Origin of the sequence: Erwinia sp. INIA01 (assembly GCF_025947915.1) — a bacterium.
GTDB classification, from domain to species: Bacteria; Pseudomonadota; Gammaproteobacteria; order Enterobacterales; family Enterobacteriaceae; genus Erwinia; species Erwinia coffeiphila.
Map to the genome: position 1 here is coordinate 1 of NZ_JAPDNC010000011.1, position 115,343 is coordinate 115,343.

104 protein-coding genes, 2 tRNA genes and 1 pseudogene are annotated in these 115,343 nt (G+C 54.0%); 56 read left to right on the top strand and 51 right to left on the bottom strand.

All coding sequences use genetic code 11. The features are described from left to right. Positions 1–123: 123 nt before the first annotated feature. From OMR58_RS18760 to OMR58_RS18770, 3 genes are all read right to left on the bottom strand, one after another. Positions 124–1,356: an MFS transporter gene (locus OMR58_RS18760; RefSeq protein ID WP_200559662.1), complete on the bottom strand. Its 1,233-nt coding sequence runs from the start codon at positions 1,354–1,356 to the stop codon at positions 124–126. A 107-nt stretch (positions 1,357–1,463) separates the two neighbouring features. Continuing rightward, positions 1,464–2,906 (bottom strand): pyruvate kinase, encoded by a 1,443-nt coding sequence (gene pyk, locus OMR58_RS18765; protein WP_200544012.1) that lies wholly within the window; start codon positions 2,904–2,906, stop codon positions 1,464–1,466. A gap of 121 nt (positions 2,907–3,027) precedes the next feature. After that, complete coding sequence (locus OMR58_RS18770) at positions 3,028–3,894, bottom strand: MurR/RpiR family transcriptional regulator (RefSeq protein ID WP_105594253.1); 867 nt, start codon at positions 3,892–3,894, stop codon at positions 3,028–3,030. Positions 3,895–4,281: 387 nt separating this feature from the next. Between OMR58_RS18770 and zwf the strand changes: the two genes are divergently transcribed. Further along, positions 4,282–5,757 carry a glucose-6-phosphate dehydrogenase gene (gene zwf / locus OMR58_RS18775; protein ID WP_105594252.1) on the top strand — a complete coding sequence of 492 codons (1,476 nt, stop codon included), beginning with the start codon at positions 4,282–4,284 and terminating at the stop codon, positions 5,755–5,757. A gap of 245 nt (positions 5,758–6,002) precedes the next feature. Next, positions 6,003–6,641: a bifunctional 4-hydroxy-2-oxoglutarate aldolase/2-dehydro-3-deoxy-phosphogluconate aldolase gene (locus tag OMR58_RS18780; protein WP_264546672.1), complete on the top strand. Its 639-nt coding sequence runs from the start codon at positions 6,003–6,005 to the stop codon at positions 6,639–6,641. Positions 6,642–7,886: 1,245 nt separating this feature from the next. Here OMR58_RS18780 and purT read toward each other — a convergent pair. Further along, positions 7,887–9,065 carry a formate-dependent phosphoribosylglycinamide formyltransferase gene (purT, locus tag OMR58_RS18785; RefSeq protein WP_264546673.1) on the bottom strand — a complete coding sequence of 393 codons (1,179 nt, stop codon included), beginning with the start codon at positions 9,063–9,065 and terminating at the stop codon, positions 7,887–7,889. A gap of 138 nt (positions 9,066–9,203) precedes the next feature. On the opposite strand from purT, the gene OMR58_RS18790 reads away from it, so the two are divergent. Both OMR58_RS18790 and OMR58_RS18795 read left to right on the top strand, forming a co-directional pair. Continuing rightward, positions 9,204–9,500, top strand: coding sequence for a YebG family protein (locus tag OMR58_RS18790; RefSeq protein WP_264546674.1), 297 nt, complete (start codon positions 9,204–9,206; stop codon positions 9,498–9,500). Between the two features lie 118 nt (positions 9,501–9,618). Further along, on the top strand, positions 9,619–11,682 hold the full coding sequence (locus OMR58_RS18795) for a S9 family peptidase (protein ID WP_264546675.1): 2,064 nt from the start codon (positions 9,619–9,621) through the stop codon (positions 11,680–11,682). Here OMR58_RS18795 and exoX read toward each other — a convergent pair. The 3 genes from exoX to OMR58_RS18810 all read right to left on the bottom strand — a co-directional run bounded on the left by exoX (position 11,679) and on the right by OMR58_RS18810 (position 13,425). Next, entirely contained in the window at positions 11,679–12,344 is a 666-nt protein-coding gene (exoX, locus tag OMR58_RS18800; protein ID WP_264546676.1) for an exodeoxyribonuclease X, read from the bottom strand. The two genes, OMR58_RS18795 and exoX, sit on opposite strands and share 4 nt — an antisense overlap. 12 nt (positions 12,345–12,356) lie before the next feature. Next, the gene (locus OMR58_RS18805; RefSeq protein WP_264546677.1) at positions 12,357–13,115 is read right to left on the bottom strand and encodes a carbon-nitrogen hydrolase family protein; all 759 of its coding nucleotides are present in this window, start codon (positions 13,113–13,115) and stop codon (positions 12,357–12,359) included. 79 nt (positions 13,116–13,194) lie between these two features. Further along, positions 13,195–13,425 (bottom strand): DNA polymerase III subunit theta, encoded by a 231-nt coding sequence (locus OMR58_RS18810; protein WP_105594244.1) that lies wholly within the window; start codon positions 13,423–13,425, stop codon positions 13,195–13,197. Between the two features lie 189 nt (positions 13,426–13,614). Between OMR58_RS18810 and copD the strand changes: the two genes are divergently transcribed. Beyond that, on the top strand, positions 13,615–14,493 hold the full coding sequence (copD, locus tag OMR58_RS18815; protein WP_264546678.1) for a copper homeostasis membrane protein CopD: 879 nt from the start codon (positions 13,615–13,617) through the stop codon (positions 14,491–14,493). 55 nt (positions 14,494–14,548) lie between these two features. After that, entirely contained in the window at positions 14,549–14,884 is a 336-nt protein-coding gene (locus OMR58_RS18820) for a YebY family protein (RefSeq protein WP_264546679.1), read from the top strand. Between the two features lie 341 nt (positions 14,885–15,225). Here OMR58_RS18820 and OMR58_RS18825 read toward each other — a convergent pair whose 3' ends face one another. Beyond that, positions 15,226–16,368 carry a flavin monoamine oxidase family protein gene (locus OMR58_RS18825; RefSeq protein WP_264546680.1) on the bottom strand — a complete coding sequence of 381 codons (1,143 nt, stop codon included), beginning with the start codon at positions 16,366–16,368 and terminating at the stop codon, positions 15,226–15,228. A 185-nt stretch (positions 16,369–16,553) separates the two neighbouring features. Further along, positions 16,554–17,501, bottom strand: a complete 948-nt coding sequence (locus OMR58_RS18830) for a LysR substrate-binding domain-containing protein (RefSeq protein WP_264546741.1) — start codon at positions 17,499–17,501, stop codon at positions 16,554–16,556. Between the two features lie 176 nt (positions 17,502–17,677). Between OMR58_RS18830 and OMR58_RS18835 the strand changes: the two genes are divergently transcribed. The 3 genes from OMR58_RS18835 (at position 17,678) to OMR58_RS18845 (ending at position 20,847) form a co-directional block, all read left to right on the top strand. Next, positions 17,678–18,454 carry an SDR family NAD(P)-dependent oxidoreductase gene (locus OMR58_RS18835; protein ID WP_264546681.1) on the top strand — a complete coding sequence of 259 codons (777 nt, stop codon included), beginning with the start codon at positions 17,678–17,680 and terminating at the stop codon, positions 18,452–18,454. 154 nt (positions 18,455–18,608) lie between these two features. Then, on the top strand, positions 18,609–19,652 hold the full coding sequence (locus OMR58_RS18840; protein ID WP_264546682.1) for a zinc-binding dehydrogenase: 1,044 nt from the start codon (positions 18,609–18,611) through the stop codon (positions 19,650–19,652). After that, positions 19,642–20,847, top strand: a complete 1,206-nt coding sequence (locus OMR58_RS18845; protein ID WP_264546683.1) for an MFS transporter — start codon at positions 19,642–19,644, stop codon at positions 20,845–20,847. Before OMR58_RS18840 ends, OMR58_RS18845 begins: the two co-directional genes overlap by 11 nt. 324 nt (positions 20,848–21,171) lie before the next feature. Here the strand turns inward: OMR58_RS18845 and OMR58_RS18850 are convergent, their stop codons facing one another. Then, complete coding sequence (locus tag OMR58_RS18850) at positions 21,172–22,008, bottom strand: hypothetical protein (RefSeq protein ID WP_264546684.1); 837 nt, start codon at positions 22,006–22,008, stop codon at positions 21,172–21,174. 505 nt (positions 22,009–22,513) lie between these two features. Here OMR58_RS18850 and OMR58_RS18855 point away from each other — a divergent pair. Continuing rightward, positions 22,514–22,897 carry a bleomycin resistance protein gene (locus OMR58_RS18855; protein WP_264546685.1) on the top strand — a complete coding sequence of 128 codons (384 nt, stop codon included), beginning with the start codon at positions 22,514–22,516 and terminating at the stop codon, positions 22,895–22,897. 39 nt (positions 22,898–22,936) lie between these two features. Here OMR58_RS18855 and OMR58_RS18860 read toward each other — a convergent pair whose 3' ends face one another. Together OMR58_RS18860 and OMR58_RS18865 are read right to left on the bottom strand one after the other, a co-directional pair. Further along, complete coding sequence (locus tag OMR58_RS18860) at positions 22,937–24,052, bottom strand: AI-2E family transporter (RefSeq protein ID WP_105594172.1); 1,116 nt, start codon at positions 24,050–24,052, stop codon at positions 22,937–22,939. 99 nt (positions 24,053–24,151) lie between these two features. Next, positions 24,152–24,946 carry a fused MFS/spermidine synthase gene (locus tag OMR58_RS18865; RefSeq protein ID WP_264546686.1) on the bottom strand — a complete coding sequence of 265 codons (795 nt, stop codon included), beginning with the start codon at positions 24,944–24,946 and terminating at the stop codon, positions 24,152–24,154. A gap of 237 nt (positions 24,947–25,183) precedes the next feature. Between OMR58_RS18865 and OMR58_RS18870 the strand changes: the two genes are divergently transcribed. Beyond that, positions 25,184–25,477 (top strand): hypothetical protein, encoded by a 294-nt coding sequence (locus tag OMR58_RS18870; protein WP_105594170.1) that lies wholly within the window; start codon positions 25,184–25,186, stop codon positions 25,475–25,477. A gap of 246 nt (positions 25,478–25,723) precedes the next feature. Here the strand turns inward: OMR58_RS18870 and rsmF are convergent, their stop codons facing one another. The 3 genes from rsmF to yebS form a co-directional block, all read right to left on the bottom strand. Then, positions 25,724–27,160 (bottom strand): 16S rRNA (cytosine(1407)-C(5))-methyltransferase RsmF, encoded by a 1,437-nt coding sequence (rsmF, locus tag OMR58_RS18875; RefSeq protein WP_200559647.1) that lies wholly within the window; start codon positions 27,158–27,160, stop codon positions 25,724–25,726. A 117-nt stretch (positions 27,161–27,277) separates the two neighbouring features. Next, positions 27,278–29,911, bottom strand: a complete 2,634-nt coding sequence (locus OMR58_RS18880; RefSeq protein WP_264546687.1) for a PqiB family protein — start codon at positions 29,909–29,911, stop codon at positions 27,278–27,280. Continuing rightward, positions 29,880–31,124 (bottom strand): membrane integrity lipid transport subunit YebS, encoded by a 1,245-nt coding sequence (yebS, locus tag OMR58_RS18885; protein ID WP_105594167.1) that lies wholly within the window; start codon positions 31,122–31,124, stop codon positions 29,880–29,882. The genes OMR58_RS18880 and yebS overlap by 32 nt, the downstream gene beginning before the upstream one ends. Positions 31,125–31,333: 209 nt before the next feature. On the opposite strand from yebS, the gene OMR58_RS18890 reads away from it, so the two are divergent. From OMR58_RS18890 to htpX, 4 genes are all read left to right on the top strand, one after another. Beyond that, complete coding sequence (locus OMR58_RS18890; RefSeq protein ID WP_105594166.1) at positions 31,334–31,834, top strand: GAF domain-containing protein; 501 nt, start codon at positions 31,334–31,336, stop codon at positions 31,832–31,834. A gap of 96 nt (positions 31,835–31,930) precedes the next feature. Beyond that, positions 31,931–32,635, top strand: a complete 705-nt coding sequence (gene proQ / locus OMR58_RS18895; protein ID WP_105594165.1) for an RNA chaperone ProQ — start codon at positions 31,931–31,933, stop codon at positions 32,633–32,635. A 19-nt stretch (positions 32,636–32,654) separates the two neighbouring features. After that, positions 32,655–34,700 (top strand): carboxy terminal-processing peptidase, encoded by a 2,046-nt coding sequence (prc, locus tag OMR58_RS18900; RefSeq protein ID WP_264546688.1) that lies wholly within the window; start codon positions 32,655–32,657, stop codon positions 34,698–34,700. Positions 34,701–34,913: 213 nt separating this feature from the next. Beyond that, on the top strand, positions 34,914–35,795 hold the full coding sequence (gene htpX / locus OMR58_RS18905) for a protease HtpX (protein ID WP_105594163.1): 882 nt from the start codon (positions 34,914–34,916) through the stop codon (positions 35,793–35,795). A 190-nt stretch (positions 35,796–35,985) separates the two neighbouring features. Here the strand turns inward: htpX and OMR58_RS18910 are convergent, their stop codons facing one another. After that, entirely contained in the window at positions 35,986–37,365 is a 1,380-nt protein-coding gene (locus OMR58_RS18910; protein WP_264546689.1) for an MFS transporter, read from the bottom strand. Positions 37,366–37,553: 188 nt separating this feature from the next. Between OMR58_RS18910 and kdgR the strand changes: the two genes are divergently transcribed. Next, complete coding sequence (gene kdgR, locus OMR58_RS18915) at positions 37,554–38,345, top strand: DNA-binding transcriptional regulator KdgR (protein ID WP_105594161.1); 792 nt, start codon at positions 37,554–37,556, stop codon at positions 38,343–38,345. A 49-nt stretch (positions 38,346–38,394) separates the two neighbouring features. Here kdgR and OMR58_RS18920 read toward each other — a convergent pair whose 3' ends face one another. Beyond that, on the bottom strand, positions 38,395–38,631 hold the full coding sequence (locus OMR58_RS18920; RefSeq protein WP_200543887.1) for a YobH family protein: 237 nt from the start codon (positions 38,629–38,631) through the stop codon (positions 38,395–38,397). A 238-nt stretch (positions 38,632–38,869) separates the two neighbouring features. Here OMR58_RS18920 and OMR58_RS18925 point away from each other — a divergent pair, with 238 nt between their 5' ends. From OMR58_RS18925 to rlmA, 5 genes and pseudogenes are all read left to right on the top strand, one after another. Continuing rightward, positions 38,870–39,145: a YebO family protein gene (locus OMR58_RS18925; protein WP_264546690.1), complete on the top strand. Its 276-nt coding sequence runs from the start codon at positions 38,870–38,872 to the stop codon at positions 39,143–39,145. 24 nt (positions 39,146–39,169) lie between these two features. Next, on the top strand, positions 39,170–40,174 hold the full coding sequence (locus OMR58_RS18930; protein ID WP_264546691.1) for an MBL fold metallo-hydrolase: 1,005 nt from the start codon (positions 39,170–39,172) through the stop codon (positions 40,172–40,174). Positions 40,175–40,692: 518 nt separating this feature from the next. Next, positions 40,693–40,862, top strand: a pseudogene (locus OMR58_RS18935) (DUF2627 domain-containing protein). Continuing rightward, positions 40,849–41,058 carry a transcription antiterminator/RNA stability regulator CspE gene (gene cspE, locus OMR58_RS18940; protein ID WP_001062678.1) on the top strand — a complete coding sequence of 70 codons (210 nt, stop codon included), beginning with the start codon at positions 40,849–40,851 and terminating at the stop codon, positions 41,056–41,058. Before OMR58_RS18935 ends, cspE begins: the two are co-directional and overlap by 14 nt. A 167-nt stretch (positions 41,059–41,225) precedes the next feature. Next, positions 41,226–42,080 carry a 23S rRNA (guanine(745)-N(1))-methyltransferase gene (rlmA, locus tag OMR58_RS18945; protein ID WP_105594158.1) on the top strand — a complete coding sequence of 285 codons (855 nt, stop codon included), beginning with the start codon at positions 41,226–41,228 and terminating at the stop codon, positions 42,078–42,080. On the opposite strand, the gene OMR58_RS18950 is transcribed toward rlmA, so the two are convergent. The 4 genes from OMR58_RS18950 to manX all read right to left on the bottom strand — a co-directional run bounded on the left by OMR58_RS18950 (position 42,061) and on the right by manX (position 45,260). After that, positions 42,061–42,519, bottom strand: coding sequence for a DUF986 family protein (locus OMR58_RS18950; protein WP_105594157.1), 459 nt, complete (start codon positions 42,517–42,519; stop codon positions 42,061–42,063). The two genes, rlmA and OMR58_RS18950, sit on opposite strands and share 20 nt — an antisense overlap. Positions 42,520–42,585: 66 nt before the next feature. After that, entirely contained in the window at positions 42,586–43,428 is an 843-nt protein-coding gene (locus OMR58_RS18955; RefSeq protein ID WP_105594156.1) for a PTS mannose transporter subunit IID, read from the bottom strand. Between the two features lie 15 nt (positions 43,429–43,443). Beyond that, entirely contained in the window at positions 43,444–44,244 is an 801-nt protein-coding gene (locus OMR58_RS18960) for a PTS mannose/fructose/sorbose transporter subunit IIC (protein WP_205064376.1), read from the bottom strand. Between the two features lie 56 nt (positions 44,245–44,300). Next, on the bottom strand, positions 44,301–45,260 hold the full coding sequence (gene manX / locus OMR58_RS18965) for a PTS mannose transporter subunit IIAB (protein WP_264546692.1): 960 nt from the start codon (positions 45,258–45,260) through the stop codon (positions 44,301–44,303). Between the two features lie 570 nt (positions 45,261–45,830). Between manX and OMR58_RS18970 the strand changes: the two genes are divergently transcribed. After that, the gene (locus OMR58_RS18970; RefSeq protein WP_264546693.1) at positions 45,831–47,396 is read left to right on the top strand and encodes a TerC family protein; all 1,566 of its coding nucleotides are present in this window, start codon (positions 45,831–45,833) and stop codon (positions 47,394–47,396) included. A 31-nt stretch (positions 47,397–47,427) separates the two neighbouring features. On the opposite strand, the gene OMR58_RS18975 is transcribed toward OMR58_RS18970, so the two are convergent. From OMR58_RS18975 to pabB, 4 genes are all read right to left on the bottom strand, one after another. Further along, positions 47,428–48,990: an EAL domain-containing protein gene (locus OMR58_RS18975; RefSeq protein WP_200559635.1), complete on the bottom strand. Its 1,563-nt coding sequence runs from the start codon at positions 48,988–48,990 to the stop codon at positions 47,428–47,430. Positions 48,991–49,302: 312 nt separating this feature from the next. Then, the gene (sdaA, locus tag OMR58_RS18980) at positions 49,303–50,667 is read right to left on the bottom strand and encodes an L-serine ammonia-lyase (protein WP_200543871.1); all 1,365 of its coding nucleotides are present in this window, start codon (positions 50,665–50,667) and stop codon (positions 49,303–49,305) included. A 170-nt stretch (positions 50,668–50,837) separates the two neighbouring features. Then, positions 50,838–51,425 carry a CoA pyrophosphatase gene (locus OMR58_RS18985; protein WP_264546694.1) on the bottom strand — a complete coding sequence of 196 codons (588 nt, stop codon included), beginning with the start codon at positions 51,423–51,425 and terminating at the stop codon, positions 50,838–50,840. Next, entirely contained in the window at positions 51,412–52,782 is a 1,371-nt protein-coding gene (pabB, locus tag OMR58_RS18990; RefSeq protein ID WP_264546695.1) for an aminodeoxychorismate synthase component 1, read from the bottom strand. The genes OMR58_RS18985 and pabB overlap by 14 nt, the downstream gene beginning before the upstream one ends. Positions 52,783–52,898: 116 nt before the next feature. Here pabB and OMR58_RS18995 point away from each other — a divergent pair, with 116 nt between their 5' ends. Beyond that, positions 52,899–53,135 (top strand): YoaH family protein, encoded by a 237-nt coding sequence (locus OMR58_RS18995; protein ID WP_105594148.1) that lies wholly within the window; start codon positions 52,899–52,901, stop codon positions 53,133–53,135. Between the two features lie 35 nt (positions 53,136–53,170). Here the strand turns inward: OMR58_RS18995 and OMR58_RS19000 are convergent, their stop codons facing one another. Next, the gene (locus OMR58_RS19000; protein ID WP_105594147.1) at positions 53,171–53,515 is read right to left on the bottom strand and encodes a RidA family protein; all 345 of its coding nucleotides are present in this window, start codon (positions 53,513–53,515) and stop codon (positions 53,171–53,173) included. Between the two features lie 172 nt (positions 53,516–53,687). Between OMR58_RS19000 and OMR58_RS19005 the strand changes: the two genes are divergently transcribed. From OMR58_RS19005 to rnd, 5 genes are all read left to right on the top strand, one after another. Continuing rightward, positions 53,688–55,586: an ATP-dependent DNA helicase gene (locus tag OMR58_RS19005; protein WP_264546696.1), complete on the top strand. Its 1,899-nt coding sequence runs from the start codon at positions 53,688–53,690 to the stop codon at positions 55,584–55,586. Positions 55,587–55,655: 69 nt separating this feature from the next. Further along, positions 55,656–56,357: a tRNA (adenosine(37)-N6)-threonylcarbamoyltransferase complex dimerization subunit type 1 TsaB gene (gene tsaB / locus OMR58_RS19010; RefSeq protein ID WP_264546697.1), complete on the top strand. Its 702-nt coding sequence runs from the start codon at positions 55,656–55,658 to the stop codon at positions 56,355–56,357. Between the two features lie 57 nt (positions 56,358–56,414). Continuing rightward, complete coding sequence (locus OMR58_RS19015; RefSeq protein ID WP_105594141.1) at positions 56,415–57,011, top strand: Slp family lipoprotein; 597 nt, start codon at positions 56,415–56,417, stop codon at positions 57,009–57,011. Between the two features lie 216 nt (positions 57,012–57,227). Beyond that, complete coding sequence (gene fadD / locus OMR58_RS19020; RefSeq protein ID WP_264546742.1) at positions 57,228–58,916, top strand: long-chain-fatty-acid--CoA ligase FadD; 1,689 nt, start codon at positions 57,228–57,230, stop codon at positions 58,914–58,916. A gap of 170 nt (positions 58,917–59,086) precedes the next feature. Further along, a complete protein-coding gene (gene rnd, locus OMR58_RS19025) occupies positions 59,087–60,196 on the top strand; it encodes a ribonuclease D (protein WP_264546698.1) in 1,110 nt (369 codons plus the stop codon). Positions 60,197–60,251: 55 nt separating this feature from the next. On the opposite strand, the gene minE is transcribed toward rnd, so the two are convergent. From minE to minC, 3 genes are read right to left on the bottom strand one after another with little or no spacing between them, the layout of a single operon-like run. Further along, entirely contained in the window at positions 60,252–60,521 is a 270-nt protein-coding gene (gene minE, locus OMR58_RS19030) for a cell division topological specificity factor MinE (RefSeq protein WP_105595263.1), read from the bottom strand. Between the two features lie 3 nt (positions 60,522–60,524). Then, positions 60,525–61,337, bottom strand: a complete 813-nt coding sequence (gene minD, locus OMR58_RS19035) for a septum site-determining protein MinD (RefSeq protein WP_105595262.1) — start codon at positions 61,335–61,337, stop codon at positions 60,525–60,527. Between the two features lie 41 nt (positions 61,338–61,378). Further along, entirely contained in the window at positions 61,379–62,098 is a 720-nt protein-coding gene (minC, locus tag OMR58_RS19040; RefSeq protein ID WP_200559631.1) for a septum site-determining protein MinC, read from the bottom strand. A 157-nt stretch (positions 62,099–62,255) separates the two neighbouring features. Here minC and OMR58_RS19045 point away from each other — a divergent pair, with 157 nt between their 5' ends. From OMR58_RS19045 to OMR58_RS19060, 4 genes are all read left to right on the top strand, one after another. Further along, complete coding sequence (locus tag OMR58_RS19045; protein WP_200559630.1) at positions 62,256–62,531, top strand: YcgL domain-containing protein; 276 nt, start codon at positions 62,256–62,258, stop codon at positions 62,529–62,531. Between the two features lie 83 nt (positions 62,532–62,614). After that, a complete protein-coding gene (locus tag OMR58_RS19050; RefSeq protein WP_200559629.1) occupies positions 62,615–63,652 on the top strand; it encodes a lytic murein transglycosylase in 1,038 nt (345 codons plus the stop codon). A gap of 57 nt (positions 63,653–63,709) precedes the next feature. After that, on the top strand, positions 63,710–64,369 hold the full coding sequence (locus OMR58_RS19055) for a fumarylacetoacetate hydrolase family protein (protein WP_200559628.1): 660 nt from the start codon (positions 63,710–63,712) through the stop codon (positions 64,367–64,369). A gap of 63 nt (positions 64,370–64,432) precedes the next feature. Beyond that, entirely contained in the window at positions 64,433–64,882 is a 450-nt protein-coding gene (locus OMR58_RS19060) for a YcgN family cysteine cluster protein (protein WP_105595257.1), read from the top strand. Between the two features lie 55 nt (positions 64,883–64,937). Here the strand turns inward: OMR58_RS19060 and dsbB are convergent, their stop codons facing one another. Further along, positions 64,938–65,468 (bottom strand): disulfide bond formation protein DsbB, encoded by a 531-nt coding sequence (gene dsbB / locus OMR58_RS19065; protein WP_105595256.1) that lies wholly within the window; start codon positions 65,466–65,468, stop codon positions 64,938–64,940. Positions 65,469–65,780: 312 nt separating this feature from the next. Here dsbB and fadR point away from each other — a divergent pair, with 312 nt between their 5' ends. Next, positions 65,781–66,500 carry a fatty acid metabolism transcriptional regulator FadR gene (gene fadR / locus OMR58_RS19070; protein WP_105595266.1) on the top strand — a complete coding sequence of 240 codons (720 nt, stop codon included), beginning with the start codon at positions 65,781–65,783 and terminating at the stop codon, positions 66,498–66,500. A gap of 83 nt (positions 66,501–66,583) precedes the next feature. Here fadR and OMR58_RS19075 read toward each other — a convergent pair whose 3' ends face one another. Continuing rightward, positions 66,584–68,122, bottom strand: a complete 1,539-nt coding sequence (locus OMR58_RS19075) for a SpoVR family protein (RefSeq protein WP_105595255.1) — start codon at positions 68,120–68,122, stop codon at positions 66,584–66,586. A gap of 524 nt (positions 68,123–68,646) precedes the next feature. Here OMR58_RS19075 and OMR58_RS19080 point away from each other — a divergent pair. Next, positions 68,647–69,948: a D-amino acid dehydrogenase gene (locus OMR58_RS19080; protein WP_200559627.1), complete on the top strand. Its 1,302-nt coding sequence runs from the start codon at positions 68,647–68,649 to the stop codon at positions 69,946–69,948. A gap of 30 nt (positions 69,949–69,978) precedes the next feature. Then, positions 69,979–71,049, top strand: coding sequence for a catabolic alanine racemase DadX (gene dadX, locus OMR58_RS19085; RefSeq protein WP_200543841.1), 1,071 nt, complete (start codon positions 69,979–69,981; stop codon positions 71,047–71,049). A 10-nt stretch (positions 71,050–71,059) separates the two neighbouring features. Here the strand turns inward: dadX and OMR58_RS19090 are convergent, their stop codons facing one another. The 4 genes from OMR58_RS19090 to yeaG form a co-directional block, all read right to left on the bottom strand. After that, entirely contained in the window at positions 71,060–72,250 is a 1,191-nt protein-coding gene (locus OMR58_RS19090) for a multidrug effflux MFS transporter (protein WP_200559626.1), read from the bottom strand. Positions 72,251–72,360: 110 nt separating this feature from the next. Further along, the gene (locus tag OMR58_RS19095) at positions 72,361–74,088 is read right to left on the bottom strand and encodes a potassium/proton antiporter (protein WP_105595251.1); all 1,728 of its coding nucleotides are present in this window, start codon (positions 74,086–74,088) and stop codon (positions 72,361–72,363) included. A 252-nt stretch (positions 74,089–74,340) separates the two neighbouring features. After that, complete coding sequence (locus OMR58_RS19100) at positions 74,341–75,621, bottom strand: YeaH/YhbH family protein (RefSeq protein ID WP_105595250.1); 1,281 nt, start codon at positions 75,619–75,621, stop codon at positions 74,341–74,343. Positions 75,622–75,749: 128 nt separating this feature from the next. Beyond that, the gene (gene yeaG / locus OMR58_RS19105; protein ID WP_105595249.1) at positions 75,750–77,684 is read right to left on the bottom strand and encodes a protein kinase YeaG; all 1,935 of its coding nucleotides are present in this window, start codon (positions 77,682–77,684) and stop codon (positions 75,750–75,752) included. Positions 77,685–78,117: 433 nt separating this feature from the next. On the opposite strand from yeaG, the gene OMR58_RS19110 reads away from it, so the two are divergent. Next, a complete protein-coding gene (locus tag OMR58_RS19110) occupies positions 78,118–78,867 on the top strand; it encodes a MipA/OmpV family protein (RefSeq protein ID WP_105595248.1) in 750 nt (249 codons plus the stop codon). A gap of 81 nt (positions 78,868–78,948) precedes the next feature. Beyond that, positions 78,949–79,800: an aldo/keto reductase gene (locus OMR58_RS19115; protein WP_264546699.1), complete on the top strand. Its 852-nt coding sequence runs from the start codon at positions 78,949–78,951 to the stop codon at positions 79,798–79,800. 72 nt (positions 79,801–79,872) lie between these two features. On the opposite strand, the gene OMR58_RS19120 is transcribed toward OMR58_RS19115, so the two are convergent. Both OMR58_RS19120 and gapA read right to left on the bottom strand, forming a co-directional pair. Next, entirely contained in the window at positions 79,873–80,745 is an 873-nt protein-coding gene (locus OMR58_RS19120) for a D-hexose-6-phosphate mutarotase (protein ID WP_264546700.1), read from the bottom strand. Between the two features lie 80 nt (positions 80,746–80,825). Continuing rightward, positions 80,826–81,821: a glyceraldehyde-3-phosphate dehydrogenase gene (gene gapA / locus OMR58_RS19125; protein WP_172606669.1), complete on the bottom strand. Its 996-nt coding sequence runs from the start codon at positions 81,819–81,821 to the stop codon at positions 80,826–80,828. Positions 81,822–82,162: 341 nt separating this feature from the next. On the opposite strand from gapA, the gene msrB reads away from it, so the two are divergent. After that, on the top strand, positions 82,163–82,573 hold the full coding sequence (gene msrB, locus OMR58_RS19130; RefSeq protein ID WP_200543827.1) for a peptide-methionine (R)-S-oxide reductase MsrB: 411 nt from the start codon (positions 82,163–82,165) through the stop codon (positions 82,571–82,573). A 10-nt stretch (positions 82,574–82,583) separates the two neighbouring features. Next, positions 82,584–82,862 (top strand): YeaC family protein, encoded by a 279-nt coding sequence (locus tag OMR58_RS19135; protein WP_123329494.1) that lies wholly within the window; start codon positions 82,584–82,586, stop codon positions 82,860–82,862. Between the two features lie 73 nt (positions 82,863–82,935). Here the strand turns inward: OMR58_RS19135 and pncA are convergent, their stop codons facing one another. The 3 genes from pncA to sppA form a co-directional block, all read right to left on the bottom strand. Continuing rightward, positions 82,936–83,550, bottom strand: a complete 615-nt coding sequence (gene pncA / locus OMR58_RS19140; protein ID WP_200559621.1) for a bifunctional nicotinamidase/pyrazinamidase — start codon at positions 83,548–83,550, stop codon at positions 82,936–82,938. Between the two features lie 14 nt (positions 83,551–83,564). Next, on the bottom strand, positions 83,565–84,578 hold the full coding sequence (gene ansA, locus OMR58_RS19145; RefSeq protein ID WP_200559620.1) for an asparaginase: 1,014 nt from the start codon (positions 84,576–84,578) through the stop codon (positions 83,565–83,567). A 90-nt stretch (positions 84,579–84,668) separates the two neighbouring features. Then, positions 84,669–86,531 (bottom strand): signal peptide peptidase SppA, encoded by a 1,863-nt coding sequence (sppA, locus tag OMR58_RS19150; protein ID WP_200559619.1) that lies wholly within the window; start codon positions 86,529–86,531, stop codon positions 84,669–84,671. Positions 86,532–86,722: 191 nt separating this feature from the next. On the opposite strand from sppA, the gene OMR58_RS19155 reads away from it, so the two are divergent. The 3 genes from OMR58_RS19155 to OMR58_RS19165 all read left to right on the top strand — a co-directional run bounded on the left by OMR58_RS19155 (position 86,723) and on the right by OMR58_RS19165 (position 90,454). Then, complete coding sequence (locus tag OMR58_RS19155) at positions 86,723–87,274, top strand: NAD(P)H nitroreductase (protein WP_200559618.1); 552 nt, start codon at positions 86,723–86,725, stop codon at positions 87,272–87,274. 153 nt (positions 87,275–87,427) lie between these two features. After that, a complete protein-coding gene (gene selD / locus OMR58_RS19160; protein WP_264546701.1) occupies positions 87,428–88,474 on the top strand; it encodes a selenide, water dikinase SelD in 1,047 nt (348 codons plus the stop codon). Positions 88,475–88,492: 18 nt separating this feature from the next. Then, the gene (locus tag OMR58_RS19165; RefSeq protein WP_264546702.1) at positions 88,493–90,454 is read left to right on the top strand and encodes a DNA topoisomerase III; all 1,962 of its coding nucleotides are present in this window, start codon (positions 88,493–88,495) and stop codon (positions 90,452–90,454) included. A gap of 74 nt (positions 90,455–90,528) precedes the next feature. Here OMR58_RS19165 and OMR58_RS19170 read toward each other — a convergent pair whose 3' ends face one another. From OMR58_RS19170 to OMR58_RS19195, 6 genes are all read right to left on the bottom strand, one after another. Further along, a complete protein-coding gene (locus OMR58_RS19170; protein WP_200559616.1) occupies positions 90,529–90,924 on the bottom strand; it encodes a pyrimidine (deoxy)nucleoside triphosphate diphosphatase in 396 nt (131 codons plus the stop codon). Next, positions 90,924–91,730 carry an exodeoxyribonuclease III gene (gene xthA / locus OMR58_RS19175; protein WP_200559615.1) on the bottom strand — a complete coding sequence of 269 codons (807 nt, stop codon included), beginning with the start codon at positions 91,728–91,730 and terminating at the stop codon, positions 90,924–90,926. Before xthA ends, OMR58_RS19170 begins: the two co-directional genes overlap by 1 nt. A gap of 163 nt (positions 91,731–91,893) precedes the next feature. Then, positions 91,894–91,978: transfer RNA gene (locus tag OMR58_RS19180), tRNA-Tyr, on the bottom strand. A gap of 117 nt (positions 91,979–92,095) precedes the next feature. After that, positions 92,096–92,180 (bottom strand) — tRNA-Tyr (locus OMR58_RS19185). Positions 92,181–92,324: 144 nt separating this feature from the next. After that, complete coding sequence (purU, locus tag OMR58_RS19190) at positions 92,325–93,173, bottom strand: formyltetrahydrofolate deformylase (protein ID WP_105595234.1); 849 nt, start codon at positions 93,171–93,173, stop codon at positions 92,325–92,327. 39 nt (positions 93,174–93,212) lie between these two features. Further along, positions 93,213–93,674, bottom strand: a complete 462-nt coding sequence (locus tag OMR58_RS19195) for a YchJ family protein (RefSeq protein ID WP_200559614.1) — start codon at positions 93,672–93,674, stop codon at positions 93,213–93,215. Between the two features lie 174 nt (positions 93,675–93,848). Here OMR58_RS19195 and rssA point away from each other — a divergent pair, with 174 nt between their 5' ends. The 5 genes from rssA to OMR58_RS19220 all read left to right on the top strand — a co-directional run bounded on the left by rssA (position 93,849) and on the right by OMR58_RS19220 (position 99,352). Continuing rightward, positions 93,849–94,754, top strand: coding sequence for a patatin-like phospholipase RssA (gene rssA, locus OMR58_RS19200; protein ID WP_105595232.1), 906 nt, complete (start codon positions 93,849–93,851; stop codon positions 94,752–94,754). Positions 94,755–94,849: 95 nt separating this feature from the next. Beyond that, entirely contained in the window at positions 94,850–95,863 is a 1,014-nt protein-coding gene (rssB, locus tag OMR58_RS19205) for a two-component system response regulator RssB (protein WP_105595231.1), read from the top strand. A gap of 193 nt (positions 95,864–96,056) precedes the next feature. After that, complete coding sequence (gene galU / locus OMR58_RS19210; protein WP_105595230.1) at positions 96,057–96,965, top strand: UTP--glucose-1-phosphate uridylyltransferase GalU; 909 nt, start codon at positions 96,057–96,059, stop codon at positions 96,963–96,965. Positions 96,966–96,989: 24 nt separating this feature from the next. Then, complete coding sequence (locus OMR58_RS19215; RefSeq protein ID WP_264546703.1) at positions 96,990–98,330, top strand: UDP-glucose dehydrogenase family protein; 1,341 nt, start codon at positions 96,990–96,992, stop codon at positions 98,328–98,330. A 14-nt stretch (positions 98,331–98,344) separates the two neighbouring features. Then, a complete protein-coding gene (locus OMR58_RS19220; RefSeq protein ID WP_200559613.1) occupies positions 98,345–99,352 on the top strand; it encodes an NAD-dependent epimerase in 1,008 nt (335 codons plus the stop codon). 116 nt (positions 99,353–99,468) lie between these two features. On the opposite strand, the gene hns is transcribed toward OMR58_RS19220, so the two are convergent. Continuing rightward, complete coding sequence (gene hns / locus OMR58_RS19225; RefSeq protein WP_105595227.1) at positions 99,469–99,876, bottom strand: histone-like nucleoid-structuring protein H-NS; 408 nt, start codon at positions 99,874–99,876, stop codon at positions 99,469–99,471. Positions 99,877–100,174: 298 nt separating this feature from the next. Between hns and OMR58_RS19230 the strand changes: the two genes are divergently transcribed. After that, on the top strand, positions 100,175–100,798 hold the full coding sequence (locus OMR58_RS19230) for a thymidine kinase (protein WP_200559612.1): 624 nt from the start codon (positions 100,175–100,177) through the stop codon (positions 100,796–100,798). Positions 100,799–100,956: 158 nt separating this feature from the next. Here the strand turns inward: OMR58_RS19230 and adhE are convergent, their stop codons facing one another. Beyond that, on the bottom strand, positions 100,957–103,635 hold the full coding sequence (adhE, locus tag OMR58_RS19235) for a bifunctional acetaldehyde-CoA/alcohol dehydrogenase (protein ID WP_264546704.1): 2,679 nt from the start codon (positions 103,633–103,635) through the stop codon (positions 100,957–100,959). Positions 103,636–104,108: 473 nt separating this feature from the next. Between adhE and OMR58_RS19240 the strand changes: the two genes are divergently transcribed. From OMR58_RS19240 to OMR58_RS19270, 7 genes are all read left to right on the top strand, one after another. Further along, positions 104,109–104,756 carry a YchE family NAAT transporter gene (locus tag OMR58_RS19240; protein ID WP_105595224.1) on the top strand — a complete coding sequence of 216 codons (648 nt, stop codon included), beginning with the start codon at positions 104,109–104,111 and terminating at the stop codon, positions 104,754–104,756. An 828-nt stretch (positions 104,757–105,584) separates the two neighbouring features. After that, on the top strand, positions 105,585–107,225 hold the full coding sequence (oppA, locus tag OMR58_RS19245; RefSeq protein ID WP_264546705.1) for an oligopeptide ABC transporter substrate-binding protein OppA: 1,641 nt from the start codon (positions 105,585–105,587) through the stop codon (positions 107,223–107,225). Between the two features lie 85 nt (positions 107,226–107,310). Continuing rightward, positions 107,311–108,231 carry an oligopeptide ABC transporter permease OppB gene (oppB, locus tag OMR58_RS19250; protein ID WP_105595222.1) on the top strand — a complete coding sequence of 307 codons (921 nt, stop codon included), beginning with the start codon at positions 107,311–107,313 and terminating at the stop codon, positions 108,229–108,231. Between the two features lie 13 nt (positions 108,232–108,244). Then, positions 108,245–109,153 (top strand): oligopeptide ABC transporter permease OppC, encoded by a 909-nt coding sequence (gene oppC / locus OMR58_RS19255; protein ID WP_105595221.1) that lies wholly within the window; start codon positions 108,245–108,247, stop codon positions 109,151–109,153. Between the two features lie 10 nt (positions 109,154–109,163). Then, positions 109,164–110,180 (top strand): ABC transporter ATP-binding protein, encoded by a 1,017-nt coding sequence (locus OMR58_RS19260; protein WP_264546706.1) that lies wholly within the window; start codon positions 109,164–109,166, stop codon positions 110,178–110,180. Further along, positions 110,177–111,178, top strand: coding sequence for a murein tripeptide/oligopeptide ABC transporter ATP binding protein OppF (oppF, locus tag OMR58_RS19265; RefSeq protein WP_205064411.1), 1,002 nt, complete (start codon positions 110,177–110,179; stop codon positions 111,176–111,178). Before OMR58_RS19260 ends, oppF begins: the two co-directional genes overlap by 4 nt. Positions 111,179–111,314: 136 nt before the next feature. After that, a complete protein-coding gene (locus tag OMR58_RS19270; protein WP_264546707.1) occupies positions 111,315–112,175 on the top strand; it encodes an ion transporter in 861 nt (286 codons plus the stop codon). A gap of 19 nt (positions 112,176–112,194) precedes the next feature. Here the strand turns inward: OMR58_RS19270 and OMR58_RS19275 are convergent, their stop codons facing one another. Both OMR58_RS19275 and cls read right to left on the bottom strand, forming a co-directional pair. Next, complete coding sequence (locus OMR58_RS19275) at positions 112,195–112,518, bottom strand: HI1450 family dsDNA-mimic protein (RefSeq protein ID WP_105595217.1); 324 nt, start codon at positions 112,516–112,518, stop codon at positions 112,195–112,197. Between the two features lie 51 nt (positions 112,519–112,569). Next, positions 112,570–114,030, bottom strand: a complete 1,461-nt coding sequence (gene cls, locus OMR58_RS19280) for a cardiolipin synthase (RefSeq protein ID WP_105595216.1) — start codon at positions 114,028–114,030, stop codon at positions 112,570–112,572. A gap of 184 nt (positions 114,031–114,214) precedes the next feature. On the opposite strand from cls, the gene OMR58_RS19285 reads away from it, so the two are divergent. Continuing rightward, positions 114,215–114,388: a YciY family protein gene (locus OMR58_RS19285; RefSeq protein ID WP_146114199.1), complete on the top strand. Its 174-nt coding sequence runs from the start codon at positions 114,215–114,217 to the stop codon at positions 114,386–114,388. 191 nt (positions 114,389–114,579) lie between these two features. On the opposite strand, the gene dsbG is transcribed toward OMR58_RS19285, so the two are convergent. Continuing rightward, on the bottom strand, positions 114,580–115,338 hold the full coding sequence (dsbG, locus tag OMR58_RS19290) for a thiol:disulfide interchange protein DsbG (protein WP_105595215.1): 759 nt from the start codon (positions 115,336–115,338) through the stop codon (positions 114,580–114,582). Positions 115,339–115,343 lie beyond the last annotated feature (5 nt).

Sequence of the window (115,343 nt, forward strand, 5' to 3'; positions counted from 1 at the left end):
TGAAATACAAAACGCCCGATGAGGTTCATCGGGCGTTTTACAGGCAGAACGTTGTCAACCTAAATCAGGACTAGTCAGCCAGCCCGCAGGCTTTAAGCGGCGGGCTGCACTAAAGGTGGTGAATCAGTGCGCGATCAACGTGGAGCGGCGCTGCCACTCGCGCAGGAAGGCGCGCACCAGCAGGAACCAGATAACGCCACAGGCCAGATTCACCAGGCTGAACGCCCGCGACCCGTCGCTGAAGTAGGCAAATTTCGCCAGCTCAATGCCCAGCGCGAACACCAGAATGCTGACCATGCCGAGCATCGCCGCCACGCTGCCTTTACCTGACTCGTTGGAGAACAGCGTCAGTCGGTATAAACCGGCATTAACCAGCCCGGTGCCGAATCCATAAATACTTAAACCGGCGGTCAGCCACAGATAACTGTGGTTATCGATCAGCGTGGCAATGGTGGAAATCGCTAACCCCAGCAGAATAGGCCAGGCACCCAGCCGCAGCGGCTTATCGATCGGCAGGCGTGATGCCAGCTTGCCCAGCGTCAGGTTGCCGATAATCATCGCTATAAATACCGGCAGCTGTAGCAGCGCGTAATCCATCCGCGTCAGCCCCTCGTCGTGGATCAGGATAACCGGCGACAGCGCCACCCAGGCCAGGCAGGGAATAGTGACCAGGCCGATAGCCAGTGAACCGCTCATCACCTGGCGGTCTTTCACCAGTACCGCATAGCCCTTCGCCAGCGATGGCAGCGACAGTGACATCTGCGGGTTGCCGGAGGTTTCCGGCATCGTCAGCCATAATCCTACCAAAGCGAGTGCCGTCAGCGCGCCAAACAGCCAGAACATGGTGCGCCAGTCGCTGAATTCAAGAAATGCCGCCCCTGCCAGCGGACCAGCCAGCGGAGCCAGCAGGGCAACGTTGGCCATCAGCGCCATCATTTTAACGCTCAGCGCTTCATCGAAGGCTTCCTGGATGGCTGCATAGCCTACGGCGCCGATGAAGCACAGGCTGGTGCCCTGCAGGAATCGCAGTAGCACAAACTGCTCGATGCTCTGCACCCAGTGCGTGGCCATACAGGTCAGCATAAAGAACGCTACGCCGCCGAGGATCACCGGACGGCGGCCAAATTTATCCGACAGCGGACCAAGCAGCCACTGCAGCATAATGCCGCCAATAAGATAGGCGGTTAACGACGCGGAGACCCATTCCGGACCGACGCCAAATTCTTCGGTGACCAGCAGCATACCCGGCTGGATCATGTCATGAGCGATATAGGTGGCGAATTCAAACAGCACCAGCGACAGAGGAAAAATCAAGTACCGCGGGGTCAGACTCGACAGAGGCGTAAATGACGCCATGCTGGCTCCTTCCAGTAAGTTGAAAATGCGAAAACCGCCTGAGCGGTTTGCGAATAAAAAAGGGCCAGTTGCCTGGCCCATTACATTCATCAATAGCGAGCGGGGAATTACTCTACGCGCAGCACGCGGCTGGTGTTGGTGGTGCCGGTGGTGCTCATCACGTCGCCCTGGGTAACGATAACCAGGTCGCCGGACACCAGGAAACCTTTCTCGCGCAGCAGGTTGATTGCGTCGTGCGCTGCCGCCACGCCGTCGTTGTGGCTGTCGAAGAACACCGGGGTCACGCCGCGATACAGAGCGGTCAGATTCAGGGTACTTTCGTGGCGAGACATGGCGAAGATTGGCAGACCTGAAGTAATGCGTGAGGTCATCAGCGCGGTACGGCCGGACTCGGTCATGGTAATAATCGCCGTAACGCCCTGCAGGTGGTTAGCGGCGTACATCGCGGACATGGCGATCGCTTCTTCGATGTTATCGAACTGCACGTCAAGACGGTGCTTGGAAACGTTGATGCTTGGCACTTTCTCTGCGCCCAGGCACACTTTCGCCATCGCCGTTACCGTTTCAGCCGGGTACTGGCCCGCAGCGGTTTCGGCTGACAGCATCACAGCATCGGTGCCGTCGAGCACGGCGTTAGCCACGTCCATGACCTCTGCACGGGTCGGCATTGGGTTGGTGATCATCGATTCCATCATCTGGGTGGCGGTGATCACGGAACGGTTCAGCTGGCGAGCGCGGCTGATCAGCGCTTTCTGAATACCGACCAGCTCCGGATCGCCAATCTCAACGCCCAGATCGCCCCTTGCCACCATCACGACGTCGGAAGCGAGGATGATGTCATCCATGGCTTCCTGAGTTGCAACGGCTTCAGCACGCTCAACTTTAGAGACGATTTTCGCCTCACAGCCTGCTTCGCGCGCCAGGCGACGAGCGTAGTTCAGGTCTTCGCCACAGCGAGGGAAGGAAACGGCCAGGTAATCCACGCGGATCTGTGCCGCTGTCAGGATGTCGGCTTTGTCTTTTTCGGTCAGCGCTTCGGCTGACAGACCGCCGCCCAGCTTGTTAATGCCTTTATTGTTGGAAAGCGGGCCACCGACGGTCACCTCGGTGAAGACTTTCATTCCCTGAACTTCCAGCACTTTCAGCTGTACGCGGCCGTCGTCCAGCAGCAGGATATCGCCAGGTACCACGTCAGCAGGCAGGCCTTTGTAATCGATGCCGACTTTTTCTTTATCGCCTTCACCTTTACCCAGGCTGGCATCCAGCAGGAAGCGCTCACCGATATTCAGGAAGACTTTGCCTTCTTTAAACGTAGATACGCGGATTTTTGGTCCCTGCAGGTCACCCAGGATGGCAACGTGACGGCCCAGTTTAGCGGCAATAGCGCGAACGCTGTCTGCGCGTTTCTGGTGATCTTCCGCTGTGCCATGTGAGAAGTTCAGACGAACGACATTGGCACCTGCTGCGATGATCTTTTCAAGGTTATTATCGCGATCCGTGGCAGGCCCCAGTGTGGTTACAATCTTGGTTCTTCTGAGACGTCTTGACATGTATAACTCCGTTGACTTTTAGTGTGGTGTTGCAAGTGCAAGCACTACCAGGTTTTATCTCTGGGTATATGATAAGGAACGGATAATCCCGAACCTTCATCGTCGTTACTAAGTAAAACTGCTAATGACTGATGTTAACCTGGCCTTCCTTTTCCAGACGCGACTCTTTCAGTGCATCCTTAACCCGCTTCAGATTATCGCGAAACTTCGCGCCGCGCCGCAGGGTAAAACCGGTGGCCAGCACATCGATCAGCGTCAGCTGCGCGAGGCGAGAAACCATCGGCATATAAATATCGGTGTCTTCCGGTACATCAAGGGTCAGCGCCAGCGTTGCTTCACGCGCCAGCGGGGAGTCTGGCGAGGTAATCGCCACGACCGTAGCATCATTTTCCCGCGCCAGCCTCGCCAGCTCAACCATTGATTTTGTGCGCCCGGTATGGGAGATCAGTACCATCACATCTCCCTCGTTGCTGTTCATACAGCTCATGCGCTGCATCACAATATCATCGGAATAGATCACTGGCACATTGAAGCGAAAAAATTTATTCATTGCGTCATGCGCCACGGCTGCCGAGGCACCCAAACCAAAAAAGGCGATTTTCTTTGACTGGGTCAGCAGATCGACGGCACGATTGACGGCGCTGGTATCCAGGCTCTGTTTTACCCGATCCAGCCCGGCCATCGCCGACTCGAAAATTTTACCGGAATAGGACTCTACGCTATCTTCCTGTTCGACATTGCGGCTGACATACGGCGTACCGTTGGCCAGACTTTGCGCCAGCTGCAGCTTAAAGTCCGGGAAGCCTTTGGTATTCAGTCGATGACAGAAGCGATTTACGGTAGGTTCGCTAACACCTGCTGCTTTTGCCAGCAGTGCAATACTGGAATGCATCGCGGTAGTCGGGGAATCAAGGATAACGACGGCAACTTTGCGCTCGGATTTGCTTAAATTTTCCAGGCAGGATTGAATTTTTTCCAGCATATTCATAGGACTAACCACTCATACATTCTGACGATTTCAATCAAAGGAGAAATCGATGTCATTTTGTAGAGAATATACAATGCGCTACGGCAGAGACGGCAGTAGCATGATGAGAAAACTTTACATTTTTTACCATAGTTTGAGCTGTGTCAGGTTTTCAGATTGGTAATAACAACATCAGAACTGATGGTTTATTACGCAAAGCTTAGACGCAGATCGACCGTTTTTGCCAGTTATTTAACCATCGAATTGAATACATTGTGCCAGAGTTACCTCACCTGGTTTACGCGGGCCGGGCAAACGAAGTACAGTGTGTTGAAATAAAATTACAATAAGATCTGTCCAACTACGGAACCTACATGGACAGTCTAATCCTGCAACGAGGAGAATGAAATGGCGGTTACACAAACAGCCCAGGCATGCGATCTGGTGATTTTCGGCGCCAAAGGCGACCTGGCGCGCCGGAAACTGTTGCCCTCTCTGTACCAGTTAGAAAAAGCGGGCCAGATCCATGAAGAATCACGCATCATCGGCGTAGGCCGTGCGGAATGGGACAAAGCTGCCTATACCAAAGTGGTGCGTGAAGCGCTGGAAACCTTCATGAAGGAAAAAATTGACGAAGCGCTGTGGGATAAACTCAGTAGCCGACTTGATTTCTGCAACCTGGATGTTAATGACAGCAGCCATTTCCCGCGGCTGGGCAAAATGCTTGACCAGAAAAAACGCGTGACCATCAACTACTTCGCTATGCCGCCAAGCACCTTCGGTGCAATCTGTCAGGGCCTGGGCCAGGCGAAACTTAACGCCAAGCCTGCTCGCGTGGTCATGGAAAAACCGTTGGGTACCTCGCTGGTGACCTCTCAGGAGATCAACGACCAGGTTGGCGAATATTTCGAAGAAAGCCAGGTCTTCCGCATCGACCACTATCTGGGTAAAGAAACGGTTCTGAACCTGCTGGCTCTGCGTTTCGCCAACTCCCTGTTTGCTTCCAACTGGGATAACCGCACCATCGACAGCGTGCAGATCACCGTGTCGGAAGAAGTGGGTATCGAAGGCCGTTGGGGCTACTTCGATAAAGCAGGCCAGATGCGCGATATGATCCAGAACCACCTGCTGCAGGTTCTGACCATGATCGCCATGTCACCGCCTGCCGATCTGTCCGCTGACCGTATCCGCGATGAGAAAGTGAAAGTTCTGCGCTCCCTGCGCCGCATCGATCAGACTAACGTGCGTGAGAAGACCGTGCGTGGTCAGTACACTGCCGGTTTCGTACAGGGCAAAAAAGTGCCTGGCTACCTGGAAGAAGAGGGCGCGAACAAGCAGAGCAGCACTGAAACCTTCGTTTCAATCCGTGTGGATATTGACGACTGGCGTTGGGCCGGCGTTCCGTTCTACTTGCGTACCGGTAAGCGTCTGCCGACCAAGTGCTCCGAAGTAGTGGTGTACTTCAAAAACCCTGCGCTGAATCTGTTTAAAGATACCTGGCCAGAACTGCCGCAGAACAAACTGACTATTCGCCTGCAGCCGGATGAGGGTGTGGAAATCGAGATCCTGAACAAAGTTCCGGGCCTGGATCATAAGCACAATCTGCAAACTACCCAGTTGGACCTGAGCTTCTCTGAAACCTTTAACCAGTCGCATCTGGCGGATGCCTATGAGCGCCTGCTGTTAGAAACCATGCGCGGTATTCAGGCGCTGTTTGTGCGCCGTGATGAAGTGGAAGAGGCCTGGAAGTGGGTTGACTCCATCATGGATGCCTGGGCTGCGGATAAAGACGCACCTAAGCCGTATCAGGCGGGGACATGGGGACCGGTTGCTTCCGTGGCGATGATCACGCGCGATGGCCGTTCCTGGAATGAAATCGAGTAAGATTTTCTGACGTCATCTCGCAGATAAGCGGCCTTCACTGAAAAGTGTGGGCCGTTTTTTTTGCCTGATATTTTGAAAATTACACAATATTAAAAATATTTTTGAACCTGTGTTTCAAAAACAGCGGAGAGCGATAGACGATACTCCCGCACTGTTGTAAGGTAAGTCACCGTTTCGGAACCACCGCATAATATTTGCCTGCTATCTCAAACAGGGAAAGCATGCCAGACAGGAGAATGTTGTTAATGAGTAACTGGAAAACAAGCGCAGAACAGATCCTGACCACCGGCCCGGTTGTCCCGGTGATTGTCGTTAACAAACTCGAACATGCGGTGCCGATGGCTAAAGCGCTGGTTGCCGGCGGTGTGCGCGTGCTGGAAGTGACCCTGCGTACCCCGTGTGCACTTGATGCGCTGAAAGCGATGGTGAGAGAAGTTCCGGAAGCTATTGTGGGTGCCGGTACGGTGCTCAACGCCCAGCAGCTGAAAGAAGTCACCGATGCCGGTGCGCAGTTTGTTATCAGCCCGGGGCTGACCGAGCCGCTGTTGCGTGCCGCTGTCGACGGCCCGGTGCCGTTGATTCCTGGCATCAGCACCGTTTCTGAACTGATGACCGGTCTGGATTACGGCCTGCGCGAGTTTAAGTTCTTCCCGGCCGAAGCTAACGGCGGTGTGAAAGCGCTACAGGCAATTGGTGGACCGTTTCCGCAGGTGAGTTTCTGCCCGACCGGGGGGATTTCTCCGGCGAACTACCGTGACTATCTGGCGCTGAAAAGCGTGCTGTGCATTGGCGGTTCATGGCTGGTCCCTGCCGATGCTCTGGAAGCGGGTGATTACGATCGTATTACTCGTCTGGCGCAGGAAGCGGTGGCTGGCGCGCGCTAATGCGTGACGGTTAGTGGCGGTAAGCAAATTGTTTATCTGACCACGATTTAAGAATTTAAGGCCGCTGTCTCTTTGGGATGGCGGTTTTTCTATGGGCTGCCAAAATGTTATTTGGCTGTGGCTGTGGCTGTGGCTGTGGCTGTGGCATTGGAGTTCGGGGCGCATCCTCTGCACAAGTCGGGCGTCCTCGCGTCACGCTGTGCGTGATGCCTTCGGCTCCGGCAGCGTGACTTTCGGGCCGGTCTGGAGCGGGCGTCCTGCCCGCGCCAGCCCTGACGCTAACGTCCTGTTAGCGTCCCCGGTCCCGCTGTCTTCGTCTCAGCGCTGTGGATTGCCCGGTTTGCGCAGAGGATGCGTCCCTTCTTACAAAGTGCTTGCGGTTAGCTTCAATATAATTAAGTGCTTAGCTGGCTGATTGAGTCAGGTTAAACCAGGTCTTCTTGGGGGAATATTAAAGTCCTATTGTTGGCTATAACGCTGTGGCTGTAGCCGCGGCATTGGAGTTCGGGGCGCATCCTCTGCGCAAGTCGGGCGTCCTCGCGTCATGCTGTGCGTGATGCCTTCGGCTCCGGCAGCGTGACTTTCGGGCCGGTATGGAGCGGGCGTCCTGCCCGCGCCAGCCCTGACGCTAACGTCCTGTTAGCGTCCCCGGTCCCGCTGTCTTCACCTCAGCGCTGTGGATTGTCCGGTTTGTGCAGAGGATGCCCCCTTCTTACATAGAGCTTGCGATCTGCTTCAGGTTATCAATTGTTGAGCCAACGGAACCAGATAGATTGCTAGCGGATGCAGATTCAAGCTTTCGAAGGGCAGACATCGAATGATTTATAAGCAACAGGGAGAGTTGGTAAGAGAGCACTAAGAAGCTTTACAGCCATAACGGGGTTCAGTCTCAGAAGATTAAGATATAGGTATTTGTTTTCTCATCCAGAAGTCACCAGATCTAAAAGCGGGCTGGTGGTTCCCCCGAACGGGCAATCCGCAGCGCAGAACGTAGAGAGGAAGCCAGGATTCGGTCGCATGGACGCGACCGAAAAGCACAGCCGGGCAGGACGCCCGTCTGTGCTGGTCCGAGAGGCTGAGGAACGAAGTGATGGCACCACGCAAAGCGTGGCGCGAGGACCCGCCCGAGCGGGGGAACCACCAGCCAGAGCGAGCACCGTTGTTCCAGACAATACAAGCCGCCAGAGCGGGGGACTATCAGCCAGCGTTAACACCACTGTCCCATCCAACGCAAGTAACGTTGAATTACCCGCTGACCTTGACGCTCGCCGCCGCTGCAACCGCACGCTGTACCGCGTCATCAATATCCGTACCGGTCGCCAGTGCTACACCCAGGCGGCGCTGACCGCGAATCTCCGGCTTACCGAACAGACGAACCTGCAAACCGGCACCTACAGCAGCCTGCAAATTGCCAAACTGAACGTTATCACTATCCAGCTGTGGCAGAATAACGGCAGAGGCCGACGGACCATACTGACGAATACCCCCAACCGGCAGGCCGAGGAACGCGCGAACGTGCAGGGCAAACTCGGAAACGTCCTGAGAAATCAGCGTCACCATCCCGGTATCGTGCGGGCGGGGGGAAACCTCGCTGAACACCACTTCATCGCCGCAAACAAACAGCTCAACGCCAAACAGGCCGCGCCCGCCGAGGGCTTCAACCACTTTGCGGGCGATGTCCTGCGCGCGCTGTAGAGCCAAATCGCTCATCTGCTGCGGCTGCCAGGACTCACGGTAATCGCCATCTTCCTGACGGTGACCGATTGGAGCACAGAAATGAACGCCGTCAACGGCGCTGATGGTCAGCAGCGTAATTTCAAAATCGAATTTCACCACGCCTTCAACAATCACACGGCCCGCACCGGCGCGGCCACCCTGCTGGGCATATTCCCAGGCTGCTTCCAGCTGCGAAGCTTCGCGGATAAAGCTCTGGCCTTTGCCGGAGGAACTCATTACCGGCTTAACGATGCACGGGAAGCCAATTTCATCGGCGGCGGCAAAGAAGGCTTCGCGGCTGTCGGCGAAGCGGTAGGTGGAGGTCGGTAACGACAACTCTTCGGCGGCGAGGAGACGAATGCCTTCGCGGTTCATGGTCAGCTTTGCCGCACGCGCGGTGGGGACAACGTGCTGGCCCTGTTTTTCCAGTTCAACCAGCATGTCGGTGGCGATGGCTTCGATTTCCGGCACGACGAAGTCCGGTTTTTCCTGGGCGATCAGGGCAGCCAGCGCGGCACCGTCCAGCATATTGATCACATGGCTGCGGTGGGCAACGTGCATGGCAGGGGCATCGGCGTAGCGGTCAACGGCGATCACTTCCACGCCAAGACGCTGGCATTCCAGCGCCACTTCCTTACCCAGTTCACCTGATCCTAACAGCATTACGCGAGTCGCCTGTGGGCGCAGCGCGGTTCCAAGAGTCGTCATAATCTCTACCTGATTGAATGGAAAAAACGCGCGCAGTATAAACGAAAACGTTTGCGTATTCATCCTGAACGCTAAACTTGAGTCAAATCCGCTTCAGTGATAGGCTGTATATAAACACAGTATAGCGAGAAGAAAATTATGGCTGTTGAAATTCAATACGTAGTCGTCAGAAAAGGTGAGGAAAAGATGACGTTTGCCAGCAAAAAAGAAGCCGATGCCTACGACAAAATGCTCGATATGGCCGAAGTTTTTTCTGAATGGCTGACCACCAGTCCGCTGGCGCTTGATGAGCAGCAGGGTGAAGCGCTGGGCCTGTATCTGGCAGAAAACAAAGATGCACTGCAGCACATTCTGCGCACCGGTAAAATGCCGGAAGAGGCTAACGCCGGTGAGCTTGAATCAGAAGAAGGCGATAGCAAACTGCGCGCGGTGTGATTTCCGGGCGTAGCATAAAAGGTGGTGGCTAATTTTACACCGGTTGTGCCTTCGGCTATTGGCAATCAGGCATCTTGCTGCCAGTCTTACAGGCAGGCACAGCAACCGTGAAAATATCATGACACCACCTAAAGCAAAGAAAGTCCCTCATGTGATGACTCAGCACGGTGACACGCGCTGCGACAACTATTATTGGCTGCGCGATGACCAACGGGAAGATCCGGAAATTATCGCGTGGCTCAAAGCAGAAAATGAGTACGGCGACAGCTTGCTGGAACCGCAAAAGGCGTTGCAGGCGGAACTGCTGCAGGAGATCATCGATCGCATTCCTCCGCGCGACCAGTCGGTTCCCTACGTAAAAAATGGCTATCGCTACCAGAGCCGCTATGAAGAGGGCAACGAGTACGCCATTTACAGCCGTCAGCCTGCGGAAACCGCCAACCCCGAACAGTGGGAAACGCTGGTCGATGCCAACCAGCGCGCGGCGGAAAGTGAGTTTTATGCACTTGGCAGCCTGGCGATTACCCGTGATAACCAGATCCTGGCTCTGGCTGAAGATTTTCTCTCTCGCCGCATCTACAGCATTCATTTCCGCCACCTGCAGGATGAGCGCAGCTTTGACGATGTGCTGGAAGGTGTGACTGCCGGCATGACCTGGGCGAATGACTCGCAAACGCTCTACTACGTGCGCAAGCATCCGAAGACGCTGCTACCTTACCAGGTCTGGCGGCATACGCTGGGCACCGCGCAGGAAAGCGATCGGCTGGTCTACGAGGAGCTGGACGACACCTTCTATGTCGGCCTGTATAAGACCACCTCCGAGCAGTTTATTGCTATTTCACTCAACAGCAGCACCACCAGTGAAATCCTGTTGCTGGATGCGAATGTGCCGGATGCCAAACCGGTGATGTTCAGTCCGCGCCGTAAAGATCACGAATACAGCGTCGATCACTATCAGCAGCAGTTTTACCTGCGATCGAATCGCGACGGTAAAAACTTCGGCCTCTATCGCACCGACACCGTTGATGAAAACAGCTGGCAGGCGATTATTGCACCGCGTGCGGATATCGTGCTGGAAGGCTACTCGCTGTTCCGCGACTGGCTGGTAGTGGAAGAGCGTCAGCGCGGACTCACCCGTCTGCGGCAGATTAACTGGCAGAGTGGGGAAGAACGGGCGATTGCCTTTGACGATCCAACGTATGTGACCTGGCTTGGCCATAACCCGGAGCCGGAGACCAGCAAATTGCGCTACGGCTATTCCTCAATGACCACGCCAGACACGCTGTACGAACTGGATATGGACAGCGGCGAGCGTCAGGTACTGAAGCAGACGGCGGTAAAAGGGTTTGATGCCGGTCATTATCGCAGTGAACGCCATTGGGTCACCGTGCGTGACGGAGTTGATGTGCCGGTATCGCTGGTGTATCGCAAGGACAGCTATCGCCCCGGCAGCAACCCGCTGCTGGTCTACGGCTATGGTTCTTACGGCAGCAGCATGGACTCGGATTTCAGCGCCAGCCGGCTCAGTCTGCTGGACCGTGGCTTCGTCTTCGCCTTAACACACATTCGCGGCGGCGGTGAAATGGGTCAGCAGTGGTACGATGATGGCCGCCTGCTGAATAAGATGAACACCTTCCACGACTTTATTGATATCACCGATGCGCTGGTGGAAAAAGGCTATGGCGATCCGGCTAAGCTCTACGCCATGGGCGGCAGCGCCGGTGGCTTGCTGATGGGGGCGGTGATCAACATGGTGCCGGAACGCTTCCACGGGGTGGTAGCGCAGGTGCCTTTTGTTGATGTGGTAACCACCATGCTGGACGAGAGTATCCCGCTGACCACCGGTGAGTATGATGAGTGGGGTAACCCCAACGACGAGCAGTATTATCGCTATATTAAGCAGTACAGCCCGTACGATCAGGTTATTGCGCAGGATTATCCGCATTTGCTGGTCACGACCGGCCTGCACGACTCTCAGGTACAGTACTGGGAACCGGCTAAATGGGTGGCTAAGCTGCGCGAGCTGAAAACCGATTCGAATCTGCTGGTGCTGCATACCGATATGGATGCCGGTCACGGCGGCAAATCAGGCCGTTATAAAGTGTGGGAAGAAGTGGCGCTGGAGTATGCGTTTCTGATTGGGCTGGCGAACGGCACGCTCACCAGCAACTCTGCTCACTAATCATCTATGCCTAAGGCCCGCTGCATGGTAATACGCAGATTGGGCTTCAGGTCCGGGATGTTTTTCAGCATCCAGTGCAGATATCCCGGATCTTTCTTTGCCACGGAATCAATGGCCTGACCGCGATACTTACCGAACGGGAAGGTGCTTTCCAGTCCTTTCGTCTGCATCCTGCGGACCATCTCCTCAGCGTCCCAGCCGCTGGCGTCCATAATATGAATCAGCAGCGCAGCGGTGATGTAGCAGTCATACAGTGCCCTGTGCGCATGCAGGCCGGGTGGAGTAATCACCTCAAGATTCAGCGCATCGCGCAGCGCCTGATTGCCGTACTTGAGGCCGGGCCACAGGCGACGGGCAAGCGTCATGGTGCAAATCCACTCGCCGTGCATTTCCGGCAGCATCCGGCGATCGAAGCTGGCATTGTGCGCCACGTAGTAAGCGCTGCCCTGATAACGCCCCACCGCCTGCTCAATGGTGGGTTTACCGAGCACCATCTCTTCGGTGATTCGATGAATAGCCATCGCCTGGCGGCTGATAGGCCGATCCGGGGAGATCAGATCGCTCATCGGATTTATGATCTGTCCATCGACCACATCCACCGATGCCACTTCGACAATACCACCCTGCAGGCCGCAGGTTTCCGTGTCAATTACACGTAACATACTCTCTCCCGTTTACAGAACCGAGGTGCAGGGTAACGGATGAACCTCCCCCTGCCAATGATTACCGCTGCGGCGGGCAATAATCAGCTGTTCTCCGCTCCCGCCTTGTACTACCTGACGCCCGTCCGGCCCCCAGAAGGCGCTTTTTCCTGCACTTTGATAGCCACCTGTCGGCCAGGCGTGATTGGCCATCATCACCGCCATCCTGTAGTCCCGCGACCAGCGCGCAAGATAATCACAGTCCTGCTGATAGCCCTGTTCGGACACCAGTACGCTGGTCGCATAGAGATCGGCACCCTGGCGTGCGGCATCCTGGGCAAATTTCTCTACGCTGATGTCGGCGCAAATCGCCATCACCACGTTGTGGCGCTGATAGCCAAACATCGGCACGGCCGCGCCCGGAACAAAAATCTGCTTTTCTTCACCATACAGATTGCGTTTGCTGTAGGCGAAACGGGTGCCGTCGGGCAGGAACGTTGCCGCCGACAGCCGTACGTTATTTTCACCGATCAGCGTCAGCCCGATGCTGATGCCCATCTGATATTCTACGGCGGCCTCGGCAAAAACCTGCAGCCGGGGATCGTCGAGGGACAGGGCCAGTTCTGCCATCAGCGGCAGCTCATAACCGGTGAGGGACAGTTCGGGAAACATCAGTAAATCAACGTGCCGGGAGGCAGCAAGGCGGACAAACTCAAGGTGATGTTGGATATTCCAGGTGATATCGCCAGGGCGGGACCCTGACTGTGCAGCAGCAACGTTCCAGCCGGACATAATGACTCCCATGGTTGAGATTAGGTGCAGTAATGCTCTGCTGATTATCTCAACCGATGCCCGGCAAAATGACAAGCCCTTATTTTTGCTTGGGTTCGTACGGCAGCCGCGAAAGGGAAAGTGACAGCTGGCGATAGTGCGCCAGCCGCTGGCGGAACCAGTCACGCAGAGCCTCCGGCTGTTCGCGTTCAACCATTTCGGCAATCACCGGCATATTATAGCGTTCTTTAAAGGCCACCCCGGCGGCAGCCAGATCGACGTTGATTTTATCTTTTTCTTCCTGCGGCAGCGTGGCCAGGTTAGTGCTCATGGTGTTCTCCAGACAGTTTGCCGCAAAAATAATGCAGAAGGCACGGATTAGCAAGTTTACCGGCTGATCGATAGTCGTTATCACCTCGACACTGCTATTCAGGCGGGGTATTCTTTCGGCCTCTGGTCGCCCGACGCCGCTATTCGCAAGGATGATTGAGCACAATGCGTAACAACAGCCTGAAGTAATATGTCGCTAACCGGCTTCTATATTTTCTGCCGCTGGCTGCATTTTGGCGCGCTGATGTCGCTGGCAGGAGCGGGGATCTTTACCACGCTTTTAGCGCCGGCACGATACCGTGCGCGTCTCAGCGTCCGCTTCCGTCTGCTGATCCAAATATCCTGCTGGCTGACGCTATTCACCACGCTACTGCTGCTGAGTGCCCAAACCGGTCTGATGGGTGATGGCTGGCGAGATATGATCAATGCCGACGTCTGGGCTGCCGTGTTACAAACCGGATTTGGCCGTGTCTGGCAGTTGCAGTGCGTGCTGGCAATGCTCGGTTGCCTGACGCTGTTGTTGCAGGGCAGACTTCGTCAGCAAATGATGTTGCTATGTGCGCTACTGCAGCTTGCTGGACTGGCATTTGTCGGCCACGCTGCGATCCTTGACGGTTGGCTGGGTGCACTACAGCGCGGCAACCAGATCGTGCATTTGCTGGCCGCAGCATTCTGGGCGGGTGGTCTGTGGCCGGTGGCGCTGTTGATGCGAGAAGCTCGCAATGCTACCTGGCGCTACGAGGCAATTAAAACCATGATGCGCTATTCGCGCTACGGCCATCTTGCCGTGGCGCTGGCGATTATCAGCGGCGTGCTTGCCGCTCTGCTGCTGCTGGGATGGCCCCTTGTCAGTTTCCGGCTTTATAGCCAGTTGCTGTTGCTGAAAACGCTACTGGTTGCCGCGATGGTCGCCATCGCGCTGTTTAACCGCTACTGGCTGGTGCCGCGCTTTCAGCGCAGTGGAGAAAGGGCTCAGCATAATTTCGTCATCGCCACGCTGGTGGAAGTAGCGTTGGCGGCGCTGGCGTTGCTCTCAGTCAGCCTGTTTGCCACCCTGGAACCTGCCTGAGCGGCAGCCAGCGGCGATGTACTGTTATAAGCACTGTTTGAAGGTATGAAAAGTCATGAAAAAACTGGCATTAATGTTTGCTGTATTGAGCGTCAGCACCAGTGCGCTGGCCGGGATTGAAACCGTCAGCCGTTTCGATATGGGTAAAGACAACTGGCCTTTCACGCGTGAAGAGATGATGCTCAGCTGCGAAAAAGGCAACGTGCTGTTAGCGATTAACGACGGTACGCTGGTGCAGTACCCGCTCAATGCGGCGGCGGAAGAGAGTATTAAAGCCGGTCGCATTAAGGGTGTTCCCATCGATAAGATGCTGGCTGACGATCCGGACAACCCAGGGCATAAAAAAAGCCTGGCACCGATTATTGCCCGCGCCGAGAAGCTCTGTAACTGATATCTGATGGATGCGCTGGTACAGCCCTGGCGCATCCCTTATCTCCGCATTAGCCCGCGTATTCCGCGGGAACCCGCCGTTTCTGCCACGTTGATCACAATGCTAACAATCCGTAACTACTTTGCAACATACGGTCTGGCAATCCCCTGCATTTCGTCTATCTTTTAAGAGTCAGGCAACAAGCCTGCATTAATGCCAACTTTTAGCGCACGGCTCTGAGAAGAGCCATTTCCCTGGACCGAAGACAGGAATCGTCTTCGGTCTTTTTTTTGCGATTGCTTCACTGATTTAAAGCCAGCCGCCGTGACTGATGCGCCACAGAACCAGACGCAGTTGCTTTACTACAACATGTCTGGGGTTCGTAGAGGCGGCAAACCAATTTCACTGAATGATTCTTGCTGAGTCCAGCGCTGGACTCCCTTTGACGAAGAATCAATTGCACCAGCAAGATAACCCGAGAACGGCACAGACCATTCGCTGGCGATCCCCGTTAATTTACCCGACCACTCTCCGTGTGCAGGGAGCTGTTCAGGCACCGTGTGCCCAGCTTCCTGCAGAAGATCTAATTCTGTTGCAGTGAACGGGTCAGCTGCCCAGTCTTTCAGGTATTCCGCTTCGGGTTCTGCTGCATCCTGACCGAATAAACGCACAAGCTGCTCGCGGCATAGCCGCTTGAGTACAGATTCAGAGACGGTCCATCTTGCTTTTGCCAGTACGCCAATAAAGCCAAAAATCGCTGTTTTATGGGATTTTGGCTCTGATACGTCATGAATTTCTACCATCGGCCCGATTTGACTGCTGGCATCGCCGGAAAGATGCTGCGTCTGTAAAAAATCCTTTTTGTATACGGCGGCATATTTCGCGTGTGGCGCCATCCACGTCGGAATCTTTCGCCAGTTTGAAAGTACCGTCTCTGGCAGCATTGGCCTGAACGCTATTTTTGCTGCCAGGGCGGGTGGCAGCGCGAGGAAAACATGCTTACAGGAAAATAGTGAATTATCGCGGCTTTCTGACCGTGTCAGGACCTGGATTTCCTTACCGGTGCCCGAAATGGCAATAACCTGATGGCCTGTTTTAACCTTATGAAGCGGAATTTTATTTACCAGCGCCGCTGTCAGCGACTGCATTCCGCCCTCCAGCCTGAAGGATGCGGGTGAAGTTTCATAAGCAGGATAACGCTCTGGAGTCGAATTTGACCGGCGTTCATAGAGCATGTCGCCGGGGCGGGCCTGTGAAATTACCGGGATATGCAGTTGTTCGATCAGCTGAGCCAGCTCTGGTTGAATGTCCGGCCAGAACCACGTTGCTCCCATATCGACATGAATCCCGACGGGAGGGTTCGACAATTCCTGGCCTGAGAGTACGCGTCCGCCGGTTCGGTCACGGGCTTCCAGAATCACGTAATCCACCCCGGCTTTTTCGAGCAGTGTGGCGGCATACAGACCGCTTACACCTGCGCCAATAATAACAACGCTGTCTTTCATTAAGCTGTTCCGGTCAGGGTTATGGAGCTGAGGTGCCCCGTTGTCAGATAAAAAAGCGTAACATTCATTGAGAGTGATTATCAGCTCGACCGACAGCTACAACAAATCAGATAATCTTGCAAATCAGAGAAGAAATTCTATGTCGCTATTCTGCGAGGAAATAAAGCGTGGCGCTCCGGGGGCGATTAACGGGGTAGCTTAATCCCTGAGACGGCAGATCGCGAACCGCCTGAAACGACGTCCTGAAGAAGCCAGTCGCGGAACACTTTTACTTCATCACGCAGAACGTTTTGCTGCGGCGTGACCAGGTAATAGGACCATGTAAGTGACCAGCGGCGATCGGGATGCAGCTGGATCAGTTGTCCTGTTTCGATAAGCTGTTTCACCAGAGCGTATCGAACGATGGCCACGCCTCTGCCGCTCAGCGCAGACAGGATCACCGCTGAGGTGGAGTTAATATGTAGCCCACTTTCCAGCGGTTCGGGTGCACCGACCGCCATCAGTACATCATCCCAGGACGGAAAACCTGCGCCGGGATGTGGCGTGTCATCGTGGATGAGCTTTTGAGCGGCGAGCCATTCGGCGCAGGCCATTTTCTCCGGTGGCACCAGACGCGGACTGCAGACCAGCACGGCTTCCTCATCCATTAGCCAGGTTTTATTTACCCCAGGCCAGTCGCCTTGCCCGCAGCGAATGCCGATATCCGCCTCACCGTGCGATACGTCCATCAGTTTCTCGGTGACGTTAAGCCGTAGATCGATGTTCTCGTGCGCTTCCGAGAACCGGTTCAGACGATCCATCAACCAGTTCATCATCAGAACCTGTGAGGCCGTTACCACCACAACCGATCGAGACCGGCGACCACGAAGCTTGTTTAAGCCGGTTTCAAGTTTGTCCAGCCCCTGTGTGATGTCCTGCAGCGCATTCTGCGCTTCATCAACCAGCGTCAACCGCTCTTTCCCTGAACGGGTGCGGTGAAGAAGCGGATGCCCGACCCAGTCTTCCAGCGAACGGACCAGTTGGCCTACGGCAGCAGGGGTGACGCCCAGTTCCTGTGCTGCGCCGGTAAAGCTGCCATGCCTTGCTGTGGCTTCAAAAGCGTGCAGCCATTTAAGTCGGTTTAGCGATCGCATTGTATTCATTCCGCTTCATTGGTTTCTTCAGTATACGCCAGCGAGAAAGATTTTCTTTCCCGTATCGCAATTTCTTCTCAGTCGTTAACAGAGGGGCAGGGTGGCATTCTGGTTTCACACGATGAGGAGCGCGGCTTTTCATCAATGACAATCAGATGAATGTACAGAGGTTAGTAATGAACGCATCTTTTGCCGGAAAAAAACTCTTGGTGGTTGGCGGTACCAGCGGTATGGGCTTTGAAACGGCAAAGCGGATCCTACAAAACGGTGGCAGCGTTGTGCTGGTTGGCAATCGTCATGAGAAAGCCGAGCAGGCCCGCCAGGCGTTGGCTGCAGACGGCCAGGTTTCCATCATCGTTGCCGACCTGATGAAAGACGAAGGTATGCAGCACGTGGTGAACACCATTAACGCTGAACACAAAGATATCAGTCTGCTGGTCAATGCGGCTGGCGTGTTTTTCCCTAAACCGTTCACCGAGCATGAAGCATCAGACTATGACATGTATATGAGCATTAACCGCGCCACTTTCATTATTACCCGCGACGTGGTGCGCAATATGATCGAGGCCGGTATCAAAGGTTCTATCGTTAATATTGGCTCCATGTGGGCGCAGCAGGCCATCGGTGCCACACCGTCTTCAGCTTACTCAATGGCGAAAGCAGGTCTCCACGCGCTGACCAAAAACCTGGCCATTGAGCTGGGTGAAAAAGGGATCCGCGTGAATGCCGTATCTCCGGCCGTTGTTCATACGCCGATTTACGAAGGCTTCATTCCTAAAGACGACGTTAAGGATGTGATGACCAGCTTCGACAATTTCCATCCGATCGGTCGAGTGGGTACCCCTGTCGATATCGCGGAAACGGTAGCCTTTCTGCTTTCCGACAAGACTGGCTGGGTTACCGGCGCTATCTGGGATATTGATGGCGGCGTAATGGCTGGCCGTAACGCCTGATGACTACGCCACACGAATTAATCCGCGTGGCTAAAAAGTTTGCCGGGTGATAAAGAGAGCGCGGAAGTGGTTACTCCAGTCGTGACCTGCAACACGGTGTCTCATTTCTTCATCGCCCCGCAATTTGATAATCCCCCATCTACCGGTGCAATTTATGAATGAAACATATCGCGCTATGCAGGTTGTTGCCCCCGGTGTGCTGGAAATGACAGAGCGGCCGATACCTGCCCCTGGTCCGGATGACGTGCTCATCAAAATTGAAGCTTGCGGAGTCTGCGGTGCCGATCTTCGGGACGCGGAAAAAGTGCCGCAGAAGGGGCAGCCCGGCCGTATACCGGGACATGAAATCGTCGGCTACATTGTACGGAAAGGGAAGAAGGTACCCGATATCTGGCAAACCGGTCAGAGAGTCGGGATCGGGCGTTTGGGCGGATACTGCCAACATTGCCGCCCCTGCCGCAGCGGGCTTTTTCATCTCTGTGAAAATCAGCTGACGCCCGGTCTCAGCTGCGATGGCGGCTACGCAGAGTATGTTGTCATGCGGCATACCGCGCTGATAGCTATACCCTCAGCGCTCTCATCCATACATGCTGCCCCGATTCTCTGCGCCGGTACTGCCACCTTTAACGCGCTACGTAAATCTGGTGCCAGAGCAGGCGACAAAGTGGCTGTGGTCGGGATGGGGGGCCTTGGCCACATGGCCGTTCAGTATGCACGAAAAATGGGTTTCGAGGTCACTGTGGTTGCGCGCGGTAGTGAAAAAGAACATGCGGCATTGCAGCTGGGTGCGCATCACTTCATCGATACCCTCAAGGAAAACGTATCAGAACGCCTGAAAACTGACGGTGGGGTGGATTTCATTGTGGCAACGATTCCGAACTCAGAAGCGGTTTCGGCGCTTGTGTCCAGCCTGGCACCCCGTGGGAAAGCGATCCTGCTTGGAAGCGGACAAGCTCCTCTGCAGGTCACGCCTGGCATGATGATTGGCGCTGAACGCACCCTGACAGGATCTTTTGTCAGCACACCGCTACAAACCGAACGCGCTCTGCAATTCAGTCACCTCTTTCATACGTTGCCTGTTACTGAGCAGTTGCCATTTGAGAGGGCAAATGAGGCGCTTAACAGACTGAAGCAGGGGCTGGCGCGCTACCGGATAGTGCTCACCATGAATCAGGATAATTCATCACATGACCACTGAACACGCCCTGCCAGTTGCAGAGCAGAATAATAATATCATCCGCCTGTCGGCAGCACAGGCTCTCGCCGGTGCTAATTCCGTGGTTTTTTATGCCACAGGAGCCATTGTTGGTAACGCAATAGCCCCCAGCAGTTCGCTGGCCACGTTGCCCATCACCATGTTTGTTCTGGGGATGGCGGCCTGTATTCTGCCGTTAGGTTCACTGGCACGAAAAAAAGGCCGCAGGGCAGCCTTTATGGTCGGTACCGGGGCGGGCGTTATTACCGGCCTGACCGCTGCTCTGGGCGTGGTGATTGGTTCGTTTTCGCTGTTCTGCATTGCCGCATTTATGGGCGGGGCATATGCGGCCGTTGCACTCAGCTTCCGGTTTGCCGCAACGGACGGCGTTGCGCCGGAACGGCGGGCCAGGGCACTGTCGCTGGTGATGGGAGGCGGCGTTATAGCTGGCGTGGTTGGCCCTATGCTGGTTTCCGGTACGATGCATCTCTGGCCGCCGCATACTTTTGCCGTCACGTTCCTCGCTCAGGCTCTTGTGGCAGTCATCTCCGCGTTCATACTTAAAGGTGTGAAGACAACAGAACCCATCAGCACAGTAAAATCGGGTGGGCGGCCTTTACGCGAAATTGTCCGTCAGCCGGGCTTCGCCAGAACCGTATTTAGCGGAGCGGTAACCTATATGGTGATGAATTTCCTGATGACCGCCGCGCCGCTTTCGATGCATATGCACGGGATTTCCCAGCAGGCGTCCAATCTCGGCATCCAGTGGCATGTTATTGCCATGTACGGACCAGGATTTTTCACCGGCAAATTAATTAATCGCTTTGGTGCCATGCGTATCGCCGCCACGGGACTGTTTATCACTGCATGCTCTGTCCTGGCCGGGCTCAGTGGTACCGACATCTTCCATTACTGGCTATCGCTGATTTTACTGGGGCTTGGCTGGAATTTTGGCTTTACCGGCGCATCGGCGAAAATTATTGAATATCACCGACCCGAAGAAAAAACTCAGGTGCAGTCTCTGAACGATTTTGTGGTATTTGGCGTGATGATTGTAGGATCGTTTTCTTCTGGTGCGCTGCTCAGTCTTTACGGTTGGAACGCCGTATTGTGGGGTTCACTTATTCCTGTTGGCTTTGCCTTTTTAGGCATTGTGACCGATCCGCAGGCAAAAAGTCGTGATGAATTAACGTTATGACGAAGGTTACCCTGTTGGTCTGAAGTGATTTCTGTTGATGTAAAGCGTCCCTTAAGTTCAAAATCGGTGAACATGCTTTTGGCATGTCCACCGATGCCGACCTGTGTTTTAAATACTATCCATTATTCGCTCGCGGACCAGCGTCAAAGAGCATTGAGCAGTGTTCATCACTCCGGCAATGGCAATCACGGAGGCGGGTGAAATCACGATGAAACCGGCAGGGACGTTATCCCCTGAAATTCATCATGGTTCAGATCACGAGCCTGAAAGCAGCCCAGGTTGCACGGAAATTAAACATAAGAACAGTGGATAAAAGCGATGCAGCTACGCCTTCGGCCACTGATTAGTTCGCTTGTAGCACTGCAGGTTGGCCGCAGCAGCGCGCGAGCCGATAGCGCCATAGGCGTAGATCGTCGCCGCGCAAAGTGAGGAGTTGCGGATACCGTCGCAAACGTCAATTTTCAACGTTCCCGCCTTTATCTGCTGTGCAAACTGCGCGGCGGTAATACCCTGGCCATCGGTCTGTTCTGCGGTTTGCAGGGCATCGCTGCCTGATTTGTCGTAGGCTTCGGCCTGCTGGAGTGAGAGTTGTATACCTTCGTCCGGCGTTTTCCCCTCTTTATTAATGTTACGCATAATCTCAAGCATATCCCCTTTCAGCACCTCCTGACGGATTTGCGAAATGTTGGGATTATCAACGGCTGGCAGGCGATCGCTGAGGTAGGAGAGGTTCTTCGCGCACTGGCCATTTTTCGGCAGGTAGTCTTTGGTATTAAACGTGCTGACATCAACTGGCGGTAGCTCCGCGCTGTCGGATGCCTGTGCCGTTGGCGTTGTGCCCGATTGACCGCTGAACGAGGAAGTCGTCGGCGCTGCGGAGGCCATTGATGACAGTGCTTTTGCCGCGCTTGAGTTTGGTGCGGCGGTGTTGGCGGCGGAAGAAAGGGCGCTGGTTCCGGTGTTGACATCGCTGGTGCCGCCGAGGGTGAAAACGTCAGCAATTGCCGCCACGGTAACGCCCACGGTTCCGGTATATAACGCCCAGCCATATTCGCCATTATCGAACTGACGTTTAGTTTCCTTTAATGCTTTTTGCGTGGTGCAGGCAGTGGTAATCAGGCAAATAAAACAAAGCGTTAACAGAGAATTAGGCGTATTCATTTTTCACCTTTACATTTTTTAGTGATTTGTAATGAAAGTACACATTAATTCAATTTAGTGTAAATAATGATCAATGAACTGCATAGTACCAATCAGAAACTATCCCATTAAGTTACAAAAAAAACCTTAGTATCACCCATCAGACCTAATGTCTTAGGATTGAATAACATGACATTTCAGTATTGAATCATGAGCGTGGCTGAAGGGATTCGGCTTTTAAAGAGGGGACTTTGCTCTACATTTTTCACTGGACCTGGCGAATAAAAAAACAGGTAAAAGTCGCTTCTCATAGGAAAAAAAGCGTTTATGACCGTGGTAGCCAGCGCTGCCAGTTCAGAGAGGGGGATATGTGACTCTGCTGTCCAATGTTTTAAAAGCGAATGCCTGACAGAAATCACGCCCCCTTTCTGACGCAATAAAGCCGTGAGTCCGGCAGAAAAAGCGACCTTTACCTGCAATAATACCTGAAATTCCAGTCTGCCCATCCTGCTACGGAGCCGTCATCATGACCGACCATGCCACCCCCAATCTGCCTTCGCGCAGTTTCAGCGCCACTCAGCAGTTTTATGCCGCACTGGGTTTTACTACCACCTGGCAGGATGAGCACTGGATGATTATGGTTTCCGGGAGCGTGGTGCTGGAGTTTTTCCCGCATCCCGAGCTGGACCCTTACAGCAGCTGGTTCAGCTGTTGTCTGCGGCTGGATGATGTTGAGGCGTTTTATCGCCTGTTGCAGACGGCAGGGATTCCGGAAAAATGCACTGACTTCCCGCGTATCCATCCGCCAAAAATGCAACCGTGGGGGCTGAAGATGGGCGCGCTGGTCGATCCCGACGGTACGTTGATCAGGCTGATCGAGAATGAGAAGAAGGCCGCCCAACAGGCATAAAAAAGCCGGGCCATGATAGTTGGCCCGGCGATGCCAGCGTTATTCACTCTTTTCAGACTGACTAAGGCCTTCTTCAATAAATTCCGGGTCGATCTCTTCAGTATTGCCCCGATGCTCTTTACCGGAGAACAGGTTCCAGCTGGCAATAAACAGTGCGGCAATCAATGGGCCAATCACAAAGCCGTTGATGCCGTATATTTCCATGCCGCCGAGTGTGGTGATCAGGATCAGGTAGTCCGGCATTTTGGTGTCTTTGCCGACCAGCAGTGGGCGCAGGATGTTATCGATCATTCCAATCACCACCACGAAGAAGAAGGCCAGCACCAGACCTTTTACTACAGCACCAGAGAACAGGAAGAAGAGCACTACCGGCAGCCAGATGATCGCGGAACCGACCGCCGGGATCAGCGACAGGAAAGCCATCAGCGATCCCCAAAGAATACTGCCCTGGATATCGGCGAAGTAAAATGCAATGCCGCCAAGCGCTCCCTGTACGACGGCAACCACGACAGTACCTTTCACCGTGGCGCGAGATACCGCAGCAAACTTCACAAACAGATGATGTTTCACGTGATCCGACAATGGCACAGCGGTGAAAATCAATCCAACCAGATAGGCACCATCTTTCAGCAGGAAGAACAGCAGGTACATCATCACGCCAAAACCGATGGTAAAGCTAAAGGTGCTCTTACCAATCAGCATGATGCTGCCGGCGAAGAACTGACCGCCTTTCATTGCCGCACCGGACAGCTGCTGCTGGATCTGGTCGGCATTATTCAGATCGTTTTCCGCCAGGAAGTGGCGCGCCCATTCCGGCAGGTGATTGACCACACCGCTGACCACCGTAGCCAGTTCGGTCTGGTTGTTTTGCAGCCGGTTATACAGCGCGTTGCACTCCACCGCCAGCGAAGACGCCACCACGGCGAGCGGAATGAAGACGATAAGGCAGATTATCAGCAGCGTGATCAGTGCCGAAATGCCGTTTTTATCGTTGAGCTGTTTTCTGATGCGGGTTTTCAGCGGATGGAAAATAACCGCCAGAATCGCCGCCCACAGAATTGCAGAAAAGTAGGGTCCCAGGATGTGGAAGAAACCCAGCGTTGTCACTGCCAGGATCAAAATAAAGAATCCCTTACCAATGCCTTTAATCATCATACTTCGTTCTCTTTGTTTAACGTCCTGATTAACGAGGTAAACCTGGCACAGCATTGGTAAACCGGCAACTAAACAGCTAAAAAAACGGCTGAGATCGCGTTAGGGCTGCCTGCCGCTTAAAACCGCCAGTTTCGGGGTGAGGCTGGAGAAATCAGTGCCAAACTCGTTGCCCGCACGAATAGCGATGCGTTGCAGTTCACGTAAAGGCAGGTCAAACGTCACATTGCTGGCATAAATCACCACGTTGCCGCTGGGCACCACGCAGCGCAGCAGGGTGGAAAACTGCCGTTGTAGTGCCTGAAGCAGCGGGCCGTTGGCCGCAGGGCGCTGTGGATAGTTAAGTACCAGCCAGCCATCTGCTTTGAGCGTGCGGTTAGCGTGCTGCAGGAAGGTTTCCATCTCCTGCAGCGGTGACATCGTATCGGCGGCGTACAGGTCGGAGAAAATCAGATCATAGCGATGCTCTTCTGCCGAGGCGATAAACTGGTCGGCATCGACGGCGTGATAGTGAATATGCTCGCCTTCCGGCAGGGAAAAGTGCTGCCGCGCAACGTCGATCACCGCAGGGCGAAGCTCAACAATATCCATCGCGCAGGCGGCATCACGGGCCGCGATCGCTCTTGGCAGACAGCCGCCGCCCAGTCCAAGGATCAGCGCTTTTTGCGGAGATTTCAACGCCACGGCCATCAGCATGGCACGGATATAATTGTGCACTGGCAGTGCCGGCTCGTTCTTCTGCATTTTGCTCTGTTCGCACATGCGGTCGAAGGTGAGGATGCGGTAAATTTTATTCTCGATCACCGTAATCTGCCCGTGTTCATCGTGGGTACTGGCGACAATATCGCCACGAATACGGAATATCGAAACAGAGCTGGCCTGCTCCACGTCAGTCATATGAACTCCTTTTACACGGTTGACGATAATGGCTGTTGCCGGGGATGCACCCCGCGGCAGAGCGCGCACCGCGAGGGTAGCACAGCGAATGAACACAGGCACGCAATCAGCAAGGCAAGGTCGGGGGGACGTTTTCCGCGATCGATGCTTGTGTGCTGTGCGTGCGCACTTTACGATAAAAGCTGCCCCACCGCAGCGGAGATCCGTTCGCGGTGCCGCTGGCAAGGAGCTCAAACGATGAAAAATGATAAAGAGATTTCGATCGACCAGTTCACGGCAGAAGAGAAGGTGCTGGTTGAACTACGGGTAAAGACCCTCACCGCGAAGCTCGGTCATATCGCCAGTAAGAAAGAAGAAAAAGAGATCCTGAAAGAGGCAAAGCGGCTGGTAATGAAGGAGCGGGTGGTGCGTGAAAGTACCCAGGTGGTCAAAGTGAAAAAACCGCGTAAACCGTCGGCGGCAAAAGAGAGCGAAGTGAAAGACTTTAGCTGGTCAGGATCTCTGCGTAAAAATCCGCGGGCGATGAAGTAGCCGAAACAAGTTAGCCGACAACGATCAGATGCACCAGACGTGCCAGCACTTCAATAATAAGCAGGCTGCCGATAGTGATTAAGGCAAGCGTAAAGTAGAACTGATAACGGTTTCTCATGGATGCTGAATCCCTGCAGCGATAAGGTCAATGAAGCAATGTAGACCATATCGTCTAAACCGGAGTTCAATACTTTCCGAAACTAATGAATTTGTGCCTTAAATGGCCCGTTACCGGGCCAGATCGCTTTATGTGTTAAACAGTTTGCCGTCGCGTACCAGATCGCGGGGATAGTTATTTTTGATGCGCGATCCCACGGTTTTAGCAATGCCGATCGGCTGTCGCTGGTGGCAGATAATCAGCTCTCCTGACGGAAGATCGCGTTCCGGGTAGATATCGCGCCCGCGATACCACTCTTCAGCTTCGGCACTGCTCAATTCAACCGCATTGACTGCCAACGGGTCTGCCAGCGCAATTGCCGCTTCATGCTGCCAGCGATAGCCTTTCGGGAAGGTTTCCGCCAGCTTCAGGCCGATGCGAGAGAAGCGAACGCGGGACAGCAGTGGTTCAATCTCCACCGGGAATAGCCAGATCTCTTTATCGCGCTGCCACAGCGTATATTGCTCATCCCAATGCAGTCCGCACTTCGCTGCCGCTGCGGCCACTTCCTGCTGCTGGGCGCGGCTCATTGGGCTAAATGGTAGCTTGCCGAGTTTATAGCCCGGCTGCGGCAGGGCGGGGATACTGGTCGTTTTACGCAGGCGGGCAACGAAGAATCCCTCGCTGTCAAAGATCTGCGGAAAAACGTGCAGATAGCCTTCGGCGGTAGCGGCTTTTTCCGCCCCGGCAAACAGCTGGTCGAGGGGCTCAACCTCTACCGCATCCGGATAACGCGCCAGTAGCCAGGCAATAACCTGCTGATTCTCATCCTGATTCAGGGTACAGGTGGAATAAACCAGCGTGCCTCCGGGGCGCAGCGCATGGAAGGCGCTGTCAATCAGCTCACGCTGAGTGGCGGCGATCTCCGCGTTGCTGGCTTCGGACCAGTTGCGCAGCGCGTCGGCATCTTTGCGGACCACGCCTTCACCCGAACAGGGGGCGTCCAGCAGGATAGCGTCAAACGATTCCGGCAGCGCCGCGCCAAAGACGCGGCCATCAAAGTGAGTCATAGCCGTGTTGCTGATTCCACAGCGGCTAAGATTGGCGTGCAGCACTTTCACCCGACTGGCCGAATATTCGTTGGCCAGAATCGCACCGCCGTTATGCATGCGAGCGGCAATTTGAGTGGTTTTCGATCCCGGTGCCGCGGCCACGTCCATCACTCGCTGCGGTGTCGGGCAGCCGTCGAACAGTGCCGTTACCGGCAGCATTGAGCTGGCTTCCTGAATATAAAACAGCCCGGCAAGGTGTTCAGCTGTACTGCCCAGCGGCAGTGCATCGCCGTCGTCACGACTAATCCAGAAGCCTTCAGGGCACCAGGGGATCGGCGTCAGCGACCATGCCATCGGGGCAACCAGCGTGAGAAAATCCGCAACGCTGATTTTCAGGGTGTTAACACGCAGACTGCGGCGCAGTGGCTGCTGGCTTATGGCAATAAACTGGTCGAATTCTGCACGATCAGGCAGCATCTGCTGCATCAGGCTGAGAAACGCAGGCGGAAAATAGACGCGGGAAGAGTCAGGCACGGGCAGGTCCACTAAATAAAAGTGGACGCAGTTTAACACAGACTTTTCTTGTGAGTGCCAGAAACGCAGGTCAATGGTTCTAAAAAAACGGGCAGCCTGGGCTGCCCGATATTGCGTTTACTGCGGCATTGCGGTGCCCCATTTCCGCCAGTCCTTCGGCTCTTCCTCTTCCAGCAGGAAGTGCTTGCCAGGGGTTGCGCGAGGCGCAAGAGGAACCGTTGGTGGGGTGGCAAAAGCAATTCCGCCCTGAATAAACTGCTGGAAGGTACCGGTTTTCACCACGCCACCAATCAGTCCGAACTTCAGGTTATAGCCGGATGCCAGCCAGAACACCGAGTTGTTGCGTACCAGATGCTGGTATTTCTTACTGATGCGCAGGGTGATCTGCACGCGATCGGCCATGCTACCCAGCGCCGTTCCGGTGACGGTACCCACTTCAATACCGCGGAACAGTACCGGTGTACCGACCGAGAGCGAACCGCCTTCCGGCGCATCCACCACCACGTTAAGGCCATCGAGATAGCGCGCATCGGTGATGGTTGACTCCTGCAGTTCGAAAGTCCGCTGCGCACGGCCTTTACCGGGGTCGACGTTGATATAAGGCTGTAACAGCGTTTCCAGATGGTTGACTCCTGCCGCAGAGATCTGCGGGGAAACAACCGAGAAGCGGCTGCCGAGGCGGGCAAAGTTTTCGACATATTCCGGATACAGCACTGCTTTAGCTATCACCTGATTGTTATCGGCACCCAGCGCCAGAGACTCCAGCTGGCCGATAGTGATACCCAGATAGCGGATCGGCATGCCTGCTGCCAGCTTGCTGGCATCGTAGGTTCGCAGAGTGATCTGGCTGCCTACCGCGCGTGCAGCGGTTTCTGAATCGTACAGAATGCGTTTATCACCGCGCGTCAGGCCCGCGCCGGCTCCGCTGAGATTATCGAAACTGATCGCCCCTTTCAGCGCCCGGTTCAGTGGCGACGCCTGCACGGTCAGGCCGCTACCGTTCAGCTGCACGCGTGCGCCACCTTCGGCCCAGAACACGCTGTTCTGCGTCAGCAGGCGGCGGTACTCCGGTTTTATGTGCACACTAACGTCAAACGCATCGGCGCGCGGGGTAACGTTAATAATCTCACCCACCTGGAACTTACGGTAGAGCACCACGGAACCTGTCTGAATATCCGGCAGGCTGTTGGCCACCAGTGTTAGCGTGGTCGGCAGTTGATCGCCGGTAATACCTTCCTGCGCTTTTTCACTGTTGGCGTAAAGCGGATAGACCTCTTTCACCTCGCCTTTACTGCCGGGATCGAGCCGAATTCCGCCGTCAACCCATTCGCGGGCGCTGGCACCCAGTACTTCCATCCCGTCAATGCCGAGCTTCACGTCCAGGCGGCTGTTGATAATAAATTTGCTGTCGCCGTGTACCAGCTGCCGGTATTCCGGCATCACCGCGAGGCTGAAGTTCACGCCTTTTTCCGTCAGGGTACGACTTAGTACCTGGCCGATACGCATGCCGTGTAGCATCAGCGGCTGCCCGGCATCAATGCCGTAGCTCTCCGGTGCACTAAGTTTCAGGACCAGCGTATTGGCCTGCTGCAACAATGATTCATTGTCCGGCAGCACCACAAAGTGGTTTTGCGGTTCGCCTTCGCCGGGAACCAGCTCCAGCGTGTTACCGGTCAGCAAACTGCTTAACGAACTGTCGTTCAGACTGATTTTCGGGCTGTGCATCTCAATGCGGGTTCCGCTGCGCATCAGCCGGGTTACCGACGGGTCCAGCGTCAGTTCACCGGAAACTTTACCGCCGTCAAGCAGGGTGAGTTTGGTCAACGTGCCGACCTCCAGACCCTGATAGATCAGCGGAGTGCTGCCTTCCTTCAGATTTTTACCATCCGGCAGATCGAGGGTAATCGCCACGCCGCGCTGGCTGTGCGCAAGGTCAGGATACAGGGTGTAGTTATCGTCACTCTTCGCATTCTCAGAGGATTCCGGCGAATCAAAGGCTACCGCACCGTTAACCAGCGCCGCCACGCTTTCCAGTTCGACTTTTGCACCACTCAGCCCTACATCGGCCTTCACGCCGGAGACGTTCCAGAAACGGCTGTCTTTTTTCACCAGATTAGTGAAGCGGCGCTCAATAAGTACATCAATGGTGACGTTGTGATTGCCGGGATTGATGCTGTAATCATAAACACGACCTACCGGGATTTTACGGAAATAGACCAGCGACCCGCTGTTCAGTGAGCCGAGATCCGGCGCGTGCAGGTGGATCATCATTTCACCGGTGTTAACGCGATACTTCGGCTGGGTATCCAGCGCCACGAAGTTTTCCCGCGGTTCGCCTTTGCCCGGCATCATGCCGATATAGTTACCGCCTACCAGCGCATCCAGCCCGGATACGCCTGCCAGTGAGGCTTTCGGCGTGACCAGCCAGAACTGGGTATCTTCACGCAGCGCATCCCGCATATCGCTTTTGATACTGGCTTTGATTTTGATGGTGCGCAGATCGTCAGTCATGCTGATCCCCTGCACCAGACCGACTTCAACGCCCTGGTAGCGAACCGGCGTGCGGCCGGGAACAATACCGTCAGCGGTGGCAAAATCGATGGTCACCGTGGTTCCGCGTTCCTGGTAGTTAGTCCAGATCAGCCAGCCCGCTATCAGTAAAGCAATAAACGGCAGCAGCCAGAACGGCGAAATTTTTCGCCGGTTGACGACGCGTGCGCTAGTCGGTGTAGTCGGCGTTTCCTGTTGCATGAGCATCCCAAAGTAAACGGCTATCAAGCCACTCAACGGCAAGAATAGTCAGTATAACCGCCGAGCCAAAGTAGAAGGCTGCCGGTCCCATAGTAAAAGCCAGAAGCTGGTCACGATTAACCAGCGACATGGTCAGTGAAATAACGAATAAATCCAGCATCGACCAGCGGCCAACCCACTTCACCACGCGCAGCAGGCGGATGCGGGTTTTGAGCCCCTGTTCGCAGTTGAAATGGATACTGAGCAGCAGGCTGAACAGCACGATAACCTTGGTAAACGGTACGAGGATACTGGCAATAAATACCACCGCCGCCACGGGAATATTGCCCGATGCGAGCGACATGATGCCCGAGAGAATGGTGTCCTCCTGACGTGCGCCGTTCAGATAAATAATCGAAATCGGCAGCAGGTTTGCGGGGATCAGCAAAACAATTGATGCAATCAGCGCTGACCAGGATTTTTGCAGGCTGAAGTGGCGGCGAAAGGGCAGCGGCGTATGGCAGCGAGGGCAGCGGCCTCGATCATCGGCCACGCCGGTATGGTGGCAGCTCAGGCAGACGCGTAGCGAAGCCGGAGGTGCATGCTGCACCGGCTGCGGATAAAAACGATGCCACAGCTGTTCTACATTAAGGTGGATCAGCGTCAGCAGGCTGAGCAGGGTCAGCGAAATAAACGCAACAAGCCCGCTGCCGGGATCGATCGAGGCATAGTCCTGCACTTTAATTGAAGCAACGGCGACGCCAACCAGATAAATATCCAGCATCACCCACTCTTTGAGTCTGTCGAGCATCAGCAGGACCGGGCGCAGGTTCATCCCCAGCTTTTCACCGAAGTAGAGGTAGCTGATTGAGACTACCAGCGTCACCGGTGCGCCAATCGTGCAGAAGGCGACCATTGAGGCGGTAATCACGTCGCCCTGCTGAGCCATTTGCATGATGCCGCCCAGCAGGCTGGCGCGAATGTTGGTGCCTAAGAGGTGGACGGTCATTAACGGTACGCTGAAGGCAAAAGGCATCAGCAGAATCATTGTCACTGCCATCGCCGTCAGTCGGGTCATCGACCAGTCGCGTCCGTTCAGAATGCGAGCGTTACAGCACGGGCAGTGCGCGGACTGTCTGGATTTCACATCTGGTAAGGAAAAAAGGGTATCGCATTGCGGACATCGCTGATAACGTGCCTGTGGCAGAGCATGACTGATGGCGTGTATTTTCATATTCCTGGTCGTGCTTAGGCCCAAACAGCGCAGGTGCAGGGCAGATTTAGGCAAGTCGCGTGACTCGTTTGAATCGTGCAGATCGCTTCATACAACTCTAAGGTTATATTAACTAACGACATGAATCATCCTGTCTCGCTGGCATTTATAACAATTTTATTCAACGAAGCGTCTGCGGGCTTCGCGACAGATTTAATAATGGTTAAACAATGACAAAAACAGAATTCTATACCGACCTGAACCGGGATATGCGTGCCTTATTGACGGGTGAAACCAGCTTCCTGGCCGCCATGGGTAACTGTAGCGCACTCCTGTTTGAACGTCTTGATGGGGTTAACTGGGCCGGTTTCTATCTGTTAACGGAAGAAAATACCCTCGTGCTGGGTCCCTTCCAGGGAAAAATCGCCTGCGTACGTATTCCCGTGGGGCGTGGCGTTTGCGGAACGGCGGTAGCGGAAAACGCCGTGCAGCGCGTTGATGATGTGCATCTTTTCCCCGGTCATATCGCCTGTGACGCCGCCAGCAATGCTGAAATTGTGCTGCCTCTGGTAGTTAACGGTAGCGTTATTGGCGTGTTAGATATCGATAGCGTGGAGTATAACCGTTTCGATATTGAGGATGAAAAAGGGCTGAAAGCCTTAACTGACGGGCTATGCGAGGTGCTGGCTGGCACCGATGTGGAAAAATTTATTCGCATGAAACGCACCTAAAGCGCTGGATCACGTAGCAATTGTTGATGGGGTCATTATAATGACGCCTGTTCATGCCTGCGCTGATTGGCAAACCCGTTGTAATCAGGAAATTTCATGGAAAATCAACCTAAGTTGAACAGTACTAAAGAAGTAATTGCCTTTCTGGCAGAGCGTTTCCCTCAGTGCTTTAGCGCTGAAGGCGAAGCGCGCCCATTAAAGATTGGGATCTTTCAGGATTTAGTTGACCGCGTTCAGGGTGAAATGGGTTTAAGCAAAACTCAGCTTCGTTCTGCACTGCGTCTTTATACCTCCAGCTGGCGTTACCTGTACGGCATTAAAGCCGGTGCCGACCGTGTGGATCTGGACGGTAATGCCTGTGGACAGCTCGATGAGCAGCATGTTGAACATGCCCGTAAACAGCTTGAAGAAGCGAAAGCACGCGTTCAGGCACAGCGCGAGCAGCAGCAGGCGAAAAAACGTGAAGCCGGTGAAGAAGCCGCTCCGCGTCGTCCACGCAAGCCTGCCCGTAAGCCAGCAGCCGAAGGTGAGCAGCCGCGCAAGCCGCGCAGCAAACCCGCCCGTCCGCAGGCCGACCGCGCTCCGGCTCCGGCAGCCGCTGCTGTACGTGAAGAGCGTCAGCCGTCGCGTAGCAAACCCGTTACCGACACCTCAGCATTGCAAGTTGGCCAGAGCATTAAAGTTACCGCAGGCAAAAATGCCATGGATGCGACCATTCTTGAAATCACCAAAGATGGCGTTCGGGTACAGCTGGCTTCCGGCCTGGCAATGATAGTACGCGCAGAACACTTGCAGTTCTGATACGGAGGCTAATCAGGGCATGAACACTCTTTTTAAAAGCACCATCATTGCAGGCCTGTTGTTTGCAGGAAACCTTTACGCCGCGGATAACATTACCCGCGCCGATCAGATCCCTCAGCTGCATCAGGAAGCCCAACACGCTACCGTAAGCGAACGTGTGACTTCGCGTTTTACTCGTTCACATTATCGTCAGTTCGATCTCGACAAAGATTTTTCAGCAAAAATCTTCGATCGCTATCTGAACCTGCTCGACTACAGCCACAACGTGTTGTTAGCGTCTGACATTGCACAGTACGCGGATAAAAAAGCAACACTGGGCGAAGAATTAAAAACCGGCCAGCTTTCTGTCTTTTACGATTTATATAATCTGACCCAGAAACGCCGCTTTGAGCGTTATCAGTATGCCTTGTCGGTGCTTAATAAGCCGATGAACTTTACCGGTAACGACACCATCGATATTGACCGCAGTAAGGCCGCATGGCCGAAAACCACTGACGAACTCAATGCGCTGTGGGATGCCAAGGTCAAATATGATGAGCTGAGCCTGAAGCTGACCGGAAAAGATGATAAAGAGATCCGTGAGGTTCTCACCAAGCGCTATCAGTTTGCTGAGCGTCGCCTGGCGCAAAGCAACAGCGAAGACGTTTTCCAGCTGGCGATGACCGCCTTTGCTCATGAAATCGATCCGCACACCAACTATCTCTCCCCGCGTAATACCGAACAGTTCAACACTGAAATGAGCCTTTCTCTGGAAGGTATCGGTGCGGTGCTGCAAATGGACGATGATTACACGGTAATCAACTCCATGGTGGCCGGTGGCCCGGCGGCGAAAAGTAAAGCGATCACCGTTGGCGATCGTATCGTTGGCGTAGGTCAGCCGGGTAAACCGATCGTGGACGTTATCGGCTGGCGTCTGGACGACGTTGTCGCACAGATCAAAGGACCGAAGGGCAGTAAAGTTCGCCTGGAAGTGCTGCCGGCAGGTAAGGGGACAAAAACCCGAATCATCACTCTGACGCGTGAGAAAATCCGCCTTGAAGACCGTGCGGTGAAAATGTCCGTGCACAACGTCGGGAAAGAGAAAGTCGGCGTGCTGGATATTCCGGGCTTCTATGTGGGCCTGACCGACGACGTGAAGGTGCAGCTGCAAAAGCTGCAGAAGCAGAACGTTGACAGCATCGTGATTGATCTGCGTACCAATGGCGGCGGAGCACTCACCGAAGCGGTGTCACTCTCTGGTCTGTTTATTCCAGGCGGCCCGGTAGTCCAGGTTCGCGACAATAACGGCAAGGTGCGTGAAGACAGCGATAACGATGGTATTACCTACTACAAAGGGCCGCTGGTGGTGCTGGTTGACCGCTTCAGTGCCTCTGCGTCGGAAATCTTTGCTGCGGCAATGCAGGACTACGGTCGTGCACTGATTGTCGGCGAACCGACCTTCGGTAAGGGCACCGTACAGCAGTACCGCTCTCTGAATCGCATTTACGATCAGATGCTGCGCCCTGAATGGCCAGCGCTGGGTTCCGTACAGTACACCATCCAGAAGTTCTACCGCATCAATGGCGGCAGTACGCAGCGTAAAGGTGTGACGCCTGACCTGCTGATGCCTACCGGTGTGGAAGCCATCGAGACCGGTGAGAAGTTTGAGGACAACGCGCTGCCGTGGGATAGCGTGAATGCTGCAACCTACACCAAAATTGGCGATCTGAAGCCGCTGGAACCCCAGCTGCTGAAAGATCACCAGGACCGCATTGCGAAAGATGCTGAGTTCCAGTACATCATCAAGGATATCGCGCGCTTCAATGCCAACAAGGATAAGCGTAATATTATTTCGCTTAATCTGGCCGAGCGCGAAAAAGAGAACCGTGAAGATGATGCACTGCGCCTTGAGCGGATCAACGCCAGACTGAAAGCGGAAGGTAAAAAACCGCTGGCTAAGCTGGACGATTTGCCTAAGGACTATAAAGAACCTGACCCGTATCTTGATGAAACGGTCAAAATTGCCAATGACCTGGCCCAGCTGGAAAAACAGCAGCCCGCGGTCACACCGGCAGCGGTCAACTAAGACCAACAGGCACAGCAAATGCTGTGCCTTTTTTTATCCGTGTATACTCTGCGTCAGTAACTGCATTTAAAACCCGCCAATAATGTAAAGTTATGTTTTTTTAAACACTTAACCGAGCACGGGGCTTGAAATGTGCTGCGTTGACCTTACGATATCGATACACCTTTGTACCCCTGTGTACAGTGAGTAAATAACCGAGGAAGATTAAATCATATGATGCGTATTGCTCTTTTCCTGTTAACCAACCTGGGCGTTATGGTGGTTTTCGGGCTGATCCTCAGCCTGACAGGGATCCAGTCAAGCAGTGTAATGGGCCTGATGATTATGGCGGGTCTGTTTGGCTTCGGCGGTGCGTTCGTTTCATTGCTGATGTCGAAATGGATTGCGCTTCGTTCCGTAGGTGGTGAAGTGATTGAGCAGCCGCGCAACGAAACTGAACGCTGGCTGATTGACACTATTGCCCACCAGGCGCAGCAGGTGGGTATTGCCATGCCGCAGGTTGCCGTTTACCACGCGCCGGACATTAACGCCTTTGCCACGGGCGCGCGCCGCGATGCATCGCTGGTTGCGGTTTCTACCGGGCTGTTGCAGAACATGAGCCGCGATGAAGCCGAAGCGGTTCTGGCCCACGAAGTGAGCCATATTGCCAACGGTGATATGGTGACCATGACGCTGATCCAGGGCATCGTGAACACCTTTGTGATCTTTATCTCGCGCATTCTGGCCCAGCTTGCAGCCGGATTCCTCTCCGGGAATCGCGATAATGAAGAAAGCAGCAACGGTAACCCGCTGGTCTATTTTGCCGTATCGATGGTGCTGGAACTGGTGTTCGGTATTGCGGCCAGCATTATCACCATGTGGTTCTCTCGTCACCGTGAGTTCCATGCCGATGCCGGTGCGGCGCGTCTGGCCGGCCGCGAGAAGATGATTGCTGCGCTACAGCGTCTGAAAACCAGCTATGAGCCGCAGGAAGCCAGTAGCATGATGGCTTTCTGCATCAACGGCAAATCCAAGTCGCTGAGCGAGCTGTTTATGTCGCATCCACCGCTGGATAAGCGTATTGAAGCGCTGCGCACCGGTGAATATCTGAAGTAATTCTCCGGCAGCACTGGCCCTTTCGGTCGCGCTGCTAAGTGAGTAAAAAAGCCACCGTCTGTATTGTACTGCTCTCTGAAAGTTGGACATCCAACGACCAGGGGGCAGTTTATACGACAGTGGCTTTTTTTATGGCCAAACGACGTGTCGTTTGGCCATTTTTGATCGCCGATATCGGGTCCGCGAAGCTTTATCCGTGAACACTGCGCGGCTGACGAATACGCAGTGCACTGACCACCGTGGCAACGGTGGCAAAGCTGCCCGCCAGCAGCAGGGAAAAATGCGTTCCATGGTTGGCGAACAGATTAAACATCAGTGCGACCAGCGCCGCGCCACTGGTTTGCCCAAGCAGGCGAGCGGTGCCGAGCATCCCACTGGCTCCGCCGCTGCGGTTGCGCGGCGCGGAAGAGATAATGGTGTGATTGTTCGGCGACTGGAACAGACCAAACCCCGCTCCGCACAGCATCATCCGCCACACCACATCGGCATCCGCAGGCGCAGCGGGCAGCAGCGCCAGCGCAAACAGACCGCTGGCGAACATTGCCAGGCCAATTGCGCCGAGCAAACCGGCATGAACCCGCTCAATCAGCCGCCCGGCAATCGGTGCCATCACCATCGTGGCCAGCGGCCAGGGCGTCAGCAACAGTCCGGTTGACACTTCACTACGGCCCAGCACGTTTTGCAGATAAAACGGGAGCGAAACCATTGCCAGCATCTGCGCGCAGAACGAGCAGATAGAGGTCCCGAGGGACAGCGCAAAAATCGGGATGCGCAGCAGATCGACCGGCAGCAGCGGGAACGGCAGGCGCAGCTGACGGCGAATAAACAGCGTGCCGATAATCAGCAGCAGCACCAGTTCAACCAACAACAGCGAGCCGTTCTGCCCCTGGGCAAAGCCGCTCAGCAGCGAGATCAGCAGGCCAAAGGTGAGGGCGTTCATTACCGCGCTGGGGATATCAAAGCGCTGGCCCTGGGATTTCTGCGGATTGTCTGGCAGGAAGCGCAGGGCGAGGCATAACGCGGCGATACCGACCGGTACGTTAATCAGAAACAGCCACTGCCACGAAGCGACGGAAAGAATCGCAGCGGCTACCGTAGGACCGGCCGCACTGGAAACCGCCACAATAAGCGAGTTGATGCCCATGCCGCGGCCCAGGTGCCGCTGAGGATAAATAATGCGGATTAACGCGGTGTTGACGCTCATCAGCGCAGCGCCGCCGAAGCCCTGTAGCACGCGTGCAATGGTTAGCATGGTTAGCGAGTCGGACAGCGCGCAAAACACGGAAGTACAGGTAAACAGCACCAGACCACACTGATAGACGCGGCGATAGCCGATCATATCGCCGATAAAAGACAGTGAAAGCAGAGAGATAATGATTGCCAGCTGGTAGGCGTTCACAATCCAGATTGACTCTGCCGGGCTGGCATTAAGTTCGCGAGCAATGGTCGGCAGTGCGACGTTGGCAATCGCACCATCCAGCACGGCGACGGTGATGCCCAGTGCAATAGCCAAAATCGCACCGTAACGCTGCGGAACGGGAAGCCCGTCGTTAACAGAAATTGCAGACATAGAGAGGAAGTAATGTAAGAGGTGAATATTACCATGCTAATGCTTTTTGCGATTTTTGCCAGAGGTAAACGACTGAAAACTACCACCGGATGTGTCGGCATCTCGGCGACTGCCGTTGCGGCACCGTGGGGCGGTACGTATACTGGAAATAGCGTTCCATTTTTTATAAAACACAAAGGTAAAGCGCAATGGCTAGTACCGATTCAGATAAGCAACCGGATGCCGTCTCTTCGGTGATGAAAGTGTTTGGTATTTTGCAGGCGCTGGGAGAAGAGCGGGAAAACGGTATTACCGAACTGTCCCAGCGGGTGATGATGTCTAAAAGCACCGTTTACCGCTTTTTGCAGACCATGAAAACGCTGGGCTATGTGTCGCAGGAAGGGGAATCGGAAAAATATGCTCTGACGCTGAAGCTGTTTGAGCTGGGCGCAAAAGCGTTACAAAACGTCGATCTGATCCGCAGCGCCGATATTCAGATGCGGGAGATTTCCCGCCTGACCCGGGAAACTATCCACCTGGGCGCGCTGGAAGAGGACAGTATTGTCTATATCCATAAGATTGACTCGCTCTACAATCTGCGGATGTATTCGCGTATTGGCCGACGCAATCCGCTCTACAGCACGGCCATTGGCAAAGTGCTGCTGGCGTGGCGAAATTATGATGAGGTGCGCGAGATCCTCGCCGATGTGGAGTTCGTTCTCAGTACGACTAAGACGCTGAACGGGGTGGATGAGCTGCTATCCGCACTCGATCGCGTCAGATCGCAGGGCTTTGGCGAAGATAATGAAGAGCAGGAAGAAGGGATTCGCTGTATCGCTGTGCCGGTCTTTGACCGCTTTGGCGTGGTTATCGCCGGGCTGAGCATCTCTTTCCCAACGATTCGCTTTGCAGAAGAGAATAAGCAGCACTATGTCTCAATGCTGCACCGGGCGGCTAAGACGATTTCTTCCCAGCTGGGCTATCACGACTATCCATTTTGAGCTGCGGTATGTTAAGTTGCGGGCCGACGACAGGTCGGCCCGTCTGATTTCAGTTGTCGACGACTTCGATGCTTTTTCTGAGCAGAGGGCAATCGGTCACGCCGATGATTCCGCTGTCGGTGTGCAGATACTGCGCAATCACGACGCCGCGCGCCGTCAGATACTGGCACTGCAGGCCCATTCCCGCCACGTTCTTATTGCTGCCGGTTAATACGCCATAGCCGGTAACCAGCATGGCCAGCCAGATAATCACCAGTAGAGCAATGAGTCGCGTCAATACTTTCATGCTATCCCCTTTATTGTTGTTTATCAGCAGCCTGGCCCGGAAATCAGGGCGCTGCTCATTAAGCATGCCGCGACATGCCTCACAAAGCGATAAGAGGATACTGAAACATCTCGTCTTATTCTGCGCAGCGGCTGCGTAAATTTTGTGAGGTAGCTATCAATTGGCGTGGCAGCGGGTAGAATCTACAGCCGCAGTGTCGCCGGATAATCGGCGGCGTAAATTCAGTTTTGAGGTTGGTATGAACGAAATGGTAAATGACGTGCAGGGTCTGACATCGACCGCGCTGATCATGGCACTGGTTATCATCGGTCTGGTGGTATGGTTTTTTGTCAATCGCGCCAGCGTGCGAGCCAATCAGCAGATTCACCTGCTGGAAGCGTTACTTGAAGAGCAGAAACGCCAGAACGCACTGCTGCGCAAACTCACCGAGAACGCCGCAGACAATGCGCAGCCGGAGCAGGCACCGGAAGACGATGCCGAAAAAGACTTTATCCGTATGATCCCGGAGCGTTAATTCTGCAGCAATAAGGTGGACGCAATGGCCTGGAAAAATCCCTGGTACGATCCTGCTCTTTCTCACCATACCCCCGACGGTTTTTGTAATCCGGAACCCGAACTGCGACAGCCGGGGGACTTGCAACGCTGGCGACGTGAGAGAAGGGCGCAGGGCTTACCTAAGCCGCCGGCAGCGGGATATGAACAGTTTACACGTCTGTGGTGGCAGCCAGCCGATCTCAGCGGCAGCGAAGATGCCGTATGGTGGCTGGGGCATGCCTGTTTGCTGTTGCGCCTTGATGGGCGCTATACGCTAATCGATCCGGCCTTGTCGTCACGCGCTTCACCGCTGCCGTTTGCCGGGCCGCAGCGCAAAACGCCCCCTGCGCTGGCGATTGATGATTTACCGTCGCTGGATAGCGTGCTGATTTCCCATAACCATTACGATCATCTTGATCGACCGACCATCAAAAAAATTCTTCGTCGTTTTCCTGATGTACGATTTGTGGTGCCGCTGGGGCTGGCAAAATGGTTTACTCGCCTTGGGGCCGCTCATGTTGAGGAGCTTGACTGGTGGCAAAGCACCCGTTTGGGAGACGTCACCGTGCATGCCGTTCCCGCCCGCCACTGGAGTATGCGCTCGCTGCGTGACCGCAACCGCTCTTTGTGGTGTGGCTGGGTGGTGACACACCCGCGACTGAACTTCTGGTTCAGCGGCGACAGTGGATACTCCGATCGTCTGCTCGAGATCCCCAGCAGGCTGGGGCCCTTTAATCTGGCAGCATTGCCCATTGGGGCTTATGCACCAAAATGGTTCATGCGGGGGCAGCACATGGGCCCCGATCAGGCTGTTTCACTTCATCAGGCGATGGGGCAGCCGCAGACTGTAGCGATACACTGGGGCGTATTTGAACTGGCTGATGAGTCACTGGATGAACCACCGCAGGTTTTACAGCAGGCATTAGCGCAAGCTGGGTTGACGGCAGAGCGCTTTCAGGCGTGGCGAATAGGTTCCAGAGTATTGCTCAACAATATATGTCAAGATTAATCCTAATGTATTTTTCTATATGTAATAGCTAATAATGAGAGGCGCGTCTAATAGCGTAATTAAATTGAAAAAATAAGGTTAATTTAAACACCTGTTGAAATGCCTTTAAATGGGGCAGGATTGTCGTGAATCTCCTGTTTTTGGTGCAGCCTAATTATGGGATGAAACAAGTGGTACATTGTCAGTTGGCATAAGGGCTGCGGTGTTGGAAAAGTCATTGAGGCCCATAGATTTTATTTGACAATACTTTGCCATAATTACGTAATACTTGCAGTTTATTATCATATTATGACCGCTATTTGGCAGCGTTTTATGTGGCTGAAGCCCATGCTGCCGCTGGGTTTACTGAGGATGAAAATATGTGCAGCATTGACTCGTATGCTGGCATAAAAGTGACATTTACCTCCTTTGCTGTTTCAATTGTGTGCGACATATCAATGCTTGCCTAAAAATAACTTGCCATTAATTAGCGGATATGTGATAAACGCATTTGAGTAAAACGAGGTACAGTTCTGTTTATGTGTGGCATCTTCAGTAAAGAAGTTCTGAGTAAAGACGTTGACGTTGAATACCGCTTCCTTGCCGAGCCTTAATTAATGCCTCATGCAGTAATGTCTCTGGTTTTTCTGTACGTCAGGCCTACGGGCTAATAAACACTCTAAGGAATTTGCAAAATGGCAAAGATTAAAGGTCAGGTTAAGTGGTTCAACGAGTCTAAAGGTTTTGGTTTCATTACTCCTGCTGACGGCAGCAAAGATGTGTTCGTACACTTCTCTGCAATCCAGGGTAACGGCTTCAAAACTCTGGCTGAAGGCCAGAACGTTGAGTTCGAAATTCAGGACGGCCAGAAAGGCCCTGCTGCTGTGAACGTTACCGCTATCTGATTTCGATTTGAGACTGTCACCAACGCCCTATTGCGTCGTGCAGTCTGAAATCTGAATACTAAAGCTCTGTCAGCAATGGCAGAGCTTTTTTGTTTGCGGCAAGAAGTGCTGCCGCTGCGGCACACTTTCAAGTACACTGCCGCCGTCCTTGATCGCGGAGAGTTGTTATGTCCTACCTGTGTCCCCTTTGCCAACAGCCTTTACTCGCTCAGCAACGCGTTTTGCGCTGTGAGAACCAGCATCAGTTCGACCTGGCAAAAGAGGGGTATATCAATCTGCTGCCGGTGCAGCACAAGCGTTCGAAACAGCCCGGTGACAGCGCTGAGATGATGCAGGCAAGGCGTAACTTCCTTGATGCGGGGCACTACCAGCCGCTGCAACAGCGCGTGTGCGATATGCTGGATGCCGCATTACCGAATAGCACCCTGAGCGTGCTGGATATTGGCTGTGGCGAAGGCTATTACACGCAGGCAGTCGCCACCCGGCTGCAGGAAGAGCGCGAGCAGGCACTGATTTACGGACTAGATGTGGCGAAAATTGCCGTCCGCTACGGTGCTAAGCGCTACGGTAACGTTGAGTTCTGCGTAGCGTCCAGCCACCGTCTGCCGTTCGGAAACAATCAGTTTGATGCGGTGCTGCGCATTTATGCGCCCTGTAAAGCCGCTGAACTGGCAAGAGTCGTTAAGCCGCAGGGATACGTGCTGACCGTGACGCCAGGCCCGCGCCACTTAATGCAGTTTAAAGCACTGATCTATCAGGATGTGAAACTGCATGACAATACGCCGGAAGAGATGCCTGGATTTACGCTTGTCGAGGAGCAGTCGCTGGGGTATTCGATGACGCTAAACAGTGAAGAGTCCGCAGCGCTGCTGCAAATGACGCCGTTTGCCTGGCGGGCACGGCCTGAAGTGTGGGGGATACTTGCCACCACCACTGAATTTGCCTGCGAGACGGATTTCACCCTGCGGCTATGGCAGCGGCAGGATGATGGGGAAACCGCCGTTAGCGACTCTCCAGCATAAATTTGTAGATTGTCTCCAGATCGTCCAGCTTGCGGACATAGATCAGCAGGCGGCGATTTTCCAGCGTAATCACCAGCACGCCATCCTCAGATAAATTTATCGCGCTGATACGGTCCCAGGTGATAAAAACGTTAGCAAAAAAGAATCCGTGCTCCTTTAGCAGCAGCTTCGGCGCGCGGACCCAAAACAGCCATATCGCCATTGCACCCAGCGCCATCAGCAGCAGCGTTGTCAACTGAGGGCCCTGCACGCGTAAATTCTGATACAGCAGGATAGCCAGCAGGCCGATGAATATTACGCTGTCGAGCTTGGTACGCCGCTGAAGCAGAATTTTCAGCTGCGTTGGGCCATTCAGGCGCGGCATGATTAGCTCGTCGTAAATGGCATAGAGCAAAATCAGAACAATAAACAGCAAAATCAGGTAATCAGTCAGTTGCATAATCCCGTCCGAAAAAAAGGGCCAGACTGTGCTGGCCCTTGAAGTTAGTGGTGCTGAAGGTCAGGCTCAGACGCCGAGCAGGCCAACCCAGTAGCCAAAGATACCAATAACAAAGAAGCCCATAATAATCCACAGCGCGTTCACCTTACGGCGAAGCAGCCACATACAGCCGAAGGTCAGCAGCAGCGGGATCAGTCCAGGCATCAGCTGGTCGAGGATTGACTGCACCGTGGTGACGGTGGTTTTACCGGTCTGATCGGTGATTCGCGACACCACCAGCGGCACGTTAACATGCGTCCACTTGTTAACCAGCGCCCCCATGACAAACAGGCCGAGTATCGACGCGCCCTCCGTCAGTTTCTGCAGGAAGCCACCGCCCATATCACTGACGATATCCACCCCTTTGCGATAGCCGTAGGCCACACCGTAGTAGCGCACCAGCAGACGAGCCAGGTTAAACAGTACAAAGAAAAGTACCGGACCCAGCAGGCTGCCGCTCATGGCGATACCTGCACCGAGCGCCGCGAAGACCGGGCGAACCGTGCCCCAGAAAATCGGATCGCCGACGCCCGCCAGCGGTCCCATCAGGCCAACTTTGATGCCGTTGATGGCCGCATCGTCAATCGGCGCACCGTTAGCTCGCTGCTCTTCCATCGCCATGGTAACGCCCAGCACCGGAGCCGCCACGTATGGATGGGTGTTGAAGAATTCCAGATGGCGTTTAATCGCCTGTTTGCGGTCATCATTATTCTCAGGATAGAGGCGGCGAATCACCGGCACCATCGAGAAGCAGAAGCCCAGCGCCTGCATACGTTCGAAGTTCCACGAACCCTGGAACAGGTTTGAGCGTAAGAACACCCCGCGGATATCACCGGGAGTGAGTTTCTTCTGTGTTGTTGTCTCAACCATTTTTCTCACCTTTCCTTAATCGAGTTCGTTATCAAGGTCGTTGTTTACCGGGCCCGCAGCCTGCGCACCGGCAACGCGGTTATATTTTGGTGCCAGCTGGATATACAGGATGGCCATGACCACGCCGATAACGCCCAGTGCGACCAGGTTGAAGTTGGTGAATGCGGCTGTTACGAAGCCAAGGTAGAAGAACGGCATCAGGTAGCCCGCGCGCATCATGTTAATCACCATCGCGTAACCCACAACGACGATCATGCCTCCGGCGATGTTCAGGCCGTTGGTCACCACCTCAGGAATTGAGTTCAGCAGGTCGTGGACCACGCTGGTGCCGACCGAAATCGCCACAATCAATGCCGGAATGGCGATACGCATTGCCTGCAGGACCAGCGCCGAAACGTGGATCCAGGATATGGCGGTGAGATTGCCTTTTTCCGCGGCTTTATCCGCTGCGTGCTGGAAGGCGACGGTGATGGTACGAACGATAATTGTCAGCACCTGGCCTGCCGCAGCCAGCGGAATCGCCAGTGCAATACCGGCTCCGACGCTTTGACCACCGGCAATGACCAGGATGGTTGAGATGATGGAAGCCAGAGCCGCATCCGGTGCAACCGCAGCACCGATGTTCATCCAGCCCAGTGCGATCATCTCCAGCGTACCGCCGATGATGATCCCGGTTTTGATATCACCCAAAACCGCACCGATTAATGTACAGGCCACCAGGGGCCGGTGAAACTGAAATTCATCGAGGATCGAGCCCATGCCCGCGATACAGGCGACGATAAATATCAGAACAATTTGCAGCGTGGTAATCTCCATTACACTTCTCCTCTTAGATACAGAACGGAGTTCAACCTGAACTTTCAGGCCACGGGCTACTGATTCAGACGGGCGATCAGGTCCATCATTTTCAGCTTCTGATCGCTGGAAACTTTACGCACTTCCAGTTCTATTCCGCGCGCGTTGAGTTTGTTAAACGCCTCGATATCTTTCGCATCAACCGATACGGCATTATTTACCTGGGTTTTCCCCTGGCGGAACGCCATACCGCCGATGTTCACGCTGGTAATACCAACGCCGTCTTCCACCAGCCTTTCGACATCGGTCGGGTTGGTGAACAGCAGCATCACTTTCTCACCGGCATATTTTGGGTTGTTCCACACGCGGACCATCTTGGCGACATCTACCACGTGTGCAGTTACGCCTGGAGGGGCAACCTGAGTCAGCAGCGTTTTACGCACGTTATCGGCGGCCACTTCGTCACTGACCACAATGATGCGCGTGACGTTGGTTTCCTTGGTCCAGCGGGTGGCGACCTGGCCGTGAATCAGACGGTCATCAATACGCGCCAGACCAATCACCATATGTTCGCCGGGTTTCAGTGGGGCAGACGGAGGTGCTGGGGGTTTAACTGCTGGGGCCGGGGCTGCCTGAGGAGGTTTGGCTTTGAGCGCCTTGACGCCTTCACGGCCGGTTTCAACCGCCAGCGCTACCAGCTCGTCGAAGGACGGATTGTCATCGCGGGCCATCAGCACTTCGACCAGCATCGGGATATTCACCCCGGCAACGACTTCGTGATGTTCTTTATCAACCACCAGACGACTGGCGGCGTTAAACGGGCTACCGCCCCAGGTATCAACCAGGAACAGCACTCCCTCACTCACGTCGAGGTCGTGTATTCGCGCCTGATACTTTTCGATTAACGTTTCTGCATTTTCCCCCGGGACAAAGTCGATCCAACCGACGTTATCCTGCTCACCCAGGAGCATTTCGGCCGTTTTCAGCAGCTGTTCCGCTGCCCAGCCGTGTGTGCCGATGATGATAGCAATAGTCACTTGCTACTCCTTATCCAGTTGACGACGGCTCTCTGGAGTTCAAGCCGCGCGAGGCTCAGCCGATCGATACCCTGACTATCCGAAATTTAATCTTCGCCAACGTCGGATACTTAAGGTATTTGCGTGATTCAGCATGAAAGATGTCACACTTATTTTTCTACTTCGTGCCGGTAAACTTGCAATGGCACGCTTAACACACCAGTTAACGCGATTTATTTTAGTACGTGAAAAAATAAATTATGTGACCTTGCTCAGTAATTTAGACCGTAATTGATAAATACGCGCGGTCAGCAAAGCGTAAAGTTCTGCAAGGATGCCAGCCAAGTGTAAGAAACCATTTTGACGCCCATGTTTCTGCTGCTAGAGTAGTGATCCTTTTCTAATACAGGAGTAACGGGCCTCAGCCCTCCCTATGGACTGCCACCGAAGTTGCTTAATTATGCCGCCGGGCTATCCGGTATCGCTTTCAACGTCTTCTGACGTCATCTCTGCTTCCACTCGTCGTTATTTCTGCCGCACGCTCAGCCGAACGTCTGGTGCGTTTTCCCGTTCCTTTTTCCGGAGTCTGTCATGGAATTTCTTTTAGACCCCTCAATTTGGGCTGGTCTGCTCACGCTGGTTGTTCTTGAAATCGTCCTGGGCATCGATAACCTGGTGTTTATTGCCATTCTGGCCGACAAGCTGCCGCCGAAGCAGCGTGATAAAGCGCGTCTGATCGGGCTTTCGCTGGCGCTGATTATGCGTCTGGGCCTGCTGTCGCTTATCTCGTGGATGGTCACACTGACGCGTCCGCTGTTCAGCGTCGGCGAGTTTAGCTTCTCCGGACGGGATTTGATTCTGCTGTTCGGGGGGCTGTTCCTGTTGTTCAAGGCCACGATGGAGCTGCATGAACGGCTGGAAAACCGCGAACATAATGATGGGGCAAACCGGGGATACGCCAGTTTTTGGGCGGTTGTGGTACAGATCGTTATTTTGGATGCCGTCTTCTCCCTCGATGCGGTGATTACCGCCGTGGGCATGGTGAATAACCTGGCGGTGATGATGACGGCGGTCATTATCGCTATGGGCGTGATGCTGCTGGCCTCCAAGCCGTTGACTAACTTCGTTAACGCGCACCCGACGGTGGTGGTGCTGTGTCTGAGCTTCCTGCTGATGATTGGTCTCAGCCTGGTGGCGGAAGGCTTCGGCTTCCATATTCCGAAAGGCTATCTGTACGCGGCGATTGGCTTCTCAATCCTTATTGAGCTGTTTAACCAGATTGCCCGCCGTAACTTTATGCGTCATCAGGCCAGAAGGCCGATGCGTGAGCGTACCGCTGAGGCGATACAGCGCCTGATGGGTGGCCGTCGTAATAGTACTGAGAACAGCGGTAGCGAAAGCAGTGAAGTGGCAGCGATCATGCCGCAGGAAGCATTTAAAGATGAAGAGCGCTATATGATCAACGGCGTTCTGACTCTGGCCTCCCGTTCCATTCGCAGCATTATGACACCGCGCGGTGACATTTCATGGGTTGATATCGAACGCCCGCTGGACGAAATCCGGATGCAGCTGTTGGATACGCCACACAGCCTGTTCCCGGTATGTCGCGGCGAACTGGATGAAATTGTTGGCGTAGTCAGGGCGAAAGAGCTGCTGGTGGCGCTGGACCACGGTGTGGATGTGGCCAAGTTTGCCTCCGCAACGCCGCCGATTATCATTCCGGAAACGCTGGACCCGCTCAACCTGCTGAGCGTGTTGCGCCGTGCCAAAGGCAGCTTTGTCGTGGTCACCAGCGAGTTTGGTGTGGTACAGGGGCTGGTGACGCCGCTGGACGTGCTGGAAGCGATTGCCGGTGAATTCCCGGATGAAGATGAAACCCCGGATATTATCGCCGATGGTGACGGCTGGCTGGTCAAGGGCGGTACCGATCTGCACTCGCTTCAGCAGCTGTTCGATACTCAGGAACTGGTTCGTCCGGAAGATGACCACGCCTCGCTGGCGGGTCTGCTGATTGCCCAGAAGGGTCAGCTGCCAAAAGCGGGTGAGGTATTCGAGATGCCGCCGCTGCGTTTCCAGATTATCGAAGCGACAGATTATCGCGTTGATCTGGTGCGCGTGACGCGTGAACGCAACGAGCACGACGAAGAAGAAGGTTAACGTTGAGCAGGCCGGGGAAACCCGGCCTTATTTATGCCGGGCAGAAAGCTTTGTGATTAGCCAGCCAGGCCGGGAAATCCCCTAATGGCATCGGCCGTGCATAGTAATAACCCTGCAATGCATCCACTCCGCGTTCGCGCAGATACTCTGCCTGTTCCGCCGTTTCAACACCTTCGGCTACCAGTCCAATATTCAGCTGCTGGGCCAGTGATATCACCATATCGGTCACCGTGGCGTTTATTGCATCGGTGCCGATGGCCGCAGTAAAGACCTTGTCGATTTTCAGCACGTCAGGGCTCAGTGTTTTCAGATAGGACAGTGAGCTGTGCCCGGTACCGAAATCATCAATCGCCAGCTTAACCCCGACCTTATGCAGATGAGAAACTACCCGCTGGTCGACAACCGGCAGTGAATCTCGCTCGGTCAGTTCCACCACCAGCTGTGGCTGGGGATTCGCCGGCCACCACAGGCGTTGTAAATCATCAATAATCGCCCGCTCGCGGAAGTGGCTGGCGGCGACGTTTATCGCAATATGGAATGAGGAACGCATCGGCAGGTCGGGCAAATGTCTGACCGTTTCACTGATTACAAATCGGGTCAGTGGAGCGATCAGGTTCTGGCGTTCGGCCAGCGGAATGAAAACGTCCGGCGGTATCCATCCCTGGCGCGGATTGTGCCAGCGCAGCAGCATTTCAATGCCGTCGCACTGGCCGTTATGGGCATTGATCAGCGGCTGGCAGTAAACCATAAATTCCCGCGCGGTAATGCCATAGCTAATCTGCCAGGACAGACTCATGCGATTTGCGGTGGCCAGCCAGACGATATAGCCCATCAGCAGGCTCAGTAGCAGCGCCAGCGGTAGCTGTGACGGCACGGTTATCAGCGCCAACCGCGAAGGCGAGGGTCCGAAAAGAGTAATTGAATAAGGATAGCGCAGGGAGGATTCGACGATGGTCACCTGATCTTCAGCAGGCATTGCCGGTTCAATCAGCGGGTTACCGTATTCAAGGCTCTGACTGCCGACGTTCAGTATCGCCCGCTCAACCCAGGGTAATGTGGGTTCCAGCAGATAGCTGGTCATCAGTTCAATATTAATGACCTGTAAAACACCTGCGCGGTTGCCTTCATTACTCGGCGTCCACAGCAGCAGGATCGGTGAACCCTTAAGCAAATGTTCATCTACCGCCAGCTGCATTCGCTGATTTTTGACCAAAAGCTCGGGGTAATTGCTGCTGAAGGCGAGATCTGACGGGCCGAAGATACTTGAGCAGTAGATGCGATCGTTATCGACCAGCAGGATGGATCTGACGGTTTGCAGGACAGCCAGTTTCTCAATCAGTTTAAAACGGATAAGTCCACAGTCGGTACCGACCCAGGCAAGAGCGTTATCGGCGGCAACATCCAGAGGAGAAAACATGCGGTCAAAGCGCTGAATGGCGTTATTAGCAAAGCTGTGAGATTGCTGTTCTATGCGGTTCTTTTCTTCCACAAACCTGAAGGTTAAGGTCAGAATGAGCACCAGTGCTGCAACGACCGCCGCGATAAGCAATCGCTTGCGGCGGAACTGTCCTAATACTTCCTGGGACATTTGCATTAGTAACCATCCTATAAGCCAGTCGCGTATACAGAGTTTGAATACCGTTAATGGGCAAAACAGACATTTAGTTTATTAGCACTGAAGAGAAAAGCGGAATGTCTCAAAAACAGGAACTTACTCTCACAGAACGCGCCGAGACACTCTAGCCGTTTCCTGAATCTGGGGATAGCCGCCAGCTAAACTATTTTGAAGTATAGGAAAGAAAAAGCGCCATCCGGTAGATGGCGCTTAGTTAATTTTGGTACTAATTTTGGCACTTGACGAAAAAGCGAATCAGGACAGGTTCTCAAACACTTACGTCAGATTTGATTAGTCGCACTGAACTTTGATTGCCAGGCCGCCACGTGAGGTCTCACGATACTTGGCATTCATGTCTTTGCCGGTTTCGTACATGGTTTCGATCACTTTATCCAGCGACACGCGCGCTTCGCTGGTACGGCGCATCGCCATGCGGGCAGAGTTAATGGCTTTGACCGAGGCGATGGCGTTACGCTCGATGCACGGCACCTGAACCTGGCCGGCAACCGGATCGCAGGTCAGACCCAGATTGTGTTCCATACCAATTTCCGCCGCCACGCACACCTGCTCCGGGCTTGCACCCAGCAGTTCGGCAAGACCGGCTGCCGCCATGGAACAGGCCACGCCAACTTCCCCCTGGCAACCGACTTCGGCACCGGAAATCGAGGCATTCATCTTATACAGAATGCCGATCGCCCCGGCGGCCATAAAGTAGCGGGTGAAGATATCCGGGCTGACCGACTCAATGAAATGATCGTAATAGGCCAGCACCGCAGGGACGATGCCGCAGGCACCGTTGGTGGGTGCGGTTACCACACGTCCACCGGCAGCGTTCTCTTCGTTAACCGCAAGGGCAAACATATTCACCCAGTCGATGACGTTCATCGGATCGCTGGAAAGCTTGTCTGAAGAAACAAGCAGACGGCGCAGCGCGGAGGCACGGCGCGGAACGCGCAGCGGACCCGGCAGCACGCCCTCGGTATTCAGACCACGATCGATACAGTCGCGCATGGTTTGCCAGACATCGGAGAAATAGCGTTCGATGTCCGCGCGGGAGTGGATTGCCAGTTCGTTTTTCAGCACCATTCCGGAGAGAGAAAGGCCGGTCTGCTGGCAGTGGTTTAACATCTCTTTCGCTGAGTTAAACGGGTAGGGTACTGATACTTCATTCAGCGCGGTTTTGCCGAAGCTCTCTTCATCGACGATAAAGCCGCCACCCACCGAGTAGTAGGTTTTGCTATAGATTTTCAGATCGCCAGCATAAGCATGGATACTCATACCATTTTCGTGCAGCGACAGGTTGTCGCTGCGGAACACCATGCCGCCTTCGCGCGGGAAATCAACTTCGTGGGCACCGTTAGCCAGCAACAGACGCTGACGATCTTCCACATCACGAATAAACGCCGGAATACTGTCGATATCGACGCTTTCCGGTGAAGCACCCGACAGCCCCATGATAATGGCGATATCGGTGTGGTGGCCTTTTCCGGTCAGCGACAGCGATCCGTAGACGTCCACCGCAATGCGAGTAACGGAGGATAGCTGGCGGCTGGCCAGCAGATCGTCGACAAACTGTTTGCCGGCTTTCATTGGACCAACCGTATGGGAACTCGACGGGCCGATGCCGATCTTAAACATGTCGAAAACGCTAATCACGCTATACGCTCCTTAACAAGATTACTCACTGGACGATGCTCACAAATAAGATGAATTGGGTGAAATATAAATGAAAAGCCGCCGCCTTGCAGTGATTTGGATCGTCATCCTGCAAAAAAGCAGTTAAAAATAAGGCAAAGATGAATTTCAGACCGATATGAGGCTGTATTTTAGTCGATTTGTGTGGTTTTTTCCACCTGAAGACTCAGGCGGCGAATAATTCCGGCGGTCATCCCCCAGATAAAATAGTCATCAAACCAGGAGAGCCAGACGCGGTGATGAAGCCCGTGACGATGCACGTCCAGTGGGGTATAGCGACTCAAACGCAGCGCTTCTTCCAGCGGCATTTCGAACACCGATTCAACTTCCCCCTCGTTAGGCCGCCAGCGCAGGCCGGGCTGGATAATGCCCACCACCGGCGTGACTTGAAATCCGGTGCTGCTGGTGACCGGCGGCAGTACCCCGATCACCTCAACGGCTTTCGGCGGGATCGCGACCTCCTCTTCGGCTTCGCGCAGTGCGGTGATCACCAGCGATTCATCCTCGGCATCACGCATACCGCCGGGGAAGGCAACCTGACCGGCGTGTTTACGCAGCGTGGCGGCACGTCGCGTAAGCAGCAGGGTCGGATTGGGATGAGCGACGATCGGCACCAGCACTGCCGCCTGATGGAGCGGCAGGGCTATATTTTCTGATGGCGGCGGTTGCAGAATAAAGCGCGACAAAAAGCGTTGCAGGTGAGGGTTACTGCTGCTCATTCAGTGGCTCCTCCAGACAGGGCAAAATACGGTTGACCTTATCGAAGGTTTCCTGGTACTCCGCGGCTTCGTCACTGTCAGCGACCACACCGCCACCTGCTGCACAGTAGAGATTTCCCTGTTCGGCAATCAGCGTGCGGATAGTGATGCTGGTATCCATATTTCCACAGGCGCTGAGGTAGCCAATACTGCCGCACCAGGCGTTACGACGCTGTGGTTCAAGCTCTTCGATAATTTCCATTGCGCGAACTTTTGGTGCCCCGGTTATCGAACCGCCAGGGAAGCTGGCACGCAGCAGATCGCAGGCTGACAGCCCCGCTTTCAACCGCGCGGTAATGGTACTCACAAGGTGATGTACCGCCGGGAACGGCTCCACTACAAACAGTTCGGGCACCTTGACACTGCCCGGCACCGCAACCCGGCCAATATCATTGCGCAGTAAATCAACGATCATCAGATTTTCACTGCGATCCTTCGGAGAGTTGGCCAGCCTGATCGCCTGTTCATGGTCTGCCTGTTCGTCGGGAAGACGCGGCAGCGTGCCTTTTATCGGGCGGGTCTGAATATCACCATTCTGCAGACGGATAAAACGCTCGGGCGACAGGCTGAGAATCGCGCTGTCTGGCAGGCGAATAAAGGCGCTGAACGGCGCGCGATTGGCGCGGCAAAGGCGGATAAATGCCTGCCATTCACTGCCCTGATAGCGGGCCTGGAAGCGCTGTGCCAGATTCACCTGGTAACAGTCCCCGGAAAGCAGCCACTGCTGCACCTGGCGGAATTTCTCACCGTACTCTTCGCGCGACATATTCGCCTGCCAGCCGCCGGTCAGCCGGAACGGTTCTGCCGCTGCGGGGCGTTGAGCCTCAAGCCAGCCGAGGCGCTGCTTGATATCACCGTAAGCAACCAGCGTCAGCCTTTGCAGATGATGATCGGCGATCAGCGCCCAGTCATAGATCCCAACGGCCATATCCGGTGTGGTTAACTGACTCTCGGCGAGTTCGGGAAGCGTTTCGAACCGGCGGCCAAGGTCATAGCCGAAAAGTCCGAGTGCACCGCCCTGGAACGGCAAATCGTCACGCGGTGTGGCCTGCATCGCAGCACGCCCCAGTTTCGCAGCAAGCAGGGTGAGCGGGTCCTCAGCTGAATGGCTGACCGTGCCGTTTTCATCGATGGCGGTCTGCTCACCGCGTGTTGTCAGCGTACAGAACGGATCGGCTACCAGGATATCGAAGCGGTTGTCGCTGTGATCGGCAAAGCCGGAGTGCAGCAGCATTGCCCAGGGCAGATGTGCCAGAGCGGCAAACTGATGCTCGACGGCATCCGGCGTATACTTCAGTGAATGTAGAACAGGCAGCATAATTCTTCAGCAGGGTGATCCGTTACAGGGGTGCAAGCCTGGCATATTTTTCTGCCGCTGGCATCTCTTTGTCACTCGTGAAATAATCCGCGCCGCACGAGCACTCAGGAGCCACTATGTTTACAGGATTACCCGCGCTGACACATGAACAGCAGCAGCAGGCCGTAGAACGCATTCATCAGCTGATGTCAGAAGGTTTGACCAGCGGCCAGGCCATTGCCATGGTGGCGGAAGAAATCCGCAGCACGCACACCGGCGGCCACGTTGCGGTGATGTTTGACGATGAAGACGACGAGCATCATGCCGATAGTCAGGATGATGAAGACGACGAAGAAGAAGACGAAGATTACTGATATAAAGCCCCCTGCCGCCAGGGCAGGGGCGCTACTCATCTTGCCGCAACGACTTTGATTTCAACCAGATATTTTGGATTCATCAGCCCGGCGTGAACGGTACAGCGAACCGGGGCATTTCCAGGCGACACCCACGCATCCCATGCGCGGTTCATCGCGGCAAAATCTTCTTTATTGACCAGGAAAATAGTGGCATCCAGGATGCGGCTCTTGTCCGAACCTACGCGCGTCAGAATGCGATCGATTACCGCCAGCGCATTCGCCGTCTGTGCCTCAGCATCCTCATCCAGATTTTCCGGCACGCTGGTGTAGTACACCACGTCATTATGGATGACGGCTTCCGACATACGATGTTCCGGATCGATACGTTCAATGGTCATGAGTTTTCCTTTTAGCACATTAAATTAACCGGCGCTAGCCTGGCATAAACCACTGCGGGAGTCACCTGCTGTGAGGCATTACGCATCCTCACAAACTCAACGGGGCCGGTTTTTGTATCACCCCCCTAATACTGATATAATCACAGTAGTTTCTCTCCGGTAGTGAGGATTTGTGGCAGACGATTTTGCAGTGGACGGCGCTCTGGCGCAGGCGATCCCCGGTTTTAAACCGCGTGAACCGCAGCGGGTAATGGCCGCCGCGGTGGCGAAAGCCATCGATATACGCGGTGAACTGGTCGTTGAGGCCGGTACCGGCACCGGTAAAACCTATGCCTATCTGGCACCCGCACTGCGCTCCGGGAAGAAAGTGATTGTTTCCACCGGTTCGAAAGCCCTGCAGGATCAGCTCTACAGCCGCGACCTGCCCACGGTGGCAAAGGCGTTAAAATTCAAAGGTACGCTGGCGTTGCTTAAAGGCCGTTCTAACTATCTGTGCCTTGAACGGCTTGAGCAGCAGTCGATGGCCGGGGGGGAACTCGCCGTGCAGGCGATGAGCGATCTGGTCCATCTGCGCGGCTGGTCCAGCGAAACCGTTGATGGCGATATCAGTACCTGCGGCGGCGTGGCGGAGGACAGCACCATCTGGCCGCTCGTCACCAGCACTAACGATAACTGTCTGGGCAGCGACTGCCCGCAGTACAAAGACTGCTTCGTGGTCAGGGCGCGCCGCAAGGCGATGGATGCTGACGTGGTGGTGGTTAACCACCACCTGTTCCTGGCTGATATGGTGGTAAAAGAGAGCGGTTTTGCCGAACTGATCCCGGAAGCCGACGTTATGATCTTCGATGAGGCACATCAGGTGCCGGATATCGCCAGCCAGTATTTCGGCCAGCAGCTCTCCAGCCGCCAGCTGCTGGACCTGGCCAAAGACATCACCATTGCCTACCGTACCGAGATCCGCGATGTGCAGCAGCTGCAAAAGTCAGCCGACCGGCTGGCGCAAAGCGCGCAGGATTTTCGCCTGGCTTTAGGCGATCCGGGCTTTCGTGGCAACCTGCGTGAGCTGCTTAGCGATCCCCATGTGCAGCGAGCGCTGCTGTTACTCGATGACGCGCTGGAGCTGTGTTATGACGTGGCGAAGCTGTCGCTGGGGCGTTCGGCGCTGCTGGATGCGGCATTTGAGCGCGCGGCGCTCTATCGTGGAAGGCTGAAACGGCTGAAAGATGTTTCGCAGCCTGGCTTCAGCTACTGGTATGAATGCAACTCCCGCCACTTTATCCTGGCGTTGACGCCGCTTTCCGTCTCGGATCGTTTCCGTGAGGTGATGGAAGAGCGCCCGGCCAGTTGGATCTTCACCTCTGCCACGCTGGCGGTGAACGAACAGGTTACCCATTTCGTTGAGCGCCTGGGCGTGGAAAAGGCCGAAACGCTGATCCTCGACAGCCCGTTTGACTATTCCCGTCAGGCTCTGCTGTGCGTTCCGCGTAATCTGCCTTCGCCTAATCAACCCGGTGGAGCTCGCCAGCTGGCGCGCATGCTGCGTCCGCTGATCGAAGCCAACAATGGTCGCTGCTTTTTCCTCTGTACCTCTCATCAGGTGATGCGCGATCTGGCCGCGGAGTTTCGCGCAACGCTAACCTTGCCGGTGCTGCTTCAGGGGGAAACCAGCAAAGGCCAGCTGTTGAAGCAGTTTATTGCCGCGGGTAATGCGCTGCTGGTCGCCACCAGCAGCTTCTGGGAAGGGGTTGATGTGCGGGGCGATACGCTGTCGCTGGTCATTATCGATAAGCTGCCGTTCACTTCGCCCGACGATCCATTACTTAAAGCGAGAATGGAAGACTGCAAACTGCGCGGCGGCGACCCGTTCGATCAGGTACAGCTTCCGGATGCCGTTATCACGCTAAAGCAGGGCGTTGGCCGCCTGATCCGCGACGTTGACGATCGCGGCGTGCTGGTAATTTGTGATAATCGGCTGGTGATGCGGCCCTACGGTGCGGTGTTTTTGAACAGCTTACCACCTACACCGCGCACACGAGATATCAGCCGGGCGGCGGCGTTTCTCAAGCCATAACGCGACAGTCATCAATTCGGCGCGCTTTGTGCTATTATTCGCGCCGAAATTTTTATCCCTGAGGTTGCAATGTCCACGCGAATTTTAGCCATTGATACGGCCACGGAAGCCTGCTCGGTTGCCCTGTTGAATAACCAGCAACGACTGGCCCATTTTGAACTCTGCCCGCGGGAACATACCCAGCGCATTCTCCCTATGGTGCAGGACATCCTGCAGCAGGGGGGCGTGGCGCTGAAGGATCTTGATGCCCTGGCTTTTGGTCGTGGGCCGGGCAGTTTCACCGGCGTTCGCATCGGTATCGGCATTGCGCAGGGGCTGTCGCTTGGTGCGGAGCTGCCGCTGATTGGCGTTTCCACGCTGAAAACGATGGCGCAGGGCGCCTGGCGACTGAGCGGAGCAACGCGGGTGCTGGCCGCCATTGATGCCCGCATGGGCGAAGTTTACTGGGCTGAGTACCAGCGCGATGAACAGGGCATCTGGCATGGCGAAGAGAGCGAAGCCGTGCTCAGTCCTCAGGCGGCAAGTGAGCGTATGGCCGCGTTAAGCGGTGAATGGTCCTGTGTGGGGACCGGCTGGAAAGCATGGCCTGATCTGGCTGAAAACAGCCAACTGGTGTTAACTGTCAGTGAGGTGGAATTGCCTGCCGCTGAGGACATGCTGATTCTGGCCTCGCAGGCGCTGGCAGCGGGGGAAACTGTCGCTCCGGAGCATGCAGAACCGACTTATTTGCGTAATGAAGTGACATGGAAAAAATTACCGGGCCGCGAGTGAGTCGCAGCAACTATTTCGCCACGGTGCAGTCAAATCAACAGTACCTGGGAGAATCTTATGCGTAAATCTCGTTTTTGGCAGTTGAGTGGTTTGTTATTAACGTCCTTATTGCTTTCAGGTTGCGTGACCGTGCCTGATTCAGTGAAGGGAACGTCGGCAATGCCGCAGCAGGATCTGGTGCGAGTGCTTAATGCGCCACAGCTCTATGTCGGGCAGGAATCGCGCTTCGGCGGTAAAGTGATTAGCGTCAGTAACAAGAACGGCATGACCCGTCTTGAGATTGCCGCTATGCGTCTGGATGATACAGCACGACCGATTTTAGGTTCGGCGACGATTGGTCGCGTGTTCGCTGACGTCAACGGCTTTGTCGATCCGATTAACTTCAATAACCAAATGGTCACCGTTGTCGGGCCTATCGCCGGGATTGAAAAAGGCAAAATTGGTGATGCTAACTACAACTTTGTTGTAGTGAAAGTAACAGGTTACCAGCGTTGGCATATGGTGCAGCAAGTTGTATCGGCACCGCAGCCGATTGACCCGTGGATCTGGTATGGTCCGGGTCATGGTCGCCGCCACGGCGGATACTGGGGCCCACCGCCCTGGGGCTATTACTCCCCGGCACCGGCGCAGGTTCAGACAATCCTGACCGAGTAGTCGTGCTGTAGCGAAATTTTCACGGCATATCCGCTGTGTTTCAGCGGGTATGCCTTTTTTTTGTTTACTTTTCTCCCGGTGAGAAATTTTTAGTGATGGGCTTCGCAACCTCAAAACGGAGAGCTGAGCAAACTGGTACGCTGAGTTAAAATAATGTTAACAGAAATCAGAGGCTGAGCTGCGATGACTACTAATACTCATTTTCGAGGTGACTCCTTGCAAAAGGTCTGGCTTAACCGTTATCCGGCCGATGTTCCGGCAGAAATTAATGCGGACCGTTACCGCTCTCTCATTGACCTGTTTGAACACGCGGTACCGCGCTATGCCGAACAGACGGCGTTCATCAATATGGGGCAGAGCCTGTCTTACCGACAGCTTGATATTCGCAGCCGGGCGTTTGCCGCCTATCTGCAACAGGAACTGGGGCTGAAGAAAGGCGACCGTGTGGCGCTGATGATGCCCAATCTGCTGCAATATCCCATCGCCCTGTTTGGCATACTGCGAGCGGGAATGACGGTGGTCAACGTTAACCCGCTTTATACCCCGCGAGAATTAGAACATCAGCTGAATGACAGCGGTGCCAGCGCTATTGTGATTGTCTCCAACTTTGCCCACACGCTGGAAAAAGTTGTCGCGAAAACGCAGGTTAAGCATGTGATCCTCACCCGGCTTGGCGATCAGCTGTCAACGGCAAAGGGCACGCTGGTTAACTTCGTGGTGAAGTACATCAAAAAGATGGTGCCCAAGTATCATCTGCCTGGGGCGATTTCATTCCGTCAGGCTCTGCAGCGCGGGGCGAGTCTGGATTACACCAAGCCGGACGTCATTAATGATGACCTGGCGTTTCTGCAGTACACCGGTGGTACCACCGGCGTGGCGAAGGGTGCGATGCTCACCCACCGTAATATGCAGGCCAACCTTGAACAGACCCGTGCCACCTACGGTTCTTTGTTGAAAGAAGGGCAGGAGACGGTGGTTACGGCACTGCCGCTGTACCATATCTTTGCGCTGACGGTTAACTGCCTGCTGTTTATCGATCTCGGCGGTGCCAACCTGCTGATCACCAACCCGCGTGATATTCCGGGCCTGGTTAAGGAGCTGGCAAAATACCCCTTCACCGCCATTACCGGCGTTAACACGCTGTTCAACGCGCTGCTGAACGATGAAGGCTTCAACAAACTGGATTTCTCCAGCCTCAGTCTTTCGGCAGGGGGCGGGATGGCGGTACAGAAGTCCGTTGCTGAGCGCTGGGAAAAACTGACCGGGCACTATCTGCTGGAGGGTTACGGCCTGACAGAGTGCTCGCCGCTGGTTTCGGTCAACCCGTACGATATCCAGTGCCACAACGGCAGCATCGGCCTGCCGGTGCCGTCGACCGATGTGAAGCTGGTTGACGATGAGGGCAATGAGGTCGCGCCGGGTGAACCGGGTGAGCTGTGCATTAAAGGACCGCAGGTGATGCTGGGCTACTGGCAGCGCCCTGACGCGACGGATGAAGTTTTAAAAAATGGATGGCTTCGCAGCGGCGATATTGTTACCGTTGATCATGAAGGCTTTCTTCGCATCGTTGACCGTAAAAAAGACATGATTCTGGTTTCCGGGTTTAATGTTTATCCCAATGAAATCGAAGATGTGCTGATGCTGCATCCGAAAGTGCGGGAAGCCGCCGCAATCGGCGTTCCCAACGACGTAGCCGGCGAGTCGGTGAAAATATGCGTGGTGAAGAAGGATGCTTCCCTGACTAAAGAAGAGCTGATAGCGCACTGTAAAAAGTATCTGACGGGATATAAAGTTCCGAAAATTGTGGAGTTCCGTGAAGAGCTGCCGAAGACCAACGTCGGAAAAATTCTGCGCCGGGAACTGCGCGATGAAGCGATTAAGGCGGCGCAAAAAACGGCAGTCTGAGGGAACGACTGCGCGATATCGATACTCCGTTGCTATCCGGCTGCATCATCGTTGTGGTCGGGGCGACGGGGAAAAAATGCCGGGATGCACCCGGCATTATTATTTCTAACACCTGCACAGGCAGGCCGCGATGCTGCCTGCGACAAGAGACTGTTATTTTGAATTACACCATGATTACCAGCAACGAAGCGCTGGCCGAGATTTGCCAGCGTGCCCGTCAGGTTTCGGCACTGGCGCTGGATACCGAATTTGTTCGCACGCGCACCTATTATCCCCGGCTGGGCCTGATTCAGCTTTTTGACGGTGAGACGATTTCGCTAATCGATCCGCTGACCATCGGAGACTGGAAACCGTTCCGTGACCTGTTGCAGGATCGTGAAATCGTCAAGTTCCTGCATGCAGGGAGCGAAGACCTGGAAGTGTTCCTGCATGAGTTTGGCGAACTTCCTGACCCGATGATTGATACTCAGATCCTTGCAGCCTTTTCCGGTCGTCCCCTTTCCTGCGGCTTTGCCACTATCGTTGAATCCTTTACCGGTATCGCCCTGGACAAAAGCGAATCTCGTACCGACTGGATGGCGCGCCCGCTGACGGAGAAACAGTGCCAGTACGCTGCCGCTGACGTTTTCTATCTGCTTCCCATCGCACACAAGTTGATGGCCGAAACGGAAACCGCCGGGCAGATGGCCGCTGCGCTGGATGAATGCCGCCTGCTGTGCCAGCGCCGTACCACACAGCTCGACCCGCAGGATGCTTATCGTGAAATTACCAACGCCTGGCAGCTGCGGCCGCGCCAGCTGGCCGCGTTACGTCTGATGGCCGCATGGCGTCTGCAGACGGCGCGCGAAAAGGATATGGCGGTGAATTTTGTGGTGCGTGAAGAGAATTTATGGAAAATTGCGCGCTACCTGCCGGGCTCGCTGGGCGAGCTGGAACATCTCGGCGTGCCGGGGCAGGAGATCCGCTTCCACGGACGGGCGCTGCTGGCGATGGTGGCGAAAGCCGAAGCGCTGGACGAGAGCGAACTGCCGGAGCCGGTTGCCAACCTGATTGACCATCCGCGCTATAAGTCGGTGTTCAAAGCGATTAAAGCGCTGGTGGCCAGTGCGGCGGAACAGCATGGCGTCAGCCAGGAGCTGCTGGCATCACGCCGTCAGATTAATCAATTGCTGAGCTGGTCCTGGCAACTCAAACCGCGGGATCGTAAACCGGAGCTGATCGATGGCTGGCGGGGCACGCTGCTGGAGGCGGGGATTAACGAAATCCTTAACGCGGACTGACGGCAAACAATTTTCCCCTGCCTTTGCGCAGGGGAAGATTATGAGCCGGAGAGGATCATTTATCGGCTTCTTCCGACTCAGGCAGCGTAACGTTCAGCTCCAGAATGGAAATATCACCTTCTTTTTGATCCAGCTTGACGCTGAGCATCTCCGGATCGATTTTTACGTATTTGCAGATGACTTCCAGAAGATCCTTTTTTAACTGAGGCAGATACTGGGGTTCACTGTCCCCCCTTCTGCGTTCTGCAACGATAATCTGCAGCCGTTCCTTGGCTATGTTAGCAGTGCTCTTTTTTCGGGATAAAAAGAAGTCGAGTAAGGCCATGGTTTATCCCCCAAACAGGCGTTTCAGGAATCCCTTCTTCTCTTCTTCAATGAAGCGGAAGGGGCGTTCTTCTCCAAGAAGGCGGTCAACGGTATCAGCATAGGCTTTGCCTGCATCGGATTCGGTATCGAGGATGACAGGCTCGCCCTGGTTTGAGGCGCGCAGTACGGACTGATCCTCAGGGATGACCCCGACCAGAGGAATGCGCAGAATTTCCAGCACGTCTTCCATGCTCAGCATATCGCCACGGCTCACGCGGCCCGGGTTGTAGCGGGTCAGCAGTAAATGCTCTTTGATGGCATCCTGCGAATTTTCCGCCCGCCGAGACTTCGACGACAGAATACCGAGGATACGGTCGGAGTCACGCACGGAAGATACTTCCGGGTTGGTGGTGATCACCGCTTCATCAGCGAAATAGAGCGCCATCAGCGCGCCGGTTTCAATCCCAGCCGGTGAATCACAAATGACAAAGTCGAACTCCATAGCGGCGAGATCGTTCAGCACTTTTTCCACGCCTTCGCGGGTCAGTGCGTCTTTATCACGGGTTTGCGATGCGGGCAAAATAAACAAATTGTCGGTGCGCTTATCTTTGATTAACGCCTGATTCAGCGTGGCATCACCCTGGATCACGTTGACGAAGTCATAAACAACGCGGCGCTCACAGCCCATTATCAAATCGAGGTTACGCAGGCCGATATCAAAGTCGATAACAACCGTCTTTTTTCCTTTTTGCGCTAAACCGGTAGCGATGGCCGCGCTGGACGTGGTTTTACCAACGCCTCCTTTACCCGATGTAACAACAATTATGCGTGCCATATAGTAATTTCCTTAGAAAAGAAAGGGCTTGCGAGCATGGCTCAGTTCAATGTCTGAATGGTCAGCTCACCGTCTTTGAGACAAAGACGAGAAGCTTTTCCGAAAAACTCGTTCGGTATCTGGTCCATAATCCAGTACACACCGCCTATGGAAACCAGCTCCGCTGATAAATTAGTGCAAAAAATCTGGCTGCCTTTGTCGCCACCGGCTCCGGCGAGGGCACGGCCGCGCATCATGCCATAAATATGGATATTGCCATCCGCAATCAGTTCGGCGCCCGCGCTGACATTATTCGTGACGATGAGATCGCAGTTTTTGGCATAGATTTGTTGCCCGGAACGAACAGGCGTGGAAATCACCCGGGTTCTCTCGACCGAGGGCTCAGCCGCTGCGGCTGGAACTGCGGGTACGACAACCGGAACTTCGGGTTGCACATCACCCGCAGGTTTTTTTTCTTTACCTTCGGTTAATAATGGCAGCCCTGAACGTGAAATCGCGCGCTTTAACTGTTCATCTTTACAGCCACTGACGCCGACGATATGCAGGCCTGAACCCACGATGGCCTGCTGCATCTGCCGCCAGTTAACATCGCGGGTTAACGCTGAGACATTGACAACGACGGGCGCATTTCTCAGAAAGGCCGGAGCCTGGCTGACCTTTTCCGCCAGCGCCTTACGGACGGTGGCAGGATCGGTATGGTGCAAATGTAGGACAGAAAGTGTAAAACTGCTGCCCTTTAACTCAATTGGCGATTGTGGCATCTGTCCCGTTCAGTCCTGTTATTTATCATCCCGTCTAAAATAGCCGCACATTGTGCTGGTTAATCAAATCAGGACAATATTCCGAAGTTCTGTAAGCATGTTATAGTTACTGTAATATCCAGGCAAGCTACCTTCCAGGTTAATTCGAGTAAAAAATATGTTTTGTGTGATCTATCGAAGTACTAAACGCGACCAGACTTATCTTTATGTCGAAAAAAAAGACGATTTTTCCCGGGTCCCTGAAGCTCTGATGAATGGCTTTGGCAAACCGCAGCTGGCGATGCTGCTGCCGCTGGACGGCAGTAAGAAGCTGGTAAGCGCTGATATCGAAAAAGTTAAAGCTGCATTACGTGATGAAGGATTTTATTTACAAATGCCGCCGCCACCGGAAAGTCTGCTGAAGATGCATCTGGAAAATCATAAAAAAGTTTAACTAGGAATCGTCTGTAAATATATCACCCGCGCCGGGTTGAGCATTTAAATCCGGCGCGGGTGAAGTGATTAAAGGATGCATGCATGAAATTGCCACTCCTTACCACGCTGTTAACTTTGTTGTCTATTTCGAGCAGCATGAGTTTAAGTTATGCTGCAATCCCACCTGGCGCATTATCTTCTTCGGGCAGTGCTACGCTGTCACAGCAGGGGCGCGATCCCGCACAGTTCCCCGGCTATGTTGAACAGCTTAAAGCCACCGCTCGCCTGCAGGGGTTCAATCAGGCGACGATCGATACCGCCTTCACCGGCGTTCATTTTGTTGACCGCGCGATACAATCCGATCGCAGCCAGCTTGAACATAAAGTAACGCTTAACGATTATCTCAGCCGCGTACTGACACTGGGCAAAATTGAGAAGGGGCGTGACAGGCTCACCGCGTATCGCGCACAGCTGGATAGCGTTGCGGCAGCGTCGGGTGTTTCGCCTTCGTATATTGTTGCGCTGTGGGCAATGGAGAGCCAGTTCGGCACCATTCAGGGCAAAGAGGACGTGATTTCCGCACTCGCTACCTTAGCCTTTGAGGGACGTCGTGAAGCGTTCTTCACAAAAGAGCTGATGGCCGCGCTGAAAATCATTCAGCAGCAGGGCATGACAGCAGATGAGCTGAAGGGTTCGTGGGCGGGTGCGATGGGGCAAAGCCAGTTTATGCCCAGTTCATTCCTGAACTACGGTAAGGACGGCGACGGCGACGGCAAAATAGATATCTGGAATAACGTTGACGACGTGTTTGCCTCCATCGCCAACTATCTGCAGAAAGAAGGCTGGAAAGCCGGGCAGGGATGGGGAACGGAAGTCACCCTGCCGCAGGGATTTGATACCGAATTAAGCGGGTTGAAAAACGCGCAGGCGAAAACGCCGCTACAGTGGCAACAGCTTGGCGTAACCGTCAAAGCGGCATCGCAGGGAAATGCACCTGGACGTGCGTGGATCATCACGCCTGAAGATGGTGACGGTCGTTCATTTATGGTTTATGACAATTTCCGTACGCTAATGCACTGGAATCGATCTTATTATTTTGCCATTAGTATTGGCATGATGGCCGATGCTATCGCACAGTAAAACGGGGTGGTCGCGGCTTATAGTCGAGGCTGCCGTTCAACAAAGCAGGGGAAAAACATGTATCAGCATCACAACTGGCAAGGCGCATTGTTAGATTTTCCGGTCAATAAAGTGGTTTGCGTTGGCAGTAACTACGCCAAACATATAAAAGAGATGGGCAGCGCGACCCCGACCGAACCTGTACTGTTTATCAAACCGGAAACCGCACTGTGCGATATCCGTCAGCCGCTATCCATCCCGCAGGGTCTCGGTGCCGTACATCATGAAGTGGAACTGGCGGTGCTGATTGGTGCCACGTTAAAACATGCCAGCGAAGAGCATGTGGCTCAGGCCATTGCAGGCTACGGCGTAGCGCTGGATTTAACCCTGCGTGATGTCCAGGCGGGCTGTAAGAAGGCCGGTCAGCCGTGGGAGAAAGCGAAAGGGTTTGATAACTCTTGCCCAATCTCCGGTTTCATCCCGCGCAATGAATTTACTGCCGATCCGCAAAACGTTGAGCTTAAACTGATCGTCAACGGCGAAGTTCGCCAGCACGGCAGTACCGCCGATATGATCCACCAAATCCTGCCGCTGATTGCCTATATGAGCAAGTTTTTCACCCTGCGCGCTGGCGATGTGATCCTGACCGGTACGCCAGAAGGCGTTGGGCCGATGGTCTCTGGCGATAAGCTGGAGCTGTCGCTCGGCGGCCACGGTATTGCTACCCGAGTACTGTAAAACTTGCATACTCAGCCCAAACCCTTTATAAGGTGCGGGTTTTTACTTTTACCGGACACCGACATGACTGATAACCCTTTCTGGCAGCAAAAAACGCTGGAGCAGATGAGCGATGAGGAATGGGAATCCCTGTGCGATGGCTGTGGTCAGTGCTGCCTGAACAAGCTGCAGGATGCCGACACGGATGAAATTTACTTTACCAATGTCGCCTGTAATCAGCTGAACATCAAAACCTGCCAGTGCCGAAACTATGAGCACCGTTTTGAGCTGGAAGAGGACTGCATCAAGCTGACGCGTGATAATCTGCCGACCTTTTCGTGGCTGCCGCCAAGCTGCGCCTATCGCGTGCTGGCAGAAGGCAAAACGCTGCCGGTCTGGCATCCTTTACGGAAGGGATCGCGTGCGGCAATGCACGCTGCAAGGATCTCAGTGCGCCATATTGCGGTACATGAAAGTGAAGTAGTGGACTGGGAAGAGCACATCATCAATCGCCCACGTGGATACGGCAACTGAGTATCAGTCAGTCGCGTAAAGAGAATAAGGCCAGCATATTTGCTGGCCTTATCATTTAGCGCGAGAACAAATCGCGTTTTTTCGGTTTAAACGCCTGGGCAATTAGCACCAGTACGGCCACTAATAGATAGGCAGCAAAGATTCCTACCAGCCACTGCGGCATACTCATATTCAGCAGCGTCCATGAGCGTTCTGCACAGTCGCCGCTGGCAACGAATACCGAAGGCAGCCATTTATCCAGCGGTAGCCAGGACGGGAAACGTGCCGCAAAGTCGCAGGTCACGAAGGGTGACGGATGCAACTGCAGCATGGTGTGTTCCCAGGCCAGACGAACACCTTCCCACGCACTGTACAGCCAGATCAGAATCGCCACCCAGCGCAGCGGCGTTTTTGGTGCGATAGCGCCAACGAGACCGGCGCCCATAATACCGAACAGCGCGCAACGTTCGTAAATGCACATTACGCAGGGTTTAAGCAACATCACATGCTGAAAATAGAGCGCCGTCAATTCGAGGGCAAAAGCAGTAAACGCCATTAACAGCCAGGCACCCCGGCCATATGAACAGCGATTCAGGTATCTCAACATAAGTCTATCCGTGTAGTAAGCGTTGATTCGGCAGTGTAAACCAAATGCCGCCGTATTCCAGCCTCGGGGCAAGAAAAATTTAGGCAGCAAAATGACTTAAATTAAAATTGGTACGAAAAAAGACGCTGGCGAAGACACGTGTTCAATCCGAACGGACAAAAGGGAATAAACGCCGTATAAAGACCAGGATAAAGCTTATTTTTTTGCTGGCGATCGACATTTTCCTCTTGCCATGAGCTATGTGTAGCCTGGGGCCTCTGGTATGATGAGATGAATTTTTGCAGTTATGAACGCAATGGAAACAAAAAGCTTATGGTCATCAAGGCACAGAGCCCTGCCGGTTTCGCGGAAGAATATATAATAGAAAGTATCTGGAATAACCGTTTTCCCCCTGGCTCGATACTGCCTGCTGAACGTGAACTCTCTGAGTTAATTGGCGTTACGCGCACCACGCTTCGTGAAGTGTTGCAGCGTCTGGCCCGCGATGGCTGGCTGACTATTCAGCACGGTAAACCGACGCGAGTGAATAACTTCTGGGAAACCTCCGGACTGAGTATTCTTGAAACGCTCGCCCGGCTTGATCATGACAGCGTGCCTCAGCTGATTGATAATCTGCTCTCCGTGCGTACCGATATCTCCTCCATCTTTATTCGACGGGCGATTCGCAGTTATCCTGAAAAGGCGAAAGAAGTGCTGGAAACCGCTCGCGATATTGACGACCACGCAGAAGCCTACACCGAGCTGGATTACAGTATCTTCCGTGGTCTTGCCTTTGCTTCCGGTAACCCGATCTACGGTTTAATACTTAATGGGCTAAGAGGGCTATATACCCGGGTTGGCCGCCACTATTTCTCTAACCCCGAAGCCCGCCGCGTAGCGCAGGATTTTTATCAGCACCTGCTGCATATCTGTCATTCTCACGAGCACGAACAGATCGCCGACATCGTTCGTGACTACGGCCGCCGCAGCGGTGAAATCTGGCATGCTATGCAGGTCAGTATGCCGACGGATCTGCCGCCGCCGCGCCGCTGACGGTCAGCTCAATATAAAACGCCCCCGAATGAAATCTATTCTTCGGGGGCGTTTTTAGTTAGACATACGTCAGAAAAAAGTCGTCAGAGCGGAGTACTCGGGCGCGGTGGGCAGCGGTCAAGAATTTCAGTGCTACCATCTTCATTCTGCTGTTCAAGCGTAACGTCAAAGCCCCAAAGCCGATGAACGTGCTTAAGAACCTCGCGGCGGCTTTTATCCAGAGGAGCGCGATTCTGCGGCACGTAGCGCAGCGTCAGCGAACGGTCACCGCGCAGATCCACATCGTAAACCTGAATGTTAGGTTCCAGATTGCTCAGATTGTACTGTGCGGAAAGCTGCTGCCGAATGGCCCGATAGCCTGCCTCATCATGAATTGCGGCAATCTCCAGATAGTTATTGCGATCGTCATCCAGTACGGTGAACAGGCGGAAATCTCTCATCACCTTCGGTGACAGGAACTGGCTGATAAAACTCTCGTCCTTAAACTCGCGCATGGCAAAATGCAGGGTTTCCAGCCAGTCCTTACCGGCAATATCCGGGAACCAGTAGCGGTCCTCCTCGGTCGGATGCTGGCAGATGCGCTGAATATCCTGGAACATAGCAAAGCCCAGTGCATAAGGGTTAATACCGTTGTACCACTGGCTGTTATACGGCGGTTGATACACCACGTTAGTATGGCTGTGCAGAAACTCCAGCATAAAGCGCTCAGAGACTTTTCCTTCGTCATACAGATGATTCAGGATGGTGTAGTGCCAGAACGTTGCCCAGCCTTCGTTCATTACCTGAGTTTGCTTTTGCGGGTAAAAGTACTGGCTGACTTTTCTGACGATGCGCAGGCACTCACGCTGCCAGGGTTCCAGCAGTGGGGCGTTTTTCTCCATAAAGTACAGCAGATTTTCCTGCGGCTCAGACGGATAGCGTGCGGCTGAATACTGTGTTTCCTCGCGCTCACGGCGTGGCAGGGTACGCCACAGCATATTGACCTGGCTTTGCAGATACTCCTCGCGGCTCTTCTGTCGTGCTTTCTCTTCCTGTAGCGAAATCTTTTGCGGTCGTTTGTAGCGATCAACGCCGTAGTTCATCAGAGCATGGCAGGAATCCAGCAGCCGCTCAACCTGTTCAAGCCCGTAGCGTTCTTCACATTCGCTGATGTAATTCCGGGCGAAAATCAGATAGTCAACAATGGAGCTGGCATCGGTCCAGCTGCGGAACAGATAGTTATTTTTAAAGAAGGAGTTGTGACCATAGCAGGCATGCGCCATCACCAGCGCCTGCATGGTCATGGTGTTCTCTTCCATCAGGTAGGCGATGCAGGGGTTAGAGTTGATAACAATTTCATAGGCCAGCCCCTGCTGACCGTGCTTGTAGCGCTGTTCGGTTTCGATAAATTTTTTGCCGAACGACCAGTGCGCATAGTTGATTGGCATCCCCACGCTGGAGTAAGCATCCATCATCTGCTCTGAGGTAATGACCTCTATCTGATGAGGGTAGGTATCCAGTCGGTAGGATTTGGCAACGCGATCGATCTCTTTCAGATATACATCAAGCAGGTCGAACGTCCAGTCTGGTCCATCATTGAGTCGTTTGCTGTCCGTAATTGGAACGTCAAAGATCGTTGTCATAGCGCACCCCTTTTTATAAAACCGGTTTCTGGCGATACAGCACGTAGCGACAAAATGTCCGTTTTCATGTCAACTCACCCCCGCATTCGTGCCGCGTTGATAAGCCTGGAATAAAAGCCAATATCTCAATGATAGTTCACTGTCTCTTATCCCTCTCGTGAAAACAAATGAAATCTTCGACAGAAAATAGAGCGCGATTTAAAAAAAGATTTTTCCGTGATGGGAAATGCCCAAAAGTAACTATTTTTCAGAATTAAATCCTGTTTATAACCAAAAGATATGATGTGAAAGGTTTGTGCTGTTAACAGGCGTTTTATTCCAAAAATTGTTTTTAAGATGCTGTCATTATGAAAAATGAAGAATTTTTGACTGTATTCGTAGTGATATCTTGTTTTTATTCGCTGGCTGGGTGAAAAATATGTGAAATTTGTCAGCGGAGAGTGAGCGCTTTTCCTGGTGGTTTACTCGGTAATAAAAGCTCTCACGTAGTGTAATGTTCTTTTGAAAGCCAGATGGGGTTCGGTATGCGTGTTGTCATTCTCGGTAGTGGGGTGGTCGGCGTGGCCAGTGCGTGGTACCTGGCGCAGGCGGGCCACGAGGTTACGGTTATCGATCGCCAGCCGGATGCGGCGCTGGAAACCAGTGCCGGCAACGCCGGGCAGATATCTCCGGGCTATGCCGCACCGTGGGCAGCGCCGGGCGTGCCGCTGAAAGCGGTTAAATGGATGTTTCAGCGCCACGCGCCGTTGGCGATTCGCCTTGACGGCAGCCGCTTCCAGCTCGAGTGGATGTGGAAAATGCTGCGCAACTGCGACATGAGCCATTACCAGCAGAATAAAAGCCGTATGGTCCGCCTGTCCGAATACAGCCGTGACTGCCTGAAAGCGCTGCGTCAGGACACCGGTATCGCGTATGAAGGCCGCCAGGGCGGCACGTTACAGCTGTTCCGTACCGCGCAGCAGTATGAGAGCGCGGCGAAAGATATTGCCGTGCTGAAAGACGCGGGCGTGCCCTATGAACTGCTGGAAGCCGCCGATTTGGCTCGGGTCGAACCTGCGCTGGCTACCACGCAGCATAAACTCACCGGCGGTCTGCGCCTGCCGAATGACGAAACCGGTGACTGCCAGCTCTTTACTCAACGTCTGGCCAAAATGGCGGCGGAAGCGGGGGTAAACTTCCGTTTCAACATGCAGGTGGATGCACTGCTGCAGGAAGGAAACCAGATCCGCGGTGTGAAGTGCGGCGAGGAAATCATTACCGCAGATGCCTACGTGGTGGCTTTCGGATCGTTCTCCACCGCGTTGCTGCATGACATCGTCAAAATCCCGGTCTATCCGCTGAAAGGCTACTCGCTGACCGTACCGATTACCGACGAGAGCGCAGCGCCGGTTTCCACCGTGCTGGATGAGACTTATAAGGTGGCGATCACACGGTTTGATAATCGTATCCGCGTCGGCGGAATGGCGGAAATAGTTGGCTATAATACGAAATTATTACCGGCACGCCGCGGTACCCTGGAAATGGTGGTGCGCGATCTGTTCCCGCACGGGGGTAATGTTGCCGAGGCAACATTCTGGAGCGGGCTGCGCCCGATGACCCCGGATGGCACACCGATCGTGGGTCGTACTCCATTGAAAAACCTGTATCTTAATACCGGTCATGGTACTCTGGGCTGGACGATGGCCTGCGGCTCCGGTCAGCTTCTGGCGGATATTATTACGGGTAAAACGCCGGCAATTATGGCGGAAGATCTGTCGGTAATGCGCTATTTACCGGGCTATACGCCAACGCCGGCCCGCTCATTACACGGTGCCAGTATCCGTTAACTTACCGTATTGAAAGTTCAAGGAGAGAGTATGTCGCGTCCGATTGTCGCAACGATAGATACCGCCGCGTTGCGGCAAAACCTGGCCGTTGCCCGCAAGGCCGCAGGCGGCTCGCGCCTGTGGTCAGTGGTTAAAGCCAATGCCTACGGGCACGGCATTGAGCGCGTCTGGCAGAGCCTGCAGGAAACCGACGGTTTTGGGCTGTTGGATCTTGAAGAGGCGATCCTGCTGCGCGAACGCGGATGGAAGAAACCTATCCTGCTGCTGGAAGGATTTTTCCACCCGGAGGATCTGGACATACTCGATCGCTATCGCCTGACCACCAGCGTGCACAGTAACTGGCAGATTCAGGCGCTGGCAAAGGCCAAACTCTCCGCACCGCTGGATATTTACCTCAAGATGAACAGCGGTATGAACCGGCTTGGCTTCCAGCCGGAGCAGGTACATAACGCATGGCAGAAACTGCGTTCACTGCCTAACGTGGGTGAAATTACGCTGATGGCGCACTTCGCTGAAGCGGAAACGGCGGAAGGCATTGCCGAGCCTCTGCAACGCATTGAGCAGGCGGCTGAAGGGCTGGATTGCCCGCGCAGCCTCGCTAACTCAGCCGCGACACTGTGGCATCCACAAACTCACCACGACTGGGTTCGCCCTGGTATTATTCTCTATGGTGCGTCACCCAGCGGGCAGTGGCAGGACATCGCCGGTAACGGATTGAAGCCGGTGATGACTTTAACCAGTGAAATTATTGGTGTGCAGCAGTTGGGGCCAGGGGCACGGGTAGGTTACGGCGGCCTGTATCGTGCCAGTGAGGAACAGCGCATTGGTGTGGTTGCCTGCGGCTATGCTGACGGCTATCCGCGCATATCACCAACCGGTACGCCGGTGATGGTTGACGGCGTCATGACCCGCATCGTTGGCCGCGTTTCCATGGATATGATTACCGTTGATTTAACGCCTTGCCCGCAGGCCGGTATCGGTAGCGCGGTGGAGCTGTGGGGTAATCACGTCAAGATAGATGATGTTGCAGCGGCATCCGGCACCGTCGGGTATGAGCTGATGTGTGCGCTCGCACCGAGAGTGCCGGTTGTTGTGGTGTGATAGTCTGAAATCAGAGCGCGGTCAGCGTGCCGCGCACGGTTTTACTGAAGCGCCAGGCGATAAATGCCAGCAGCGCACCCGCTACCATCATCAGCGCCAGCGCTGATTTTTCTGCCAGAGGCAGAGCCATCATCAATAATCCCGCTGACGATCCCCCAGCCATCTGAATAAAGCCCGCCAGCGCGGAAGCCACACCGGCCTGCTGCTGGTAAGGCTCCAGCGCATAGCTGGTGGCCGGACCCACGGTAAAGGCCAGACCGGCAACCGACACAGCAACAGGCAGCATATACAGTGCCCAGTGCGTCTGCCATGCATCGGGCAGCAACCACATGCCAGCTGTCAGCATCACGGCTCCCGTGGTCATTGCCAGTGCGCCAATCGCCAGACAGATCGGACGACCCAGCTTGCGAATCACCTTATTGACCAGCACGCTAACCAGCATAATCCAGAAGCCGTTCGCACCGAACGCAATTGAGAACTGCAGAGCAGACAGGCGGCCTTCGGTCATCAATACGTTAGGTGCCAGTGAAACGTAGGTCAGCACCATACCCAGCGCACCGGCGTTAGCGAAAGCAAAGGCCAGGAAGCGCGGCTGGCGCAGGATCTGCCAGTACTGGCGCAGCGGCAGCCCTTTCACTTTTTGTGTATCCGCCGGGCGCGTTTCCGGCAGGAAGAACACCACCAGCAGGCCAATAAACAGTGCGTAGAGGGTCAGGAACCAGAACGGCGCGCGCCAGTTAAAGGCTTCAGCCAGCAGACCACCCAGCAGCGGGGCCAGCGCCGGAACGATATTCAACGCGCCGTTAAGGAAACCGTAGGCGCGGGCGGCATCATCGCCGTTCAGACGATCGCGTACGCCGCTAAAGGCCACCACCGCCGTACAGCACACGGCGCAGCCCTGGATAATACGTGCGGCAAGGAACTGCAGCCAGACGTCAGCGGTGGCTGCCAGTACGCTACCGGCAACGTAGAGCAGCAGGCCGATGATGGCGATTGGTTTGCGCCCCAGATTATCGACCAGCGGCCCGGCGACAATCTGCCCAAGGCCCATCACCAGCAGGAACAGGGGGATTGTGGTCTGGATATTGGCCACGGGGGTATTTAATCCAACGGCAATGTCCGGCAGAGTAGGCAGGTACAGATCGATGCCCAGCGGGGCGAGCAGGACCAGGCTGAGCAACAGCAGGGTGAATTTTTGCATGGCAGAAGTAAGATCCAAATTAAAGCAAGCCGTACAGGTTAGAGATTACCCACGGAAAAGAAAAGCATAAAGTGTAAGGAGACAGGGATTTATCTCCTTACACCGCAGAATTACTCTTTATCCTGCTGTACGCGAACCCCAACTTTAATAATTGTGTTGTCTTCTTTTTCCGCCACGGTCCAGATCAGATTTTTCCACTCAACCTGATCGCCTACGACCGGAGCTCCGCCAATGATGTCAGAAACCAGCTGCCCGAGCGTTTGCTGTCTGTCATGCTCTTCATCCAGATCGATGCCGTAGATTTCAGAAACATCCTGCAGCCGCGCATCGGCCTGAAGAATAAAGTCGCCGAAGAATCGCTGATCGAGATCGACCGGCGGTGACTGGCTGAACAGTTTGCCCAATGCGGGCAGATCCCGCTCGCGCCCAATCACACACAGAATATCCCCTTCGCGCAGGCGCGTGTTGCCCGTCGGGTGCAGCAGTTGGTTGTTGCGAAACAGTGCGGCGATGCGTGTTTCCCGCGGCATATGCAGATCGCGCAGCGCTGCGCCGACGCACCATTTATCCGCGCTGAGTTGATAAACCAGGTGCTCCCACGGGTTTTCAGGATGGATATCCAGCCCGATACGAGAAACAGGTGAAGCCGTAGGCGGTACGATTACCCTGGCTTTACGGGCAGCAAAGCCCAGCGAGGTTCCCTGAACGATCAGCGATACCAGCACAACAAAGAAGGCGATATTAAAGAACAGCGAGGCGTGGGGCAGACCCGCCATCATCGGGAAGACGGCAAGAATAATCGGTACCGCGCCACGCAGCCCAACCCAACTGATAAAGAAGCGTTCACGGATATTAAAGCCGCGAAACGGCAGCAGTCCGACTAAAACCGAAAGTGGGCGCGCCAACAGTATCAGCCACAGTGACAGCAACATGGCCGGTACGGCGATATGCCAGAGATCGAGCGGATTGACCAGCAGACCCAGTACCAGGAACATACCGATCTGGCTAAGCCATGCCATGCCGTCAAAAGTTTGCAGAATACCGTGGCGACTGCGGATCGGCCGGTTGCCGAGGACAAAACCGCAGAGATACACCGCCAAAATACCGCTGCCTTCCAGTGCGGTGGTCAGGGAAAACACCAGGATACCGCCGCTTAGCGCCAGTAGCGGGTACATTCCGGCCGGCAGAGAAATACGGTTAATGAGCTGTAGCAGGCCCCAGCCGCCGCCAATCCCCAGCGCAATCCCAAGACCAAATTCCTGGATCAGATGCACAAAGAACATCATATCCAGCCCTGATTGCCCCTTCAGGATCATATCAATCAGGGTTATGGTCAGAAACACCGCCATCGGGTCGTTGCTGCCTGATTCAATTTCCAGCGTAGCGCTGACGCGCTCATTGAGCCCTTTACCGCCGAGCAGCGAAAAGACCGCTGCCGCATCCGTCGAGCCAATAATCGCCCCAATCAGGAAGCCGTTCATCATATTTAAATCAAACAGCCAGGCGGCGGCCATACCGGTCAGACCGGCAGTGATCAGCACACCCACCGTCGCCAGCGACAGTGCAGGGCCAAGTGCCACCTTAAATGAACTGGCCTGGGTACGCATACCGCCATCCAGCAGGATCACTGCCAGAGCAAGGTTACTGACCAGATAGGCCGCCGGATAATTGTTAAAGACAATGCCACCGATGCCATCAACGCCCGCCAGCATACCGAGCGCGAGGAAGATAACCAGAATAGGGATACCCAGACGGGAGGAAAAGGAACTCAGCAGAATGCTTGCGGCAACCAGCACTGAACCAATGATGAATAAATTGTAAATCGCGCTGGCTTCCAAAAGGCGTTTCTCCCAACAGATTAAAATACTTTTTTACAGAGTGTGCGTGACAGAGCAAGAAATTTAGAATCGATCTCACTCGATTGAATTCAGGGGATAAAATAGCGTAAAAACAGCTGTGGTGAATACCGCTGAGTGCGCTAAAGGGAATTTTTCTGCTGACTGGCACGCATTAAGGCCGTAATCGGGCAAAAAGAACAGTCGTCCCCGGGATTTTACGCCGGTAGCAGGGCGCTACCGACGCATACGGGTTTAGTAATTTTCTTCAACCTGCTTCTGGAACAGGGCACGGAACACCGGATAGATATCCTCGGGTTCACGTATGTGCTGAATAGCAAAGTTGTCGAAGCGGGTTTGCAGATTCTCGTACTCGCGCCACAGAGTCTGATGTGCACGCCGGGTGATCTCGATATAGCTGTAGTAACGCACCACCGGCAGGATATTTTTTGCCAGCAGCTCATGACAAAGTGGGGAGTCATCAGCCCAGTTGTCGCCATCGGAGGCCTGCGCGGCATAGATATTCCACTGCGCCGGGTCGTAACGCTCTTTGACCACCTCATCCATCAGTTTTAAGGCGCTGGAAACAATCGTACCGCCGGTTTCCTGCGAATAGAAGAATTCCTGCTCATCGACTTCTTTCGCCTGCGTATGGTGTCGAATGTAAACCACATCCACGTTTTTATAGGTTCGGCTCAGGAACAGATACAGCAGAATATAAAAGCGTTTTGCCATATCCTTAGTGGCCTGATCCATTGAGCCTGAAACGTCCATCAGGCAGAACATCACCGCCTGGCTGGAAGGCTCAGGGCGCTTTTCAAAATTCTTGTAGCGTAGATCAAAGGTATCGATAAACGGCACGCGCTTGATGCGTGCGCGAAGTTCGGCGATCTCCTTGCGCAGCTGTTCCTCTTCCAGCAGTTGGGCCGGTTCACTGTTCTCCACTGTTTTCAGCGTTTCTTCCAGTTCGGCCAGCGTGCGGCGTTTGCTGGCGGTCATCGCCGTGCGGCGTGCCAGAGAATTTTGCAGCGAACGGACGACGCTGATATTGGCCGGAACGCCGTTGGCGGTATAACCGGCGCGATGGGTTTTATACTCATTGAGCTGACGATGCTGATTCCTTTTCAGATTCGGCAGGGCCAGGTCTTCGAATAGCAGGTCAAGATACTCATCTTTTGAGATATTGAAAACGAACTCATCCTGCCCCTCACCGTCCTGGCTGGCATTACCCTGGCCACTGCCGCTGCCACCGCCGCCACCCTGAGGGCGTTCAACGCGGTCGTTCTGCACAAAGTGATCGTTGCCTGGATGTACACGATGACGCAGGCCGCCGCGCCCCTGATGGAAAGCTGGTTCGTTGATATCTTCAACGGGAATTGAGACGGATTCGCCGCTTTCTACGTCGGTAACCGAACGCTTATTGATGGCCTCGGAGATCGACTGTTTGATTTGCGACTTATAGCGGCGCAAAAAGCGCTGGCGGTTTACCGCGCTCTTATTTTTGCCGTTAAGACGCCGATCGATAAAATAGGCCATAGCTCCCCCATACTACGTTGCAGACGGGTCTTAACCCGTGTGATGCACTCGTTGCGATTTTGCTGCCGTTGTGGGCCCGGACAGAGCAACCTCTGTTGGGCCCACTGGGTTAAGCATTTACGCAAACGTCAGGATGACTTCCTTACGCGCAGATACCATTCGCACAGCAGGCGAACCTGTTTACGGGTGTAGCCTTTCTCCATCATGCGGTCGACGAAATCGTCGTGTTTTTTCTGCTCATCGGTGGATGTTTTGGCGTTAAACGAAATGACCGGCAGCAGCTCTTCCGTGTTAGAGAACATTTTCTTCTCGATCACGGTACGCAGCTTCTCATAGCTGGTCCAGTTCGGGTTACGGCCATTATTATGTGCCCGGGCGCGCAGCACGAAGTTGACGATTTCATTACGGAAGTCTTTCGGGTTGCTGATCCCGGCGGGCTTCTCGATTTTTTCCAGCTCGGCGTTCAGTGATTCACGATCGAACAGCTGTCCGGTGTCCGGGTCACGGTATTCCTGATCCTGTATCCAGAAATCAGCGTAGGTCACGTAGCGGTCAAAAATATTCTGGCCGTACTCGGAGTAAGATTCCAGGTAGGCGGTCTGGATCTCTTTGCCGATAAATTCGGCGTATTTCGGGATCAGATAGCCTTTCAGGTGCTCAAGGTACTTCTCAGCCTGTTCCTGCGGGAACTGTTCGCGATCTATCTGCTGTTCCAGAACATAGAACAGGTGAACCGGGTTCGCCGCCACTTCAACATGGTCGAAGTTAAACACGCGGGAGAGGATTTTAAAGGCAAAGCGGGTAGATAACCCGTTCATTCCCTCATCCACACCGGCGTAGTCGCGGTACTCCTGGTACGACTTGGCTTTCGGATCGGTATCTTTCAGGCTTTCACCGTCGTAGACCCGCATTTTCGAGTAGCTGCTGGAGTTTTCCGGCTCTTTCAGACGCGAAAGGATCGAGAAACGGGCCAGTGTTTCCAGCGTGCCCGGTGCGCACGGTGCATGTGTCAGTTCGCTATTCACCAGCAGTTTCTCGTAGATCTTAATCTCTTCGGAAACCCGCAGGCAGTATGGAACCTTGACGATGTACACGCGGTCGAGGAACGCTTCGTTGTTCTTGTTGTTGCGGAAGGTGACCCACTCAGATTCGTTAGAGTGCGCCAGAATAATACCGTTAAACGGCAGGGCAGAGATGCCTTCGGTTCCGTTATAGTTGCCCTCCTGCGTAGCGGTCAGCAGCGGGTGCAGCACTTTAATCGGCGCTTTGAACATCTCAACGAATTCCATGATCCCCTGGTTCGCCCGGCACAGCGCGCCGGAATAACCATAGGCATCAGGATCGTTCTGGGCGTGATTCTCCAGCTTACGGATATCCACTTTACCCACCAGCGCGGAGATGTCCTGGTTGTTTTCATCACCCGGTTCGGTTTTGGCAATCGCAATCTGTTCCAGAATTGACGGCCAGACCTTAACGACCTTGAAGCGGGTGATATCTCCGCCAAACTCATGCAGGCGTTTCGCTGCCCACGGCGACATGATTGTACCCAGGTAGCGACGAGGAACGCCGTACTCCTTATCAAGAATGTTGGCGTCCTCCTGCGGGTTAAACAGGCACAGCGGATGATCGTTAACCGGGCTGCGTTCACCATCCGCGCTCAGCACGTAGATAGGCACGCGCTGCATCAGCGATTTCAGGCGTTCCGCAAGCGAGGATTTACCGCCACCAACTGGCCCCAGCAGATACAGGATCTGTTTTTTCTCTTCCAGACCCTGCGCGGCGTGTTTCAGGTAGGAGACGATTTGTTCAATCGCTTCTTCCATACCGTAAAACTCTTCAAACGCCGGGTAGCGAGCAATCACACGGTTAGAGAACAGCCGGGAAAGGCGAGGCTCCTGAGCGGTGTCGACCATTACGGGTTCACCGATTGCCATCAGCAATCGTTCCGCCGCGTTGGCGTATGCACTGCGATCCTGCCGACAAATGGTAAGAAATTCCTGCAGTGTGAACTCTTCGTCCTTGGCAGCTTCATAACGCTGACGATAGTGATCGAATATATTCATAGCGATGCCCGTCCTTTCGTTTTTAGCACAGGTACCAGGAGCCTAACGCGATAGCCCCTGAAGGAACTTATTAATGAGTACAGCAACCCTTATGCCAACCTGACTTTTTTTATCGGGAAACACACTTCTTTGGTTACTCTGCTCGTTAAAATTTAGGTCTTACGATTAAGCGTAGATCGCATATTAAAAAATTTCCTGAAGCAGCGAGCATTTTCGATGAAATTTCAATAACAAAGTTAGAAAAGCGCTAAGCAGCACGTTTTCCAGGCCCGCCGGGTACTGCGGGTCAAAAATAACCCGGTGCTAAAGAAGCGGATATTTCGTGCTTAAAAATTGATTATGAGTGCTACAAGTTATGTAAATTTATGATCACGTATTGATATCACGGTTAAACTTACCAGCCTGATTGTTATATTTACGGAACGATTTATTTGTGAACCATTTCAAACTTACCGCGCTTGCTGCATTTTTACCTCTGTATTTTGCGGCCCCTGTCGCACAGGCTAACCCGCTAACGCTGGGCGCCTCCGTAATTTACAGCCAGAGTCCCTATAAAAGCGGCCAGGACCGATACTATCCTGTGCCGATCGTTAACTATGACGGTGACAGTTTCTATCTGAACACCCTGCAGGCAGGTTACTACCTGTGGAAAGACAGCCAGGATCAGCTGTCGCTGACGGTGTTGGGTTCACCGCAGAACTACGACCCTGACGATGCTGACGACGGTGATATGAAATCGCTGAACAAGCGCCATATGACGCTGATGGGGGGCGTATCCTATCGCCATACGGCTGACTGGGGTATCGTACGTACCACGCTGGCGGGCGATGTCCTCGACAACAGTAACGGCATTATCTGGGACCTGACTTATCTTTACCGCTTCGAATTTGGCCAGTTCAGCCTGACCCCGGGTATTGGTGCGCTATGGAACAGTTCTAACCAGAACAAATACTACTATGGTATTTCTTCTGCTGAATCCGATCGCAGTGGGCTTAATCGCTACGATCCGGATGACAGCTGGAGCCCGTATCTGGAGTTGACCGGTGGCTGGAAAATCAGCGACAGCTGGAACGCCACCGTTTCCGGGCGCTATGTCCGTCTGGGTGATGAAATTAAAGACAGCCCGATGGTCGACAAAAGTTCTCAGGTTCTGCTGTGGAGTGGTATCAGCTACACCTTCTGATGCGTCCGTCTGCACTAAAAAAGGGCGTTCTGCGCCCTTTTGTGCTATTTCGGGGCGCGATAATGATGCAGGGAGAAAGTAATGAGTCGGACAGTAACCTTTTCTGATGGAGCCCTCCTGCCAGCTATCGGGCAGGGGACCTGGTATATGGGCGAAGATCCTGCATTACGCAATCAGGAGATCGCCGCACTTCAGTGCGGAATTGATGCAGGCCTGACGCTTATCGATACGGCAGAAATGTACGCGGATGGCGGTGCGGAGAAGATTGTTGGCGAAGCGCTGGTGGGGAGAAGGGAACGCGCCTGGCTGGTCTCAAAAGTCTATCCCTGGAATGCCAGCGAAGTGGATGCCGTTGAAGCCTGTGAACGAAGCCTGCGACGCTTGAAAACCGATTATCTCGATCTCTATCTGCTTCACTGGCGGGGCAATATTCCGCTGGAAGAGACGCTGCGCGCGATGCAAAACCTGCAGCAACAGGGAAAAATACGCCGCTGGGGCGTATCCAACTTCGATACCGACGACCTCAGTGAACTGTTGCAGGAGGAAGGGGGAGAAGACTGTGCAACTAATCAGGTGCTCTATCATCTCGCTTCACGCGGCATTGAGTATGATTTACTGCCGCAGTGCCAGCAGCTGGCAATGCCGGTGATGGCCTACTGCCCGCTAGCTCAGGCGGGGCGGCTGCGCAGTGAGCTGATGGGGCACCCGGTACTCAGTGAGATTGCACAACGCAAGCGCATCAGTGTGGCGCAGCTGCTATTAGCGTGGGTAATACGCAAAGAAGGGGTTATCGCCATCCCGAAAGCCAGCTCGATTGCTCACGTAGAGGAAAACGCGGCTGCGCTGGCGGTGACGCTGAGCAGTGAAGATCTGATGCTGATTAACCAGGCATTCCCTCCGCCGTCGACGAAAATGCCGCTGGATGTTGTGTAGCCAATGGCAGGGCAGTCATAGCCTTAATGGCTACAGCAGGCGACCGGGCTGACCGGTCGCACAGGCATCCGATTACTTCTGAATACGTAAGGTTACTGCCAACCGGGCGGGCTGTTCGCCAGAACTGATCAGCGGACGGGAAATGCGCGCGGTTTCCACACACACCATCGTTTTATAGCCTTCGTTTGCCATATCTCCCATGCTGCACGACAGTTCAGCTCCCGGGTTCCATGTGACAACGTCACTTTGATAATGATGATGCACTTCAATCACCCGCTTGCCGGCACGGTCTTCCAGCACGCTGCATTCAGCAGGCTGGGTATGAATACGGTCAACGCGCTGTTCGTAGGTTTGCTTGCCGTCAGGCAACTGGCCGGTAGCGCCTTTCAGTACCTGATCGATATAGTCCGGCCCCAGGCCGCTGACAGTTACCGAGGCATTATCGGCAATGTTAAAGTAGCTGTGCAGGGCTGCCGTTGCCTCGAAATCACCGTGGGCCTCGAGTTCGATTTCGCAGGTATCGCTGAAGCGGAAACGAGCGAACAGGGTAAAGTCATGCGGCCAGAGCTTTTTGGTCTGCTCGTTGCTTTCCAGAACGAAAGTCAGCATCACGCTCTGCTCGTTTTCATCATGCGCCGAGAGCTTCCACGGCAGATTACGGGCAAAGCCATGCGCCGGTTCACCCGCCGGGCCAAACCATGGCCAGCAGATTGGTACGCCGCCGCGGATAGCTTTACCCGGGGTCCAGGCCGTTTTCTCACTCAGCCAGACAACCGGCTTTTCACCCGCAGGCTGCCATGCTACCAGGTGCGCCCCCTGCAGCGTGACGGCTGCGCGGACCTTAGGGTGGGTGATGACCACTACCGGCAGTTCGCCAATCTGGCGCTGAGTAATATACGGGGAGATCTGGTTAAGCACCGGCAGCGAGAAGAGTTTTTCGTTCATGAGCGGTCCTTCTGAAATTGAGAGATAAAAAAAGGGCGACCTGAGTCGCCCTTACTTTTCTGGTTCTGTGTCAACAGGCCTTATTTGGCGATGTGAGCAACCAGGTCCAGTACCTTGTTAGAGTAACCAGTTTCGTTGTCGTACCAGGAAACCAGTTTAACAAAGGTGTCGCTCAGCGCGATACCGGCTTTAGCATCGAATACTGAAGTCAGTTTTTCACCGTTGAAATCGGTAGAAACCACTTCGTCTTCGGTGTAGCCCAGAACGCCTTTCAGTTCGCCTTCAGACGCGGCTTTGATTGCATCACAAATTTCTTTGTAAGAAGCAGGCTTAGCCAGACGTGCAGTCAGGTCAACGACGGAAACGTTAGGGGTAGGAACGCGGAACGCCATACCGGTCAGTTTGCCGTTCAGCTCAGGGATCACTTTACCTACGGCTTTTGCAGCACCGGTAGATGAAGGGATGATGTTCTGAGCTGCACCGCGGCCGCCGCGCCAGTCTTTGTGAGATGGGCCATCAACGGTTTTCTGAGTTGCGGTAGTTGCGTGCACGGTGGTCATCAGTGCTTCAACGATACCGAACTTGTCGTTGATTACTTTAGCCAGCGGTGCCAGGCAGTTAGTGGTACAGGAAGCGTTAGAAACGATGTCCTGGCCAGCGTAAGACTTGTGGTTTACACCCATAACGAACATTGGGGTGTCATCTTTAGATGGGCCAGTCAGTACAACTTTCTTGGCGCCAGCCTGGATGTGTTTACGTGCAGTTTCGTCGGTCAGGAAGATACCGGTCGCTTCTGCAACAACGTCAACGCCTACTTCGTCCCATTTCAGGTTAGCAGGATCGCGCTCAGCGGTAACACGGATGGTTTTACCGTTAACAACCAGTTGACCGTCTTTGACTTCTACAGTGCCGTTGAAGCGACCGTGAGTTGAGTCATACTTCAGCATGTAAGCCATGTACTCTGCGTCCAGCAGATCGTTGATCGCAACGATTTCTACATCAGAACGTTCCTGAGCAGCACGGAAAACGATGCGACCGATACGGCCAAAACCGTTGATACCTACTTTGATAGTCATATATTCCACCAGCTAGTTGATAGTGAATAAAAGGTTGGCAGTAAAATTACAAAAAGCTTACCAGGCGTCAAGCGGAATCGTGTCAATTATTGCTATAGGTCAAACTCATGACCAGGAATTATTCAAAAAAAAGTCCATTTCTTGACGCCGACACAGCCGTGATCTTAAGGCACTTAACCCGAATATAAACGGGGTCATATTGTAAAAGGTGATCTGAGTCACAATTATGTCTCTGAACGATTCTCCTCTCGCACTGCGAGAGAAAAATTCACCTGATCTTGTTAAGTATTTGTTAGAATGCTAAGCGAAGTCTTCATAATAACACTGCCAGAGAGTCTACCATGGCTAATGAGAAATCCCCTATTTCACCCGAAAATGAACTGAACGAAATGCAGCGTTACGTTACCCAGCAGCGTGGTACTGAGCCACCGTATTCGGGTAAACTGTTGCATAACAAAGAGCAAGGTCTGTATCACTGCCTGGTGTGTCAGGCTCCACTGTTTCTGTCCACGTCTAAGTACGATTCAGGCTGCGGCTGGCCAAGTTTTTACGAGCCTTACAGCGACGAGGCCATTCGCTATCTTGATGATAATACTCATGGAATGCAGCGTATTGAGATTCGCTGTGGCAGCTGTGACGCTCACCTGGGCCATGTGTTCCCGGACGGCCCACAGCCAACCGGCGAACGTTACTGCGTTAATTCCGCATCGCTGAGTTTTACGGACGATGACGGTAACATCACCAAAGGTTAACGGAACTGTAATGGAACTCGATGAAATCATTGCCGGTATGACTCCGGAAATTTATCAGCGCCTGGCAACTGCGGTTGAAACCGGCAAATGGGCCGACGGTGTTGCCCTGACGCCGGAGCAGAAGGAAAACAGCCTGCAGCTGGTGCTGCTGTGGCAGGCAAAGCATAACGACGACCCCCAGCATATGAGCGTAGCGAAGGGCGGGGAAATCGTAATGAAGAGTAAAAAACAGCTGAAAGAAGAGTTCGGTATCAGCGATGAAGACGTGACGCGGATCCAATTACAGTAATTATTCCTGCAAGAATAATTCGTTCAAAGAATAGGCAGTTGTGCGTTCAGCACATCTGCCTAAATTTTTTGGCTTACAGAATCAGTGCACCGGCATTTTGCATCGCTTTCAGCGCCTCAGCGCTGTCATCTGGCTGCAAATTCACGCCGCGACACCCCTCAGCTACTACCGTGACATCAAAGCCCAGCGAGAGGGCATCCAGCACGCTGTATTTGACGCAGTAGTCGGTTGCCAGCCCCATTATCGTCAGCGAGGTAATACCTTCCTGCTTCAGCCAGCCTTCCAGAATAGTTGCCTGGCGTCGGCCGTTATCGAAAAAGGCGCTGTAGCTGTCCACCTGTGGATTTTCACCCTTGTAGACGCGCAGTGTAATAGCGGACTGCTCCAGAGCCGGGTGCAGCTCTGCTCCGGCACTGTGCTGAATGCAGTGATCCGGCCACCAGACCTGCGGCAGACCGTCCAGTTCCCCGCAGCTGCCGGGTTTGTTTCCGCAGGTAGAAGCAAAGCTGCCGTGGCCGAGAGGATGCCAGTCAAACGTGGCAATAACCGGTTCACCGCGCTGCCGAAACTCCGCCGCCAGTCGGTTAGCCACAGCTATCGTCGCATCGCCCTCTGCCACCGCCAGTGCGCCACCGGGGCAAAAGTCATTTTGTAAATCGATTAATACCAGTGCCTGACGTGCGCTCATGCTTTTCTCTCCGGTTAGTCCTCGGTCAGCTCACCGCGCAGGTTCTGCTGCATCAGCTGCCGCATTTCATCGCTGGTCAAATCCTGGCTGAGCAGATAGTGCAGTTTGGTCAACGTCGCTTCTACGGTCAGGTCGGCCCCGCTAATGACACCGGCGTGCGCCAGAGCGTTACCGGTGGCATAGCCGTCCATATTCACTTTGCCGGACATGCACTGCGTGAGGTTGACCACCACAATACCGCGATCGGAAGCGGCTTTCAGCTCTTCAAGGAACTCTTTGTTTTGCGGAGCGTTACCCACGCCGTAAGAACGCAGGATCAGCGCTTTTACCGGCTGACGCAGGAAGTTACGCACCACTTCAGCGGAGATGCCGGGATAAATCGTCACCACGCCGATCGGCTGCGGCGTAATCGGGTGAACGATCAGTTCACCTTTCCCGGCCGGAGCGGGAGGGGTATTCAGGCGGCGAATGTGAATACCGGCTTCCAGCAGGGGGGCAAGGTTAGGTGAGGCAAAGGCGCTGAAACCGTCGGCGTGGGCTTTGGTGGTGCGGTTGCCGCGATACAGCGTGTTGTTGAAGAACAGCGCCACTTCGTTAATCGGGTAGTTAGCGGCAACGAACAGCGAGTTGAGCAGATTCTGCTGCCCGTCAGAACGCAGTTCCGCCAGCGGGATTTGTGACCCGGTCACAATCACCGGCTTGGCCAGATTCTCCAGCATAAACGACAGCGCAGAAGCGGTGAATGCCATGGTGTCGGTTCCGTGCAGGATGACGAAGCCATCGTAGCGATCGTAGTTCTTCTGAATGTCGTCAGCAATCGATTGCCAGTCTTCCGGTGTCATGTCCGACGAGTCAATCAGCGGCTGATACTCGTGGATGGTGAAGTCGGGCATCTCAGCACGATGGAACTCGGGCATGTTCGCCAGTTGGGTTTGCAGGTGGCCTGAGACGGGAATGTAGCCGTGCTCAGAACGCTGCATGCCGATGGTTCCGCCGGTATAGGCGACATAAATCGATTTTTTTTGCATGGGTAAACTCAGACTTGCCGAAAACGCGCAGTATAAGGGGAAAGCCGGGGAAAAGCAGCCCGACCGGTGACGGTCGGGCTGATTAGTGAACTACTTCACATCACCACAGTTCAGGCAGAACGCGTAGCGATTTTGTGGATCGTTAAGATCGCCCATCAGACCCGGCTGTTTTTTCATGGCGGAAACCACGTCAAGCAGCGGGGCCGGTAGCAGCGCTTTCAGCGACGCTGGCAGCGAGGCGCGAACGTCCATCTGACTGAACAATGTATTCAGCAGCCCCGGCTCTTCCTGATACCAGTCCAGCTGCGGCTGCTTCACTTTTGCCAGTTCGGCGGCTTTAGCCACGGCATCGTCAAAATCACCCAGCGCATCGACCAGACCGTTGGCTTTGGCATCGCTGCCGGTCCAGACGTGGCCCTGGGCGATTTGGTCAACCTGCTCAGGCGTCTTGTTACGTGATTTTGCCACCAGTCCGATGAAGTTTTTGTAGCCGTACTCAATGCTCAACTGCATCATTTCCTGCACTTCAGGCGGCAGCGCTTTGGTCAGCGTGACATCGGCGAGCGGTGAGGTGGCAACCCCGTCGGTGTGAACGCCAATGCTGTCCAGCGAATTTTCCACCGTGTTGATCACGCCAAAGATGCCGATAGAGCCGGTCAGTGTGTTCGGGCTGGCGATAATATAGTTGGCCGGTGTGGATACCCAGTAGCCGCCGGACGCAGCCATGCCGCCCATGGAAACCACGACCGGTTTACCCGCTGCCTTGGCTGCTGCCAGCTCTTCACGGATGGTTTCAGACGCGGTAACGCTGCCGCCCGGACTGTTAACGCGGAACACAATGGCTTTGATGTTGTCATCCAGACGTGCCTGGCGAATTTCATTGGCGGTGGTGTCACCGCCCACGCTGCCCGGCGTTTCTTCACCGTCCATTATCGCCCCGTTGGCGACGATAACCGCAATATTTCCTTTGCTGTTGTTTTCTGTGGTTTCGGTATTGTTCAGCGGATAGTCATAAATGCTGATCCCTACGTAGTCCTTCGCCTCTTTATCCCAGCCGAAGGTTTTCACCAGCTGCTGATCCACCGCTGACGGTGACGCCAGCTCATCGACCAGTTTGCTCTCTTTGGCATATTGAGCGGTATCGCCGCCGACTTTTTGCAGAGCGTCCAGCACGCCGCGAGCGCCAGGGAAGACCTGATCGGCGGTAATCTGGCGATTAGCGGCCAGCGTGTTGAGGTAGTTTTGCCACAGTTCGCCTACCCAGCGGCTGTCGGCGTCGCGAGCGGCCGGTGACATATCATCACGCAGGAAAGGCTCGACCGCCGATTTATAGGTGCCGACGCGGAAAACATGGGAATTCACCTTCAGCTTATCCAGCAGGGTTTTATAGTACAGGCTGTTGGTCGCGAAGCCGTGCAGGTCGACCGTACCCTGCGGAGAGAGATAAATTTTGTTGGCGAAGCTGGCGAGGTAGTACTGCGACTGGCTGTAGCTGTCACCCGTTGCAAAGATCGGCTTGCCGCTGTCGCGGAACTCGCGCAGGGCCTTACCGATGTACTGTAGTGAAGGCTGATCGCCGCCGGCAAAGCTGCGCAGATCCAGCACAATACCGGTAATACGGCTATCATCTTTTGCCTGACGGATGGCATCCACCACGTCAAACAGTGAATTCTCTTTCAGGCGATCGCTGCTGGCCCCGATCAGCTGGCGGCCCAGCTTACTGAATTTGTTGCTGACGGAAGGTTTATCCACGACCACGCCGCTAAGATCGACGATCAGTGCACCTTTCTTCACTTCTGCCGGAGCAGAGCTGCTGTTCATCTGGAACCAGATCCCGGCACCGACCAGGATCAGCAGGATCAAAAACAGATTGAGGATAAATTCGCGGACAAAGTTTAGTCCCCGCCACGTCCACTTAAAAATACCAGCGATAGCTCGCCACAACATGCGCATAGACTCTCCGTAATCGCAACAAATGCCCGTCAGGGTACAGGGTTAAAGTTAACGCGCCCCTTAACGGACAGTAACGTTCAACATCCTAAATAGCAGGGGCTGAATTGTCAGCAGGAAAAAGGACAATGCTGTAACAAAACATCATCCTGTGCTAGTTTCAGTCCACTTTACGCCCCCATCAGGAGGAAATTATGGACGCTCTGGACTTACTGGTTAATCGACGCTCGGCCTCGCGCCTGGCCGATCCCGCTCCGGCGGGCGATGCACTGGACAATATTCTGCGTGCCGGTATGCGCGCGCCCGATCACGGCACGCTTCAGCCGTGGCGCTTTATTATCGTCGAAAATGAGGGGCGCGATCGCCTCAGTGCGCTGCTGGAAAAAGTGTCACGTGAAGCCAGCCTGGATGATAAAGCGATTGAGAAAGCGAAACAGGCCCCGTATCGCGCACCGCTGATTATCACCGTCGTTGCCCGTTGCGACGACCATCCCAAAGTGCCGCGCTGGGAACAGGTTGTTTCGGCGGGCTGTGCAGTGATGGCTATGCAGATGGCTGCCGCTGCTCAGGGCTTCAACGGTATCTGGCGAAGCGGTGCCTGGACCGAAGATGAATCTGTCCGCCAGGCCTTCGGCTGCCGTCCTCAGGATGCCATCGTCGGCTTCCTCTATCTGGGCACGCCGCAGCTGAAAGCGGCGACCACCGTATTACCGGTCGACAGCGCGCCGTTTGTCAGCTATTTCTGATTGAATCAGGTCCTTTTTACCGTCAGGGTTGTGAGCGGCCCTGCAATTCGCCGGGATAATAAGCGAATGGTCCGCGATTAAGGTCGGCAGGCTTACACCCGTCTGCCCGATCCGCTACCATAATATCTGGTGAAGCTAAAAGGGACCTTCTTCATGAATCAGAATACGATCCGCCTGACGCAGTACAGCCATGGTGCAGGCTGCGGCTGCAAAATCTCCCCCCAGGTTTTAGATACCATTCTGCACAGCGACCATCCGCTCCGACGCGATCCTAATCTGCTGGTTGGCAATGAAACCCGGGATGATGCGGCCGTGTACGATCTGGGCAACGGTACGGCTGTGGTCAGCACCACCGATTTCTTTATGCCGATCGTTGATGACCCCTATGATTTCGGACGTATTGCCGCCACTAACGCAATCAGCGATATCTGGGCGATGGGCGGAAAACCGATTATGGCGATTGCCATTCTGGGCTGGCCGGTGAACGTTTTATCACCGGAAGTTGCGCGGCGGGTGATTGAAGGCGGTCGCAGCGTCTGCGAGCAGGCCGGGATTAGCCTGGCCGGTGGCCACTCGATTGATGCCCCGGAGCCGATCTTCGGCCTTGCCGTCACCGGCGTGGTCGAGACGCACCAGGTTAAAAAGAACAGCGAGGCGCAGGCGGGCTGCCGCCTGTGGCTCAGTAAGCCGCTCGGTATTGGCGTACTGACCACCGCCGAAAAGAAATCGCTACTGCGCCCTGAGCATCAGGGACTGGCGACGGAGGTGATGTGTCAGCTTAACCTGCTGGGTGCCGAAGCGGCAGGGATCCCCGGCGTCTGCGCAATGACCGACGTCACCGGTTTTGGTCTGCTTGGCCATCTCGGCGAGCTGTGTCAGGGCGCGGGCCTGCAGGCCGACGTGCAGTTCAGCGCGATCCCGCGGCTGCCCGGTGTCGATGACTACATCGAGCTGGGCTGTGTGCCGGGGGGAACGGCGCGCAATTTTGCCAGCTATGGGCAACTGATCGGTGAGATGACCGAGACACAGCGCAGCCTGTTGTGCGATCCGCAAACGTCGGGTGGCTTGCTGATGGCGGTATTACCCGAAGCGGAGGCTGCACTGCACGCCGCAGCAGAAAAACATGCGGTTTCACTGACCGCAATTGGTGAACTGAAAAAGGCTCAAACCGGACGAGCCATGATTGAAATTAAACCCTGAGCAGGAATTGAGTCCCGGATGCGTCTGTTTATTGCCGAAAAACCCAGCCTTGCCCGCGCGATTGCGGATGTCCTGCCGAAACCTCACCGCCGTGGCGATGGTTTCATCGCCTGCGGTGACGATCAGGTTGTCACCTGGTGTGTGGGGCACCTGTTAGAGCAGGCGCAGCCCGACAGCTATAACAGCCGCTTTGCCCGCTGGTCGCTGGCTGATTTACCCATTGTGCCGGAAAAGTGGCAGCTGCAGCCGCGCCCGTCGGTGGCGAAGCAGCTTAACGTGATAAAAAAGCTGCTCGGTGAAGCCAGCGAAGTGGTTCACGCCGGAGACCCGGACCGCGAAGGTCAGCTGCTGGTGGATGAAGTACTGGATTATCTGACCCTACCGGCGGAGAAACGTGCCGCCGTGCAGCGCTGCCTGATTAACGATCTTAATCCGCAGGCGGTAGAGCGCTCCATTGGCCGACTGCGGCAGAATCGGGAATTTATTCCGCTGTGCGTCTCGGCGCTGGCGCGTTCGCGCGCTGACTGGCTCTACGGCATTAATATGACCCGCGCCTACACGCTGCTGGGGCGTAATGCGGGCTATGACGGCGTGCTGTCGGTCGGCCGGGTACAAACCCCGGTGCTGGGGCTGGTAGTGCGGCGAGATGAAGAGATTGAAAACTTTGTGCCGAAGGATTTCTTTGAAGTGAAAGCGCACATCGTCACTCCGCAGGATGAGCGTTTCGTTGCTCTGTGGCAGCCCAGTGAATCTTGCGAACCGTATCAGGATGAAGAAGGGCGTCTGCTGCATCGCCCGCTGGCCGATCACGTGGTCGCTCGCATCGGTGGTCAGCCAGCGCTGGTTACCAGCTATAACGACAAACGTGAAAATGACACCGCGCCGCTGCCGTTTTCACTTTCCAGCCTGCAAATTGAAGCCGGTAAGCGGTTTGGCCTGAGTGCCCAGATGGTGCTGGATACCTGCCAGCGGCTGTATGAAACCCACAAGCTGATTACCTATCCACGTTCGGACAGCCGCTATCTGCCTGATGAGCATTTCTCCGGCAGGCATGCAGTCCTCAATGCGATTAACAGCCATCAGCCGGATCTGACACCGCCCGCCGATTTTAACAGCGATATTCGTAACCGCTGCTGGGATGACAAAAAGGTGGATGCCCACCACGCGATCGTACCGACCGCGCGCAGCAGTCGGGTGTCGCTGAATGAAAACGAGCAGCGAATTTATCGTTTGATTGCCACCCAGTATCTGATGCAGTTCTGTCCTGATGCGGTTTACCGTAAATGCGTGATTGAACTGGATATCGCCGGAGGAAAATTTATTGCGAAAGCACGTTTCCTGGCGGAGGCCGGCTGGCGCGCGCTGCTGGGCAGCAAAGAGCGTGACGAAGAAAACGACGGTACGCCGCTGCCGGTGGTCGCGAAAGGTGATGAGCTGCTGTGCGAGCGCGGCGAAGTGGTAGAGAAACAGACGCAGCCACCGCGCCCCTTTACCGATGCCACACTGCTGTCGGCAATGACAGGAATCGCGCGTTTTGTGCAGGATAAAGATCTGAAGAAGGTGCTGCGCGCCACCGACGGTCTGGGCACCGAAGCGACGAGAGCGGGTATTATCGAACTGCTGTTCAAGCGCACCTTCCTGTTCAAGAAAGGGCGCTATATTCACTCCAGCCCGGCGGGAAGGGCGCTGATTCACTCATTACCTGAAATGGCCGCCCGCCCGGATATGACCGCGCACTGGGAATCCACGTTAACGAAAATCAGTGAAAAACAGTGCCGCTATCAGGACTTTATGCAGCCGCTGGTGGATACGCTGTACTCGCTGATCCATCAGGCTCGCCAGCAGCCTGCGGCACATGCCTTCCGCGGGCTGCCCGCACCTTCGTCAGGCCAGGCGAAGAAGCCGCGTCGTAAAGCTGCCTCGTCAAAGGCGGGTGCCGGGCGGTCTGGAGAGCTGAATGCGGGTAACGATAGCGTCTGATCCGTGAGCACGATGTTGCGGGATTTTGATAATAAACTCCCGCATCAGGCAATCAGGCAATCAGGCCGTAAAGCTTAGCGCTGCAAAAATGCTTCAAGTAGAGGGATATCAGCGGGAGCCAGTGCAAAGCTGAATGCCTCCGGCGGTTCCACCCAGACCAGGGTCTGATGGCAGAGTGCCGTCGGTTCACCCGTGAAATCTGTCACCAGCCAGGCATGGAGATTGATTTTGCGTTCCCCAACAACCCGGCTTTCGCTGGCGATGTAATCACCAATGACGGCATCGATCGCCAGTTCTTCCATCAGCTCACGTTTTAGCGCCTGCGGCTGGCTTTCATCGGCGTCAACCTTGCCGCCGGGAAATTCCCACAATCCGGACTGGTCCCCCTGCGGACCACGCTGGGCCAGCAGGAGCATACCGTCTCGCACAATCATTGCGGCTACGACTTCCAGCTCGTTAGTGTTGGACATCAGAAGGCGAACTGCGCCCAAATCGGCGCGTGGTCGGACGGTTTTTCCATGCCGCGAATATCGTAATCAATACCGGTTGCCGTGCAGCGTTCAGCCAGCGTTTGGCTGGCCAGCAGCAGATCAATGCGCAGACCGCGATTGTCATCGAAGCCTTTAGAACGGTAGTCGAACCAGGAGAAGCGGTCGTTAACTTCGCTATTTTGCGCGCGCCAGGTGTCTACCAGACCCCAGTTCATCAAACGATCCATCCATTCACGTTCTTCCGGCAGGAACGAACATTTCCCGGTGCGCAGCCAGCGCTTGCGGTTGTCTTCACCAATGCCGATATCCAGATCGCTACTGCTGATGTTCATATCGCCCATGATCAGCACCGGATTTGCCGGGCTTTGATTCTGTTCCAGATAGTTTTGCAGGTCGCGGTAGAATTTTTCCTTCGCCGGAAACTTGATTGGATGGTCGCGGCTTTCCCCCTGCGGGAAGTAGCCGTTAATGACCGTCAGCAGGCCCGCTGGCGTTTCGATATCAGCCATAATAATACGACGCTGAGCGTCTTCATCATCACCGGGGAAACCACGGCGGACGGCAACCGGCGCGGCTTTGCAGAGCAGGGCAACGCCGTAGTGGCCCTTCTGGCCGTGATAGAACACGTTGTAGCCGAGCTTTGCGACCTCTTCCAGCGGAAACATATCATCGTGAACCTTAGTTTCCTGCAGGCCGATAACGTCCGGTTGATGCTGTTCAACAATCGCGGCGAGCTGGTGAGGGCGAGCGCGTAGCCCGTTGATATTAAAGGAGACAAATTTCATAGCGTGGGCCATTTCGTGGCGAAAAGATGGCGGAATGGTAGCAGAAGTCTGGCAGAAATGTCATCTGTTGCCGAAATGAAACGTGCGGCAAAATCGAACCAATACAGTATTTGAAATTCAGGTTGTGAAGCTAAAAAAGATAAGAGAGAGATGATGTTCGAAATGGTGGTGGGGGAAGGATTCGAACCTTCGAAGTCGATGACGGCAGATTTACAGTCTGCTCCCTTTGGCCGCTCGGGAACCCCACCAGGGGAAGCGTGTTAACAATTCACAGTACAACGAAAACAAAACGAATTTCATTTTCTCATCACTTCTGCAGTCGCAGAAAGAATGAAGCCTGAATTCAACCGAAAACGTGGTTGAAATGGTGGTGGGGGAAGGATTCGAACCTTCGAAGTCGATGACGGCAGATTTACAGTCTGCTCCCTTTGGCCGCTCGGGAACCCCACCACTGGCCTTGCTACTGTGCTTGTTAAGCGGGGCGCATCATATCAAATGAACTGACGCTGTAAAGCCCCGTTATTCATAAAATAGCGCGTTCGCCGATTTTTTACCCGAACTGCTGTTTTGTAAGGCAAAACAGCAGTATCGGCATCACAAAATAATCGTGCGGTTGCCGTAAACAAATACGCGCTGTGCCAGCACCTGATACAGCGCACGGCTCAAAGCATTTTTCTCTACGTCACGACCCGCGCGCATCATATCTTCAGCGGTGTAGGTGTGGTCCACGTGGATTACGTCCTGCATGATGATTGGGCCTTCATCCAGGTTATCGTTCACGTAGTGTGCGGTTGCGCCGATGATTTTCACGCCGCGCTCATAGGCCTGGTGATAAGGGCGGGCACCAATAAAGGCCGGCAGGAACGAGTGGTGAATGTTGATAATCTGGTTCGGATAACGCTGAACAAACGCCGGAGTCAGCACACGCATATATTTCGCCAGCACCACATAATCCGGCTGATAGCGATCGATGACCGCTGCCATATTATTGTCATGCTCTTCACGCGTCAGTCCTTCGTGGCTGACCAGCGCGAACGGCACATCAAAGCGTTCAACCAGCGTGCGCAGGGTTTCGTGGTTGCCGATAACGGCAGCGATTTCGACATCCAGCCCGCCGTAGGCGCTTTTCATCAGCAGATCGCCGAGGCAGTGGGCTTCTTTAGTCACCAGAATAACAATGCGGCGGCGACCGGCTGGCTGCAACTCGCGTACCGATCCGGTAGGAAGTGCGCTGTCGAGATCGGCCAGCAGGGTGGTATCGTTAAAGATGCCTTCCAGTTCGGTACGCATAAAGAAGCGCCCGGTACGGTGATCGACGAACTCATTGTTCTGGACGATATTCAGTTCGTGTTTGTAACAGATGTTGGTAATTTTCGCGATCAGCCCTTTAGCATCCGGGCAGATGGTGCGTAAAACTTTTCGTTGCAGTGTTTGCGCTTGCATTACGATGGTAATCCTGTCGATACAAAAGGGAAATCAGGGTCAGTTCTGACCGCAGCATTTCTTGTATTTTTTGCCAGAGCCACAGGGGCACTGATCGTTGCGCCCGATTGGCGGGAAGGTTCCGTCGATATAGTACCAGCGTTGCTCCTCACGAAGAAAGCGCGAACGTTCATGAATAAAGCTTTCGCGCTGATTTTCCGTAAAGCGCGCAAAAAACGTGACATATCCCTGAGCGCAATCAGCCGTGATTTCACTGCTGATGACGTTAAGTCCAAGCCATTGTGTGGCGACATAGCTCTCTTCGATGCTCTCTGCAAAACGCTCCGCATGACAGGAAGGATGCCAGCTATCGATCAAATAGCGGGTATTACGTTTGACGTAGGCACAGTAGCGGGAACGCATTAATACTTCTGGTGTTGCAGGGAGTGACGCACCTTTTAGATACGATTCGCAACATAAGCTATACTGCATTCCGCTACCGCAAGGACAAGGTTCAGACACGTTGGCTCCAGCTCGTTCAATACGGTTAATTCAGAATTTGTGCGCTGATAGTAACCGACCAGAGGCAGCGATGCCATTTTGATGGTTCTGAGCTCCCCGTTGAGTCTCTTTATCGCCGGGGTGTGGCAATAAAAACGGATGCAGGTATATGCAGGTATTCTTGCCAGAGGTGGAATGAGAAAAATTAAAATCGGGCTGGCGCTGGGCTCAGGGGCGGCGAAGGGTTGGTCACATATTGGAGTGATTAACGCACTCGAACGGGCTGGTATTCGTATTGATGTCGTCGCGGGCTGCTCCGTTGGCGCGCTGGTAGGGGCTGCCTACGCCAGCCGACGGCTGCCGCTGATGGAATCCTGGGTGCGATCGTTCAGCTACTGGCAGGTTATTCGTCTGATGGATCTTTCGTGGCAGCGCGGCGGCCTGCTGCGCGGGGAACGAGTGTTTAGCCACGTTAAACGACTGATAGCCAATGACAATATTGAACAGTGCAGCCTGCCTTTCGGCGCCGTGACCACGAATTTGAGTACCGGACGAGAGCTGTGGCTGACCGAAGGCGACCTCCATCAGGCGGTCAGAGCATCCTGCAGTATGCCCGGTCTGCTGTCGCCGGTTGCCTGGAATGGCTACTGGCTGGTTGACGGTGCTGTGGTGAATCCAGTACCTGTTTCGTTAACCCGCGCGCTGGGGGCCGATATTGTCATTGCTGTCGATCTGCAGCATGACGCACATCTGATGCAGCAGGATCTGTTTTCCGTTACGCCGCAGCCGGAGGGCAGCGAGGCAAGCCAGCCGCACAGCTGGGGCGGGCGGCTGCGTCAGGGGCTGGGGCGATTGGTGCAGAGAAAAGTTAACCATTCACCCAGTGCGATGGAAATTATGTCCACCTCGATACAGGTGCTGGAGAATCGCCTGAAGCGTAACCGTATGGCGGGCGACCCGCCGGATGTGCTGCTACAGCCGTTCTGCCCACAAATTTCTACGCTGGATTTTCATCGCGCTGATGAAGCCATTGAGGCAGGAAGATTGTCAGTAGAAAAGAAAATGGATGAATTACTGCCACTTGTCCGCGACAGACAATAGCGTAATCGATTTATCGTGCGGAGATAGCCATTTCAGAGAGGCAAATCTGCGATTTATAGACCACTATTGAGGTATCTGTCTTGCTGGGGAGAACAATGGAAAAACCGTTAAGTGGAAAACGCATTCTCATCGTTGAGGACGAAGTTGTTTTCCGCTCCCTGCTTGATAACTTCCTCAGCTCACTCGGCGCGCAGATAAGCCTGGCAGATGACGGCGTTCAGGCTCTGGAACATCTGCAACGCAGCACGCCTGATATGATGATTTGTGATCTTGCCATGCCGCATATGGATGGGCTGACGCTGGTTGGCCAACTGCGTAGTAAAGGCCAGACGTTGCCAATTCTGGTGATTTCCGCCACGGAGAACATGTCAGATATTGCCAAAGTACTGCGGCTGGGTGTGCAGGATGTGTTGCTGAAGCCGGTTAAAGATCTGGCCCGGCTGCGCGAAGTGGTTTTTGAGTGCCTCTATCCCTCAATGTTTTCCTCGAAAGTCGAAGAAGATGAACAGCTGTTCCAGGACTGGGATGCGCTGGTCCGTGACCCTTCTGCCGCAGCTAAACTCCTGCAGCAGCTGCAGCCGCCGGTCCAGCAAACCATTGCCCACTGCCGCATAAACTATCGGCAGCTGACGATGGCCGAACAGCCGGGGCTGGTTCTTGATGTGGCGGCACTATCGGAGAAAGATCTGGCATTTTATTGTCTGGATGTGACCCGTGCCGGAGATAATGGTGTGCTGGCCGCACTGTTATTACGTGCATTATTTAATGGCCTGCTTCAGGAGCAATTGTCCGGCCAGTCTCAGCGCTTGCCGGAGTTAAGCGGATTGCTTACTCAGGTTAATCAATTATTACGACAGGTTAATCTGGAAGGACAATTTCCTTTACTGGTTGGTTATTATAACCGCGACCTGAAAAATCTGATTCTGGTTTCCGCCGGACTGAATGCCGCGCTCAGTATCCACAGCCAGCAAATTCAACTCAGTAACGGCGTACCGCTCGGTACGCTGGGCAGTACACATCTTAATCAAATCAGCCAGCGTTGTGATGCCTGGCAGTGCCAGGTGTGGGGCGCTGGTGGCCGGCTGAGATTAATGCTGAGTACGGATTAACCAGTCACGCTCCTTTCTATTCGCCCGGCAAGACAGAGGCATCGATAAGCTTTACACTTGGGTAATAGTCTTAATTTTTGCATAAATGAATTTACCAGGATAAATCCACGCGGGTCTAACTGGTATACTCACTCTGTTTTTAAACTCGACATATCAAGTAATAACTTGAACGGCCTAAATGAGAGGTATTTTGATGTCTGCCCATAATTCTAAAGTCAAAAAAGCGGTAATCCCGGTTGCAGGTTTGGGAACACGTATGTTGCCAGCAACCAAAGCGATCCCTAAAGAGATGCTGCCGCTGGTTGATAAGCCGTTAATTCAGTATGTCGTTAACGAGTGTATCGCGGCAGGAATTAATGAAATTGTGCTGGTTACGCACTCTTCTAAGAACTCCATTGAAAACCACTTTGACACCAGCTTCGAATTGGAAGCCATGCTGGAAAAACGCGTTAAGCGCCAGCTGCTGGAAGAGATCCAGTCAATCTGCCCACCGCACGTGACCATTATGCAGGTTCGTCAGGGTCTGGCAAAAGGTCTGGGACATGCGGTGATGTGCGCATGGCCAGTGGTGGGCAACGAACCGGTTGCAGTGATCCTGCCGGACGTGATTCTGGACGAGTACGAATCCGATCTGTCTAAGGATAACCTGGCCGATATGATCCGCCGCTTCGATGAAACCGGCCACAGCCAGATTATGGTTGAACCGGTTGCTGACGTGACCGCCTACGGTGTTGTTGACTGTAAAGGTGCGGAACTGAAAGCCGGTGAGAGCGCGCCGATGGTAGGCGTGGTTGAGAAGCCGAAAGCCGATCAGGCACCGTCTAATCTGGCGGTAGTGGGTCGTTACGTGCTGTCTGCGGACATCTGGCCGCTGCTGGCGAAAACCCCTCCGGGTGCCGGTGATGAGATCCAGCTGACCGACTCTATCGCTATGCTGATGGAAAAAGAAACCGTTGAAGCCTATCACCTGAAAGGCGTCAGCCATGACTGCGGTAACAAACTGGGTTACATGCAGGCCTTCGTTGAGTACGGTGTTCGCCACAACACGCTGGGCAGTGATTTCAAAGCGTGGCTGGAAAGCACCGTAGGCAGTAAAAAATAATTTCATTTTAACCGGGACAACACAATGAAAGTCACCGTATTTGGTATCGGTTACGTCGGACTGGTGCAGGCTGCTGTTCTGGCAGAAGTTGGACATGACGTTCTCTGCATCGATGTTGACGCAAATAAGGTCGAGAATCTTAAGAAAGGTCAGATTCCAATTTTTGAGCCAGGGCTGACTCCGCTGGTGATGCAGAACTATGAGGCCGGTCGCCTGAAGTTCTCCACGAACGCCGAGGAAGGGGTGAATCACGGTGTGATGCAGTTTATCGCCGTGGGAACGCCGCCGGATGAAGACGGTTCTGCCGACCTGAAGTATGTCACTGCCGTGGCGCGGACTATCGCCCAGCACATGACTTCACACAAAGTGGTGCTGGATAAATCCACCGTACCGGTAGGCACCGCCGACCGCGTGCGTCAGGTAATGGAAGAAACGCTGAAAGGACGCGGTGTTGAACTGACCTTTGATGTCGTGTCTAACCCGGAATTCCTGAAAGAGGGTGCGGCAGTCAACGACTGTATGCGTCCTGAGCGTATTGTTATTGGTACCGACAACGATGAAGTTGTTGAGCTGCTGCGTGAGCTCTATGAGCCATTCAACCGCAACCATGACCGTATGATCCTGATGGATATTCGCAGTGCTGAGCTGACCAAGTATGCGGCAAACTGCATGCTGGCAACCAAAATCAGCTTTATGAATGAAATCTCCAACCTGGCCGAGCGTCTGGGCGCAGACGTTGAGAAAGTACGTCAGGGGATTGGTTCTGATTCACGTATCGGTTACTCCTTTATCTATCCTGGCTGCGGCTACGGTGGTTCCTGCTTCCCGAAAGATGTTCAGGCGCTGATCCGTACTGCCGAGCAGATTGGCTATACGCCGCGTCTGCTGCAGGCGGTAGAAGACGTGAACGATTCGCAGAAGAACAAGCTGCCGACCTTTATTAAGCATCACTTCGGTGACAACCTTGAGGGCAAAACCTTCGCTCTGTGGGGCCTGTCATTTAAGCCTAACACCGATGATATGCGTGAAGCGTCAAGCCGCGTGCTGATGGAAGCACTGTGGCAGGCAGGGGCGACCGTACAGGCGTTCGACCCGGAAGCGATGGATGAAGCACAGCGCATCTACGGTCACCGCAGCGATCTGAAGCTGATGGGCACCAAAGAAGCGGCGTTGCAGGGTGCCGATGGGCTGGTCATCTGCACCGAGTGGCAGAACTTCCGCGTACCTGATTTTGATGTGATTAAAGATGCCCTAAAAGAAGCCGTGATTTTTGATGGTCGTAACCTGTATGATCCAGAAAGAATCAGCAAACGCGGTTTTGTCTATTATGCAATCGGCCGCGGAGCATCTCTAAACATTGCATAATTGAAGAGGCAAGTATGAAATATCTGGTTACCGGCGCAGCAGGATTTATTGGCTTTCATGTCACTCAACGCCTGCTTGATGCCGGTCACCAGGTTATCGGTATCGATAACCTGAATGATTATTACGATGTTAATCTGAAAAAATCCCGCCTCGAACTGGTTAACAACCATCCCGAATTTACCTTTATAAAAATTGATCTTGCCGACAGGGAAGGTATTGCCAGTCTGTTTCGTGAGCAGCGTTTCCAGCGCGTAATTCACCTTGCCGCCCAGGCCGGTGTGCGTTATTCACTGGAAAATCCCCTGGCCTACGCAGATGCGAATCTTATCGGTCATTTAAATATTCTTGAAGGCTGCCGCCATAACCAGGTTGAGCATTTATTGTATGCCTCTTCCAGCTCGGTATATGGCCTGAATCGTAAACTGCCATTCTCAACGGATGATTCCGTTGACCATCCGGTATCGCTGTATGCGGCAACCAAAAAAGCCAATGAGCTGATGTCTCATACCTATTCTCATCTGTACGGTATTCCCACCACCGGACTGCGTTTCTTTACCGTCTATGGCCCCTGGGGACGTCCGGATATGGCGTTGTTTAAGTTCACTCGCGCTATTCTCGCGGGTGAAAGTATCGACGTTTATAATAATGGCGAAATGCGTCGGGACTTTACCTACATCGACGATATTGCCGAATCTATCCTGCGCCTGCAGGACATTATTCCCCAGCGCGATGAAAACTGGACGGTTGAAACAGGAAACCCGGCCAGCAGTTCAGCACCTTATCGGGTCTACAATATCGGCAACAGCCATCCTGTGATGTTAATGGACTATATAAAAGCGCTGGAGAATGCGCTCGGGCAGACGGCAACGAAGAACATGCTACCGATGCAGCCGGGTGATGTACTGGATACCAGCGCGGATACCAGCGCGCTGTACAAGGCAATCGGCTATAAGCCGCAGACCGCAGTGGCGGAGGGCGTTGCGCGCTTTGTCGCGTGGTACAGAGACTTTTATCAGGTTTGATGATGAATAAAAAAAAGGAAGCTTACGCTTCCTTTTTTACTGATGCCTGGTGATAAAAAATAAAACTAAATAAACGCACACACTGTGTGCGTATTAGAGGCGGACTCTAAGAGAAATTACAGCAGGAAATCGTCCAGCTGCTTACCTTGTTCTTCGATTGCTTTCTTGATTACTGCCGGGGTGCGGCCCTGGCCGGTCCAGGTTTTCGTTTCGCCGTTCTCTTCAACATACTGATATTTCGCCGGGCGCGCCGCACGCTTAGATTTACCTGGTGCTTTGGCCGCTGCAAGGCTGGAAAGTAATTCGTTCGGGTCAATGCCGTCAGCGATCAGCATATCGCGATATTGCTGCAGTTTGCGAGTGCGTTCTTCAACTTCGGCCTGCGCCTGATTTTCTTCATCGCGGCGCTCATTAACCACAACTTCCAGTTTCTCCAGCATTTCTTCCAGAGTTTCCAGGCTACATTCTCTTGCCTGCGCACGCAGCGTACGGATGTTGTTCAGAATTTTAAGTGCTTCGCTCATTGTCCACTTCTCTAATTTATATTGATAGGAATACTTCTTGCCCGATAATAATAGTAGTGACGATAGCGAACTGCAATAGCTAATTGTCTGAGGAATAGAAAACAACTAATAGACACATATTATACAGTTTAAAAGCCGGGTGATTATCGATTGCGGCAGAAATAAAATCGATATCGGCTATCAAACCAACAGGCGTACATAGCAGTTAAACCCCTAATAATAATTAGCTTATTACCATCAAAACGCAAAGATTATGCTACACTTCGCGCATCATTTATGACCTGCGGAGTAAGGGCCGATGGCTCAACTTTATTTCTATTATTCGGCGATGAACGCCGGTAAATCCACGGCTTTGTTGCAGTCTTCTTATAATTATCAAGAGCGCGGAATGCGTACGATGGTGTATACCGCTGAATTTGATAATCGTTTCGGCACGGGGCGGATTGGCTCACGAATTGGCCTCTCTTCTCCGGCCAGACTTTATAGTAACGAGACTTCACTATTTAGTGAAATTAAGGCTGAAAGCCTTCTCGAACCCGTTCACTGTGTCTTGCTCGATGAAAGCCAGTTTCTTACACGTGCTCAGGTCAAAGAGCTGGCCGACGTTGTCGACCTGCTGGATATCCCCGTGCTTTGCTACGGGTTACGTACTGATTTTCAGGGTGAATTGTTTAGCGGCAGCCAGTACTTGCTGGCATGGGCTGATAAGCTGGTGGAATTAAAAACCGTCTGTCACTGTGGCAGAAAAGCCGGGATGGTTCTGCGCCTGAATGAACAAGGCAAGCCGTTTAAAGAGGGGGCGCAGGTACAGGTAGGCGGAAATGAAAGTTATGTTTCCGTCTGCCGCAAGCACTACTACGAAGCGCTGGAAACCGGTTCCTCTCGTGCTATTTTTGGTAATCAGCATGGCACAGAAGGATAAATCCGCTTAATTTTCCGGCTTGAGAATATTCCTGGGCGAGGTTAAGACAACCTAACCGTTCTGCCTGGCAAACTATTTATGAACGCTAAAAATAATGCCGGTTACGTAAAGTAACCGGCATTGTTTCTTACCGTAGTACTATATCCGCTAGTGCGCTGTTACTTCTTTGCGCGTTTTTCAACCTTTTTGATTTCGGTTTCCTGCACGGCTTCGGTGGCCGCATTCTCAGACTCAGTAAATGCGCGACCGTAGAATGTATCCATCATAATCTGCTTCAGCTCAGCAATTAACGGATAGCGCGGGTTGGCGCCGGTACACTGGTCATCAAAAGCATCTTCAGCCAGTTTATCCACTTTCGCCAGGAAATCGGCTTCCTGAACGCCAGCTTCGCGAATTGACTTCGGAATGCCCAGTGCGGCTTTCATCTCTTCCAGCCAGGCCAGCAGCTTCTCAATTTTCTGCGCTGTACGGTCGCCCGCTGCGCTGAGACCCAGATGGTCGGCAATCTCCGCGTAGCGGCGGCGTGCCTGCGGACGGTCATACTGGCTGAAGGCCGTCTGTTTGGTTGGGTTATCGTTAGCGTTATAGCGAATCACATTACAAATCAGCAGCGCATTGGCCAGACCGTGTGGAATGTGGAACTCCGAGCCCAGCTTGTGAGCCATTGAGTGACAGACACCAAGGAAGGCGTTGGCGAAGGCGATACCGGCGATAGTGGCGGCGTTGTGAACGCGCTCACGCGCTACCGGGTTTTTGGCCCCGTCACGATAGCTGGTAGGCAGGTTTTCCTGCAGCAGTTTCAGTGCCTGCAGCGCCTGACCGTCGGAGAATTCGTTCGCCATGACGGAAACATACGCTTCCAGCGAGTGGGTCACGGCATCCAGTCCACCGAAGGCACAAAGTGATTTCGGCATATCCATCACCAGGTTGGCATCAACAATCGCCATATCCGGGGTGAGGGCGTAGTCCGCCAGTGGATATTTCTGACCGGTGGCATCGTCGGTTACGACGGCGAACGGCGTGACTTCTGAACCGGTACCCGATGTGGTGGTGATCGCCACCATTTTGGCTTTGACGCCCATTTTCGGGAACTTGTAGATGCGTTTACGGATATCCATAAAGCGCAGCGCCAGCTCTTCGAAGTGGGTTTCCGGATGTTCGTACATCACCCACATAATTTTCGCCGCATCCATCGGTGAACCGCCGCCCAGCGCGATAATCACGTCAGGTTTGAAGGAGTTCATCTTCTCAGCACCTTTACGCACGATGCTCAGCGTTGGGTCGGCTTCAACTTCGAAGAACACGTCGGTTTCCACGCCGTGTGACTTCAGCACGCGGATAATCTGGTCGGCATACCCGTTGTTGAACAGGAAGCGGTCGGTAACGATAAACGCGCGTTTGTAGCCGTCGGTGGCCACTTCTTCAAGGGCAATAGGCAGCGAACCGCGGCGGAAGTAGATAGACTTAGGAAGTTTATGCCACAACATATTTTCAGCTCGCTTGGCCACGGTTTTCTTGTTAATCAGATGTTTAGGTCCGACGTTTTCAGAAATGGAGTTACCACCCCATGAACCACAGCCCAGCGTCAGTGACGGTGCCAGTTTGAAGTTATACAGGTCACCGATACCACCCTGTGAAGCCGGTGTGTTAATCAGAATACGCGCGGTTTTCATTTTGTCGCCAAAGTAATTGACGCGCTCAGACTGGTTGTCCTGGTCGGTGTACAGACAGGAGGTGTGGCCGATACCGCCCATCGCGACCAGCTTCTCGGCTTTATCAACCGCGTCGGCAAAGTCTTTGGCCCGGTACATAGCCAGCGTAGGGGACAGTTTTTCGTGGGCAAACGGTTCGGACTCGTCAACCAGTTTGACTTCGCCAATCAGAATTTTGGTACTCGCCGGAACGGTTAAGCCAGCCATCTCGGCAATTTTTACCGCTGGCTGACCAACGATAGCCGCGTTAAGCGCGCCGTTTTTCAGGATCATATCCTGCACGGCCTTCAGTTCTTTACCCTGCAACAGGTAGCCGCCGTGGCTGGCGAACCGCTCGCGAACCGCATCATAAACGCTGTCAACGACAATCACCGACTGTTCAGATGCACAGATCACGCCGTTATCGAAGGTTTTTGACATTAAAATTGACGCAACCGCACGTTTAATATCTGCCGTTTCATCAACCACGACCGGTGTATTACCGGCACCCACGCCGATAGCGGGTTTACCAGAGCTGTAGGCCGCTTTCACCATGCCTGGACCACCGGTAGCAAGAATCAGGTTGATATCCGGGTGATGCATCAGCTGGTTTGACAGGTCGACGGAAGGTGCGTCGATCCAGCCAATAATGTCTTTCGGCGCACCGGCGGCAATGGCGGCCTGCAGAACGATATCGGCGGCTTTATTAGTGGCGTCTTTGGCGCGCGGATGCGGGGAGAAGATAATACCGTTGCGGGTTTTCAGACTAATCAGCGCTTTGAAAATCGCAGTAGAAGTAGGGTTAGTGGTTGGAACGATACCACAGATAATGCCGATAGGTTCAGCGATGGTGATGGTGCCGAAGGTGTCGTCGGTGGCCAGAACGCCGCAGGTTTTTTCATCTTTGTAGGCGTTATAGATATATTCGGAAGCGAAGTGGTTTTTAATCACCTTATCTTCAACGATACCCATACCGGATTCCGCGACGGCCATTTTAGCCAGTGGAATTCGGGCATCGGCAGCGGCCAGAGCGGCAGCGCGGAAGATTTTGTCTACTTGTTCTTGAGTGAAATTGGCGTATTCACGCTGTGCCTTTTTAACACGTTCAACCAGTGCGTTAAGTTCAGCAACATTAGTAACGGCCATAAATGCTCTCCTGAGGAAGTTAAACTCTATTAGTAAACAAGTCAGAACTTGCAAGTATAGTCATCGACGCTGCTGCTGCCGGACACGGGCTTGCGATAATGCGAAAAACGTTCTAATGGTTTACTGACAGAGTCTCAATGCATCTTAAAACAGACTGTCACTTTCGGTGCGTTATCAGCTCCTTCTGATGACATTGAGCATAACGGGAGTCGCTAAGAAAAATGATGATTTAGATCATCTTTCTTGCAAGCTGACACCTTTCAGCTTGTGTGGAATTGTGCTTTTCCTCAACTTATGCGCATTAAGTTATGACAAGATTTAACAATGAAATAATGCTCTAAACATTCCGGTAACAGCGAGTTTGTTTACCCGATTTTAACGAGAACTTCGGGTGATTATCACGAGAGGCAGGATGGTCAGTGCGGATGAATTCTATTACATTAGCGCCATCATGACGCCCACAGGAGAGCAGGGTGAATTCAGCACTATTAGATCTGTCAGGTTACATCAAATTCTTTGTCGGCCTGTTTGCGCTGGTCAATCCCATCGGTATCATCCCGGTGTTTATCAGCATGACCAGTTATCAGGTTGCTGCGGCAAGGAATAAAACCAATCTTACTGCCAACGTCTCCGTAGCGATTATTCTGTGGACCGCGCTGTTTTTAGGCGACGGTATACTGCATATTTTCGGCATTTCCATTGATTCATTCCGTATTGCGGGCGGCATCCTGGTCGTCACCATCGCCATGTCGATGATCAGCGGTAAGCTGGGGGAAGATAAGCAGAACAAGCAGGAGAAATCCGAAACGGCCAACCGGGAAAGCATCGGCGTAGTACCGCTGGCGCTGCCGCTGATGGCAGGGCCTGGTGCGATCAGCTCTACTATAGTCTGGAGCACCCGCTATCACAGCTGGCAGAATCTGCTGGGCTTCTCGCTGGCGATTGCACTGTTCGCCTTCTGTTGTTGGCTGTTATTCCGCGCTGCACCGATCATGGTCCGTGTACTGGGCCAGACCGGCATCAACGTGGTCACACGTATCATGGGGCTTTTATTGATGGCGCTGGGCATTGAGTTTGTGGTTACCGGTATCCGGTCACTGTTCCCGGGTTTAACCAGCTGAATCGTCTGAGATGATTTCATCCTGAAATAAAAACATTAAGGCGCACATTGTGCGCTTTTTTTACGTGTGAGATAAAACAGATGCACTAATTTGGTGCGTTTTCGTTCTTTTGCGCCCTATTTTACGGCATTTATTCATTTGGCTTACATCGATGTGCAAATTATTAATGTAATTACTGCAAACGCATTTGCATCGGCGTATTGCGATTACAGGTGTGATTTTTATTACATTTGTATCTGCCTTAAATTTTTATCATATCCAGTTGTATGTACTGCTTAGTTGGTTACTGATAGCAGTATTTGTTGCTGGAGTGATGGTTTTTTGCGACATAAAATTGATTTTTACAGGCATTGTGCAGTTTATCGCCCGTTCGCGTCTGTTTTAATTATATGTTTATATTAATCAGTAAGTTATTCATTATTTATTGATGTGTAATAACTCATTACCCCTGCGATTTATCATGATAAAGTAGAAATGGTTAACATTTTTGCTATTTAGCTTTAGCGCAAACTTACCCCTTCTGATAATTTTTCAGGTGACACGTTAAAAACTGGCACCGGATGTGCAGTGTATTACGCCGTAACTTTGAGGGATGGCAGCAGGGTTTAACTGAACAGCAGCAGATTGCCAATGTGATGTTCTGATCGTCAGCCCGACTGACTGAGCGGTAACGCAGGAGTGCTTCGCAAAGCGGTAGCAGAAAGAAGTACTGATTTATCAACAAACCAAAAGGCGTCGTTCCGCCATTTGGCAAGGTTTCCCGAATACAGGGCTATCGCCGCGGGCCGAAGATCCGCAGGTAATATTAAAAACTGGAGTAGGTAAATAATGACCAACATCACGAAGAAAAGTCTTATCGCCCTGGGCGTCATGGCCGCTGTGGGGTCACTGACACTCAGTACTGCCTTTGCGGCAAATGTGCCCGCCGGCGTGCAGCTGGCCGACAAGCAGGAATTGATCCGCGGTAACGGTGCAGAACTGCAATCCCTTGACCCGCACAAAATTGAAGGCGTGCCGGAATCTAACGTTAACCGTGACGTGCTGGAAGGGCTGGTGATTAACGACGCCGATGGCAAAATTATCCCCGGCGTAGCGGAAAAATGGGAAAGCAAAGAGGGTGGCAAAGTGTGGGTCTTCCACCTGCGCAATAACGCCAAGTGGTCAAACGGCGAGCCGGTCACCGCGCAGGACTTCGTCTACAGCTGGCAGCGCCTGGCCGATCCGAAAACTGCCTCACCTTATGCCAGCTACCTGCAATACGGTCATTTACTCAATGTTGATGACATCATCGACGGCAAAAAACCTGCCGACACCCTGGGCGTAAAAGCCATTGACGATCATACGCTGGAGGTCACCCTCAGCGATGCCGTTCCTTATTTCTACAAGCTGCTGATCCACCCATCCATGTCCCCGGTTTATAAGCCGGTGGTAGAAAAATTTGGTGATAAGTGGACCCAGCCCGCCAACTTTGTTGGCAACGGCGCCTTCAAGCTGAAAGAGTGGGTGGTTAACGAGCGAATCGTCGTTGAACGTAACCCGCAGTACTGGGATAACGCCCATACCATTCTGAACCAGGTCACCTTCCTGCCGATCTCTTCCGAAGTGACCGATACCAACCGCTATCGCAGCGGCGGCAGCGATATGACCTACAACTATCTGCCGATTGAACTGTACCAGAAGCTGAAAAAAGAGATCCCGGGCGAAATTCACGCCGATCCGTACCTCTGCACCTATTACTACGAAATCAACAACCAGAAACCACCGTTTAACGATCCCCGCGTACGTGCCGCACTGAAACTCGGCCTGGATCGCGACATCATGGTGATTAAAGTGAAGGCGCAGGATGAAGACCCGGCCTACAGCTACACCCCGCCGTTTACCGATGGCATCAAGCTGACGCCGCCTGAGTGGTTCGGCTGGTCGCAGGAAAAACGTAATGAAGAAGCGAAGAAACTGCTGGCCGAAGCGGGCTACACGGCCGACAAGCCGCTGACCTTTGACCTGCTGTACAACACTTCCGACCTGCATAAAAAACTGGCAATCGCTGCGGCATCCATCTGGAAGAAGAATCTGGGCGTTAACGTGAAGCTGCAAAACCAGGAGTGGAAAACCTTCCTGGATACTCGCCATCAGGGCACTTTCGACGTGGCGCGCGCGGCCTGGTGCGCGGACTATAATGAACCGACCAGCTTCCTGAATACCATGCTGTCGGACAGCAGCAACAACACCTCACATTATAAGAATCCTGAGTTCGATAAGGCGATGGCACAGGCGCTTGCTGCCGGGGATGAGGGCAAACGCGCCGAAGTTTACGCGCAGGCTGAAAAAATCCTCGATGCCGACTCCGCTATTGTTCCGGTCTATTACTATAAAAATCTGCGCTTAGTGAAGCCTTATGTGGGCGGCTACACCGGCAAAGATCCGCTGGATAACAGCCACGATAAAGATCTCTACATTATTAAACACTAAGTACGACGGGCAGTTCTGCTGCCCATTTAAAGCAATGTCACCGCAGAGGTTCGCCTCTGCGGCTTAGAGCCAGCAGGTACGGGCAATGTTAAAATTTATCTTCCGTCGCTTCCTTGAAGCGATACCAACGCTGTTTATTTTGATCACCATCTCATTCTTTATGATGCGCCTTGCCCCCGGCAGTCCGTTTACCGGCGAGCGCGCATTAACACCGGAAGTCATGGCGAATATCGAAGCCAAATATCACCTCAACGACCCGATGTGGAAGCAGTATCTCAACTATCTTCAGCAGCTGGCGCACGGCGATTTCGGTCCTTCCTTTAAATATAAGGATTACACGGTTAACGATCTGGTTGCCTCCTCCTTCCCGGTTTCAGCCAAGCTGGGCGCTGCGGCATTTTTGCTGGCGCTGGTCTTTGGCGTGACCGCGGGCGTCATTGCGGCGCTGAAGCAGAACAGTAAATGGGATTACGCGGTGATGGGGGTGGCGATGACCGGTATTGTTATTCCCAGCTTCGTGGTGGCTCCGCTGTTAGTACTGCTGTTTTCAATAACCCTGAAGTGGCTGCCCGGAGGCGGCTGGAACGGCGGGGCGCTGCAATATATGATCCTGCCGATGGTCGCACTGTCGCTGGCCTATATCGCCAGCATCGCCCGTATCACCCGCGGGTCGATGATTGAAGTTCTCCACTCAAACTTTATTCGTACGGCCCGCGCCAAAGGCCTGCCGATGCGTCGGATTATTCTGCGCCACGCGCTGAAGCCCGCGCTGCTGCCGGTACTTTCATACCTGGGCCCGGCGTTTGTCGGCATCATCACCGGTTCAATGGTCATTGAAACGATTTACGGGCTGCCGGGTATCGGCCAGCTGTTCGTTAACGGCGCCTTAAACCGCGATTATTCGCTGGTATTGAGCCTGACTATTCTGGTCGGTGCGCTGACGATTCTGTTTAACGCGATTGTTGACGTGCTGTATGCCGTTATCGATCCGAAAATTCGTTACTGAGCAGGGGCTGAAAATGATTTTAAGTAAGAAAAACAGCGAAGCTCTGGAAAATTTCACTGAAAAGCTGGAAATCGAAGGGCGCAGCCTGTGGCAGGATGCCCGTCGTCGCTTTATTCATAACCGTGCGGCGGTAGCCAGCCTGTTTGTGCTGGTGCTGATCGCGCTGTTCGTCACCTTCGCGCCCATGCTGTCGCAGTTTACCTACGATGATACCGACTGGGCGATGATGTCCGCGGCCCCGGAGTTCAGCAGCGGCCACTATTTTGGTACCGACTCCTCGGGGCGCGATCTGCTGGTGCGCGTGGCCATCGGCGGGCGAATTTCTCTGATGGTCGGTATTGCCGCGGCGCTGGTAGCGGTGGTGGTCGGCACGCTTTACGGCACGCTGGCGGGCTACCTTGGCGGAAAAACCGACTCGGTAATGATGCGCCTGCTGGAAATCCTCAACTCCTTCCCGTTTATGTTCTTCGTGATCCTGCTGGTGACGCTGTTCGGCCAGAATATTTTGCTGATCTTTGTCGCCATCGGCATGGTTTCCTGGCTGGATATGGCGCGTATCGTACGCGGGCAGACGCTCAGTCTGAAGCGCAAAGAGTTTATTGAAGCGGCCCAGGTCGGCGGTGTATCGACCATGAATATTGTATTGCGTCATATCGTCCCCAACGTGCTGGGCGTGGTGGTGGTGTACGCCTCGCTGCTGGTGCCGAGCATGATCCTGTTCGAATCGTTCCTTAGCTTCCTCGGGCTGGGTACTCAGGAACCGCTGAGCAGCTGGGGCGCGTTGCTGAGCGACGGTGCTAACTCCATGGAGGTTTCTCCGTGGCTGCTGCTGTATCCGGCCGGTTTTCTGGTGATCACCCTGTTCTGTTTTAACTTTATCGGCGATGGCCTGCGTGACGCCCTCGACCCGAAAGACCGCTAAGGAGATAACAATGAGTGTAATTGAACTGGAAACGGTCAGAACATCCGCCAGACAGAGCGAAGCACTGCTGGACGTTAAGGATCTTCGGGTTACCTTCAACACGCCGGACGGCGATGTTACGGCGGTCAACGATCTTAATTTCTCGCTGCGCGCGGGAGAAACGCTGGGTATCGTGGGTGAGTCCGGGTCGGGTAAATCGCAGACCGCATTTGCCCTGATGGGGCTGCTGGCCAGCAATGGTTGGATCGGCGGATCGGCGCGCTTCGACGGTAATGAAATCCTCAATCTGCCGGAGAAGAAGCTGAACCGGCTGCGCGCCGAGCAGATTGCGATGATATTTCAGGACCCGATGACCTCGCTGAACCCGTATATGCGCGTGGGTGAACAGCTGATGGAAGTGTTACAGCTGCATAAAGGCATGAGCAGCGCTCAGGCGTTTGAAGAGTCGGTACGGATGCTGGATGCGGTAAAAATGCCGGAAGCGCGCAAGCGTATGAAGATGTTTCCGCATGAGTTTTCCGGTGGGATGCGCCAGCGCGTGATGATTGCCATGGCGCTGCTGTGCCGGCCAAAACTGCTCATCGCAGATGAACCAACCACCGCGCTGGATGTGACCGTGCAGGCGCAGATCATGACGCTGTTAAACGAGCTGAAGCGGGAGTTTAATACCGCGATTATTATGATCACCCACGATCTGGGGGTGGTGGCCGGGATCTGCGATCGGGTACTGGTGATGTACGCCGGACGCACGATGGAATACGGCAACGCTCGCGATGTCTTCTATCATCCTTCTCATCCTTACTCGATTGGTTTGCTGAATGCCGTTCCGCGCCTCGATGGCGAAGAGGGCGATACCCTGATGACCATTCCTGGCAATCCACCTAATCTGCTGCGCCTGCCGAAGGGCTGCCCGTTCCAGCCTCGCTGCCCGCATGCGATGGAAATCTGCCGCACTGCGCCGCCGCTGACGGGATTTGGTGAAGGGCGCCTGCGCGCCTGCTTCAAACCGGTGGAGGAGCTGGTATGACAACGGTTGCTGAAAAGAAAGTCCTGCTGGAAATCGCCGATCTGAAGGTGCACTTCGACATCAAAGATGGGCGTCAATGGTTCTGGCAGCCGCCAAAAACGCTGAAGGCGGTGGATGGCGTCAGCTTACGGCTGTACGAAGGGGAAACCCTCGGCGTGGTGGGTGAGTCAGGTTGCGGGAAATCGACGCTGGCGCGGGCAATTATCGGGCTGGTGAAAGCAACCGAAGGCCGCGTAGCCTGGCTGGGCCGTGACCTGTTGGGGCAAACGGCGGATGAATGGCGCGCAGCACGCAGCGACATTCAGATGATATTCCAGGACCCGCTGGCCTCGCTGAATCCCCGCATGACCATCGGCGAAATTATCGCTGAGCCGCTGCGCACCTATCATCCGAAAATGGCGCGGCAGGAAGTGAAGGATCGCGTTAAGGCGATGATGCTGAAGGTGGGGCTGCTGCCCAACCTGATTAACCGCTACCCGCATGAGTTCTCCGGCGGTCAGTGCCAGCGTATCGGTATTGCCCGTGCGCTGATCCTTGAGCCGAAGCTGATAATCTGCGACGAGCCGGTATCGGCACTGGATGTATCAATTCAGGCACAGGTGGTTAACCTGCTGCAGCAGCTGCAGCGAGAAATGGGCCTGTCGCTGATCTTTATTGCTCACGATCTGGCGGTGGTGAAACACATCTCCGATCGCGTGCTGGTGATGTATTTAGGGCACGCGGTAGAGCTGGGTACTTACGACCAGGTTTATCAGAATCCGCAGCACCCCTACACCCGCGCGCTGATGTCTGCCGTGCCGATCCCCGATCCCGATCTGGAGAAAAACAAAGTCATCCAGCTGCTGGACGGCGAGCTGCCGTCGCCGATCAATCCACCTTCGGGCTGTGTATTCCGCACCCGCTGTCCGATTGCCGGGCCGGAATGCGCGAAAACCCGGCCGCTGCTGGAGGGCAGTTTCCGCCATGCGGTGTCCTGTCTGAAGGTTGATCCGATGTAAGGGATCGCCGAGCTCTACATACCAAAACCCGTTTTGAACTTTCAATGCGGGTTTTTTTTACGCCCTGGTTTAATGCTTGATCTTATCTCGGGAGGACCCTAGTAATAGCGCATCGTAAAGGATTGCAGGAGGTTGTGTGCCGGATTACTGCCAGGGACTGCGCGGTCGAATTTATGCGGCGCTGTTCGATAGTCATACCCGCAGCGGTCACTACGCTGAACGTTTTTGGATTTTATCATCGTTGATTAGCGTGATACTGGTGTTTGTGGAGTCCGGGACACCCGGTGTGATAGTCAAGGCTGATGCTGAAATCTCACTGTTCATGCTGCTCGAGTATCTCTTTACCGCCATTTTTAGCCTCGAATATCTGCTGCGCCTGATAACCTCACGCCATCCGCTGCGCTACGCGTTCAGTTTTTTTGGCGTTGTTGATTTGATTACCGCGCTGCCGCTGTACATCTACTTTTTATGGCCGGGAATCGCCCTGCAATACATGATGGCCCTGCGCCTGCTTCGCGTGCTGCGGCTGTTGCGATTGATCAAACTGCTGCGCTATATCGGCTCTGCCAGCGTCATGTGGGACAGCCTGTACAGCGCACGTAAAAAGCTGATGCTGTTTTTTGGCGTGCTGATAATCCTGCTGTGCCTGTTTGGTGGGCTGATGTATGTGATTGAAGGACCTGAACACGGATTCACCAGCCTGCCGGTCTCGCTCTACTGGGCGACCGTCACGCTAACCACCGTTGGCTACGGGGATATCACGCCGCATACCGGACTGGGCCGCATCGTTTCATCGATATTGATCCTGCTGGGCTACTCGCTGATCGCTATTCCGACCGGGGTGATGAGCTCTTACATGACCGAAGTGATGCAGCGGCGGCGAAAACAGCGCATCTGCCTGCACTGTAAGGAGTCCGGGCATGAAAATGATGCGCATTTTTGCAAAAACTGTGGCTCGGACCTGCCGGCAGATCGGGACGAAAAAAAGCCCGATTAAATCGGGCCGTTTGACGGTGTTACTCTTTCCACAGAATGTGGCAGAGCTTGTGGTCTTTCTCCCGGCAGAGCAGCACTCGGGCGAAAACGTCAGTAATCGGTTCGCCATCAGCGTCGCCAAGACCGATCACCACCTCAGAGAAGAAGTCAGGATTGAGGTCAAAATCGACGTGTTCAGCCCAGTCTTCGGCAGGATCGTACAGCTCCGCGCCGCCGCGTTCTTCAAACTGCAGGTTAAATAAAATCACATCGGCCTGGTCGAGATTATCCACGGCCAGCTCAAGGAAAATATCATAAGCCTGTTCCAGGGTTTCATCTTCGGTAAGACGGTTATTTAAATCCATACTATTTCCTGTTCCGCCGACGGGCGATGTCGTATTTCAATTCCGCTCGTTTTACAGCAATGGACTGAAGAAGTAAAACAGTCGTTCAACGATACGCTTCCAGTAAGCACGGCGCGACCAGCGCTGGGCATCAACCAGGCGGGAGCGGGCGATATAGTCGTCCTGTACGCGAGCCAGATCTCCGCCGAAACCGTCGTCATCGATCACCAGCGTGATTTCAAAATTCAGCCACAGGCTGCGCATATCCAGATTAACCGTGCCAACCAGGCTTAGCTGACCGTCAACCAGCACGCTTTTGGTATGCAGCAGCCCACCTTCAAACTGGTAAATTTTAACGCCCGCTTCCAGCAGTTCGCTAAAGAACGAACGACTCGCCCAGCCAACCAGCATCGAATCGTTGTGGCGCGGAACGATAATACTGACGTCAACCCCGCGAAACGCGGCGGTACAGATGGCGTGCAGCAGGTCGTCGCTGGGCACCAGATATGGCGTGGTCATCACCAGCTGCTCCCGCGCCGAGTAAATAGCGGTCAGCAGCGCCTGGTGGATCATATCCTCCGGGAAGCCGGGGCCGGAAGCGACAACCTGTATGGTGTGGCCGCTCTCCTGCTCAAACGGCATAATGTTGCCGTCCGGCGGCGGCGGCAGAATGCGCTTGCCGGTTTCAATCTCCCAGTCGCAGGAGTAAACGATGCCCATGGTGGTCGCCACCGGTCCCTCCATGCGCGCCATCAGGTCCACCCATTGACCGACCCCGGCATCCTGCTTAAAGAAGCGAGGATCGACGAGGTTCATGCTGCCGGTATAGGCAATATAGTTATCAATCAGCACCACTTTACGATGCTGGCGCAGGTCCATACGGCGCAGGAATACGCGCAGCAGGCTGACCTTGAGCGCTTCCACCACATCGATCCCGGCGTTGCGCATCATTGCCACCCACGGGCTGCGGAAAAAGGCCACGCTGCCGGCGGAATCGAGCATCAGCCGGCAGTGTACGCCACGTCGCGCGGCGGCCATCAGTGATTCTGCCACTTCATCCGCCATACCGCCGGGCTGCCAGATATAAAACACCATCTCGATATTGTGGCGGGCCAGCTGAATATCGCGGATCAGCGCCTTCATCGTGTCGTCGCTGCTGGTCAGCAGCTGAAGCTGATTGCCTTTTACCCCGGCAATGCCCTGGCGATTTTCACACAGCTGAAACAGCGATCGCGCAACGTCACTGTTGCTGTCGGCGAAAATATGCTGACTGGACTTCAATTCTTTCAGCCAGCGTGCGGTTGATGGCCACATGGTTCGTGCCCGTTCAGCGCGGCGCTTGCCAAGATGCAGTTCACCAAATGAGAGGTAGGCAATAATCCCGACCAGCGGCAGGATATAAATAATCAGCAGCCATGCCATCGCAGAGGGCACCGCGCGACGCTTCATCAGAATGCGCAGCGTGACGCTGGCAATCAGTAACCAGTATCCAAAAACCAGCAGCCAGCTCATCACGGTGTAAAAAGTGGTCATTAAGTGGAAGTCCTGTTCACGCTCGAGTTAAGAGGAAGTTTACGTGTTGATGGCAGCTCTGGAAACCTTTAAGGAAATTTTCAACAGCAAAGAGATCGGACCTGGTAGCAGGGCAGAAAGGTCTATAATACTGCGCGAGATTTTTGGCTACATTTGAAGCGACAGATATCAGACCGAGGGTGTAATGAAACGGAGCAGAAATGAAGTTGCGCGCTGGCGCATGATGCGTCAGGTTCAGCGTCGCAGGGCGCGCTGGTTAGAAGGGCAGTCGCGCCGCTACGGGCGTATGCACTCCTTCCGTCACCAGGTGAGCCAGCAGCAGCGTCGCTCAATTCTGTTTATCACCCAGATTCCCTGACCGGGGGGCCTGTTGCCAGAGAGCATATCCCGGCAATAGGGGTATGCTTTACGCCAGGTTGTCAGCGTGAAGCCGTTTGCGCGATTCTCCCGTTCATCATCTGTTGAACACCGTGTGAGGCCAGGCCCACCTCCGGCTTAGCGGGCAACCCGGCACAGACTTATCCCGGGTTGCCCGAACGCGCACTCTCGTCAGGGTTTGGGCCCGAACATCTCCGCCATCTGTTTCTCATCAGGCATACCCACAACCTGCTGTAGCTCATTTTTATCATTCATATAATAAATGGCCGGGGTAGCGCTGGCACCGAGATCGTCCATCAGCTTCTGATGTCGCTGGAGCAAATTAAACGTCTCACGCGGTGTGGCACCGTCAAACTTCGGCAGCTTTTTACCACCGGACAGCTCGTACTCCTTCCACGCCTGTACCGGGTCCGCTGCGTTGAGTATTGCCGTAGCATATCTGCCGCTCTGCGGGTTGAGGAACGCCACCAGCAGCGTATTCAGCTGCACCTTACCGGCATCCACCCACGGCTGAGCCGCAGACCAGAACTGCTTACAGTAAGGGCAGAACGGATCGGCGAAAACAATCACCTTTCTGGCTGCGGAATCCGGTCCTTCTTTGATCGGATGCGCCGCGTTCAGCGTTTTCCACATCTCGCGGCCCATAGGAACGTAGATCGCCTGCTGGAAATAGCCTTCGCTGAGGTTTTTCCCCTTGTCGTCATACAGGTAACCGGAAATAACGTGCTTACCGTCGGGCGTCAGAAACAGCGACACGCCCATATCCTGATACTGGCCCACCCAGCCCTGCAGACCGCCTGGCGCATCGATTTTTTTAACGATTTTAATGCCCTGCTGATCGCTGAAGGTTTTGACCACCGGCGGCAGGGCTTCCGCAGAATAAGCCAGGCCAGGAAGCAGGCAGGCGGCAAGTAACAAAGTAGATTTCATCGATC

Excerpts from the sequence above, each read along its gene's own strand:
- OMR58_RS18760 (WP_200559662.1), bottom strand. The coding sequence starts at position 1,356 with ATGGCGTCATTTACGCCTCTGTCGAGTCTGACCCCGCGGTACTTGATT.
- pyk (WP_200544012.1), bottom strand. The coding sequence starts at position 2,906 with ATGTCAAGACGTCTCAGAAGAACCAAGATTGTAACCACACTGGGGCCT.
- OMR58_RS18770 (WP_105594253.1), bottom strand. The coding sequence starts at position 3,894 with ATGAATATGCTGGAAAAAATTCAATCCTGCCTGGAAAATTTAAGCAAA.
- zwf (WP_105594252.1), top strand. The coding sequence starts at position 4,282 with ATGGCGGTTACACAAACAGCCCAGGCATGCGATCTGGTGATTTTCGGC.
- OMR58_RS18780 (WP_264546672.1), top strand. The coding sequence starts at position 6,003 with ATGAGTAACTGGAAAACAAGCGCAGAACAGATCCTGACCACCGGCCCG.
- purT (WP_264546673.1), bottom strand. The coding sequence starts at position 9,065 with ATGACGACTCTTGGAACCGCGCTGCGCCCACAGGCGACTCGCGTAATG.
- OMR58_RS18790 (WP_264546674.1), top strand. The coding sequence starts at position 9,204 with ATGGCTGTTGAAATTCAATACGTAGTCGTCAGAAAAGGTGAGGAAAAG.
- OMR58_RS18795 (WP_264546675.1), top strand. The coding sequence starts at position 9,619 with ATGACACCACCTAAAGCAAAGAAAGTCCCTCATGTGATGACTCAGCAC.
- exoX (WP_264546676.1), bottom strand. The coding sequence starts at position 12,344 with ATGTTACGTGTAATTGACACGGAAACCTGCGGCCTGCAGGGTGGTATT.
- OMR58_RS18805 (WP_264546677.1), bottom strand. The coding sequence starts at position 13,115 with ATGTCCGGCTGGAACGTTGCTGCTGCACAGTCAGGGTCCCGCCCTGGC.
- OMR58_RS18810 (WP_105594244.1), bottom strand. The coding sequence starts at position 13,425 with ATGAGCACTAACCTGGCCACGCTGCCGCAGGAAGAAAAAGATAAAATC.
- copD (WP_264546678.1), top strand. The coding sequence starts at position 13,615 with ATGTCGCTAACCGGCTTCTATATTTTCTGCCGCTGGCTGCATTTTGGC.
- OMR58_RS18820 (WP_264546679.1), top strand. The coding sequence starts at position 14,549 with ATGAAAAAACTGGCATTAATGTTTGCTGTATTGAGCGTCAGCACCAGT.
- OMR58_RS18825 (WP_264546680.1), bottom strand. The coding sequence starts at position 16,368 with ATGAAAGACAGCGTTGTTATTATTGGCGCAGGTGTAAGCGGTCTGTAT.
- OMR58_RS18830 (WP_264546741.1), bottom strand. The coding sequence starts at position 17,501 with ATGCGATCGCTAAACCGACTTAAATGGCTGCACGCTTTTGAAGCCACA.
- OMR58_RS18835 (WP_264546681.1), top strand. The coding sequence starts at position 17,678 with ATGAACGCATCTTTTGCCGGAAAAAAACTCTTGGTGGTTGGCGGTACC.
- OMR58_RS18840 (WP_264546682.1), top strand. The coding sequence starts at position 18,609 with ATGAATGAAACATATCGCGCTATGCAGGTTGTTGCCCCCGGTGTGCTG.
- OMR58_RS18845 (WP_264546683.1), top strand. The coding sequence starts at position 19,642 with ATGACCACTGAACACGCCCTGCCAGTTGCAGAGCAGAATAATAATATC.
- OMR58_RS18850 (WP_264546684.1), bottom strand. The coding sequence starts at position 22,008 with ATGAATACGCCTAATTCTCTGTTAACGCTTTGTTTTATTTGCCTGATT.
- OMR58_RS18855 (WP_264546685.1), top strand. The coding sequence starts at position 22,514 with ATGACCGACCATGCCACCCCCAATCTGCCTTCGCGCAGTTTCAGCGCC.
- OMR58_RS18860 (WP_105594172.1), bottom strand. The coding sequence starts at position 24,052 with ATGATGATTAAAGGCATTGGTAAGGGATTCTTTATTTTGATCCTGGCA.
- OMR58_RS18865 (WP_264546686.1), bottom strand. The coding sequence starts at position 24,946 with ATGACTGACGTGGAGCAGGCCAGCTCTGTTTCGATATTCCGTATTCGT.
- OMR58_RS18870 (WP_105594170.1), top strand. The coding sequence starts at position 25,184 with ATGAAAAATGATAAAGAGATTTCGATCGACCAGTTCACGGCAGAAGAG.
- OMR58_RS18880 (WP_264546687.1), bottom strand. The coding sequence starts at position 29,911 with ATGCAACAGGAAACGCCGACTACACCGACTAGCGCACGCGTCGTCAAC.
- yebS (WP_105594167.1), bottom strand. The coding sequence starts at position 31,124 with ATGAAAATACACGCCATCAGTCATGCTCTGCCACAGGCACGTTATCAG.
- OMR58_RS18890 (WP_105594166.1), top strand. The coding sequence starts at position 31,334 with ATGACAAAAACAGAATTCTATACCGACCTGAACCGGGATATGCGTGCC.
- proQ (WP_105594165.1), top strand. The coding sequence starts at position 31,931 with ATGGAAAATCAACCTAAGTTGAACAGTACTAAAGAAGTAATTGCCTTT.
- prc (WP_264546688.1), top strand. The coding sequence starts at position 32,655 with ATGAACACTCTTTTTAAAAGCACCATCATTGCAGGCCTGTTGTTTGCA.
- htpX (WP_105594163.1), top strand. The coding sequence starts at position 34,914 with ATGATGCGTATTGCTCTTTTCCTGTTAACCAACCTGGGCGTTATGGTG.
- OMR58_RS18910 (WP_264546689.1), bottom strand. The coding sequence starts at position 37,365 with ATGTCTGCAATTTCTGTTAACGACGGGCTTCCCGTTCCGCAGCGTTAC.
- kdgR (WP_105594161.1), top strand. The coding sequence starts at position 37,554 with ATGGCTAGTACCGATTCAGATAAGCAACCGGATGCCGTCTCTTCGGTG.
- OMR58_RS18920 (WP_200543887.1), bottom strand. The coding sequence starts at position 38,631 with ATGAAAGTATTGACGCGACTCATTGCTCTACTGGTGATTATCTGGCTG.
- OMR58_RS18925 (WP_264546690.1), top strand. The coding sequence starts at position 38,870 with ATGAACGAAATGGTAAATGACGTGCAGGGTCTGACATCGACCGCGCTG.
- OMR58_RS18930 (WP_264546691.1), top strand. The coding sequence starts at position 39,170 with ATGGCCTGGAAAAATCCCTGGTACGATCCTGCTCTTTCTCACCATACC.
- cspE (WP_001062678.1), top strand. The coding sequence starts at position 40,849 with ATGGCAAAGATTAAAGGTCAGGTTAAGTGGTTCAACGAGTCTAAAGGT.
- rlmA (WP_105594158.1), top strand. The coding sequence starts at position 41,226 with ATGTCCTACCTGTGTCCCCTTTGCCAACAGCCTTTACTCGCTCAGCAA.
- OMR58_RS18950 (WP_105594157.1), bottom strand. The coding sequence starts at position 42,519 with ATGCAACTGACTGATTACCTGATTTTGCTGTTTATTGTTCTGATTTTG.
- OMR58_RS18955 (WP_105594156.1), bottom strand. The coding sequence starts at position 43,428 with ATGGTTGAGACAACAACACAGAAGAAACTCACTCCCGGTGATATCCGC.
- OMR58_RS18960 (WP_205064376.1), bottom strand. The coding sequence starts at position 44,244 with ATGGAGATTACCACGCTGCAAATTGTTCTGATATTTATCGTCGCCTGT.
- OMR58_RS18970 (WP_264546693.1), top strand. The coding sequence starts at position 45,831 with ATGGAATTTCTTTTAGACCCCTCAATTTGGGCTGGTCTGCTCACGCTG.
- OMR58_RS18975 (WP_200559635.1), bottom strand. The coding sequence starts at position 48,990 with ATGCAAATGTCCCAGGAAGTATTAGGACAGTTCCGCCGCAAGCGATTG.
- OMR58_RS18985 (WP_264546694.1), bottom strand. The coding sequence starts at position 51,425 with ATGAGCAGCAGTAACCCTCACCTGCAACGCTTTTTGTCGCGCTTTATT.
- pabB (WP_264546695.1), bottom strand. The coding sequence starts at position 52,782 with ATGCTGCCTGTTCTACATTCACTGAAGTATACGCCGGATGCCGTCGAG.
- OMR58_RS18995 (WP_105594148.1), top strand. The coding sequence starts at position 52,899 with ATGTTTACAGGATTACCCGCGCTGACACATGAACAGCAGCAGCAGGCC.
- OMR58_RS19000 (WP_105594147.1), bottom strand. The coding sequence starts at position 53,515 with ATGACCATTGAACGTATCGATCCGGAACATCGTATGTCGGAAGCCGTC.
- tsaB (WP_264546697.1), top strand. The coding sequence starts at position 55,656 with ATGTCCACGCGAATTTTAGCCATTGATACGGCCACGGAAGCCTGCTCG.
- OMR58_RS19015 (WP_105594141.1), top strand. The coding sequence starts at position 56,415 with ATGCGTAAATCTCGTTTTTGGCAGTTGAGTGGTTTGTTATTAACGTCC.
- rnd (WP_264546698.1), top strand. The coding sequence starts at position 59,087 with ATGATTACCAGCAACGAAGCGCTGGCCGAGATTTGCCAGCGTGCCCGT.
- minE (WP_105595263.1), bottom strand. The coding sequence starts at position 60,521 with ATGGCCTTACTCGACTTCTTTTTATCCCGAAAAAAGAGCACTGCTAAC.
- minD (WP_105595262.1), bottom strand. The coding sequence starts at position 61,337 with ATGGCACGCATAATTGTTGTTACATCGGGTAAAGGAGGCGTTGGTAAA.
- minC (WP_200559631.1), bottom strand. The coding sequence starts at position 62,098 with ATGCCACAATCGCCAATTGAGTTAAAGGGCAGCAGTTTTACACTTTCT.
- OMR58_RS19045 (WP_200559630.1), top strand. The coding sequence starts at position 62,256 with ATGTTTTGTGTGATCTATCGAAGTACTAAACGCGACCAGACTTATCTT.
- OMR58_RS19050 (WP_200559629.1), top strand. The coding sequence starts at position 62,615 with ATGAAATTGCCACTCCTTACCACGCTGTTAACTTTGTTGTCTATTTCG.
- OMR58_RS19055 (WP_200559628.1), top strand. The coding sequence starts at position 63,710 with ATGTATCAGCATCACAACTGGCAAGGCGCATTGTTAGATTTTCCGGTC.
- OMR58_RS19060 (WP_105595257.1), top strand. The coding sequence starts at position 64,433 with ATGACTGATAACCCTTTCTGGCAGCAAAAAACGCTGGAGCAGATGAGC.
- dsbB (WP_105595256.1), bottom strand. The coding sequence starts at position 65,468 with ATGTTGAGATACCTGAATCGCTGTTCATATGGCCGGGGTGCCTGGCTG.
- fadR (WP_105595266.1), top strand. The coding sequence starts at position 65,781 with ATGGTCATCAAGGCACAGAGCCCTGCCGGTTTCGCGGAAGAATATATA.
- OMR58_RS19075 (WP_105595255.1), bottom strand. The coding sequence starts at position 68,122 with ATGACAACGATCTTTGACGTTCCAATTACGGACAGCAAACGACTCAAT.
- OMR58_RS19080 (WP_200559627.1), top strand. The coding sequence starts at position 68,647 with ATGCGTGTTGTCATTCTCGGTAGTGGGGTGGTCGGCGTGGCCAGTGCG.
- dadX (WP_200543841.1), top strand. The coding sequence starts at position 69,979 with ATGTCGCGTCCGATTGTCGCAACGATAGATACCGCCGCGTTGCGGCAA.
- OMR58_RS19090 (WP_200559626.1), bottom strand. The coding sequence starts at position 72,250 with ATGCAAAAATTCACCCTGCTGTTGCTCAGCCTGGTCCTGCTCGCCCCG.
- OMR58_RS19100 (WP_105595250.1), bottom strand. The coding sequence starts at position 75,621 with ATGGCCTATTTTATCGATCGGCGTCTTAACGGCAAAAATAAGAGCGCG.
- yeaG (WP_105595249.1), bottom strand. The coding sequence starts at position 77,684 with ATGAATATATTCGATCACTATCGTCAGCGTTATGAAGCTGCCAAGGAC.
- OMR58_RS19115 (WP_264546699.1), top strand. The coding sequence starts at position 78,949 with ATGAGTCGGACAGTAACCTTTTCTGATGGAGCCCTCCTGCCAGCTATC.
- OMR58_RS19120 (WP_264546700.1), bottom strand. The coding sequence starts at position 80,745 with ATGAACGAAAAACTCTTCTCGCTGCCGGTGCTTAACCAGATCTCCCCG.
- gapA (WP_172606669.1), bottom strand. The coding sequence starts at position 81,821 with ATGACTATCAAAGTAGGTATCAACGGTTTTGGCCGTATCGGTCGCATC.
- msrB (WP_200543827.1), top strand. The coding sequence starts at position 82,163 with ATGGCTAATGAGAAATCCCCTATTTCACCCGAAAATGAACTGAACGAA.
- OMR58_RS19135 (WP_123329494.1), top strand. The coding sequence starts at position 82,584 with ATGGAACTCGATGAAATCATTGCCGGTATGACTCCGGAAATTTATCAG.
- pncA (WP_200559621.1), bottom strand. The coding sequence starts at position 83,550 with ATGAGCGCACGTCAGGCACTGGTATTAATCGATTTACAAAATGACTTT.
- ansA (WP_200559620.1), bottom strand. The coding sequence starts at position 84,578 with ATGCAAAAAAAATCGATTTATGTCGCCTATACCGGCGGAACCATCGGC.
- sppA (WP_200559619.1), bottom strand. The coding sequence starts at position 86,531 with ATGCGCATGTTGTGGCGAGCTATCGCTGGTATTTTTAAGTGGACGTGG.
- OMR58_RS19155 (WP_200559618.1), top strand. The coding sequence starts at position 86,723 with ATGGACGCTCTGGACTTACTGGTTAATCGACGCTCGGCCTCGCGCCTG.
- selD (WP_264546701.1), top strand. The coding sequence starts at position 87,428 with ATGAATCAGAATACGATCCGCCTGACGCAGTACAGCCATGGTGCAGGC.
- OMR58_RS19165 (WP_264546702.1), top strand. The coding sequence starts at position 88,493 with ATGCGTCTGTTTATTGCCGAAAAACCCAGCCTTGCCCGCGCGATTGCG.
- OMR58_RS19170 (WP_200559616.1), bottom strand. The coding sequence starts at position 90,924 with ATGTCCAACACTAACGAGCTGGAAGTCGTAGCCGCAATGATTGTGCGA.
- xthA (WP_200559615.1), bottom strand. The coding sequence starts at position 91,730 with ATGAAATTTGTCTCCTTTAATATCAACGGGCTACGCGCTCGCCCTCAC.
- purU (WP_105595234.1), bottom strand. The coding sequence starts at position 93,173 with ATGCAAGCGCAAACACTGCAACGAAAAGTTTTACGCACCATCTGCCCG.
- rssA (WP_105595232.1), top strand. The coding sequence starts at position 93,849 with ATGAGAAAAATTAAAATCGGGCTGGCGCTGGGCTCAGGGGCGGCGAAG.
- rssB (WP_105595231.1), top strand. The coding sequence starts at position 94,850 with ATGGAAAAACCGTTAAGTGGAAAACGCATTCTCATCGTTGAGGACGAA.
- galU (WP_105595230.1), top strand. The coding sequence starts at position 96,057 with ATGTCTGCCCATAATTCTAAAGTCAAAAAAGCGGTAATCCCGGTTGCA.
- OMR58_RS19215 (WP_264546703.1), top strand. The coding sequence starts at position 96,990 with ATGAAAGTCACCGTATTTGGTATCGGTTACGTCGGACTGGTGCAGGCT.
- OMR58_RS19220 (WP_200559613.1), top strand. The coding sequence starts at position 98,345 with ATGAAATATCTGGTTACCGGCGCAGCAGGATTTATTGGCTTTCATGTC.
- hns (WP_105595227.1), bottom strand. The coding sequence starts at position 99,876 with ATGAGCGAAGCACTTAAAATTCTGAACAACATCCGTACGCTGCGTGCG.
- OMR58_RS19230 (WP_200559612.1), top strand. The coding sequence starts at position 100,175 with ATGGCTCAACTTTATTTCTATTATTCGGCGATGAACGCCGGTAAATCC.
- adhE (WP_264546704.1), bottom strand. The coding sequence starts at position 103,635 with ATGGCCGTTACTAATGTTGCTGAACTTAACGCACTGGTTGAACGTGTT.
- oppA (WP_264546705.1), top strand. The coding sequence starts at position 105,585 with ATGACCAACATCACGAAGAAAAGTCTTATCGCCCTGGGCGTCATGGCC.
- oppB (WP_105595222.1), top strand. The coding sequence starts at position 107,311 with ATGTTAAAATTTATCTTCCGTCGCTTCCTTGAAGCGATACCAACGCTG.
- oppC (WP_105595221.1), top strand. The coding sequence starts at position 108,245 with ATGATTTTAAGTAAGAAAAACAGCGAAGCTCTGGAAAATTTCACTGAA.
- OMR58_RS19260 (WP_264546706.1), top strand. The coding sequence starts at position 109,164 with ATGAGTGTAATTGAACTGGAAACGGTCAGAACATCCGCCAGACAGAGC.
- oppF (WP_205064411.1), top strand. The coding sequence starts at position 110,177 with ATGACAACGGTTGCTGAAAAGAAAGTCCTGCTGGAAATCGCCGATCTG.
- OMR58_RS19275 (WP_105595217.1), bottom strand. The coding sequence starts at position 112,518 with ATGGATTTAAATAACCGTCTTACCGAAGATGAAACCCTGGAACAGGCT.
- cls (WP_105595216.1), bottom strand. The coding sequence starts at position 114,030 with ATGACCACTTTTTACACCGTGATGAGCTGGCTGCTGGTTTTTGGATAC.
- OMR58_RS19285 (WP_146114199.1), top strand. The coding sequence starts at position 114,215 with ATGAAACGGAGCAGAAATGAAGTTGCGCGCTGGCGCATGATGCGTCAG.
- dsbG (WP_105595215.1), bottom strand. The coding sequence starts at position 115,338 with ATGAAATCTACTTTGTTACTTGCCGCCTGCCTGCTTCCTGGCCTGGCT.